Below are 112238 nucleotides of genomic sequence, written 5' to 3'. Positions count from 1 at the left end.
GCTCTCGACTACACCGCCGGAGTCGTGGATCCGAGTTGGTACCACGATCGCGGCTACCTGCTCGTCATGACCGACGCGCACAAGGTCGCTCCGCAGATCGACGGAACCCATGCCACCGAAACCGAGGCGAGCGAGCGTCTCGACCTGTTGGCCGGGCAGCACGCAAGTTACATCACCGCGGACTGGTCGAGGTTGCCGAACGTACTGTCCACCGTGGTGCCGCGTCGGTGATTTTCGAATGGCCGGATCGTGAAGAGCGAGATCTGACGGGCGGCAATTCTCAGGAACAGGGTGCAGGATGGGTTCATGCGCACTGTCACGTGGAATCCCGAAGTCTACGGCCGCTATTCGGGTGAGCGGTCACGCCCGTTCGTGGACCTGGTGTCACGGGTGGCCACCGAAGACCCGACGCGGGTAGCCGACCTCGGCTGCGGATCAGGCACCCTGACCGCGATGCTCGGGGAAAGATGGCCGGACGCCTCGGTATCCGGATTCGACTCGTCTCCCGAAATGGTCGCGCAGGCCCCTACAGACCTACCGGGAAACGTCACCGTCGAGTTGGGGGACATCATGTCCTTCGACGCCACCGGTTACGACGTGGTCGTCAGTAACGCTGCATTGCAGTGGGTTCCGAGCCATCGCGAGCTGATCGACCAGTGGGCGGACACCCTGGAATCCGGATCGTGGCTGGCGTGGCAGGTGCCGGGTAACTTCGATGCTCCGTCCCATGCGCTCATGCGAGATCTCGCGGAATCAGCGGAATGGAGTGAGCGACTGGGTGGCGTCCTACGCGGCCCGGAAGGCGTCGACAGTCCAGTTCAGTACGCGCAGCGTCTCCAAGAACACGGATTCGACGTCGACGCCTGGGAGACGACGTACGTACACGTGCTGGCAGGTGCCGACCCGGTGCTCGGGTGGGTACGGGGGACGGGGTTACGACCCGTGCTCGACGTTCTCGGCGAAGCTGACGCTCCTGAGTTCGAGCGTCAGTATTCCGATCTGCTGAGGGAGGCCTACCCCGCAACAGCCGCCGGAACGCTCTTTCCGTTCCGGCGGGTGTTCTGCGTCGGACGCAAACGGTAACTACTCGGCTGGGTTGCGGTCAGCCGATCACTGCGCCGTGACAAAGCCTTCCGAGACCAGCCAGTCGCGGGCCACGTCCGCCGGCTCCTTGCCGTCGACGTCGACCTGCCGGTTGAGCTCGGTCATCACCTCGTTGGTCAGTCGCTCCGAGATCGGTGCCATGACTTCTGCTACCTGCGGATGTGCTTCCGCGAAGTCCTTTTTCATCACCAGTGCCGGATTGTATTTCGGGAAGAACTGGAGATCGTCGTCGAGCAGAACGAGATCGAGTGCGATGATGCGACCGTCGGTGGTGAACACCTCGCCGAACTTGCACTGATCGCCATCGGCTGTCGCCTGGTAGATGATGCCGGTCTGCAGGATCTGGCGTTGGGCACGAGAGGCGTCGAAACCGTATTTCGCTGCCAGGCCGGGATATCCGTCCTGGCGGACGTTGAACTCGGTCTCGACGCACGTCACCGCAGCTCCGGGATCGGATTCGACCAACTTCGCGTAGTCGGAAACGGTCTTGACACCGGTCTTCTCAGCGGTCTCCTTGCTCATCGCCAATGCATACGTATTGTTCATCGGCGCCGGATCGGTCCACACCATGTCGTTCGCAGCAAGGTCCGCATCGCGGACGGCCTCGAACTGCGCCTGCGAATCGGGAAGCGGTGTCTCGTTGCCGAGGTAGTTGATCCAGCCGGTTCCGGTGTATTCGTACGCAAGATCGATCTGGCCGTTCAACTGTGCGTCACGGGTGCTGTTCGAGCCCTGGATGTTCGTGAGATCTCGAACATCCGCGCCCGCAGCGGCCATCGCGAATTCGATGACGTACCCGAGCACGATCTGCTCGGTGAAGTCCTTGGAGCCGACGGTCATCTTCACACCCTCGAGCTCCGGAACCGGCTCGATGCTGCCGGGGCCGACGGCCAGGGGCAGTGCGCCACCGGACTCGAGACCACACGAAGCGACAAGTGTGAGGCCGATCGTGGCAACCGCGAGTTTCCAGCCCCACGTTCTGGTGATCGAAGTCTTGGTCATCGCAATCCCTTGGGCCCGAGATAAGTTTCGGCGAGCGCGCCGAGCCAGTCGATCAGCAAGGCCAGCGACACCGCCAGTACGGCACCGACAACGAGGGTGACGTTGTCGCGGAGCTTGTATCCGGTGTCGATCAGAATGCCGAGTCCGCCGGCACTGACCAGGAAGCACAGCGTCGCGGTACCGACGGCCAGAACGAGCGAAGTACGCAGTCCTGCAAGGATGTACGGGACGGCCATCGGGAACTCGAGTTGACGTAGGACCGTGAGCGAAGACATTCCCTGCCCGCGCCCCGCATCGATCAAGGTCTTGTCCACTTGCTGGTAGCCGAGGATGGTGTTGCGCAGCACCGGAAGCAACGAATAGAACGCGATGGGAAACACGCCGATCCAGAAGCCGGTCGTTCTTGTCGCGAGATAGAACAGCACGAGCAGGCCGATGGCAGGCGCTGCGGCTCCGATGTTGGCTATTCCCACGAAGAACGGTGCCAGGCGGGTGAATTTCGGCCTGGTCAGCAGGGTTCCGAGTGGAACCGCGATGGCGACGACGATGATGACCACGGCGGCGGTGATCAGTACGTGCTGCCAGGTCAGAGTGACGATGTTGTCGAGGTTGATGCTCGCCTTCTGCGTCGCGTTGAGATCTCGGCTGAATGCCCAGATCAACACGCCCGCAACCAGGATCAGGACGATGACCGGCTGCACATACAGTCGCATCCGTTCCGCACGGCGCGTGGCGGCGTTCTCGGCCGCACCCAGATCGGGGGCGTCCGGTTCCATCTCAGGCGCGGAGACGCGCTCCTCTGTCGTGGCAGTCATGTTCAACCCTCGACGTTCTCGGTGTCTGGCTCTTCGTCGTGGTCGTGCGCATGCTCCTCGCGCATTTCGGAGAGATGGCTGACCAGTGTGTCGATGGTGATGAGACCGACGTACTCGCCACGCCGTCCGGTGACCACGGTGGACGCATTGCTCTCTGCGAGAAGAGCTTCCAAAGCATCCTGCAGGGTGGACTGGATGGACACGGCTTCGCCGATCTCGTTACCGACACCTCGAAGAGTCGACGCATGGGCGAGGTGGCCGGGCGAGACCCAGCGAAGCGGCCGTCCGCGCTGATCGAGAATCAGGGCCCACTTCCACTTACGCGCTGCGAGTGCGGTTCTCAAATCATCGACCGAATCGGTTTCGCGGGCGGTGAGGCACTGCTTGAGTTTGATCTGGCGCACGCGTGTCAGGGTCAGCTGCTTGAGCGAGGCGTCCGCCCCGACAAATCCGGCGACCATGTCGTTTGCGGGATTGGCGAGAATCGCTTCCGGAGTGTCGTACTGCATGATGCTGGATTGATTGCCCAGCACGGCAATACGGTCACCGAGTTTGACTGCCTCGTTGAAATCGTGCGTGACGAAGACGATGGTCTTACCCAACTCCGACTGCAGACGCATCAGTTCGTCCTGGAGCAGGCCGCGGGTGATCGGATCGACGGCACCGAAAGGTTCGTCCATCAACAGCACCGGAGGATCGGCAGCCAGCGCCCGCGCCACGCCCACACGCTGTTGCTGCCCGCCGGACAATTGGCGAGGGTAGCGGTCGCGATAGGTATCGGGATCGAGGCCTACGAGGTCGAGCATCTCGTCGGTGCGCGCTGCGATACGTTTCTTGTCCCAACCGATCAGACCCGGGACGGTCGCGACGTTCTTCGCAATCGTGAAGTGCGGGAACAAGCCTGCCTGCTGGATCGAGTACCCGATGCCACGGCGGAGCTTGTCCGGGTCGATCGACAGCGCGTCCTTGCCGTCGATGGTGATCTTGCCGGAGGTAGGTTCGATCAGGCGGTTGATCATGCGCATCGTCGTTGTTTTGCCGCAACCCGAAGGTCCGACGAAGACCACGATCTCACCAGCCGGAACAGTCAGCGAAACATTGTCCACCGCTGCAGCTTTCTGGCCCGGGTACCGCTTGGTGACGGACTCCAGGACGATCTCGACCCCGGATACCTTCTGATCTGTGGATACGTCAGACGGAATGGTTTCAGTCATTGCAGCCCCTTCGAAGTAGTGAGACGACCGATGACGACGTAGATTCCGTCGAGAATCAGAGCGAGAATGACGATCAGTACGGTGCCGACCAGCGCTTGCGGAACAGCATTCGGGCTACCGACACGCGAGAGTCCGGAGAAGATCAGGTTTCCCAGACCAGGACCTTTGGCGTACGCCGCGATGGCGAGGATGCCCATGAGCATCTGTGTACTGACCCGCATGCCGGTGAGGATCGACGGCCACGCGATCGGTAGCTCGATTCGACTCAGTACGTGCATGCGATTCATTCCGACACCGCGGGCTGCGTCCGTGATCGCCGGGTTGACTGCATCCAGACCGATGATCGTGTTCCGAATGATCGGGAGCAGGGCATACAAGATCAACGCGGTGATCGTGGGAGCGACGCCGAGACCGAGAATCGGAATGAGCAGTCCGAGGAGGGCGAATGAAGGAACCGTCAGGATCGTGCTGGCCAACGCCGTAGCGATGGAGGATCCCGCCGGGCTCCGGTAGACGAGAATGCCGATGATCACGGCGGCAATCGTCGCGATGATCACGGACTGGATAACTGCTGAAACATGTAGGTACGAGTCGGTCATCAATTGTTGTCGTCGTGCAACGACAAAATCCCATAGGGCGCCCATATTTCCGAACCCACTTTCTTCGGACTTCTGCTCGCTCGAACGTCTTCCCTCGACACCGACCGGCGCACAAGGGCTTTCCCCGCAGCCTCCGTAGGCCGAGGGGTTTCCCTCGACTGTCGTCCAAAAACTGAGATACTGCAACTAATTCCGATTGCAGCGTGTCGGATGTTGTTCTGGACGTGAGATTTTGCGAGACGCGGGTATGTACCCACTGCGAGCAGAGTTGAAACGCGCTGGAGATGGCAATGCGGGAGAGTTCCGCAGAACTCTCCCGCATTGCTTGATTTGTCCGAATTGGCCTCAGGCCCAGCTGAGCGCATCCTCATCGGAGAGGCGCGGCAGACGATCGAACCAGGGGTTCTCACCGGGATGGCCGATGTTCACCACGAGGATCGTCTTGAAACGTCCGTCTGCGAAAAATTCGCCGTCGATGCCGTCGGCGTCGAACCCGGCCATCGGGCCGGCGACCAGACCCTGTGCGCGAATCGCGAGGATCACATAGCCGGCCTGAAGTGCGGCATTGAACCGACTCGTCGAACTGGCGGCAGCCTCGTCGGATTCGAAGTAGTCCTTCATCTCCGGGCGAATGGGGAACAGGTTGGGGATGTGCTTGTAGAACTCGGTGTCCACCGCCAGAACGGCAACTGCAGGAGCGGCCTCGGTCTTGGCTTTGTTGCCGTCTGCCATGTGCTCGACGAGGCGTGCTTTGCCTTCCTCGGTACGGACGAACAGCACACGTAGCGGATTGGTGTTGGCCGCGGTCGGTGCCCACTTCGCGAGCTCCCAGATCGCAGTCAGTTCGTCGTCGGTCACAGGTTCGTTCGAGAAGGAGTTGGCGGTGCGAGCCGCAGTGAAGAGGAGCTCGCGGCCGGCTTCGTCGAGTTGCTGGGCGGTGAATGGCGTGGCTGCGTCGAGAGACATCGGGGGTTTCCGTTCCGTGGTAGCTCGACCGAGCATCACCCGGTAAAGCTAGTTGCTAGTAAAAAAATAGTGCCTACGGATACGTTAGCACTGTGGCTAGGATGGTGGGGTGGCAAGCAAGAGCGAAGCGGGACACGAGCCCCGCGCATGTGACGGGGCTCTGGCCCGCGCGTTCGGCTTCCTGGGCAAACGGTGGAACGGCGTCATTCTCGGCACGCTGCTGAACGGGCCGGCGGGATTCTCCGAGCTCAAGCGCGCGGTGGGCGGGATCAGTGATTCGGTGCTCTCGGAACGCCTGACGGAGTTGGCAGGGGCAGGCCTGGTGACGAGGAGCGTCGATGCAGGTCCGCCCATCGCCGTGGAGTACGAACTCACAGCGTCGGGGCAGGCGCTGCTCCCCGCTCTCAGTGAACTGACAACGTGGGCCGCCGAAAATCTGCCACCCGAGAGTTGCTCGAACTGAGCGCTAGCTCGAACGGCAGTTCAGCGACTGCGCGGGTCCTGTTTCTGCCAGTTGTTATTTCCTTACCGTTTTCCCGGGCGATACTGGCCGAACATTTGTAGGTTCGGGGCTGCCTGGGGACGCCGGGTATGGCTCTTTTTTTGTTCTGCTGTTCGCATGGCTGAAGGAGAACGGCCTCCCGGTGTTCTCGACGACTCGACCTATCAATCGCCTGACGGACTTCGAAAATTCGGCCGGACGAAGTCGGAAGTGTGGTTCCGGAACAAGAAGGCATACAACGCCTCTCGGATTGACGACGCCGCGGTCGAGGCCGCAAACGGGTAGTTGGTGCGGGTGGCTGGGCAGATGTCGCCGCCACGGGTGGTGACGTGTCTGCGTTCGGAAGCGCAGACAGATTGGCCGGCATCTCAGGGTCTAGCGCCTGTGCCGCGAGATTCGGGCCGAGTCAGTGGAAATCTGCGCCGGCCGCGCAGGTACGACCGCAGGCTGTTGCGGGCCTTCTATCTGTCCGCGCAGCACAGTATCCGGCACAACGCTCAGTCGTAGGCTTTTTGTACCCGCAAACGGGCCGAGGGGCAGTGTCATACGCAGGCGGTTCTTGCGTTGGGAGGCGGAGACTGAACGTGTGGTGGGCGCTCCTCCGCGATAACGCGATCTATCAACTTGGACCGACTACCGCCGCGGCTGCGTGAGCGCCCTAGCGACTAACGCAGTGCGGTAGATGTATGTGCGCCGGGGGGAGTGTGGCTCGTAGCGCTGAGAATCCACGGTGTTGAGACATGTCCGAGCCCGCTATGGTTTCCGGTGATGGACCGGCCGTCGATGCTGCCTGCACCCGAGGCCACCGCCGGCTGAAGGAGACAATACTGTGCTGCATCTGCGTGTCATCTCGCCGAGTGAGCGGACCGGAGATGTGCTGAACATGTTGGCCGCCGAACCTGGGGCTACTCATGTGACACTCGCACTCAGAGCCGCTGTCGATCCGCCGGGAGATGTGATCGAGGCCGATGTAGCCCGCGCATGCGCGAACGACGTGCTTGCCGCGTTGACTGCTCTGGACCTGGTGAGGGCTGGCGGTATTTCGTTCGAGCCGGCGGGAACCATGCTGTCCTTCTCCGCAGAACGGGCGGACACTGCGGCCCCGAGAAGACCCGACGAGACAGTGGTGTGGGAGCAGTTGCTCGGTCAGGTGCGCGAAGGTGCCCGACTGACTCCGGCGTTCCTGGCCTTCCTGGTGATCGCGTTTTTGCTCTCGGCAGTCGGTGTTGCCACGGCGTCGCCGCTGACCCTGGTCGGTGCAATGGTGGTGGGGCCGGAGTTCCGGCCGCTGGCAGCGCTTTCAGTGGGTCTGGTACGTCGAGACAAAGATCTCGTGCGAAATTCGATTCGTACCCTCGCGATCTCGTTTCCGGCCGCGATGGCCCTCACCGGCCTGGCTACCATGCTGTGGATTCGTCTGGGCTGGGTCGGAATCGGCGATGTCGAGAACGCCCGCGCATTCGACTTCATCTACGAGGTGGGGCCGTTCTCACTGGTGGTAGCACTGCTGGCGGGAGCGGCTGGCATGCTGGCAACGGTCACCTCTACCTCTACGGTCCTGGTGGGGGTGTTCATCTCGGTGACGACGGTGCCAGCTGCGGGATTGGCGGTCGTTGCGGTCTTCGCAGGTAAGTGGAATGTCGTGCTGAGTTCGCTGGCTCAGCTCGGTGTCAATCTGATCGGTATCGTGCTCGCTGGAGTAGTTGTGCTGCTGCTGTTCTCATTGCCCCGATCCGGTCGCCAATGGAAATCAGTCACGCGCCGGGACGCCAGGCCTGGCACATCGCCGTAGGCGCCTGACCCACTGCCGGAACTGGACTTTCGAGGCTTCAGGCTGACAGCTGTCTTGCGGATCGGTGGGAATGTCTGCGCCGACAAACGTCGCGACAAACAGATCCGGCATGCGAACTGTCGGATCTGGGTACCGCTGTCTGTACCGATCATGGCTTCCAGGCTGGTTGCAGCGACTGGAAAAGGGGGATCAATCGAGCCGCAACCGATTGGCAGCGTGACTTCACTCAGACCCTTCGGACCTGCAGCGCCGACGGCTCTGCCGGAGGAAACGGCCTGCCGCAGTGCTTGACAAGACCTGTCGAGATTCTCCTTGGTAGCGACGAAACATCTACGCAACGTAGATGCAACGTAACCAAAACTAGTGTTCTGGATCACACAGTGTTCGTGTGGTCGAGAGGCCTTTGGTCACGAATCTGTGGGCAGAACGGGTCCTGGTTCGCTACCGGTGGTGGATGAGGACAAGGTTCCGCGGGTTGAGCACACAGCTCGCGGAACCGCCCCACCACACGCCCCGACGAGGGCACCGGCCGACAGGAGTTCAGGTGTCCGTAGTTGCGGAAGTCTCGGCGATCGATTTCGCGGAGACCGAATTCGATTGGGCGCAGCGATCGACGCTGATTCGTGAAGTCGACCCACTCGTTCCGGGGCCACCATCCTTGGCGATGTGTCTGAGCGAGCCGACGCGCGGACTGGTCGACATCGCTTCACTGCTTCTCGCGGCTCCGTGGTTGCTTCGATCGCCGCGTGGGGACGGGCATCCGGTCCTCGTTCTCCCCGGATTGCTGACTTCGGACGTTTCGACTCTCGCCTTGAGGACATACTTGAGCTTTCTCGGCTACCGGGTTCACGGTTGGAATCTGGGTCTGAACACCGGTCCGACGGCGACGGTGGTCGACGGACTGCCTGCCGCATTGGCCGAGGTAGCAGATCGATACGAGCAGAAGGTGTCGGTGATCGGCTGGAGTCTGGGCGGTATCTACGCTCGAAAGCTGGCGAGGGACCTGCCGGATTCGGTGCGTCAAGTAGTGACACTCGGAAGTCCTTTCGGTCTCACCAGTCTGGAGCAGACGAGAGTCGGATCTCTCTACGCTCGTTTGTCCGGCAATCACGCGATACTGCCTCCGGTAGACGGCATCGAATCCGAACAGGGATCGCCTATTTCTGTTCCCGCCACGTCGGTCTACTCCAGGCACGACGGTATCGTTCCATGGCAAGCGTGCTGTGAAACCTCGGCAGGCCTGTCGGAAAGCATTGCGGTGCAAGGCAGTCACATGGGGTTGACCCACAACCCGTCGGCGTTGTGGACCGTTGCCGATCGTCTGGCGCAGGACGTCGACAACTGGCAACCTTTTGCGGCTCCGAAACGGCTTCGACGCATGTTTCCCTGCTGAGGTGCGAGGCTGAGGTCCGAGGCCGGGGTGTGGGGGAGAACCCTGAGTCCGACGCGGGGACGGACTCGTACCTGAGGACACACCGCGTCGGAAAAGATGGGTCCATGGCCTGATGCGCACAGGTGGATCGGCAGCGGATAGTGGAGGTCGACGCGGATGAACCGCGAGTTCCGTTGAAAGGAAACAACACATGACCTCCCCGATGAATACCCGCAAGCTCACCCGCGCCCGCTCGGGAGCAATGTTCGGTGGGGTGTGCGCCGGAATCGCTCGGTACTTCGGTTGGAAGTCGTCGACTGTCCGCTTGCTGTTCGTACTCTCGTGTCTGCTGCCCGGCCCGCAGTTTCTGATCTACATCGTGATGTGGATTTTCATTCCTCGTGAGCAGATCTGACCGAACCGCTCAACGGCGGCGGTCTTTCAGACATTGCTTGGCCTCGTGCAATTCCTCCGAACTCAGTGGAGGAAGGGGCAGTGCGTCACGGTGCAAGCCCTCCGTGCGTAGGCCGTCGAGCATTACCGAGAGGTATCGACGCCACACGGTCGGGTTGACGGGCTGAGCAAATTCGGTGACTGCGCCCACCATGAAGATGAGGCCGAACAGGTCCGTCGGTACGGCGTCGGGGCGCAGCATCCCGGCCTCCTGGGCCCGGTAGAAGATCCTCTCGACCGACGGCTCGATGATGGATCGTTGGCATGCGACTTGCTCGCATCCCTCGTCGGTTCCGTTCAGGACGTCTTTGAGTCCGCGGTTGACCGACATACGGCTGCAGGCGAATTCGGCAAAGGTGACAAGTCCGTCCCACGGATCCGGATTGGCAAGTGACGCGTCAGCGGCCGCTGCCATGTCGGCGAAGTTCTGCTGGAAGACTCCGTCGATCAGTTCTTCCTTGCTGGCGAACCGCCGATAGACCGTTCCGACGCCGACCCCCGCGCGCCGGGCGACGTCGTCGAGTGTGACGTCGATCCCTTCTTCGGCGAACAATTCACGTGCGGCGTCGATGATCAACTGCCGATTACGTGCAGCATCGGCGCGAAGGGGGCGCTCCATTGCGGTACTCATGTCCCCACTCTACCCGCCAAGTGGAGACAGCCTCTCCGTTTTCGTGTAGCGTTTTTGCTAACCGGAGAAGCCATCTCCGCATAGGTTGGGCGAGGGACTATGTCAGACATTGCTGAACGGACTGAATTCGAGCAGTCCTCAGCGCCTTCAGGGGACAACCACGCAAAGCGGTGGCTGGTTCTCGCGGTTCTGGGAATTGCGCAGCTGATGGTGGTCTTGGATGCCACCATCGTCAACATCGCGCTGCCTGCTGCGCAGCGCTCACTGGAGTTCGGTGATTCGGACCGCCAGTGGATCATCACGGCATACGCATTGGCGTTCGGCAGTTTGCTGCTACTCGGCGGTCGATTGAGCGACTTGTTCGGGCGCAGACGAACTTTCATCGTCGGCCTGATCGGCTTCGCAGTCGCTTCCGCCATCGGTGGCGCAGCCGTCAACTTCGAAATGCTTGTTGCCGCTCGTGCCGGCCAAGGCGTATTCGGTGCGCTCCTTGCCCCGGCAGCCCTGTCGCTGCTGTCCGTGACATTCACGGATCCAGGTGAGCGTGCCAAGGCGTTCGGTATCTTCGGTGCCGTTGCCGGCGGTGGTGGCGCCATCGGACTGCTGCTCGGCGGCGCACTCACCGAGTGGGTCGACTGGCGCTGGTGCCTCTTCGTGAATCTCTTCTTCGCGGCGATCGCCCTGGTCGGTGCAGTCCTGTTGCTCGCGCCGCACACCAGTGACTCGCGACCCAAGCTCGACATCCCCGGAACGATCCTGGTGTCGATCAGCTTGTTCAGCATCGTCTTCGGATTCTCGAAGGCCGAGTCGGACGGGTGGAGTGCAACTCCCACTATCTCGTGGCTCGTTGCCGGCGTCGTGTTCATGGCGGCGTTCATCTACTGGCAGACCAAGTCCGAGCACCCACTTCTTCCGCTGCGGGTGGTCCTCGACCGAATCCGGGCTGGCTCGTACCTGGCGATCTTCCTTTCCGGCGCAGGCATGTTCGCAGTCTTCCTGTTCCTGACGTACTACATGCAGCTGATCCTCGGGTACAGCCCGATCATGACCGGCCTCGCATTCATGCCGATGGTGTTCGGAATCGTGACAGCGGCAACGCTTTCGACAGCGGTTTTGCTGCCGCGCGTCGGTCCGCGAGTGCTGATCGTGAGCGGAATGGTCATCGCGGCGATCGGAATGACTCTGCTGGCCCAGATCTCGGTGGACAGCACCTATGCAGTCCACATTCTGCCGGGGCTCGTCGTCACCGGACTCGGCATGGGCAGCATTTTCGCCCCGTCGATGCAGGGAGCAACTTCAGGCGTGCATCACGAAGATGCCGGCGTCGCATCTGCCACGGTCAACACGATGCAGCAGGTGGGCGGCTCGATCGGAACTGCACTGCTCAGCACGATTGCCGCCTCGGCTTCCACCAACTACCTGGTGGGCCGCGAGATGAATCCGCTGACTCAGGCGCAGGCCGCCGTCGAGAGTTACACCACGACGTTCTATTGGGCCGCAGGCATATTCGCGGTCGGTGCGGTCTTGACCGGACTGGTTCTTCGGAGTGGACTGCTTCCGGATTCGCCGGAAGGTGAACCGGTAATCGCCCACTGACAGCAAATTTCGGGGTCGACGCCGCAATGGCGTCGACCCCGAAATCGACTCAGCAGTTCTTCCCGGGCGTTGCCTGAAACCGATGAAGGACGTGATCGAGTTGCTCGGAGGACAGCGCCGGCACGGGCAGTTCCCGATGGTCGGTGCGCGACGCGCAGAGTCCGTCGATCATGAACCCGAGTGCGCGGCGGTAAGCCTGAGGGGCCTCGTCGCCACCGAACTTCTGGGCCATCTTGACGACCTGCATGAGAAGTGGAATGTCGTTGACTTCGAAGTCGCTGCGCAGGGTGCCCTGTTCCTTGGCGCGATTGACAAGTACCGCAGTGTGTCGAGCGATCCCGGCGCGCGCGCGAGCGAAGGTGTCGGACGTGAAGCGTCCGTCCATCAGGAGATCGCCGAATCCGCGGTTGTCTGCCATGCGCAGAGAGATCACGTCGAGAAAGTAGACAAGACCTTCCCAGGCGTCGGGCATCTCTCGGGCGGTGGCGGCGATCGTTTCGATCTCGGAACACCGCGTGTCGAACAGTGCCTGGATCAGTTCGTCCTTGCTGGCGAAGCGGCGATAGACGGTGCCGACGCCGACGCCGGCGTGCTTCGCGACGTCTGCCAGCGTGGCGTCGAGTCCTTGGGCAGCGAACACCTCGCGAGCGGAGTTGAGGATGCGCTCGAGGTTGGCCTTGGCGTCGGACCGAAGGCGCGGCTGTGAGCAGTCGGCCGAGGTCCCCGCATGAGAAGCGTCGGGGTGTGTTGTCGGCATCCTCACAGTCTACGGCACTAAGCGGAATGATCGATTCCGTTAGTGCTATATTACTAAGCGGAACGTGTGGTTCCGATTGTCCGTATGAGAGAAGCCGATATGAGCACGTCTGACATCTGGGTCGGGAGCAATCCGATCTCGATGGTGGGTACGCGGAGTGCAGGTTTCGCGGCAACGAGGCTTCGCGCCCTTGCCGGCGACGGCGCCTTTGCTCAGCTCGTTCGTTTTGCCCTCGTCGGCGGAGCCAGCAACATCTTGTACTTTGCCGCTTTTCTGGCGCTGCGCGGTGACGGAGCGCTGGTCGCCAACGCAGTTGGTGCGGTCTTGAGCACCATTCTGGCCAATGAGCTGCATCGCCGGCTCACCTTCCATGCCGCGGATCGCGTCAACTGGTTCACCGCGCAGTGGGAAGGTGGTGGACTCGCACTGGTCGGGTTGATCGCCAGTTCTGCCGCCATCAGTGCGCTCGGCTTCCTTCTCCCGGGCGCCGACGGGCTTCTTCAAGCCGGGCTTGTGATCGCCGTGAGCGGAATTGTCGGTGGCCTGCGATTCGTCGCCCTTCGCGGTTGGGTGTTCTGAGCGGTTCTCGAATTCGGATCGGACTCGGCTCGTAGGGAACACTGAGACCCATGAGCCTTTCGATAGCCGACTCCGGCATCCGTCTGGCTGTGCTCTGCATCGTCATGGCACTTGTCGCCACGCTCGTCTACCGATTCACCTATCTCGGTAGCGTTCGGGTGGTCCCCGGTGCCCTCGCTCGTGGCACTCTTCAGTTGGCTGCGATTTCGTTGATCCTTGCCGCCGCCTTGGCCCACATCTGGTCGGCGCTCCTCGTGCTCGTCGGCATGTTCGTTGCAGCGTCTTTCACCGCGGCACGACGCTCGAACGCGGGGACGTCCGGAGTTTGGCTGACCATCGCGTTGGCGTCGGGAATCGGTGTGGTTCTGCCACTGATGCTGCTGTCCGGAGTGGTTCCGCTGCAAGGCGTCGCTCTGGTGCCGATCGGCGGCATTGTTCTGGGTGGCGCGATGACTGCAACATCGATGGCAGCCAAACGCGGACTCGACGCCGTCGACGACCGGTACGGGGAAGTGGAAGCAGCACTGAGCCTTGGATTTTCCCAACGCGATGCGCGGTGGGAGGTAGCCCGCACCGCTGCCTCCGATGCTCTGCTGCCTGGAGTCGACCAGACGCGCACCGTCGGCCTCGTGACATTGCCCGGAGCCTTTGTCGGTGTGTTGCTCGCGACGGGATCGGCCGTTCAGGCCGGTGCTGTGCAAATTCTTGTATTGGCAGGGTTGTTGTTGGCACAAACCTGCTCGGTGGCCGTGGCGTTGGAACTCGTCGCCCGCGGTTTCGTCTTTCGAGGTCAAGCTGTCAGGCCTGGCGCGAGTTCGTTGATCTTGTCGCTGCGAAGGACGCGCTCGGGAAGATTGTTTGCCGCGAGGGTGATCATTGCCCTACCGATGCTTCACTGGTCACGTCGCTGGGCCATACCCTGCGCAAGAGTGGGTAAAGAGGCACGGAGATTTGATACGACCGTGTCGATTCGTGAATCGTCCATGTATTCGACCAGCACTCTGTTGCCGACCATCACAATGGAACGGACTGGAGATCATCCGGCCGGAATGGCCAACTGAACGCTTGACCTGCAATTATGAGTCCATTTTGATCCGACTCGCGACTAAAGTCCCTACAAACCGGCTGGACGGTTGGCTGAAAATAGTTTTATGGACGAAGGAGTTGATGAAATACACGTTCTCGGATCGGAGTCCGCCGGTCGAATGGTAGAGGCGTCGGCGATCATCGTTCTCGGTGCGCTCTGTGCAGTAGTCGCAGGTTCGGGTGTGTTCTTTGTCGTCGGATCGATTGGTGGCTTCGCCCGATTGCTCTACCTGGTTGTTCGTGGTCCGCTCAACTCTTGCTCGGTACCGGTGTCGAATGTCGAGCTGGCGCCTTCGAGAACGTCATGTGGTCGTTGATGCTCCCGAACGTCGAGTGAAGACGATCAAGGATGTAGTTCTGACGCATGTTCCACGGTGACTTCGATCCCTGCTTCGGGAACTGTTCCACAGCACGCATGACGTACCCCGACGCCAGGTCCAGGATCGGCCGCTGGTCCATCTCTTCGCTCGCGTGCGGCACGCACTTCGAATAGCCGCGCTTGTCCATCTCCGTCAGCAGTCGGCAGACGTACATCGACGTGAGATCTGCTCGCAGAGTCCACGAGGCGTTGGTGTAGCCGACGCACATCGCGAAGTTCGGTACGTCGCTGATCATCATGCCCTTGTAGACGTAACGATCACCGAGGGTGACGGGTTCGCCGTCCACTTCGATCGACATCCCGCCGCACGCTTCCATCTTCAATCCTGTTGCAGTGACGATGATGTCAGCTTCGAGTTCGCGACCTGACGCGAGACGAATTCCGGTCTCGGTGAAAGTGTCGATGCGATCGGTCTCGATCGAGGCCTTGCCGGATCGGAGGGCTTTGAACAAATCGCCGTCCGGTACGACGCACAAGCGTTGATCCCAGGGATCGTAGGTGGGTGTGAAGTGACGATCGAGTGGGATCTCTTCCGGGAGTTGGCGACTGATCGCGAGGTTCAGCAACCGCTTTGCACGCGCTGGACTGCGCCGGCACAGTTGATAGAAACTCAGGTTCACTACGATGCTCTTCCATCGAGCGATGCTGTGCGCGAGTTGATTCGGCAATACTGCGCGGATGGTGTCCGATACCTTGTCGCTGGACGGCAGAGCCAGAATGTATGTCGGTGATCGCTGGAGCATCGTGACTTGGCTTGCGTCCCGTGACATCGTGGGGACCAATGTGACTGCGGTGGCGCCGCTTCCGATCACAACGACCTTCTTGTCGGAGTAATCGAGTTCTTCGGGCCAGAACTGCGGGTGCACAACCTCGCCGGCAAACGATTCACGTCCGGGGAAGTCGGGGGTGTATCCGCCCTCGTAGCTGTAGTAACCGCTGCAGAGATAGAGGAAATTGCAGGTCAATGTTTCGTCTTCGTCGCCGGTCGTGACCGTGACTGACCACGTCGAGTCCGCCGACGACCATGATGCGGCCGTCACCTTCCGGTTGTACCGAATCTTCTTGTCGATCCCGTTCTCTCGCGCGGTGTCGCGCACGTACCGGAGGATCGAATCACCGTCGGCGATTGCTTTGGCATCTGTCCACGGCCGAAACGGGTAGCCGAGCGTGAACATGTCGGAATCCGACCGGATGCCAGGGTATTTGAAGAGGTCCCAGGTTCCGCCACTGTTCGCGCGGGCCTCGAGGATTGCGTACGACTTGCCGGGAAGCTCGGTCTGGAGTCGATACGCAGCACCGATGCCGGACAAGCCGGCGCCGACGATCAGGACATCGAGGTGTTCGGTGCTCATCAGTTCGGACTCCGTATCGATCGTGTGGGGCCACCGGGCAGGCTAAGTGTTCGATCTCCACACTACTGAACGATGCTCAGTAAGGCGAGGATGACCATGTGATCGTCGGCGGTCGGATAGCCGCACACAGTGGTTTACTGGCGGCGTCGGTGAGGCCGAGGTCTCCGTGGAGCATGCCGGAAGCGTCGGCCTCCTCGGCGATGTGCTCGGGGATCGCGTCGAGCATCAGCTTTGCGCGCCGAAACATCTCGAACGTCTGGTCATCGGATACCGTCACCCAGGACAGGTAGATGAAGCGTCCGCGAGGTGGACCCTGGATGTATGGACCGAGTAAGTCCCAGGCACCGGACTTTCGCTCCAGACTCGCTGTCAGTTCCCATCGCACTGTCTCGGTATCTCCCGGTACGAGGTCGAGGATTTCGTGTGGCTTGCCTCGGCGCTGAACGCCGACGTGGATGTTGCTGCGCTCTTCGAAGGTTGCGGTTTCGGAACACTCACGTCCGGGCAGGCTGTGACCGGTGATGATGATCTGCATATCGACATCATGCTCTGCATAGGTCGGGAGGGGTTGGCGTGGTGAGTCGTTCGGGTAGAACCTTTGTTGCGGCCGTGGTGGCGAGCATTCTGTTGTCAGGTCTCGGGTGGGGATCAGGTGTTGCAGTGGCGACGGCGGACGAACCGGAAGTAGCGGGTGCGCTGGAGTCCTATGGCGAACTCTCGGCCGCAGTGTTTCCAGTCGGCGCCGGTGAGACGCAGCGGGTCGTGTATCGAACTCTGCGTACCGCTGACAGATGGGGAGAATCGTCAGGGTCCGTGTTTCTGCCGGAAGGCGCCCCACCGGCGGGCGGTTGGCCCGTCATCTCCTATGCCCACGGAACTTTGGGCAGTGCGGATCAGTGTGCACCCTCGTCGACCGGATTCGGTCCGGGCGAGATCGAACCGATCGAACGCTGGTTGGAGCAGGGGTACGCGGTGGTCGCTACCGACTACTCGGGAGTTGGTACCGACGGGGTGCTGGCCTATCTCGACGGACATGCCGCCGGCGCGAATGCCGTCGACATCGTGCGGGCCGCGCACGAGTTGTACGGCAATGTGCTGAGTCCGCGGTGGATGGTCGCGGGTTTGTCCGAAGGTGGTCATGCGGCGTACTTCGCGGGACACGATGCCACCACTCGTGCGGCGGAATTGGATTTCCGTGGCTCGGTTGTCGTCGCAGGCCCCACACACATGGAAGGGCTGTTTCCGTTGGGCGGCCCGCTGTTTCCCGACATCGGTATCACCGGGCTGGTGGGATATGCGCTCTACGTCCTGGCTGGGATCGACGATCAACGACCCGAAGAGAACATTCGCGAGGTTCTTTCGCCGCAGGGGATCGAGTGGATGGAAAAGGCTCGGACACTGTGCGCCGGAGATCTCGGCCGACACATTCGAGCCGAACGAATCCAGTTGAGCTCGTTGTTTTCTCGGTCGGTATGGACGCCGCGCATGTACGACCTGTTCCGCGAGATGATGCAGGTGCCGGTCGACGGCTACGACCGTCCACTGCGCGTGGTGCAGAGCGTGTCGGACACAACGGTTCCTGTCGCCCTTACCTGGGCGCAACTGGTCGACATGCGTTCGCGGGGAACGCAGTTCGAGTATCAAGAACTCGCCGGAATCAGCCACGGTCAAACGACGGTCGCTTCGATGGACCAGACCATGGAGTTCGTCGATCGATTGATGAGGTGATGTCCTGGTGGTGTGGTTGTCCAGGGTGGCTGTTCAGCGCATACGCCGCGGACCGTAATCGTGGCCACCGTTGGCGAACCACACGATTGCCGCAATCGCGTACAGGATGCAGACCAGGAGTAGTAGGCCGCCTGCGATCCACAGCGAGATCTGACCGAGCCGTTTCACTCGATCGGACGCATACCGCGACCCGGCCACATCGCCGTCAGCCCACAGCGGATACACGTTGAAGGCGTGCGTGAAAGCGGAGAAGGAAAGCGGCCAGAAGAACAGCAGCGAGACCACTGCCCAGCCCGCATTGACGGGTGGTCGAATCGGGTGCTGAGGAACGGATTGCTGGACAGTGGGTTGATCCGGGGTGGTCATGGGGGGCTCCTGACATGAGGTGGCCCTTTCGACGCTACTGCGATGGAGCTGAAGAATCACTGAAAAACGGTGTTCGGTGATGCGATGTGGATCAGCGGCGTAAGTGTGCTGGATCAGCCGCATTGCCAGTCGTGACCGCTGGTGGTGGTTCCGGGTCATTGTTGTGCAGACGAGGGGCGTTCACGTCAGCGCAACTCGATGCCGCTCCGCGAGCATCCTGGCTACCGGCAGGACGTCCTTTGCTGCCATCTCGATACGTTCGAATACCTCAGGGTTGAGGATAGTCGTTCCGTCGAAATCACCTGAGCTGAGATAGATCCCGACCGGAGCGGTCAGCGCTTGGAAGAAAGCGAACAGTGGCCGCAGGGCATGGTCCAACACGAGAGCATGGCGGTCGCTGCCACCTGTGGCGGCAAGAATCACCGGAGTGTTGGCAAGCGCGTACTGGTCGACGAGATCGAAAAAATGCTTGAACATTCCCGTGTACGAGCCGCGGAACACCGGTGACGCCGCGATGACGATATCGGCGGACTCGACTGCTGCCAGCGCTTCGGCGGTCACTGAGTCGACGTGATCGCGATCCAGAGCAGATGCAAGACCTGGAATCAGATCCACGATCTCGAAAACTCGTGTGTCGATCTGCTCGAAGTCTCCCAAGGTTTCGACGATCAGGTCGACGAGGGCACGAGTCTTGGAGGGTTTTTGAAGGTTGCCGACAACGGCAACAATTTTGAGCGGTGTGCTCATCGAAACTCCTATTTTTGGGACGACTTCAGTGATTCGATTTCCTTACGCACAACGGGGGCTACTTCGGTGCCGAGGATCTCGATCGCACGCAGCATGTCCTTCTGTGGCACGTTGCCGAACCCCATCTGGATCATGATGCGGTCATGATGGAACAGTTCGTACTGCGCCATCGTCTTGTCGATGATTTCCTGCGGGCCGCCGAGGAAGAACGCACCCGCGGTGGTTGCCTGCGCCTCGTATGCCCTGCGCGGCATGGGAACTCCGTTTCCCCGCTGATGATGATTCTGCATCCACCCGGCCTGGAAGTACGGGTACGACGTGTCGAGTGCTGTTTGCTTCGAGGTATCGACAAATCCTGGCGAAGCAATCGAGACAGCGAGCTTCTTCGGATCGTGTCCGAACTCCGCTGCAGCCCTGCGGTACAGATCGACGAACGGTTCGAACTGTTGGTAGCTTCCACCGATGATGGCCAGTGAGAGGGGCAGGCCCAGTTTCGCGGCACGGACGACAGAGGCCGGAGTACCTCCGACTGCGATCCACACCGGAATCTGACGGTCCGGGCGGGGCGTCACGTCACCGTCGATCAGTGGTGCGCGAAGTTGTCCTTCCCAGTTGATCGGGTTCTCGTCGCGCAGTTTCAGTAGTAGATCGAGCTTTTCGGCGAAGAGTTCGTTGTACTGGGACAGGTCGTACCCGAAAAGCGGAAATGACTCCGTGTACGAACCTCGGCCGGCAATGATCTCGGCACGGCCTTCGGAAAGCAGGTCGACTGTCGCGAACTGTTGGAACACACGGACGGGATCGTCGGAACTGAGTACGGTTACGGCGCTGGACAGCTTGATGTTGTCGGTAGCCTGAGCCATTGCCGCGAGCACAACTGCCGGGGCTGAGACTGCGAAGTCGGTGCGATGGTGCTCGCCGACGCCGAAGACATCGAGTCCAACCTGATCGGCAACGGTTGCCTGCTCCACCAAATGGCGAAGGTGGACACCGGGATTCATCATCGCGCCGGTAGTGGGATCTGGGGTGAGTTCACCGAAATGGTAGACGCCCAATTCGAAAGCCATGTTGTTTCTCGCTATCTGTTTGTGGGGGTGATGGAGAGTTGTTCTACGTGCGCATCGCATGCGCCGCCTTGATTCGTGTGATGTGTGGCAAGTCGGGAGAAGAAGCGTTCGAGTACCGGAAGCTCCTCGGTTTCAATGAGATCGGAGAAGTATTCGGCGATCCCTCGCGTGTGTATGGCGGACGCTTTTCGAAGCGTCTTCTTGCCCGCAGGCGTCATCGATACCGTCACGACGCGTCGATCGTTGTCCGGTCTAACACGCTCCACTAATCCGGCCTCGACCAATCGATCGACGACGCGCGTCACGCCACTGGTGGTGACCAGGACCAGTTCGGCCAGATCGCCCATTCGGATCGTGTTTCCCGGAACTTCGTGCAGTCGGAGCAGAACGTCGTACTGGCCAAGGGTGAGTCCGGTGGTGGTTCGAAGGTCCGCCTCCATCTTGCCGAGGATGACGCTGTGGGAGACGACGAGGTCGCGCCACACACGACCACGTACGTGTTCATCAGTTGTCATCGGTGACGCCCTCCATTTATTTGCGACCGCAAGTATTGCTTACTCAAATAATACGCGTGCGACGGTCGAACTATTCCCTGCTCTCATTTGCGCTGGTAGCAAGGGGTTGACTCGAACGCGTGTTCGAGTATTGTTTGGGGAGGGGATCGGGGGATTCAATGAGTGTCTTGTTGTCGGATGTGGTGTCTGGTTCTGCGGTGGGGTTGCGCGGACGCCTGTGGCGGTTGACTGCTGCTGAGTTGCGTGAGGCTGCTGTCGAGGCGAGTGTGGAGATTCTGCGCCTGGAAGCCGTTCGAGTGGCGGTGGTCGACGAACTCTCGTTGCGCCCGGATGATCAGGTGATTGCCAGTCGCGGGGTGGGGTCCTGGTTGGCGGGCAACACGATGTTGCAGGTTCGGGACGGGAAGAAGATCGCCGCGTTGGGTGCGGCTTTGCGGCCGTTTCCGGCGGTGGCGGCAGGCTTCGATGGCGGGGATTGCTCGTTCGAGCATGCCGTGTTGATCGTGGCGTTCTGTGAGTCACCGCCGAAGGGGATGCCGGAGGAGGCGCTACCGAAGTGCATCGATTTGTTGTTGGCGGCTGCGTCGGGTGTGGAGGCGACGACGACGAAGGTGCGGAACGTGATCGCGACGTTGGAGCGGTTGTTCGAGTCGGATGAGATCCCGCCCGCCGAGGATGTCGATCTCAATGAGTTGCGGATCGCGTCGACGTTGAACGGTCGGGTGGTGGTGCGTGGGGATTTCGATGCCCTCACCGGTGAAATGTTGTTGTCGGCGTTGTCGAATTTGACGATGCCGACCCCGGCACCGGATGGAACCCCGGATTCTCGGTCGGCAGCGAAACGAACTGCCGACGGGTTCACCGAACTGATCCGCCGCTATCTCGATTGCGCCAAGACCGGCAAAGACGGTGGGCAGCGGCCGCACGTGAACGTGCACATCAATGCTCGGGATCTGGTCGAGCATCGGGATTGTTCCGCACAGTCTTCGGATTCGGGTGATGACGGCTCACTGGACCTGGCCGATCTTGATGTCGGGCACATGCCGTGGCTGGGGCCACTGTCCGTCTCGCAGACCAGACTCCTCGGCTGCGACTGCTTCCTCTCCACCGTCCTGCTCGACAGTCACGGCGCACCCTTGGATGCGAAACCCGGAAAACGATTGGTCACCCCCGAACAACGGGTCGCGCTGATCGCCCGCGACAAAGGCTGCGCGTTCCCCGGCTGCACATGTGTGCCTGCCTGGACGGATGCGCACCATATCCGGCACTGGGCCAACGGTGGCCCGACGGTGATGAACAACCTGGTCCTGCTGTGCCGTTCACATCACCGACTGATGCACCGCAAATCCGGATTCGTCGGCAAATGGGAAATCCGAATAGGCGCCGACAACAAACCCTGGTTCATCCCGCCACCCTCGATCGACCCGCAGCAGCACCCGAGGCCGGCGAACACCACCTTCAAAACCTGAGAGGTCAAACCTCTTTGGCGACAACAGAACACGGCCCGGGCACCGTATCGAAGGAGACCTCGATGCGGTGCCAACAGGCCGTGGGGGAGGCTAATCAGCGCTTCGAGCGCTTGTGGCGGTACATCTCGGCGTCGGCCGTATCCCAAGTCTCGGAAAGGCTTTGGGTCATGGAAAAGTCGGCTCGACCGATCGAACAACAGACGTCGGCATTCCGGAACGCCTTCTCCAAACACTCGAGCAGGTAGTCGACGGCGCGCGGCTGTGTATCGGGCAGAGCGATTCCGAACTCGTCTCCGCCCAACCGTGAAACCACCGCACCAGGGTGCGCGCACGCTGCCAAGATCTTGCCAGCCTTTTGAACGTATTCGTCGCCCGCGGCGTGGCCGAGTTCGTCGTTGATGGTCTTCATGCCGTCCAGATCGACGATGATGATAGCTCCCGGATCGGCGAATTGGCGGTACCGAGTTTGCTCGGCCTCGAGGATGCGATTCCACCCGCGCCGATTGAGAAGACCTGTCAACGGGTCGGTCTCGGCATCGAGTTGCGCAGTTTCGGCCAGTCGGACTGACTGCGCGCGCTGATAGTCGACATCGAGAATGGTTCCGAGAAGTCGGCACAGGAGATTGAGGAGGGCCAGGTTGTCCTCGAGTGCGGAGTCGCCCGCACTCGGGTCGGCGCCACACAGAGTGCCGAAGAGACTGCCGTCGTTGTGGAGGATTGGGATGCTGACGTATGCGCCAATGCCTTCCCACCTGCCATCACGGGACAGTGCGCGCACGAGCGCGCGATTCGATGAGACTGGCGGCGCATTTCCGAGTACCACCTCGCTGCACATGGTGTTTGGCCAAGCCCGGGTCTCGCCGACTTCGATGTGAAGTGGGTTGGGTGAGACGGTGAGAAAGATTTGATTGGACCCGTCGAACCGCGTGATCGACCACAGTGCCAGCGGAAGATATTCGTCGAGGTAGGACACGACCGAGCGACTTGCGTCGTCGAAATTCGTCAGAGGTGGCAAGAGTGGCAACATCGGGATGGTGCGCGTCTGGCCGTGCGGCATTTTGACCTCCTGATCGACCCTAGGATTCTGTCGATGTTCAGGCTCTTGGTCCCGCGTGCGACAAATCTTCCACGAACAGTCTGCCTCGAGAATCCTCGCGATTGCTGAAAGTGTGCTGTGATTCTTCCGACCGCGGGGCCGTTGATTCTTTGGTGGCCAGCTAATCTTCCGGTATGGAGCTGGCGCGTGGAGCGAACACAGTCGTTGAGGGAACTTCGCTGAAGGTGGCGGTGAACGGTAGCGCCCCGGGCACGGTAGACCTGATGGTGTTCCAGCTCGACGAACGGAACAAAGTACGGGACGACGCAGATTTTGTCTTCTTCAATCAGCCGGTCTCACCCGAAGGCGCGGTGCGCTTGGAGTCCGGCGGCGTCATCGAAATCGACATTGCGAGGTTGCCCGCTGACATCCATCAGCTGAGTGTTGCCGTGGCACTTGATGCGGCGGCAAACGGAACCCTGTCTGCTGTCGGGGGCCTTGGTGTCGTGGTGGAGCAGGTTGGTTCCACCGCCATCGTGGCTCAGGCTTTGGGGTTGACGAGTGAGAGGGCAGCGGTTCTCGTCGAGATCTATCGCCGCGGCGCGGGCTGGAAGCTGCGAAACGTGTCAGCTGGCTGGGACAGCGGATTGGCGGACCTGGTAACAGCATTCGGAGTGTCGGTCGACGAGGAACCGCCGGCTCGACCCGCCGGCTCTGCTGAAACGACAGACGGCATTCGGACCGTGCCCGACGAAGCCAAACTCTCCATGGTGAAGCGGGAGAAGCTGGACCTCCGAAAGCGCGAAGTGGCCAAGGTCCTGCTGACGAAGGGTGGCAACGGAATTCGGGCACGGGTGGTCCTGGTGATCGACAAAACCGGAAGTATGGCCAAGCAGTACCGCACCAGAGTGGTGCATCGTGTTGTCGAACGCATGATTCCCGTTGCGATCCAACTCGATGACGACGGCAAGCTGGAGCCGTACTTGTATGCAGTCAGCTTCGTCAAACTCCCCGAGATCTCTGTCCATGACGCGGAAGAGTGGTCGGATACCTACCTGCACTTGCGCGGCTCGCACGGCGGATTCAACTACGACAAGATCGGCGCCGCAAATCGTGAAGTGCCGATCATGACTGAGATTCTTTCCGGCCTGACACGTGGTTCGGCGCCGACGCTCGTCCTGTTCTTCACCGACGGTGGCTTCAGCGAGCGCAAGGAAATCACGAAATTGATGCGCGAAGCGTCTGGGCTCCCGGCCTTTTGGCAGTTCGTCGGAATCGGCAAGGCCAACTACGGAGTGCTGGAGAAGCTCGACGACCTCGACGGCAGGGTGGTCGACAATGCCGGATTCTTCGCGCTGGACGACATCGACACCGTCGACGACGCCCAGTTGTACACCCGTTTGCTGAGTGAATTCCCGGATTGGCACAAGGCAGCTGTAGCCGCGGGCATCACAACGCCGTGATTTAGCTGGTCGAAACCAACTGCGGTGCATTCTCTTTCAAGAATTCGTCGATGTGCGCCCAGGTGGAGTCTCTCGCGGTGGGGCCGGCAACGAGCCCGAGGTGACTTCCCGGCGCCTTCTCGAACCGGACCGACGGCGCTCCGGTGAGGACCGACGTGATCGCTTCCACCGAAGCGATGGGTGCAATCACGTCAGTGGTGCCGCCGACCGCGAGAACGGGAACGCTCAGAGCTGACAGTTTGATCTCGCGTCCGGCAAGCGTGACGGCGTCGTTGTAGAGATTGTTGCCGAGCATGAGTTGTTCGCAGATCTGCTGAAAAGCCTTGCCCGGGTATCCAGGCATGGCTGCCATGAACTTGTCTATCGATTCCATGCGAGCCAGTGTCTCGGTGTTGTGGAGGTTGCGCATGATGAACCATGGCTTGAGAACTTCGCGCTGCAACGCCGTCACCTTGTAACTCGCCTGAACGAGTGGAGCAGGTAGTCCGCCGACAAGATTGGTCGCTGACGTGAGTGGGGTGTCGCCCGTGTATTTGCCGATCAGCCTCAAGGGGCTGATAGCGGGAATCTTCGTGTAATCGATTGGCGTTCCGATTGCCGTGATCGATGCGATCGGCAGGTCGGAGTGAGCGGAGCCCGTGAGCAGAGACATGGTCCCGCCGAGGCTCCACCCGATCAGCGAAACCGGTGCGCCGTCATGTAGGTCCGAGATCGTACGGATCGCTTCCGGGATGATGTCGTCGACCCAGGCCTCGAAACCCATCCCGCGGTCGGAGTACCGCATGGTCCCGTAGTCGAGGAGGTAGGGCGTGTTCGCCCCATCCAGTAGGTGCGCGGCGAGGCTTTGGCCCGCACGAAGGTCGTAACAGTCGGCTGAAACCGCGAGGGGCGGTACGAGGAGAACCGGATTACCTCTTGGCCTCCACAATGCGCCGAAGCGATACAGATCGCGGTGTGGACCTTCGCTGATCAGTACGGACGGGGTGCGTTCGGTCTTCTCGACACCGTCGCCGAACGAGAGTCCCCATGCATTGCGTGCTGCGGTGTCCAGCGTCGGACGCCACGTCGCGATCAAACCACTGATATCGAGCACTGGTTCCCCTCGGAGTCGAATCGGCGGACGGCCGAGTCAGCCGCGCTCGGTGTATGTTACCTGCCTTCACATACATCGATCTCGGGGGTGTAAAAACCCAGCTCGGCAACGGAGCCACCGTGCCGAGCTGGGCTGATCGGGGTGATATGGCAGTGATCGGGTGGGGACGATCAGGCGGGGACGATCAAGCCGGTCGAGGCTGTGGCCGTCGCGTATCGCTGTGCAACGTCTTCCCAGTTGATGACGTTCCAGTAGGCCTTCACGTAGTCGGCCTTGACGTTCTTGTACTGCAGGTAGAAAGCGTGCTCCCACATGTCGAGCATGAGCAACGGAACGATACCGATGCTGATGTTGCCTTGCTGGTCGGTGAGCTGCTCGATGACCAGGCGCTGCCCGACCGTGTCGTAGGCCAGTACCGCCCAGCCGGACCCCTGCAAAGTGGTTGCTACAGCGGAGAAGTGGTTGACGAATGCGTCGAAGGTGCCGAAGTGCTCGTCGATTGCGGCTGCCAACTCGCCCTCTGGCCGCTCACCGCCGTTGGGGGAGAGGTTCTTCCAGAAGATGGAGTGATTGGTGTGGCCGCCGAGGTGGAAGGCGAGGTTCTTGCTGAGCAGCGGCGCCTTCGCGGTGATCGTGCCGTCTTCGCGCGCAGCAGCCAACTGCTCGATTGCGCTGTTGGCGCCCGCCACGTACGTGGCGTGGTGCTTGCTGTGGTGCAGTTCCATGATCTCGCCGGAGATGTGCGGTTCGAGAGCGGCGTAGTCGTAATCCAGTTCGGGGAGAACGTATTCAGTCATGTGACATGCCTTCCTTTGAGGAAATGTTGTGAGTCGAGAGATTTCGATAGGTTCGATTGTGATAGACGAGCGGCGCTGACATGTGCTGCGGATCGATGACGTCGACGACGCGTGCAGTGACGATCACTGCGGCGCCACATGTAGTGGCATTCAAGGGAACCGCACGCAGGGCGTGGCCTGTCCCATGTAGGAACGGTTCACCCGTCGAGAGAAACGACCAGGGCATATCGTCTCCGAAGCGCACAGCGCCGCGGGTTGCGAACGTGGAAGCCAGTCGTTCGTTCGCCGAATTTGCCAGGTGAACAACAAAACTGCGGGCGGAAGCGATGACGCTCGCAGAGCCTCGCAACGACTGCAGTGAAAACGCCAGAACTGCAGGATCGGCGCTGATCGAGATCACCGACGATGACGTGATGCCGGCCGGGCCGTCATCGCCCGTTGCGGTGATGATCGAGACGCCGGCGGGATGGTTCCGGAACGCCTCGACGAAGGAGTTTCGGATGGACGGCTCCGCATCAACAGAGTCGTCCGAAACAGATTGGGTGCCAACCAGTTTTGTGGTCACTCCTCGCCCCTCTTCTGTCTCGGGTTTTGCTGCCGTTGCACTGTCTTGTGCAATACCGACGTTAAAACCTCGAGTGCAGTTGAGGTCAAGATGCTGTGGCGGACCTCACCGTCCGAGCTTGGCTGCCAGGCGTTCCATGTATCCGACAACCTCGTCGGGGCTCTTGTCCGGAGTGCCGAACATTGCTTCGGTGACACCGATGTCTTCCCAGTGGGCGAGCTTCTCCGAATCGGGTTTGCCTGCCAGGACGGTTATTTCAGGCTCGCCGACTCTACCTGCCTCGGCCCAGATCTTTCGGAGCAGTTCCACGTTTCCGTCGATCTCCTGCTCGATGGGTGTGGTGATCCACCCGTCGGCAGACTTTGCGATCCACTTGAAAGTCTTCTCGTTGCCGCCGCCGCCCAAGAGGATGGGAGGACGGGGCTTCTGAACTGGTTTGGGCCACGCCCAGCTGGGTCCGTACTTCACGAATTGGCCGTCGTACGAAGCTTCTTCCTTCGACCACAGTTCACCCATGGCTTCGAGATACTCCCGGAGTGCGGTCCGGCGTTTGTTGGGCGGTACGCCGTGGTCGGCGAGTTCCTCTGCATTCCAGCCGAATCCGACGCCGAAGACCACGCGTCCGCCGGAAAGATGGTCCAGCGATGCGATGGTTTTCGCGAGAGTGATCGGATCGTGTTCGAGGGGGAGAGCCACGGAGGTGCCCAATCGGATGGTATTCGTGACCGACGCGGCGGTGCCGAGGGCAACCCAGGGGTCGAGTGTGCGCATGTAACGGTCGTCGGGCAATTCGGCCGACTGGGTTCCGGGGTGATCGGAATCCCTCGAGACAGGGATGTGAGTGTGCTCCGGAACGTAAAAGGCGTCGAATCCATTCGCCTCCGCAGCCTTTGCTGCATCGGCAGGGCGGATGCCGCGATCACTGGTGAACAGGCTGAGTCCGTAGCGCACTGGTTCTCCTTCGATGGTCCGTCGAAAAACTGTAACCTGTTGCATCTTCGTTCGGATAGGTTTCCAGCCCAGTAAATCGATTGCCGACGTGACCTGGGACGTGGTGAACTCGGGCGGACTTGTTGTGGGTCGAGAAGTGGATGCAGTAGAGGTGGATGCAGTAGTGATGGATGCAGCGGAGATGAATCGGTTGTCGTGGAATGCGGCGACCGTCGCTCACAACAGTCACAAAGGAGACCAGGCACAGTTCTTTCGCAACGGCGGGTCGACCTTGTATCCGGAAGAACTGGCGCTGCTCGGCGAGATCGACGGCTCCTCGATTCTTCATCTGCAGTGCAATTCCGGTCAGGATTCGTTGAGTTTGGCCGCTCTCGGTGCCGCGGTGACCGGCGTCGACATCGCGGATTCCGCGATCGACTTCGCCCGAACCTTGTCCGCGGAATCCGGAATTGCCGCCGATTTCGAGCGTGCCGATGTATCTGCGTGGCTCCGCGCTGCTGCCGCTGGCCAGAGAAAGTTCGACCGAGTCTTTTCTTCGTACGGAACGGTGATCTGGTTACCCGATCTCGACGAGTGGGCCGAGGGGATTGCCGGTGTTCTCGCGCCGAACGGTCGATTCGTTCTGGTGGAGTTTCATCCGTTTGCCATGTGTTTCGACGAGAGGTGGTCGCTGACATACCCGTACGGAGGCGGGACTCCCGTGACCGAACCCCGTGGCGTGGGCGACTACGTGGCAGATTCGGCCGATCTCGTCTTGCCAGGCGCTGAGGGAAAAGGAGTCGAGAACTTTGAAAATCCTTTCCCCTCATGTGAATTCAACTGGTCCATTTCCGAGGTGCTAGGAACTTTGCGGCGCGCCGGATTGACGCTCGAGTCTTTCGACGAGTACCCGTACGCCAACGGTTGGCAAGGATTCGAGGAGATGGCTGAACTCGGCGGCAAGCGTTGGGGAGTCCCGGCCGGACGACCCGAGATCCCGCTCATGTATTCGCTGTCGGTTCGCTTGGCCGACTGACGCCTATTTCCCCCGCATTTGCGGGTAATTGCAGACACAGGTAGTAATTACCCCCATGCCCTCGACGCCACTGACACGACGCATCGCCGTCGACCTGTGCCGTCTTGGTGCCAACTGCTGTTGCTGTTGATTCCTTCCGACTCTCCTGAGTGAGAATGGCGCCGCTCTGTGCGCCTTCGCCCCTGCATATGCGCCCGTTGCTGCATGTGTGCCGGAATTTTCCGTACGTCGAGGAAGAACAGCGATGTCGACTCCTGTCGAAGCAATAGAACCAACATCAGTCACGGAACCGAACCGTGAGCCGCGTCGGCCGTGGACTTCGAGTGCGACCACTGTCGGACTGCCGGTGCTTTCCGTGATCGCATTCTTGGCCCTGTGGCAGGTCGCTGCCGCGAGCGGCACCTGGAGTGAGACCTTCGTGCCGTTCCCGAGCACGGTCTGGCATGCCTTCGTCAACACGATGACCACGCACGACGGAGTGCGCGGCTACCAGGGCTACCTGCTCTGGGAGCACCTCTACATGACGCTGCGACGGGTGCTGGTCGGTGTGATCATCGGCGTCGGATTGGGCGTGATCCTCGGTTTGGCCATGGGATCGGTGACATGGCTGCGGAGCCTGCTCGAACCGTGGTTGACGTTCCTGCGCGCACTGCCGCCCCTGGCGTATTTCTTCCTGCTGGTGATCTGGCTGGGAATCGACGAGGCGCCGAAGATTACATTGCTGGCGCTCGCTGCTCTTCCGCCGGCAGCGGTGGCCACCACAGCTGCTGTGGTCGCGGCGCCGGTCGGACTTGTCGAAGCGGCCAGGGCCCTGGGAGCCTCACGGGCGCAAGTGATCCGGGACGTCGTCGTCCCGTCGGCCTTACCGGAAACTTTCACGGGCATTCGGCTGTCGGTAGGTATGGCGTACTCGTCGGTGGTCGCGGCCGAACTGTTCAACGGCATCCCCGGAATTGGCGGAATGGTCAAGGATGCAAGCAATTACAACAACACACCGGTCGTGCTGGTGGGGATCTTTGCCATCGGATTCTCCGGCCTGATCATCGACGGACTGCTGCGGGCTGCAGAGCGCCGCGCCGTTCCCTGGAGGGGAAAAGTATGACTGACAATCAGAAACACGCCAGCAGCAATCTGAAGCGCAGCAGTAATTCGACGCCCAATGAAGGAAGGGCTGCCCGGACGGCGTTCACGGTGCTGATCGGCGTCCTTGCCCTTGTTCTCGGTGCGTGCTCGGTGGATCATTCGGGCCAGGATTCGTCCAAGGAAACGATCCGTATCGCTTACCAGTCGTTCCCGAGCGGCGACTTGATAGTCAAGAACAATCGCTGGCTCGAAGACGCACTGCCCGAGTACAACGTGAAGTGGACGAAGTTCGATTCGGGAGCCGACATCAACACCGCCTTCATCGCCGGTGAAATCGATTTCGGCGCAATCGGTTCGAGTCCGGTTGCTCGTGGACTCTCGGCACCGCTGAACATTCCGTATCAGGTCGCGTTTGTTCTGGACGTGGCCGGCGACAACGAAGCCCTGGTGGCGCGCAACGCAACCGGAATCAAGACCGTCGCAGATCTGCGCGGCAAGAAAGTGGCCACGGCATTCGCCTCGACCGCGCACTACAGTCTGCTGGCAGCGCTGAACCAGGCCGGACTCAGTGCCGACGACGTCCAATTGGTGGATCTCCAGCCGCAAGCATCCCTCGCAGCCTGGCAGCGCGGTGACATCGATGCCGTCTACACCTGGCTGCCCACGCTAGACGAACTCCGTAAGGACGGAACACAGTTGATCGCCAGCCGTGAGCTCGCGACAGCAGGAAAGCCGACACTCGATCTTGGTGTGGTGTCGACTGCGTTTGCCAAGAATCACCCCGAGATCGTCGACACCTGGCGCCAGGTTCAGGCCCGCGCGCTCACGACGATCGCCACTGATCCGAACGCGGCAGCGGAAGCTGTTGCCGCACAATTAGGCGCCTCGAAGGAAGACGCGGCAGCGCAGTTGAAACAGGGTGTGTTCCTCACTCCGGAGCAGATCTCTTCGCCGGAATGGTTGGGCACCGAGGGCGCTCCCGGGAATCTGGCAGTGAACCTGCAGAGTGCAGCGCAATTCCTGGCCGAGCAGAAGCAGATCGACAGTGTGCCTGATCTGGCGGTCTTTCAGAATGCTCTCTATGTGAAGGGGCTTCCCGATGTCCTTGACCAGTAGCGTGACCGCACAGCAGGCCTCGGGTGGATTCGCCCCCGACCGCCCGGGCGCGATCCGAATCGACACCGTCTCACACAGGTACGGCCACGGTCGAGAGTCCGTCACGGCACTCGGGCCCGTATCGATCGACGTCACACCTGGTGAGTTTCTGGTTCTCGTCGGAGCGTCGGGTTGCGGCAAGAGCACATTGCTGCGGCTGATCGCGGGTTTCGAAAGTCCTTCCAGTGGAACGGTTCAGGTCTCCGGATCCGACCCGATTCCCGGGTCGAGTGCGGGAGTGGTGTTTCAGCAGCCACGGCTCTTTCCGTGGAAATCGGTGGGCGGCAACATCGATCTGGCACTCAAATACGCCGGCGTTGCAAAGAGCGAGCGCGGGCGAAGGCGCGACGAGCTTCTCGACCGCGTCGGTCTGGTCGGCACTGCGGACCGGCGTATCTGGGAAATCTCCGGCGGGCAGCAGCAGCGGGTGGCAATTGCTCGTGCCTTGGCGGCCGAAACTTCGTTGCTCCTGTTGGACGAACCCTTTGCCGCGCTGGACGCCCTCACTCGCGAGCGTCTGCAGGAGGACCTGCGCAGTGTCAGTGCCGAATCGGGGCGAACAAGTGTCTTCGTCACTCACAGTGCCGACGAGGCGGCCTTTCTCGGCTCCCGCGTCGTAGTTCTGACAAGCCGACCGGGCAAGGTCGCGCTCGACCTGAAAATCGATCTGCCACGAACCGGCGTCGATCCCGACGATCTCCGAGGCTCACCCGAATACGCGGCATTCCGAGCCGAAGTCGGCCATGCGGTCAAGGTTGCAGCTGCAGCGTAGGTACCCTGCGCGTCGACTACCAGGTGGCCGCGTCGATAATGGGAAGGAGAACGTGCAGGACACGACGAACAAGGAGTGGTCATGGCAACTGAGGTGGAGTCCGGTGACCTCGTGCAGGCAGCCGGCCATGCGGGTCCGTGGACGGTAGTCGAAGTTCGCCAGGGGATGGCGCTGCTCGAACACAGTGACGGGCACAGGTTGTCGCGTCGAACGACGACGTTGACCGTCGTCCGCAAGGGTTCGGGCAAGAAGGCAACGGCCGTCGAAGACGGGAAGGACGAAAACGGATCGCCAACTCTGTTCGACTGAAACCGCAGCTCGACTGAAACCGCAGCTCGACTGATCTTCCGTCAGTTCGAGACGGCGTCAGCTGGAGAAAATGTCGTCTACGCGTTTGTCGAAGTATTCGGCGATTCGGAACGCCAGTGAGAGACGCGGGTCGAAGTGTCCCTTCTCGATCGAGATGACGGTCTGGCGTGTGATGCCGAGCGCGTCGGCGCACGCTTGCTGTGACAATCCGGCTGCCGTACGAAGTTCTTGAAGGTTGTTGCGCATCAGATCTCGTCAGATCTCGAATGTGGGGTGCGGTCCCTCGACACTGCCCAGTACCGGATTCCGAAGTCGGCCAGACCGAGGGCTGTAAACATTACGAGCGGCAGTTCGGGAGCGCCGAAGACATTGTGCGCGATCAGCGCGATCCCCATGGCAGTGATCAAGTCGGTGAACGCGCCGAAGCCGGCCTTGCGACTCCATTCTGTTTCGACGGTGTCCTCGGGGTAGGCGGGGGCCTTGTCGTTATCCGATGGAAAAAGGGCCCACGCCGACCCGATACAAGCCGGTGCCATGACGATTGCGAAGACGATGAAGGCCAACGTCTTCCGATCATTGGCGGTCAATGCTGCGAAAAAGCTGAAGGCTAGCGTTGCTGCGACGCCGATACCGATGATCAGGCTCCACCGTGCCGTGGTGCTCATGAAGCCTCCCAGGTGTAAGAGTTCTTTGACATGCCTGAGCGTAGGTCTACGTGCGCTGGATGTCAAAGAACTCTTACATCGCGCTGAGGGTCAAGCGACCCCGAAAGGCGCTGCGTATGAAAACTTCCCCGTCTGATCGGGGCGGTGCGTGGTGAGGGTCCTGATCTGAAAGTGCTCGCCCCACTCGGCTTCCGGAGAATCGATCCCGGCGTCCGTGCTGGTGACGAACCCGAACTGCGGGTAGTACTCGGTGCTGCCCAGGAGGGCGAGCAGTGGCACGTCCAGAGCGTCGGACGCACCGATCACCGCGTGCATCAGCGCCGAACCGACGCCGCTGCGTTGGTTGTCCGGTGTGACTGCCAACGGGCCGAGGCCAACCGCCTCAACGGGACCGACCCATCCGCGTGTTCCGATCACGAAACCAACGATCTCATCACCGGCGACGGCGACAAGGGACAACTTCGGTAAGTAGTCGTTCGAGGCGAAGAGCTGACGTGTCAGTTCGATCTCGTAGGGAGACTCGCCGGGCGGCGCTTGGTCGGCAAACGCCGCCCCGAGCAGTGAATAGATTGCGTCACGGTCGGAAGAAGTTTCGCGGCGGATGTACATGGCCACGAAACTACCCGCTTCATCTCCGATCGTGCTCCTCGTTTTCGGCCTGACGTGCCACTCGCTTTTCGTAATCCGCACGCCCGTTCGGATCTACCGATGTCAGCGCGCGGCGATCGTCGATCACCCGGCGTCCGATGTTGATCATCCATTCGGGTACTACAGCGTCGATGAGGTCCCAGCCCGCAAGGTAACGCGGAACAGTAGTTTCGGCTCGCCGGTGCGCGACCGTGTCGACGACAGCTTTGGCCACGACCTCGGGTTCAACCGTCGGCATGCCCTTTCCGAGTGGCACACCGGAGGAGAGCCCGGTGCGCACCGCGCTGGGCAGGATGGCGCTGACGCTGACGCCGGAATCTGCGAATTCGACACGAGCAGAGGCGGAAAGGCCCACCGCACCGAACTTGCTTGCGTTGTACACGGCCATTCCTGGCACCGGTAGCTTGCCTGCCATGGATGCGATGTTGACGACGTGGCCGCGTCGCCGATCCACCATGCCGGGCAGCACGGTGCGCATCCCGTGAATCGGGCCCCAGACATTGACGTCGAGGGTTACTCGACTGGTGGCGTCGGACTCGTCGAGGAAGCTGCCGAGCGGCATCACGCCCGCATTGTTGACCAGAATGTCGATGTGACCGAATTCGCCGATCACTGTGGAGACGAACACATCCCAGGATTCGCGTGAGGTGACGTCCAGAGCGTACCCGCGGGCCCGTGCGCCGATGGATGCGGCGGTGTCGACGGCCGTCTCCTCGTCGAGGTCGCCGACGCAGACGAGTGCGCCGCGAGCTGCGAACAACTCCGCTGTGGCCCGGCCGATTCCGCGGCCACCTCCGGAGATGACGACGACTGCTCCGTCGAGATCGATCGGCGGGTAGGTGGTGCCGAAAAGGCTCATGTGGTGTACTCCGGTTCGGGGGTGGTGGTGGGCTCAGCGGGGGTGTCGTCTGACGCAGGGTTGTCGGACAGCGTGTGGTTGTAGGCGTATGGATCGAAGGCCCGTAGCCGTCGACGCATGGCTCCTGACGACCACGGCCAGTTGAAGCTGTTGCGGCCGTTGACGTCGAAGAAATAGCTTTCGCAACCACCGGCGTTGTAGACCGTGGTACCCAATGCCTCCTGAACTTGAGAGTTGAAGGCTGCCTGTACTTCCGGGCGCACGTCGATGGTTTTCCAGCCGTGCCGACGAGCGTGGCCGATCGCCTGTGCCACATAGTTCAGTTGGGCTTCCAGAATCATGAAGGCCGACGTGTGTCCGGTGCCGAGGCTCGGGCCCAGCAGAATGAACGCGTTGGGGAATCCGCTGACGGCGGAACCGAAGTACGCCCGCGGGCTTCCCTGCCAATGATCGTCGAGTGATCGACCTTCTCCGTCGAATACCTTTGATGCAATGGGCATGTCGAGGATGTGGAAGCCCGTTCCGAAGATGATCGCGTCCACTTCCGATTCCACTCCGTCGGCTCCGATCACGGTGTTGCCGTGGATCTCTTCGACTGCGTTGGCATGGACGGTCACGTTGGGTCTGCCGAGGGCCGGGTAGTACGAGTTCGACATGAGTAGTCGCTTGCAACCGAGGGTGTAGTCGGGAGTCAGCGCCTTGCGTAGCTTCGGATCGCGCACCTGCAAGCGCAATTGGGCCGACCCGAGTTTCTGCACGATACGCAGGATCCACGGATTGCGGAACCCCAATCCAAGCGCTTCCATGATTCCGTATTCGATGCTGCGTAGAGCCTTGTGCGCTCCCGGTACGAATCGCATGACGGACCTTTCGATCCGCGGTACGTAGTGATCGGGTTTGGGAAGGACCCATTGAGCGGTGCGTTGGTAAAGGTGAAGGGCGGACACGTCGGAGACGATGCGCGGCACGAATTGGACTGCGGAAGCGCCGGTACCTACGACGGCGACGCGCTTTCCGGTCAAGTCGTAGTCGTGATTCCACTGCGAGGAATGAAACACCTCGCCCTCGAACGTTTCCAGCCCGGGGATCGCCGGCGTCAAGGGTTCGTTCCACGGGCCGGCGGCGGCTATCACGAAACGAGCAGTGAGTTCACCGCTGGAAGTTGTTATCTTCCAAACTGATTGCGATGCGTCCCACTGTGCGGAGAGCATTTCGACCCCGAAGCGAACGTGCTTGTCGACCCCGTGGCGGACGGCCGTGTCCTCGATGTACTCGCGGATCTCCGGCTGCTCCGCGAACAGTCGGGTCCAATCCGGATTGGCGGCAAAGGAATACGAGTACAGGCCGGACGGGACGTCGCAGGCACAACCGGGATAGGTGTTGGCGCGCCAGGTGCCGCCGAGGGAGTCCGCTTTCTCGAGCAGGACAAAATTGTCGATCCCGAGGCGCTGCAGGTGAATTGCTGCACCGATCCCGGAGATCCCCCCACCGATGATCACGACCTCGAAGTGGTCAGTTCTGTTGTTCACTGAGTCTGCGCTTTCACTGGTGGGGCGGGGTGGAGTGGAACGGGCGCGCATCGAGTTCGCGTTTCACGCTCGCACGTGTTGTACGTAGGGATGATTCGAAGGTGGCGAGCCGCCGTCGGCCGTCCATGAAGTTGGCGCCCATGACGGCGAGATCGTCGTCGGTGGCGTCTATGCGCAAGACCCTGGTTCCCGCAGCGCGCACCAGTTCGATTTCCCGGTCGAGGCCCTTGGACATGGAGTTCCGCAGGGCGCCGCGTTCGATACGGGCGGCGCCGCGCGCCGGCTTCAATGTTCGAGATGCCATGGGCGCCAGTACAACCAGCTCGTCGAGTTCGAGGGGGAGCAGGAGGTCTACCGATGCCGTGGACGCCGCGCCGCCGTCGATGTACCTGACGCCGTCGATGGTGACAGGTGGGAACCAGCCGGGAATCGCCCAAGACGCTCGAAGCGCTTCACCGACTGTCGCTTTCGGAGCCCCCTGTGCCCCGAACGCGACCCGTCGCCCGGTTCTGTAGTCCATGGATACCATGTACGCGCGCGGATGTGGGAGCCACGAATCGCCAGGGGCAAGAGATTCGGCGAGCGTGGTGAGCCAGGACGGGTCGCCGCCACCACGCGGTGCGATACCGCTCATCCGGCTCAGAACGGGAAGATCTCGACGCGTCACCAGTCGTGGATTGCCGATCCCCAAACTCGGAAGTGGCGGGATTCTTCCGGGCGCCGATGCTGTGTGGGCGAGGAGTTCGGGACGTGCGGCGGGCTCTCCGAGTTGCATGGCTACCAACTCGTCGACGCCGACTCCGCTGCCGAGCATTGTCACGAACTCGGCTCCGGCGGACGTGCCGATGATGGCGGTGGCTTCGCGGGGATCCCAGTCGAGGGCGTCCCGAACCGAGGCGAGGGCAGCAACGGTCCAGGCGAAGCCGAGGGTGCCGCCGCATCCGATTGCCAATCCCCGTCTAGGCGCGCTGTGTCGTCCGGACCCGGGCGCGGTGGTGCCGGTCACTTCTGAAGTCATATTTCGGAGACTATCAGTATCTGAATAACGTGGGTACCCCAAATTTGGGTTTCGGGAGTGCGCCTGCGGTGCGCTTCCGGTATTCGGCTACCGTTGGAATCTCGATACTCAGAACCGCGAGGAGGTTCCGATGGCGCGATTGACCAGGCAGGAAGCGCAGGCGATGACCCGCGAGACCTTGTTGGCGACGGCCGTCGAACATTTCCTCGATCGCGGGTACGCCGCCGCGTCGCTCGATCAGATCGCTGAGGATGCCGGTTATTCCAAAGGTGCGGTGTACTCGAACTTCAAGAACAAGGACGAGTTGTGCGCCGAGGTGCTCGGCCGAATCAGGTTGACCAAGGTCGGCGAGATCACCTCACAGCTCGGAGCCAATTCGACGCTCGACGACGCGGTGGCCGAGTTCGCGCGATGGGCCGAGCGAACCATCGGGGACAAGAGATGGACGTTGCTCGAAGTCGAGTTCTCGGTGCGATCGCGGCACAGCGAAGAGATCCGCGAAAAGATCGCGACGGGTGCCGATCAGGTGCGCGGATTGATTGCCGGAGTGGTGCAACATCTTGCCGAGTCCAACGGCGTGACGCCGGCACTGGACCCGAACGCCGCGGCACTGCGCATACTCAGCGTCGGAATCGGTTTGGGGCTACAGCGTGCGATCAGCCCTGAGCTGCCGGTTGATCCGCTGGTGGATACGTTGCGGGAGATTTTGCTGGGTGGGTGAGTAGAACGCGGAGCATTCCGCCGATCTCGGCGACGGCGGTGCGCGAACCGACGCTCGGTCCAAGAACGTTGACGAAGCCGTGGATGAACCCGCGATAGCGTCGATCGGTCACGTGAACACCGTTGTCGCGCAATCGAGCTGCGTAGGCTTCGCCTTCGTCCCGGAGTGGATCGAATCCCGCCGTGATCACGATGGCCGGCGGCAGTCCGGTCGCGTCGGGGGCGCGTAGCGGCGACACCATCGGATCGAGTCGATCGGCATTGCTGCCGAGGAAGCTGGACTCGTAGAAGTTCATGTTGGCCTCGGTCAGGAAGAAACCTTCACCGAACGTCGTTCGCGAGGGGGCCTTCTCGTGAAAGTCGGTCGCGGGGTAGATCAACAGCTGCGCCGCCGGTGGGGTCTTGCCGTCGTCGCGGGCACGCAGCGCGACCGTTGCGGAAAGATGCCCGCCCGCGCTGTCGCCCCCGACAGCGATGCGCGTCGGGTCTGCGCAGAACTCGTCGGCGCGGTCGACGATATCGAGGTAGGCGGCGTAGGCATCGTGTACCGGTGTGGGGAAAGCGAATTCGGGTGAGAGCCGGTAGTCGACCGAGATGACCCGTGCGCCGGAGGTTTCGGCCAACAGGCGGCACGGGGCATCGTGGGATTCGATGCTGCCCTGTACCCACCCGCCGCCGTGGAAGTAGACGAGCAGAGCGCCGGTGTCGGCTGTCGGGACGTAGAGCCGGGCGCGAAGCGGGCCGTCGGCACCCGAAACGGAGATCTCCTCGGTGTGGACGGGCGTGGGCCTGCCGCCCATCATGATCGCGGTTCGGGTGAGATTGGCGCGAGCAGCGGCGAGTGACTGGGGATCGGTTGAATGCGAGGGGAGTGGCCGCGTCTTCGCGAGCGTGAGCAGAAGGTGTGCGTCGGCGTCGAGCGTGTTGCCCTCGATGACGACGGGTGGTCCGGTGATTCGACGTTTCACCGCGCTGGGCAGTGCGAATGCGGCTGCCACCAAGGATGCTTCGGCGCGATCTCGAATGCTGCGGCTGCTGGCCTGCTTCACGGATTCCGACACGTGGCGCAGACTACCAAGCATGACTACTGCGGCACTGTCGATCACGCAGATCGAGAACACACATCTGGTTCGGTGCGGTCACGCCAATTGGGTCCTGGTCGAAGAGGGGTCCGATCTGACCTTGATCGACGGCGGATATCCGGCCAACGGCACCGACGTCGAACGCTCGATCGAACAGATCGGTCACCAGCTCGGGGATGTTCGGGCAATTCTCGTCACTCACGCGCACATCGATCACATCGGTGGGATCGCGGACATCGTGACTCGGCTCGAGGTTCCGGTCCTGATGGATCCGTTGGAAGTGCCGCATGCGAAGAGGGCGTATCTGCAACAGTTGTCGCCGGCCGGAGTTCCGTTGCTGTTGTGGCGGCGAGGTGCTCCGAAATGGCTTCGCGACGTGATCGGAGTCGGCGCGTTGAAAGGTGCGGAACTGCCTCGGGCACAGTCCTTTGCGTCCGGTGGTGCGCTGGACGTTCCCGGTCGGATCGTGCCGATTCCCACTCATGGGCATACCGACGGCCACAGCGCTTACCTTGTTCCCGACGCAGGAGTGATCGCGTCGGGTGACGCTCTGGTGACCGGACACGCGACGTCGAGCGTCGCCGGACCACAGTTTCTGGTGTGCCCCTTCAATCATGATCGTGAAGCGACCGACCAGGCGTTGGACAATATCGCCGCTGCACCTGCCGGCGTGCTGTTTCCCGGACACGGTCCGGTTTACGAGGGCAGCATGACTGCCGCGGTCGAACAGGCCCGAGCAGGTCGGACAAGGATGCGTCCATGACTACTGTCGAAACGGTCGACGAAGGTGCGGTGCACGGTTTCCTTCATCGACCTGCTTCTGTGTCCTTCGCGTCGCCCGTCGCCACGCTTGCACTGACTCACGGCGCAGGAAGTAACTGCGACACCGTGCTGTTGCGTGCTGTTGCCGACGGCTTTGCTGCTGCAGGAGTGCAAGTTCTGCGCTTCGATCTCGCGTTTCGGGTGCGTCGAGCTTCGGGGCCTCCGCATCCGTCGCGTGCTGCAGAGGATCGCGCGGGCATTGCCGAGGTGATTGCTGCTCTTCGCAAGGACTACTCGGTGCCCGGACCCGTTCTGCTCGGCGGACATTCGTACGGCGGTCGGCAGGCGTCGATGCTTGCGGCGGAGAACCCGGGACTTGTCGACGGCCTGGTCCTTCTCTCCTATCCACTGCATCCACCGAAGAAGCCCGAGAAGCTCAGAACCGAACACCTGCCCGACCTGAACACACCGACCGTTGTCGTCCACGGTTCGAAGGACGAGTTCGCGACAACGGAGGAGATGCGGGCAGCACTCGCCTTGATTCCCGCCGCGGCGCGTCTGGTGGAGTTCGAAGGAGCTCGACACGACTTGTCCGTGGTGAAATTTCCGGTGGTGGAGGAGACAGTCGCGGCCGCATCGGCGGTGTTTGCGTTCTGAACGCCCAGCGGGCGGTTGCCCGTGTCGGTGGTTCCTGGTGAGATCGAACCATGAGTGCTCAGCCGTATCAGCCCAGTGCCCTGTCCGACGTCACGGTGAGCGTCGACGGTGACGACACAGTCGTCAGCTTTCCTCGGGTTCTGCCGTATTCCGTCGAGAAGGTGTGGGAGGCGATCACCGACCCTGAGATGTTGGCGCAATGGACGCCGTACACCGCCGATCGGAACCTGAGCCGTACCGGTGACGCGGTGATCACCATGCTCACCGAGGACGGCGCCCCCGAAATGTCGCTGCCGGTCACCGTTCACGTCGTGGAGACCACTCGGCGGCTCGAACACGAGTGGGGCCCGGACGAATTGGTGTGGGACCTGACCCCGATCGAAGGCGGTACCCGCGTCGTGCTGACGCAGAGGTCGCGCGCCGAGGGGATGGCGTCGGCGCTCGCTGCGGGGTGGCATCTGTGCTTCGACGTACTCGATGCCCTTCTGGCAGGCGAGCCCTTCGGGCCGATCGTGGGTGAACGGGCGCGCGAGTACGGCTGGGACGCACTCAACTCCGGTTACGCGCGACAGTTGGGCATCGACGAATCTCAGGTCTGGTAGCTGCTCAGAGTTTGCGACTGGCAGGCTTTCTGGTGGAGGCTCGCGCGATCAGTTCGACGGGAAGCTTCACGGATTCGACGCTCTTGCCGGAGATCAGTGCCAGTAGGTGCTCGAGCCCGGTCGCACCGATCTTTCGAGCGGGGGACCTGACCGTCGTCAGGGGCACCGGGAGTTGGGAGACAACCGGAATGTCGTTGTAGCCGACCAACGCAAGATCGTCGGGAATGCTCAACCCGAGATCACGGGCCACACCGAGTACGCCGATCGCGATGGTGTCGCTCACCGTGAAAACGGCGTCAGGGCGCGTGTTCCCGCTGAGCAGTGTGGCCGCCGCATCGACACCCCCTTGAACTTCGAACTCGGACGCCACTATTCGGTTCGGCGGCAGTTCCAGACCGGCTTCGGCCAGGGCATCGCGGAAACCCGCGACGCGTTCCCGCGACGTGCTGGCGTGATCCGGCCCCGCGATCACTCCGAGATCGCGATAGCCGCAGTCCAGTAGATGCTTCCCCGCGAGGTAGCCGCCGAGGCGGTCGTCGCCGCTGACAAAGGGAAGGCTTCGGTTGACGGATGACGTCGCCGAGTCGATGTGCCGGTTCAGCAGCAGGATCGGCAGTGAGCGCAGGGGGAGCGAGTCGACGAAATCGGTACCCGGCAGGTGAATGCTGCTCAGCATGAGACCGTCGACCTGTCGGCTCACCAGGAACTCGACCGCTTTGCGTTGCGCTTCCAGATCGTCGGGCGGGCTGGAGAGCAAGACGGAGTACCCGGCTGCGGTGGCGGCTTCCTCGATGCCTTGGAACATGGTGGCCACTACAACGTCTGTCAGTCTCGGCATCACGACGCCGATGGTGGTGGTCTTGCGGGTACGAAGGCTGGCTGCCCACAGATTCGGTTGGTAACCGAGTTCCTCGGCAACCTGACGAACTCGGAGTGCGGAGTCGGACCAACCGTCGGCGGGCTCGGGCTGACGGAGGACCCGCGACGCCGTCGAGATGTGGACCCCGGCCTGGTCGGCGATTTCGCGCAACGTCGGCGGACGGCCGTTGCTGCGGTTCGACGGATCGGGCGTCATCTGCGTCGTGGCTCCTGGTGTGCGTCGGTCCTGAGTTGATTCGGTGTCGGTCGGCAGTTCGGGGATTGACGGGTGCGCAACCGGGCTCTACTCTAGGCGATGCAAACGATTGCGCAATCGTTCTCGCAAAGGATTGCGCCCGAGAACACTGGAGGCCCCGTGACCACGCCGCAGTCCCTGTCCGAGCTTTTTGCCATCGACACCCTGCTGGACGCCGAGGAGATCGCGATCCGCGACACGGTCCGCAAGATGGTCGACGATCGCATTCGCCCGCACGTAGGTGAATGGTTCGAAGCGGCAGCACTGCCGGCTCGTGAGCTGGCCAAGGAACTGGGCGCGCTCGGCGTACTGGGCATGCACCTCGAGGGCTACGGCTGTGCCGGGATGAGCGCCACGGCGTACGGGTTGGCCTGCCAGGAACTCGAAGCTGTCGATTCGGGCATTCGCAGCCTCGTCTCGGTCCAGGGCTCGCTCGCCATGTTCGCGATCCACCACAACGGAAGTGAAGAGCAGAAGGAAGAATGGCTCCCGCGAATGGCGGCGGGTGAAGCCATCGGCTGCTTCGGTCTCACGGAACCCGATTTCGGATCCAACCCCGGCGGTATGCGAACCAACGCCAAGCGCGACGGCGACGACTGGATCCTCAACGGCACCAAGATGTGGATCACCAACGGCTCCATCGCGGACGTCGCCGTGGTCTGGGCTCGAACCGACGACGGCGTGCGCGGATTTGTCGTTCCCACCGACACTCCGGGATTCTCCGCCCCCGAGATCAAGAACAAGATGTCGCTCCGGGCGTCGGTCACCTCGGAACTGGTGCTCGAGGACGTGCGTCTGCCTGCCTCGGCGATGCTGCCCAAGGCTCGCGGACTGTCCGGCCCGCTCGGCTGCCTCAACGAGGCACGCTTCGGCATCATCTTCGGGGCAATGGGTGCAGCACGTGACTGCCTCGAGACTGCGATCTCATATGCACGTGATCGCAAGGTCTTCGACAAGTCGCTCGCCGCGTATCAGATCACCCAGGCCAAGATCGCCGACATGGCAGTCGAATTGGGCAAGGGGCAGTTGCTCGCCATCCACCTCGGGCGCCTCAAGGACGCCGGGACGGTTCGCCCCGAGCAGGTCAGCACCGGCAAGCTCAACAATGTCCGCGAGGCCATCAAGATCGCCCGTGAATGCCGAACCATTCTGGGCGCCAACGGCATCACGCTCGAGTACCCCGTGATCCGGCACGCCAACAACCTCGAATCCGTTCTCACCTACGAGGGCACGTCCGAGGTTCACCAGCTCGTGATCGGCCGCGCTCTCACCGGTGAAGAAGCTTTCCGGTGACGGCAGACGCTGTCGGAGCGCTCGACGGGTTGGTGATCGCTGATTTCGGCCGCGTCCTCGCCGGTCCGTACGCCACGATGATTCTCGCCGACCTGGGTGCCGAGGTCGTCAAGATCGAGCGGCCGGGTGTCGGTGACGACACTCGCAGCTGGGGCCCACCGTGGGTGGGGGACGAGTCGAGCTACTTTCTGTCGGTGAACCGCAACAAGAAGTCGGTCACTCTGGACCTGCGCGAGCGCGAGGATCTGGAAAGTGCACGCGAGCTGGTTCGCAATGCGGACGTCGTGGTGCAGAACTTCCTGCCGGGAACGATGGACCGTCTGGGGCTGGGCTACGACGCTGTCCGAGAAATGAATCCGCGTGCGGTCTACTGCTCGATCAGCGGCTTCGGTGGCAACAACTCTCTGCCAGGATACGACCTGTTGATTCAGGCGGTCGGCGGATTGATGAGTATCACCGGACCCGATCCCAAGACTCCCACCAAGGTCGGTGTCGCGGTGGTCGACGTCATCACCGGCCTGCATGCCAGCGTGGGAATCCTTGCAGCGCTGCGCCATCGCGATCGCACAGGCGAAGGGCAGCACGTCGAGGTCAATCTGTTGTCCTCGTTGCTGTCCGCACTGGCCAACCAGTCGTCCGGCTACGTGGCCGCGGGCGTGGTGCCGCAGGCAATGGGCAACCGGCATCCGAGCATCGCACCATACGAGGTATTCGACACCGCGGACCGTCCGCTGGTCCTCGCGGTTGGCAATGATCGGCAATTCAGTTCGTTGACAGAGGTTCTCGGAGTTTCCGAACTTGCCGCTGATGCGCGTTTCGCGTCCAACAGCGACAGGGTTGCGCATCGAGAAGAACTGTTCGACGCCGTCACTGCTGCATTGGCCAAGGGCTCTGCGGACTCGTGGTTCGAGGCACTGACCGAGCGAGGTGTTCCGTGTGGGCCTCTCAACGACATCGCCGACGCGATAGCGCTGGCGGAACGGCTGAATCTCGATCCGGTGGTGTCCATCGACGACCCGCGTCGCGATGCACCGACTCGGCAGGTAGCCAATCCGATTCGGATGAGCGGCACGCCGGCAACCTATCGGTCGGCCCCGCCGCGGTTGGGGGAGGACAGCGTTCCCACTCCGTCCGGAGTCAGTTGACCCAAGCGAATCGGCCACCGGAATACCGGTGGCCGATCTGCGTGTGTGGCCGACTCAGCTGACCTTCAAGACCAGCTTTCCGGTGTTCGCTCCGGCGAAGAGAAGATTGAGGCTGTCGCCGAACGCGTCGATACCGCCGTCGACGACGTGCTCGCGAGCAGTCAATTCGCCACTCTTGATCCACTTTCCGATCTGCTCTTGTGCTTCTGCGTAGCGATCGAGGTAGTCGAAGACCACGAAGCCGGCCATCGTGGCGCGGTTGACGAGAAGTGACAGGTAGTGAGCAGGGCCTGGCTGAGGTTCGGTGGCGTTGTAGCCCGCGATGGCGCCGCAGATGACCACCCGAGCGCCGAGGCGCAGACGGGAGAGAGCGGCGTCGAGAATTTCTCCGCCGACGTTGTCGAAGTACACGTCGATACCGTCGGGAGCGTTGGACTTGAGCGCCTTGTATACGGATTCGTTCTTGTAGTCGATGGCGACATCGAAGCCGAGGTCCTCGGTGAGCCACGCGCACTTCTCCGGACCGCCGGCGATGCCGATGACCTTGCATCCGTGAAGCTTTGCGATCTGGCCGACCAGACTGCCGACCGCACCCGCGGCACCGGACACGACGACGGTGTCACCGTCTTTCAGCTTTCCGACGTCGAGTAATCCGAAATACGCAGTGACGCCGGGGAAACCGAGAGCGCCGAGCCAGGTCGGCAGGGGAGCGATCGATTCGTCGACCCGAGTGACGTCTGTACCGTCGGAAACGCCGTACTCGGAAGCGCCGAAGGATCCGGCCACGATGTCCCCGACCTGGTAATCGGGGTGCTGTGATTCGGTGATGCGTCCGACGCCGTGGGCGCGCATGACGGAACCGAGCTTGACCGGCGGAACGTACGACTTGACGTCGTTGAGCCAACCGCGCATCGCGGGGTCGAGGGAGAGGTATTCGACCTTGACGACAAACTCGCCCGGTCCGGCGGACGGGATCTCGGCATCGACGTATTCCCAGGTGGAAGCGTCGGGAAGTCCTGTCGGGCGGGCGGCGAGGCGTACTTGGCGGTTGGTCATCTCTCCCCTTCGGCGAAACGAATTGAACTTGAGGCCGGATTCAATATAGGTGATGGATCACGAACTGGGAAGAGTTGGATGAACCGATTGACGACTATGTATGTTCGATCGATGAGCAATGTGGTCGAAGACGCGCCTGGTTGGTTCACTCGGGCGTTGGCAGCGCCGGTCGAGACGGGGTCGGTGGAGGTCGAGGGTGCCTCGGTGCACTTTCGGGCTTGGGGGCCGGCGGGGCCGGGAATCGTGCTGATTCACGGCGGCGCCGCCCACAGTCGCTGGTGGGATCACATTGCGCCGCAGTTCGCCGAGGAGCGCCGCGTCGTCGCTCTCGACTTGACGGGCCACGGCGACAGTCACACTCGCGACGCCTACGCGATGTCCCAGTGGGCTCGCGAGGTGCTGGCGGCGGCCGAGGCAGGGGGAATCGACGGCAAGCCGATTCTGGTGGGGCACAGTATGGGTGGGATTGTTTCTTTCGTGGCCTCGCATCTGCATGGCGAACTGTTGGACGGGGTTGTCATCATCGATTCTCCGCTCAAGGCGCGTACGCCCGAAGAGGAGGCAGCTCGACGCCAGAATGCGTTCGGCCCCAAGAAGGTTTATCCCACCAGGGAAGACGCGATGGGCCGGTTCCGCTTCGTTCCGCCGCAGGATTCGGGTCTGCCGGCGGTGCGTGACCATGTGGCGGCCACGTCGATGGAGGAAGTCGAGGGCGGTTGGTCGTGGAAGTTCGATCCGAATTTCTTTCTCCGAGTAGGCGCCGAAGATGTTCTCGACAGCGAACCACGTTGCCGCGTAGCCTATTTCCGAGCTGAGAACGGCATCGTGTCCGATCGACTCATGGAGCACATGCGCGGATTGTTCGGACCGGAGGCCATCGTGGCGGAGATTCCCGAAGCCGGACATCACGTCATGATCGATCAGCCGTTGCAACTCGTGACCGGGGTGCGAACTGTGTTGAGTGCGTGGTCCGTCGCAAGTCAAGTGCCGGTAGAACAAGCGGCAGGTAACGTCGAGGGAAGGGTAGAAGCATGAGCACGGAATTGACGCTCGAACCGAAAGTCGAAGCTGCACTGAAGTTGTGGCACACCATGATCGAATCCGGCGATCTGTCGGCGCTACCGACGATCGTCGCGCCCGACGCGCAGTTCCGATCGCCCACGGGATTCAAGCCGTACCAGTCCGCGGATGCCGTTGTGCTCATTCTCAATACGGTGATCCAGGTGTTCGAGAACTTCGAGTACCACCGTCAGTTCGCCGGAGCCAACGGTCGACAGGTCGTGCTCGAATTCAGTGCGAACATCGGCGACAAGAGTCTCAAGGGAATCGACATGGTCGAATTCGACGAGGACGGCAAGATCGTCGATTTCGAGGTCATGGTGCGTCCGGCCAGCGGGCTCGCGGCTTTGGCTGCCGAAATGGGTAAGAGGCTCGGGCAGACGCTACCGACCTACAAAGCCTGAACTGAGTCCGGCCAAGGCTCAGTTCGTACTGAATCCGCCGTTGGAGTGAAGGAGTTGTCCCGTAATCCAGCCTCCGGCGTCGGACATCAGAAACCGAACGAGGTTTGCAGTGTCGCCGGGAGTACCCAGCCGGCCGGCAGGAGTCTGGAGGGTTGTGGCCTGTCTGATCTCGGGTGTCATCCATCCTGTGTCGATAGGTCCTGGGTTGACGACGTTGGCTCGTATGCCGCGTGATCCAAGTTCGACTGCGGCGGCGATGACGATGCGGTCGAGAGCGCCCTTGCTGGCCCCGTACGGAAGATTGTGGGCCGCATGGTCGCTGGTGAGTGCGATGATCCGCCCGGCCACCTGACTGACGTCGAGCTGTTCCGGAAGCCGTTCAGCGAACGCTTTGATCAGCAGCCAGGAGGCGCGAGCGTTGACGGCGAAATGTCGTTCCCAGCTCTCGACGGTGGTATCGAGGATCGAGCTGTCGACGCTTTCGCAATGTGAGAGCACCAGCCCACGGAGGTCGTTCCGCGCTGCGGCAGCGTCAACGAGCTGATCGGCCACGTCGGGCGAGGCCAGATCTCCGGGAACCAGGTCGACACGGCTTCCGAGTGCGCGACACTTCTCGGCAATGTCTTGCGGATCGTGCGCTCCGCGCCCGAACCCGACGCGTTCGTCATAAGGCGCCCAGTAGCCGATCGTCAGATCCCAACCATCCTCGGCGAGACCCAATGCGAGGCTTGCTCCGATCGACTTGCTCCGGCCGACGCCGGTGATCAACACGGTCCCGCGCTTGTCAGACACTGCTCGCCTCCAGAGATGTCCTGCAATTCAAATGGGGTGAGGTCACTTCAGATGGAAGCATCACTGTAGCGGGCGAGCTGTCGCCTGTATCGAGCGAGCTGTCGCCGTGCCTCGACCTGACCAGTGTCTTGACACGGCGCTGGTCACAGCGTTTGACTGAGATGCAAGCTCGAGTTGATTCGCCGGACTGTGTCCCGGGAGGTTGACCTATGCGCGGCAATGGAATTGCAGGCAAGGCTTTCTCAAACGAGGGCTGTAGACGTGGACAAGAATCTCACCGAGCAAGGTCTCATCGCGGGACCGTCTCGGTTCTGGCTTTGGTTGGGGTGTGCGTACTTTCGTTTGCCACCACTCAGATGGCCGGCGCGCAACCCGTTGCAGACACAGTCGATACCGGGTTCGTGATCCCATTTGCTGGGGCGCCTGGCTACGAGAGCGTCGCGCCCACGCAGATGACTACTCCGGATCAACTCAATCAGCCGCTCGGTCAGCAGACTGCGGAAGAGATTGCCGCGCAGATCGGACTCGAGCCCGCTGACGCTTTGACCGAGGAGCAGTATCGCGACCTCATGGCGGGCGGTGGGGTCGGTGGCAATCTCGAGGATGCCGAGGTGATCGACGAATGCGCCCGGATTCTCACCAATACGAACGGGCGGCCCCTCTATTCCGGCACTACGCCGTCGGTTCTGGCCAGTTACGGGTTGTACGTGAATCCAGACGGATTGCTGGAGAGTCCGGCCAACGCGGATGCGCCGACGCGACAGGTGAATACGCTGATCGCCCCTGGCGGGTTCGTGGGCACCTGGTTGCGCAACAACGGTGCAACGCACACTCTGATTGCGCTCTATCAGTCGGCATACACGGTGCAGGCAGTCTACGGATTTGCAGCGCAACAGATTTCGGGAGCAGCGCAGCTGGTGGCCAATACCAAAGGCGATGTGAATTCGGAAGTCGGCATGTCGATGGCGCCGCCGCTCTGGATAGTGAACTTCGCACTGCTCTACATCTTGAAGCCGTCACTGGCGGCGGCCATGCCTGCGCACTGGGCTCCCATTCCGCCTGCCGTTGCCGACGCCGTGAAAGCGAGTCCCACCGGTCAAGTCGCTTTCAGTGACTACGCGTCCTATTTCGAGTGATCGGTCTGCCGGACAGCGCTGACGAACTTCTCGATCAACGCGTGGTCCTTGACGCCGCGGGAGGATTCGACGCCGCTGGAGACGTCGACGCCCCAGGCGCCGGTGGCATCGAGTGCGTCGCGAACGTTGTCCGGGGACAGTCCGCCCGCCAGGATCCACTGGCCTTGCGGGCGCGATTGCTGTTGGGCCCAGTTCCACGGCACCCCTGATCCGGCGTCTGCGCCGTCGATCAGGAGTTCGTCCTCGCCGAGGTCGAGATTGTAACCGTCGCGGACGTTGCTGGAGACGACCGCGCGGATGACGGTGAGGCCGGCATCGTGCAGCCGCTGCACCTGCTCGGCGTCGACAAGATCGTGAACCTGTACGGTGCGAAGCCCGGTGATCTTCGCGATCTCGAGGATCTGATCGATCGGGTTGCCGAGAAAGACTCCGATTGCACGGATGTGATCGGGAACTCGCGCGAGCAGAGCGACTGCGAGTGTGGGGTCGACTTTGCGGACGCTCTCGGCGAAGACGAAACCGATGGCGTCGACGCCCAGGCCCACCGTGAGGTCGACCGTGTCAACGTCGCGTAGGCCACAGACCTTGATGAATGTCACCTGATACAGAGTACTAGCGTCGTCGTCTAGCCTCGTGCGTGCGACATTTCTACGCGCGAGAGGCTTGACGTGGACTGGCTCTACCGAATCAGTTTGATCTCGGGACCGCTGCCGGTGATCCTGACTGTCCTTGGGGTCCTGGGTGGTGTGTGGCTGCTCGGTTCGAACGTGCGCTGGTATTACCGCAGAGCGGTGCCGATCGCGGGGCTGATCGCGCTGGTGATCATGATCGCCGTCTGGATCACCGTCGAAAAGGTGATCGTGCCGTTCCCCGATCCCATCGAGATGTCGATCTACGTGTGGATCGGAATCGGTATCTACGCGTTGCTGCTTCTCGGGCCGCGAATCAAGGCAGGCGGAACGATCGCGAAGGCGGTGGTGTCCGTCGTTGCGACCGTTCTGGTCATCGTCACCGCCGCGACGCAGATCAACCTGGTGTTCGCTGCCTACCCGACTGTGGGAATTGCGTTCGGACACGACGATTTCGACCGCATCTCACTCAGTGAAGTTCCCGGTCCGACCGATCCTGTTGTCTCCGGCGATCCCACCGACACGGTGTGGAAAGCGCCGGAGGGCATGCCGATTCGCGGGCGGGTCACGACTTTGCCTGTCCCCGGGACGATTTCAGGATTCTCCGCGCGCGACGCGCAGGTGTATCTGCCGCCGTCGTACTTCACCAATCCGCGTCCGCTTCTTCCCGTGCTCGTGCTCATGGCAGGTCAGCCTGGCAAGCCCGAGGACTGGCTCCAGGGCGGAAAGCTGACCGCGACAATGGATGCCTTTGCACGAGATCACGAGGGGTTGGCTCCAGTCGTCGTGATAGCCGATGGAACAGGGTCGCAGATGGCCAATCCGCTGTGCACCGACTCGTCACAGGGCAAGGTCGGCACGTATCTGGCAAAGGACTTGCCCGCTGCGGTGGCGAATGCGTTCCAGATCGACACGAATCCGCGAGCGTGGGCAATCGGCGGGCTCTCCTACGGTGGCACCTGCTCACTGCAGATGGCGACCAATTACCCCGAGGTGTACCCGACATTCCTCGATCTCTCCGGTCAGTTGGAGCCCTCGCTCGGTGACCGACAGCGAACCGTCGACGAGATATTCGGCGGCGACGAGGCGGCATTCGTGAAGGTGAATCCGATGGACCTGCTGGCGACCCGGAAGTTCCCGAACTCGGGCGGAGTGTTCGTCGTCGGAACAGATGACAACGAGTTCAAGCCGGGTCAGCAAAAGGTGTACGAAGCGGCCAAAGCGGCCGGAATGGACGCCAGGTATCTCGAGCTTCCCGGTGGTCACAGCTTTTCGGTGTGGTCGGCCGGCGTCGAGCAGGAGCTGACGTGGATCTCGCAGCGAATGGGACTGATCAGCTGAATCCTGTTCCGGTTTTGGAACGTGTTCTATATTCGGTGTGTGGCTGCCGTTCGGCAGTCTCTCGATCGTTCACCGACTGGAGTTCAGGCACATGTACGAGTGGTCCGACACCGACCTGATGTTCCGCGACGCCTTGCGGGGCTTTATCGACAAAGAGGTGCGACCTCACGTCGACGAGCTCGAAAGCGGTGCGCTGCCGCCGTTCGACATCATTCGCAAGCTGTACTCGACCTTCGGTCTGGCCGACATGGCACGCGAGGGCCTCGAGAAGTCGCTGGCACGCGAGCGCGGCGATGCGCCCTCCGGTGACGGTGAGAAGTCGAGCGCCTTCAGCGGCGCCGGCAGCATGGGCGTCGTGCTCAACAGCGAATTGGCCGGAGTCAGCCTCGGCCTGGTCGCATCGTTGGGTGTCAGCCTCGGATTGGCCGCCGGAACTATCCGCAGCCGCGGCACACTCGCGCAGAAGGAACGCTGGCTCCCCGGCCTGGTGACATTCGAGACCGTCGGCGCCTGGGCGATCACCGAACCGGACTCCGGCTCGGATGCCTTCGGCGGCATGAAGTCCTACGTACGCCGCGACGGCGACGACTACATTCTCAACGGCAACAAGACCTTCATCACCAACGGTCCGTACGCCGACGTGATGATCGTGTACGCAAAGCTCGACGAGGGCGATGCGTCGGTTGATCGTCGCGATCGCAAGGTGCTCGCCTTCATCCTCGACAAGGGCATGGAGGGTCTCACCCAGAGCCCGCCGTTCAAGAAGATGGGCATGAACTCCTCACCCACAGGTGAGCTGTTCTTCGACAACGTCCGCATCACCAAGGACCGTCTGCTCGGCGAGACCGAGGACAGCGGAAAGTCGGACGGCAAATCCAGCGCCAAGGAGAGCTTTGCCGCCGAACGCATCGGCATCGCGTCCCTGTCTCTCGGCATCATCAACGAATGCCACCGTCTGAGTATCGAATACGCGAAGTCCCGCAAACTGTGGGGACGCGAGATCGGGCAGTTCCAGCTCATCCAGCTCAAGCTCGCCGAGATGGAGGTCGCTCGAATCAACGTGCAGAACATGGTCTTCAACGCGATCGAACGTACCGCGGCCGGAGACAAGGTGAGTCTCGCGGAGGCGTCGGCGATGAAGCTGTACTCCTCGCGCGCAGCGACCGAGGTCGCGATGGAAGCCGTGCAGCTGTTCGGTGGAAACGGCTACATGGCCGAGTACCGAGTCGAGCAGTTGGCGCGTGATGCCAAGTCGCTCATGATCTATGCGGGCAGCAACGAAATTCAGGTCACACATATCGCCAAGGGCCTCCTGGGCTGACACCGGTACGTTTTCGCTTGTCGGTCGATCGCAGCAGGAACCAGATAGTCTTGCTGCGGTCGGCGACACCGCGCCGACGGATCGGAGTAAGCAGTGAACGCGCCGGATCCCACAAATGTTCATCCGATGGCCGGGCAACCGCGAGTGGTGTTGCTGAGGCCGTTGATCGACAACCCGTTGATCGAGGTAGGGGAGTACACCTACTACGATGATCCGGAGTTCGCCGAAGAGTTCGAGACTCGAAACGTGTTGCATCACTACGGTCCCGACAAACTGGTGATCGGAAAGTTCTGCGCCCTGGCCACCGGTGTCACCTTCATCATGAACGGCGCGAACCATCGTATGAACGGTGTCTCCACCTACCCGTTTCCGATCATGGGCGGTGATTGGGCCAGGCACATGGATTTGGTGCAGGATCTGCCGTCACGCGGTGACACCGTCGTCGGGAACGACGTGTGGTTCGGCGGGAACGTGACAGTCATGCCCGGTGTCCGGATCGGTCACGGGGCGATCGTGTCCACTGGCGCCGTCGTAACGCGCGACGTCCCGGACTACGCAATTGTCGGCGGCAACCCGGCAACGGAGATCAAGCGCCGCTTCAGTGCCGAAGACATCGAGAAGTTGGTGCGAATTGCGTGGTGGGACTGGCCGATCGAGAAGATCACCCGCCACGTCCGGGTGATCTCGGACGGGAGTGTCGCGGAACTCGAAGCGGTCGAGTGATCTCCGCGCCCGCTAGTTCGTTCGTGTGAGCGAGTAGTTCCGGACATAAAGCAGGGCGGCCGCGAGAAGGCCGACGGCAAGACCTGTTGCGGTGAAGGTGATCAGGTTCGGCTCGAGGTCGAAGTGGATGATGGTCAGGCGAGCACTCCGAGGATGCTCAGGAGCAAGCCGGTAGCGATGAAAACTGCGAAGAGTGGTTCTGCAACACGGTCGCGCAGCGTTGTGAGTCGCATTCGACGATCGTCTCATCTCAGCCCGAGATCGAGAGTCTTTGTCGGTGGCTTCCATTAGCGTGTGCGCATGACTCTCACACTCGGCATGATCACCTTCGACAGTCTCGATCCCGGTCCGCTCGCAACGTGGTGGGCGGCGCAGTTGGGCGGAAACATCGTCGAGGAGAACGACGGTTGGTTCTACATCGTCGCGGTCCCTGACAGCGCCACCAACTTCGCATTCCAGAAGGTCCCGGACCCCACCGCCGGCAAGAATCGCATCCATCTCGATTTGGGGAGTCCGGATCTCGACGCCGAGGTGGCGCGGCTCGTCGAGGCCGGAGCAACTGAGCACCACCGCGAGAACATGGACGGTTTCCGCTGGGTGACGCTCCTCGATCCTGATGGGAATCAGTTCTGCGTGTCCGGTCCTCACGCCTGAGCTAACCGATTCTGTGCTCACCTGATTCGTGGCCACTGATATCCCGGACACCTGTTCGGGCATGATGAGAGGCATGACTTCTCAGACTTCTCGGGCGGCTCGGGCCGGGGCGGCTTCTCTGACCGGGGCCGACGCAGACGGCTTGTGCAGCTTCGTCGATTCGTCACCGTCGCCGTTCCATGTGTGCGCGACGGTGGCGACCGAGCTGACGGCCGGCGGGTTCGTCGAAGTCCACGAAACGCAGTCGTGGCCAGCCGAGCCCGGACGGTACTTCCTCGTGCGAGGCGGTTCGCTGATCGCCTGGAGCACCGAGGGCGTGGGAAACGCCGCTCCGTTCCGGATTGTCGGAGGTCATACCGACAGCCCCAACCTGCGGGTCAAACAGCATCCCGACCTCACTTCGGCCGGGTGGCAGATGGTGGGCCTCGAACCGTATGGCGGTGCGTGGCTGAACTCCTGGCTCGACCGCGATCTCGGTATCTCCGGACGATTGAGTGTCCGGGTGGGAAACACTGTGGAGCAGAAGCTGGTTCGCATCGACGACCCGATTCTTCGTGTTCCGCAGCTGGCTATCCACCTGTCCGAAGATCGCAAGGGTGTGACGCTGGATCCGCAGAGGCACGTCAACGGAATCTGGGGCGTGGGTTCGAAGCCCAAGTCTTTCATCGGCTTTGTCGCCGAGCGTGCGGGTGTAGCCGCGTCGTCGGTTCTCGGCTGGGAATTGATGACACACGACCTTGCGCCCAGCGCAGTCGTGGGGGTGGACAAGGAACTGGTCAGCGCCCCCAGGCTCGACAATCAGGGCACGTGTTATGCAGGGACACAAGCACTTCTGGCCGCAGTCGAGTCGCCCGGTCAGCAGGTCCCAGTGCTTGCACTCTTCGATCATGAAGAGGTCGGCAGCATGTCCGATCGCGGAGCTTTCTCGGACCTGCTGAACACCGTGCTCGAGCGGATCGTGTTGGGACGCGGTGGTGGCCGCGAAGAATTCCTGCAGGCGATGGCCGGCTCGGTATGCGCGTCGGGCGACATGGCACACGCGACGCACCCCAATTACCCGGACCGCCACGAGCCCGCTCATCGGATCGAGATCAACGGTGGGCCGGTACTCAAGGTGAACCAGAACCTGCGCTACGCCACCGATGCGGCCGGTGCCGGCGAATTCGCGCTCGCGTGCGATCAGGCGGGAGTGCCGATGCAGCGCTACGTCCACCGCGCCGATTTGCCGTGCGGCTCCACCATCGGACCGATCACGGCATCACGCACCGGACTGTCCACCGTCGACGTCGGCGCGCCTCAGCTCGCGATGCACTCTGCCCGCGAGCTGATGGGCGCGGCAGATGTCCGCATGTATGCCGACGCGCTCGGTGCGTTCCTCACGCCGCGTAGTTAGAGGGCGGGTAGCTGGGGGAGCGGGCAGTTAACGGGCAGAGAGCCCAGCGGGTGTAGCCGGTAGATCCTCGAAGAAGTCGGCGCTCGGAGTGAAGAACATCGAGCCCGTCACGGCCGTCGAGAAATCGAGCAGACGGTCGTAATTGCCGCGAGGGTTGCCGAGAAACATGTTCTCGAGCATCCGTTCGGTGATCGCCGGCGTGCGGCAGTAGCCGATGAAAAAGGTGCCGATCTCGTCGTCACCGAGGCGCCCGTACGGCATGTTGGCACGCAGGATCTCGAGAGCCTTGCCGTTCTCGTCCTTGATTGCGTTGAGGGCTACGTGCGAGTTGGCCGGCTTCACTTCGGACGTCATCTCGATGTCCTCGAGCTTGCTGCGTCCGATCACACGTTCCTGCTCGTCGACGGTGATTGCTTCCCAGTCCCGCATCTTGTGGACGTAGCGCTGGATATGGACGTAGCTTCCTCCGGTGAACGCAGGATCTTCGTCTCCGACAGTCACGGCGGCGACGGCGTCGCGGCCCACCGGATTCTCGGTGCCGTCGACGAAGCCGATGAGGTCTCGGTTCTCGAAGTACTGGAAGCCGTGAACCTCGTCGACCACCGTGGCTGCGCCGTGCAGTCGCTTCGTGATCTGCCGAGCCACCTCGAAACACGCATCCATGCTCATCGCGCGGATGTGGAAGAGCAGATCGCCGGGAGTCGACGGCGCCGAGTGAACGTCACCCTGTAGAGCGGCGAACGGGTGCAGTAGCGCGGGGCGCGGACCGGCGAACAGTCGATCCCAAACCGACGAACCGATGCTTGTCACCACATCCAAACCTGATCCGGGGACGCGCAGCCCCACGGCGCGCTGCAGGCCGGCGACGTCGGCGAGTAGTTCTCGTGTGGTGTTCTCGCCACCCGGATTCACGGTCGCGACCAGGAAAATCGCAGCCGGAGTGAGGGGAGTGGTCACCGACTGGGACTGTGCTGTGAGGTCGGACTGACGAACATCCTGGGGCATGCGAGACCTTTCGAGGGAGAGAGTGGACCGGCCCTGACTTTAGGAAAACCGACCGGATCACCCAACCGGGGCGGGTGTGACCGGCGATACTTCGCAGGCCCGGAGGTGTTGCGGGTGCTGCCGTCTGCGGAAGTCGTCGGCCCACACCGATAGACTGTCCCCCGGCACGTTCTTTCGTTGGGCACATTCGTGGTGTCCCGCTCCGCGCCGGCTTGCCTCTTGACTCCCGTAGGGAAGGGACCACTCTCCAGTGTCTGCTCACCAGGTCGATACCGTCACGCACGCATCGGCTGATCCCGATGCCGCTCAGCCGTTCAAGGAGCTCGGTCTCAAGGACGACGAATACGCACGCATCAAGGAGATCCTGGGCCGCCGTCCCACGGACGCCGAACTGGCGATGTACTCGGTGATGTGGAGCGAGCACTGCTCGTACAAGTCCTCGAAGGTCCACCTCGGATACTTCGGCAAGACCACCACCGACGAGATGCGCGCCAACATGCTGGCCGGCATCGGTGAGAACGCCGGCGTCGTCGACATCGGTGACGGCTGGGCAGTCACGTTCAAGGTCGAGAGCCACAACCACCCGTCGTACGTCGAGCCCTACCAGGGTGCGGCGACCGGTGTCGGCGGCATCGTCCGCGACATCATGGCCATGGGTGCTCGTCCGATCGCCGTCATGGATCAGCTTCGGTTCGGTGCTGCTGACGCCCCCGATACCCGTCGCGTCGTCGACGGTGTCGTGCGTGGTGTCGGTGGATACGGAAACTCCCTCGGCCTGCCGAACATCGGCGGCGAGACGGTCTTCGACGAGTCCTATGCAGGTAACCCGCTGGTCAACGCCCTCGCTGCCGGCGTCATGCGCGTCGAGGATCTGCATCTGGCCTTCGCTTCGGGTGCAGGCAACAAGATCATTCTGTTCGGTGCTCGCACCGGTCTCGACGGAATCGGCGGCGTCTCGGTCCTCGCGTCGGCGACGTTCGACGACGAGGGTGGAGACACCGGCGGACGTAAGAAGCTGCCCGCGGTTCAGGTCGGCGACCCGTTCACCGAGAAGGTGCTCATCGAGTGCTGTCTCGACCTCTACAAGGCCGGCCTCGTCGTCGGCATCCAGGACCTCGGCGGCGCCGGGCTGTCCTGCGCCACCTCCGAGCTGGCTGCGGCCGGCGACGGCGGCATGCACATCAACCTCGAGAAGGTTCCGATGCGCGCCACCGGAATGACCCCGGCCGAGGTGCTCTCGAGCGAATCGCAGGAGCGCATGTGCGCCGTGGTCACGCCCGAGAACGTCGATGCGTTCATGGAGGTCTGCAAGAAGTGGGACGTCCTGGCCACCGACATCGGCGAGGTCACCGACGGTGAGCACCTCACCATCTCCTGGCACGGCGAGACCGTCGTCGACGTTCCCCCGCGCACCGTCGCGCACGAGGGTCCGGTTTACCACCGCCCCGTCGAGCGTCCGGCAACGCAGGATGCCTTGATCGCGAATACGACTGCCGGACTGAAGCGTCCCGAAACCGACGCCGAGCTCGAAGCGACCCTGCTGAAGATGATCGCCTCGCCTGCCCTGTGCAGCCGCAAGTGGATCACCGAGCAGTACGACCGCTACGTCCGCGGAAACACCGTCCTGGCCGAGAACGCCGACGGCGGTGTCATCCGCATCGACGAGAAGACCGGACGCGGGATCGCACTGTCCACCGACGCTTCGGGCCGCTACACCGCGCTCGACCCGTACACCGGTGCGCAGCTCGCGTTGGCCGAGGCTTTCCGCAACGTGGCAGTCACGGGCGCAACGCCCAAGGCCGTCTCCAACTGCCTGAACTTCGGTTCTCCCGAGGACCCGGGTGTCATGTGGCAGTTCCAGCAGGCCGTTCGCGGCCTTGCCGACGGCTGCGCCACCCTCGGCATCCCCGTCACCGGCGGCAACGTCAGCTTCTACAACCAGACCGGATCCACGGCAATCCTGCCGACGCCGGTGGTTGCCGTCCTCGGTGTGATCGACGACGTTCACCGCCGCATCCCGACGGGCCTCGGACTCGAGCCCGGCGAGACGCTGATCCTGCTCGGCGAGACCCACGACGAGTTCGACGGTTCCATCTGGTCGCAGGTCGAGCACGGTCACCTCGGTGGCGTGCCGCCGAAGGTCGACCTCGCCCGTGAGCAACTGCTCGCCGACATTCTGCTCGCCTCTTCGCGTGACGGTCTCGTCACCGCGGCCCACGACCTCTCCGAGGGGGGACTGGCCCAGGCTGTCGTCGAAGCCGCGCTGGCCGGCGAAACCGGCTGCCGCATCCTGATTCCCGAGGGCGCCGATCCGTTCGTCACCCTGTTCTCGGAATCGTCGGGACGCGTCCTCGTTGCAGTTCCGCGCACCGAGGAGACTCGCTTCACCGGTATGTGCACCGCCCGCGGCTTGCCGTGGACGCGTATCGGGGTCGTCGACGAGGGCAGCGACTCCGTCGAGGTCCAGGGACACTTCTCCGTCACGATGGCCAAGCTCCGTGAGGCCTTCGAGGGAACGCTGCCCGCACTGTTCGGGTGATAGATGGTCGATTCCGGAGAACTGACTTCTTCTGACAGCCAGCCGCAGGAACACCACCTGCGGCTGGCTGTTCCCGCACCCCTCGAGAAGCTCGACAACCGCTTCACCGAGTGGGCGTGGGGGCTCCTCAAACTCGACTTCACCGGCATCGCGTTTGCCGCGTTCTTCTTCTGCTGGTCGTTGACCCCTTCGCTGTTGCCGCGCGATTGGCTTTTCCAAGGTCTGATCGGCGGAATCAACTCGGCCATCGGCTACGGCGTCGGTACTGCGATCGGTTGGGCTATCGAGCGATACCTGCTAAGCGGGCGACGGTGGTGGCCACTGCCCGAGCCGGTGCCTTCCGCGATCAAGGTCTTCGTTCCGGTCGCGTCCATCGTCGCGGCGATCATCATGCTGGTCTACGCGGCCGGGTGGCAACGTGAAATCGCGGCACTGACCGATGCTGAAGGCACGACCACTTCCGGCTACATCCGAACCCTCGGACTGAGCCTGCTCGTCGGTGGCCTGCTCATCTCGATCTGGCGGGTCCTCCACGATCTGGTGAAACTGATTGCCCGACAGCTGATGCGGCGGTTCCACTGGTCACGGTCGGTGGCCAATGGCGTCGGTGTCCTGGTTGTCACCGTCCTGTTCTTCATGCTGGTCGACGGCGTCCTGGTCCGCGGAATCTATGCAGCGACCAACTCGATCTTCAGTCTGCAGAACTCGACCACTCGCGACGGCGTCGTCGAACCGCAGGATCCGATGAAATCGGGTAGCCCCGAATCAGCCGCTCCCTGGGACACATTGGGGTTCGAGGGACGAAACTTCGTCTCGCGCGGACTCGACGCGCAGGAACTCGAAGCGGCAACCGGTAAGCCTGCGATGGATCCGATTCGCGTATATGCCGGACTTGAAAGCGCCGAAGATCCCGAAGAGCGTATGGATCTGGTCATCAAGGAGCTGGAGCGAACCGGCGCCTTCCAACGCAAGGTCCTCGTGGTCATTCCGACGACGGGTACGGGGTGGGTCAATCCCACTGCGGCACAGGCAATCGAACTTGTGCATGACGGCGACACTGCTCTTGTCGCCAGCCAGTACTCGTACCTGCCGAGTTGGATCTCGTTCCTCGCCGATCAGGAGAAGGCGCAAGCTGCCGGACGCCTGTTGATCGAGCGGGTACACGAAAGATGGCTCCAGGAACCGGAAGCCACCAGGCCGAAGTTCATGGTCTACGGCGAGAGCCTCGGCGTCATGGCCGGCGCCGGAGCCTTCGACACACTGCAAGCGGCGCGCGATACCGCCGACGGAATTCTGTGGGTTGGCCCACCGAACGCGACGCAGTTGTGGCGTTCGATCGAGAAGAGGCGCGATCCTGGTACCCCCGAAGTAGCGCCCGTATACGCGGACGGCTTGGCCGGCGTGCGGTTCGCGGATCGCTCCGAAGACATTCCGGCCGACGGGATGACGTGGCCGCAGCCGCGGGTTCTGTTTGTCCAGCACCCTTCCGATCCGGTGGTGTGGTGGTCGCCCGACCTCATGTTCAATCGGCCCGAGTGGCTCAAGGAAGTACCCGGTTTCGACCGCTCGCCGTCGATGAAATGGTTCCCGGTCGTGACGTTCTGGCAGGTGTCTGCAGACCTCGGTAACGCCGCGGGAGTTCCCGACGGTCACGGTCACAATTACGGAACCTCCGTTCTGGACGCCTGGATCAGCGTCGCCCAGCCCGAGGGATGGACGGCCGCAGAAACCGAGCGAGTGCGGTCGGCATTGGTTGTCGCCGTGAAATCAGAGGGCCCCGAGAAGTGAGGGGAGTCGCCTCGATCGCGCTCTCCGCTACCGCGATCACCTGGAGCAACGTCGTGCTTCCGGCATTCGGTCTTTCGCCCCGAGCCCGCGCCGTGGTCAACACTGCGGCCGGTCTGTCGGCCATCGGAGTCCTACTCGCACGTGGTTACACCCGCGAGGAACTCGGCTTGGCGCACACCGGCATTCGTGGTGGTGCTCAGTTCGGCGGAGCCGCGGCGGGGGCGGTCCTCACCGGCTACAGCGTCGCTTTGGCCGTTCCGTCCTTGCGCGCGACTCTCGCTGCCGACGAGCGAGCAGACGGCCGCGAAGACTTCCTCGAATGGATCATCCTGCACATCCCGTTCGGGACGGTGCTCTCCGAGGAACTGTTGTTCCGTAGCGCGATGTCGGCCGTCTGGAGCCGCGAACTGAACAGACCGACCGCGCAGGCTGTTCACGCACTGACCTTCGGGCTGTGGCACGTCGCTCCCGCTCGCGGTGCCGGCGACAACGTTCCCGCAGCAGTGGCGTTCACCGGCGCTTCGGCATTGCTGTTCGAGTGGCTGCACCGCCGTGGCGGCAGCGTACTTGCCCCCGCCCTGCTGCACCTGGCCACGAATGCCGGTGGCGCACTTGCCGTTCGTATCGCTACTCGCAGACAGGGAGTGAACTGATGCCGCCCCGCCGCGCCGTCGACCCCGCCGAATTCCGTGCCGCCGTCCTGGCCGTCGGCCCGTGGCTTCGAGATCCGGAACTGCCGAAGCCTTCGCGCAGTGAACTCGGTGCGGCAGTGAAGATGAGTGCGCGCACTCTCGAACAGATCGCCCCCGGATCGAGCGTCGAGGTGCGGGTCCCACCGTTTGTTGCGGTGCAATGCATCGAAGGTCCGCGTCACACCCGCGGAACCCCGCCCAACGTCGTCGAGACGGACGCTCGGACGTGGTTGCAGATGGTCACCGGATTGCTCGAGTTCTCCGAGGCCTCAGGTGACGGAAGAGTCGACGCCTCAGGTAGCCGCGCTCCCGAAATTGCGCACTGGCTCCCACTGCTGCGGTTGACCTAGCAACAGAGGGGTTGGCGCAGCAACAGAGTGGTTGACGCAGTAACAGTGAGAGACCATCCGGTTCGCTTCGGCGTGATCTGAGAGCCAAGGCAGCCCTCAGGGGAAGTGAGTCCCAAAATGGCCGTAGACTGTGGATGCCCCCCAACCCCTGCCCACAAAGGGAGCGCCCGGTGACTCGTGCCGATCTGTCGGTCAACAGTCCAAATCTCCTCGCTTCGAACCCGTCCGACGAGGACGAGAACGAGCCCCGCGAAGAATGCGGTGTATTCGGCGTCTGGGCGCCGGGAGAGGATGTGGCGAAGCTCACTTATTACGGCCTGTACGCACTTCAGCACCGTGGTCAAGAAGCTGCCGGCATTGCGGTAGCCGACGGCTCCCAGGTGCTGGTGTTCAAGGATCTCGGCCTGGTCAGCCAGGTATTCGACGAGCAGACCCTCGCAGCGATGCCAGGTCACGTCGCCGTCGGACATTGCCGTTACTCCACCACCGGTTCCACGACGTGGGAGAACGCGCAGCCCATCTTCCGTACGACCACTGCCGGCACCGGCATCGCGCTCGGCCACAACGGCAACCTGGTCAACACCGCTGAACTCGCGAGCCGCACCCGTGCAGCCGGCCTGGTCAACGACAAGCGCCCCAATGCCGCGACTTCCGACTCCGACCTCATCGGTGGTCTCCTGGCACACGCTGCCGGCGACAGCACCATCGAACAGGCCGCAATGGAATTGCTTCCCACGTTGGAGGGCGCGTTCTGCCTCACCTTCATGGACGAGCACACGCTGTATGCAGCGCGCGATCCGCACGGCATCCGCCCGCTCTGCCTCGGTCGACTCGACCGCGGTTGGGTAGTCGCCAGCGAGACGGCAGCCCTCGACATCGTCGGTGCGTCGTTCGTTCGCGACATCGAACCCGGTGAGCTGCTTGCGATCGACGCCGACGGCGTTCGCTCCTCACGTTTCGCGAATCCGACGCCCAAGGGATGTGTCTTCGAGTACGTCTACCTTGCCCGTCCCGACAGCGTCATCGGTGGCCGTTCGGTCCACTCGACCCGCGTCGAGATCGGCCGTCTGCTCGCCAGCGAGCATCCCGCCGAAGGTGACTTGGTCATCCCCGTTCCCGAGTCCGGCACCCCCGCAGCAGTCGGGTACGCACAGGGCTCAGGCATTCCTTACGGCCAGGGTTTGATGAAGAACGCCTACGTGGGCCGTACCTTCATCCAGCCGTCGCAGACGATCCGTCAGCTCGGTATCAGGCTCAAGCTCAACCCGCTCAAGGAAGTCATCCGCGGCAAGCGCCTTGTGGTGGTGGACGATTCGATCGTCCGCGGTAACACCCAGCGTGCGCTCATCCGGATGCTCCGCGAAGCCGGCGCCCTTGAAATTCACGTCCGTATCGCCTCGCCGCCGGTCAAGTGGCCCTGCTTCTACGGCATCGACTTCGCCTCACCGGCCGAATTGATTGCCAACGGCGCGGGCGGACAGGATGCGACGTTCGAGGAGATGCTCGACGGTGTGCGTCGTTCCATCGGAGCGGACACCCTCGGATACATCTCCACCGAGGGCATGATCGCCGCCACCGAGCAGCCGGCCAGCCGTCTGTGCGCCGCGTGCTTCGACGGGACCTACCCGATCGCGCTTCCCAAGGAAACGTCGATCGGCAAGAACGTCCTCGAGGGGATGCTCGAGAGCACCGCAGGTTCGACGGCCACTCGCGACAACGACAATGCGAGCGCGCTCAGCCGCCCCTGAACATCAGAATCGTTGAAATTCGACAGCCGAGAATCTGCCGTCCACAGCATGTGGGCGGCAGATTTTCTGTTCACGACTTTCTGTTCCACGACACGGCATACGTCGTGAGCATCTGGCATAGTGCCCTCCGTGGCGCAACTGAGAATGGATGGGCACCGGGTTCTGGTCGCAGACCTGGTGGGGGACACCATCAAAGCGATCAACGGCTCGATGGTGGCGTACGAGGGTGCGATCACCTTCAAGAACGCCGGAATGGGCGGTGGCGGTGGGTTACGTGCCGCGCTGAAACAGAAGGCGGCAGGTGAATCACTGTCCCTGATGGAAGTCAGCGGTCAAGGCACCGTCTACTTCGCGGTCGACGCCCAGGACATCACGATCATCGAGCTCAACAACGACGCTTTGCACGTCGAAGCCTCGCAATTGCTCGCATTGGTCGGCCAACTGCGAACCGACGTGAAATTTGCCGGTCTCCGCGGCGCAGGTTCCGGACAGGGCTTGTTCACGACGGTCGTCAGCGGCACCGGTCTGGTGGCGGTGCTGTCGAAGGGCGGACCGATCATCGCGCTCGAAGTCAGCCCGCAGTATCCGCTGGTTGCCGATCCCGACGCATTCGTCGCTCACCGTGGCCAGCTGAACCAGAGCTTCGTCACCGACGTCACCTGGCGCTCTGCGATCGGCGGTGGCAGCGGTGAAGCGTTCTCGCTGCGATTCGACGGATCCGGAGTCGTCTACATCCAGCCCGAGGAGCGCTGAACCATGCCGTTGGAATTGGTGAACAGCAAGGTCGTCAAGTCGACCCTCGCGCCGGGCCAGAACGTGCTCGCCCGCACCGGGTCGATGCTCTACTACACCGGTGACGTCCGCTTCATCCCGCACAGCATGGGCGGTGGGCCCGGCGCCATGCCGAACATGGGCGGTATCGCCGGGATGGCCGGCCGCATGATGTCCGGCGAGCATGCACGCATGATGGCGGCCGAGGGAAACGGTGAGGTCTTCTACGGGCATGCCGGCTTGTACGTCGAGGTCATCCACCTCGACGGTTCGTCGATGCTCACGGTCGAAGCCGACCGACTCCTCGCACACGACGGTTACCTCCAGAGTTCGATAGTCGCTCTCACGTCGCAGGGCGGTGTGCGCGGAGCAGTACGCGGCGCCATGACCGGTCAAGGGCTGTTCACGACGCAGTTGCACGGACAGGGAAGCGTCGCGGTCCTCTCGCACGGGGGCGCGATTCCGTTGCAGGTCGGTCCGAACAATCCTCAGGTCGTCGTCGACCCGCAGGCATACGTGTGCCACATCGGTCAGATCAACGTCGACATCTCCGCGAACGTCGGCTGGCGCGAGGCCGTCGGCAAGGGCTCGGGGGAGTCCATCCAGCTGAAGATGACCGGCGCCGGCACCGTTTGGGTCCAGGCGTCCGAGCAGAAGTTCTGAGAGGGCACAGAGCATGGGTATCGAAATTCACAATCCGGCAACTCTGCCCGCCAACGACAACGTCCCGGGCAACGACTACGCCTTCTGCGTCGAGATGGCCGGGCAGCCGTGGTTCACGTCCAAGGGCGCGATGATCGCGTACTACGGAAACATCAACTTCGAGCCGCTCGGGCGCACGAGTATGACGGCGATCGTCGCGGCCAGGTTCTCTTCGCCGCTCTACGCCGACGACTGGGTGCTCGCTCAGGGGCAAGGCAAGTTGATCCTCGGGGACCGCGGATTCAACATCAATTCCTACGACCTCGACGACGGCAACCTCACGATTCGCGCGGCCAATCTCCTCGCCTTCGAGACCAGCCTGGACCTCAAACAATCCATCGTCCCAGGCTTTTTGACGCTACTGGGGACAGGCAAGTTCCTGGCGTCGTCCAATGGCCCGGTCATGTTCGCGGAGCCGCCGCTGCGCATCGACCCGCAGGCGTTGGTGGGTTGGGCCGACTGCCCGTCGCCGTCCCACCACTTCGATGCCGACTGGATGCAGAGCTTCCTGGGCGCGGTTCGCGGAAGCATGTTCGGCGCGAACACCGGCGAAGAACGCCAGTTCGATTTCACCGGAGCCGGGACGGTACTGATCCAGTCGAGCGAGAAGGTCGTCCACGACGGACACCTCCTCAAACACATCGAATCCGAGACCGTCGCACTCGGGCAGAACAGTCTGCGCGCACTGCACGCCTCGATCGGTGCGCGGCTGCAGAACTGACGTCTCGGGGTACGCGAGGTCTCACCGAGGGGGCCGGTCCGGTAGCGTATGGGCGTAATCGTCGGTATTTGTGTGCGCGCTCTGGGTCTCGAGTCGAACGATCCATCTCGCGTCACGAGGATTGCAAACACTTCACATTGCAAGACCACTTACCTGTGCACGAGCAATACGTGCTCGCGAGAAATACAAGGCTGGAGTAGTAACCCGATGACCGAGGACAGTCACCGCACCGCAGGCGCCTCCTACGCGGCAGCAGGAGTCGATATCGCCGCAGGCGACCGGGCGGTGGAACTCTTCGCCCCTCTGGCCAAGAAGGCCAGCCGCCCCGAGGTCATGGGTGGCCTCGGTGGTTTCGCCGGCTTGTTCTCCCTCAAGGGTGACTACAAGGAGCCGTTGCTCGCCGCATCGACCGACGGCGTCGGAACCAAGCTCGCTGTCGCGCAGGCGATGGACAAGCACGACACGGTCGGACTCGACCTCGTCGCCATGGTTGTCGACGACCTCGTCGTCTGTGGCGCCGAGCCGCTGTTCCTTCAGGACTACATCGCTGTCGGCCGGGTCATCCCCGAGCGCGTCGCGGAATTGGTCAGCGGCATCGCCGAGGGCTGCATCCAGGCCGGTTGCGCTCTCCTCGGTGGCGAGACCGCCGAGCACCCCGGCATCATGGCTGACGGTGACTACGACCTCTCCGCCACCGGCGTCGGTGTCGTGGAGGCCGAGAAGCTGCTCGGACCGGATCGCGTTCGCCCCGGCGACGTCGTCATCGCGATGGGTTCTTCGGGACTGCACTCCAACGGTTACTCACTGGCCCGCAAGGTCCTGCTCGAGATCGACCGCATGAACCTGAGCGCACACGTCGACGAGTTCGGCCGCACGCTCGGTGAGGAACTGCTCGAGCCCACCAAGATCTACGCCAAGGACTGCCTGGCACTCGCTGCCGAGACCGACGTGCGCACGTTCTGCCACGTCACCGGTGGCGGCCTTGCCAACAACCTCGCGCGCGTCATGCCCAAGGGCTTGGTCGCCGAACTCGATCGCGGAACCTGGAGCCCCGCTCCGGTCTTCGCCATGATCGCGCAGCGCGGACGCGTCGAGCGCGCCGAGATGGAGCAGACGTTCAACATGGGCGTCGGCATGGTCGCCGTCGTCGCACCCGAGGACGTCGACCGCGCACTTGCCGTCCTCACCGCACGCCACATCGACTGCTGGACGCTCGGTAGCGTCAAGAAGGCGTCGGACGCCGCTGCAGAGCGTGCGTTCCTGGCCGGAGACCACCCGCGCTTCTAGACCGCAACGTCAACTGCCCCATCGGAGAAATCCGGTGGGGCAGTTTTGTGTGTCCGTACAAGCAGGCGCGAGGCGGAAAATGGAACGCAAAAATGAGGAAGAGCGATCAGCTCTTCCTCATTTCACAGTCTGCGCGGTGGCAGTGCGCGGTCAACGCCGCCAGTCGTCGTAGTCGTCCTCTCGCGCATGCCCTTCCCTATCGGAAGTCTGGTCCGATCGGACACTGCTCCGATGCGAGTTGGTCGATCCACCTGCGAGCTCTCTTTGCAGGCTGTCGAAATCCGTGGTCGGTACGCTGTATTTCAATTCGCGTGCAACCTTGGTCTGCTTTGCCTTAGCCCGGCCGCGGCCCATGGCTGACCCCCTCGCGCTTTCGCGGGGCGGCCTGGGGAATTTGGCGGCCCCGTTTGAGTGTGTAAGTTTCCTGACACACACTCTAGCGTGGAAAAGTCGCTTCCGCTTCCACGAAGGCCTCACCGCCGTGTCTGATTGCTCTCACTATGGCCGCGAGCTGCCAGGATGCTGAAAGAACTCGTCAGAACTTTGTGAGAACTGCTCAGAAGTTTCCGGGAATAGCGCGAATCGTCCCCACTCGGGCGTCGCCGCCGAAGACCGGAGCGGATGCGAGAGCCGCCAACTCCTCGGTCCACTCGGTGTTCATACGCTTGAGCAGAGCTGCCGCCAAGGGCAGGAGCGCCCGCTCGTGACCGTCGTCGATCTTGAGGGCGAAAGCGGAACCGTCGGGAAGCGCTCCGGCGTAGATGCCGTCGTATCCGGTCTTGGAGAACAGACCCGGCACGGCGGACATCAGGCGCTGATCGTTGCGGCCGGTGCCCGAGACGAGGAAGGGGTTCTCGCGGACCGCGTCGGCCACAGCTCGTTCGGGTGAGTCGGGCTCAGCCGAGGGCAGGCGTCCGAATGCCCGAGCCAGGTTCGTGAGCGAGAGCGGCACGATCGGGAGGCCGCAACCGTCGATGCCGAGTTCCTGCTCTTCCTCGCCGCTGAGATCGAAGATCGTCTCCTGGATCGCGAGCTGCAGGGGATGTGTCGGCTCCATGTACGTCTCGAGCGGCCAGTCGTTCACGACGCACGTCGCGAGCATCGCGGAGTGCTTGCCCGAGCAGGTCATGTAGATCGGGCTGGGAAGCTCGCCCGCTGCGATCAGTTCGGCTCGGGCCAGTTCGTTGCCCGGCAGATCGGAGGGGCACTGCAACTGGTCGACACCGAGTTGGTAGCGAGCGAGAAGCGCTGCGACCAGTTCGATGTGATCGGCCTCGCCCGCATGTGAGGACGACGCGACGGCCAGCTCCTCCGGACTGGTGGGTGCAAAGCCGTTACGAAGCGCAGCGACGGCTTGCAGCGGTTTGTTCGCCGAGCGCGGGTAGATGGGTGTGTGAATTTCCCCGAGTCCGACAACGACCTCGCCGTCGGCGCCGAGAATGACGGCCGATCCGCGATGCACGCATTCGCGGAATCCGGAGCGGACCACTTCCACCAATTCGATACTCACGAGTGCACCTGCGCTTCTGCTTGTTCGATGAACCTATGGACGCGCGCGGTGACGTTCGGTGCAAGATCGGTGTGTTCTGCGAGCAGCCGTCGAAGCCGCTCAGGGTCCGTTCCGGCGAAGACCTCACGAACAGTCACTCCGTGATCCGGTACGTGGACTCGGGTGACCGAATCGCCCGCGGCGATCGTGCCGGTCCGGTTGACGCGAAGGTAGGCGCCGACGTCGGTCCGCTCGGTGAATCTTTTGACCCAGCCCTTCTCCGCGGCCCAGATGCCGAAGGTGCCACACGGGACCCGGGGAGCGGTCACTTCGAGTTCGAGAACGTCCGACGCCTCGGCTCCGGTGATGTGCCAACGCTCGCCGATCACGGCGTCCGTGACGAGCATCCCGCTGATGTGAAGATTCTCGCCGAACCATCCGGGGCCGAGAGGTCGGCCCAATTCGTCCGACCAACGCTGGGCTTCGTCGCGCTGATACGCGTAGACAGCTTGGAAGGCGCCGCCGTGGAACTCGGTGTCGCAGACGTAGTCGCCACCCAGACCGAGTCGGCCGACCGCGACGCGGCCGTCGACGGGACGCTTGTCGATCGCGGTACGGGGGACTCGCCTGACGCCACTGTCACGTTCGGTGTGGACGACGCAGACCGCGTCGACCGTGCCCGTCACTTTCCGCGCAATCGGTTGACAGCCTCACGTCCGGCCTGGGGTGCGTCGTCCGCGACGATCGAATCCGGATCGATGGACGCAGCGCTGGGGCCGGCCATCAGTTCGGTGTCGACCGGGATGTTCCGCTTGATCAGAGCGAGTGCGATGGGGCCGAGCTCGTGATGATTGACGACGGTCCCGACGCGTCCGACGGCCCGTCCGCCCGCCGTGATCGGGTCACCCGGTTCCGGGACGGCTTCGGCGCTGCCGTCGAGGTGCAACATGACGAGATGGCGCGGGGGCTTGCCGAGATTGTGAACCCGGGCAACGGTTTCCTGACCGCGGTAGCACCCCTTGTCGAGGTGGACGGCGCCGTGCTCGGCCGGCCCACCGATCCAGTGGACCTCGTGCGGGATGGTCCGTTCGTCGGTGTCCAGTCCGAGGCGAGGCCTCGTCGCTTCGACGCGCAGTGCCTCGAAGGCCCAACTGCCGGCGGGCTTGGCGCCGGCATCGGTCAGCCTGGTCCACCACGCTGCCAGTTGCTCACGTGGGACGAGAAGATCGAAAGAGTTCTCGGTAGGCCACGGCATGCGGCGGACAAATCCGCCGTCGGCCAAGGCGTGAGCGTCGTAGGCCTCGGTGGGTGTCTGAACCTCGAGTGCGGCGAGGACAGTTGACGCTTCGGGTCCGATCAGGCTCAGGACCGCGAGTTCGTTGCCGTCACGAGGTTCGGCCTTGGACCAGAACACCATCTTCTTCAAGAAGGAGAGAAGGTCGGGTCCGCGGTTCGCCTCGGTGTCGATCCAGGTGACACCTGCCAGGTCCGTCTGCACGAAGTGGTGCTCGACGCGTCCGTTGACGTCCAGGCTCAAGTTCTCGGCACTCTTGCCGTCGGGGAGCGCGGCGATGTGCTGGCTCGAAATCGTGTGCAGCCACGTGAGGCGTTCGTCGCCGGGAATGGCGATCACGAATCTGTGACTGCGGTCGACCACCACTGCTGCGCGCTGCGCGGTTCGCTGTTCGCCGAGAGGATCGCCGTAGTGCCACGCGACACCGATGTCGGCCGAACCGTCCGGTGCGGTGACCGCGCCGGGGGAAGTCAGAAGTGGGCTGTTGGGCACAAGAGCGTTGTCGACCACGAGACCAGTCTAGGAGTGTGGGCGGGATCGCGGTTACAGGGCGGCCCCGGCGGCTTGGCGGATCGTTAGGGTTGATGGCATGCCTGATCGCGTATTGGTGACTCTCGACCATGAGGTGCTCGATGCTGACGCACCGTTTCTGCACGCCGACGACCTGGCGGTGGTGCGCGGCGACGGAGTCTTCGAGACGCTGTTGGTACGCGACGGCCGCGCCCGGGTGGTCGAGGGACACCTGAGTCGACTGGTTCTGAGCGCGCGGGCACTCGGTCTGCCCGCTCCCGTTCTCGATGATTGGCGTCTGGCGATCGAGATGGCTGCCGAGGAGTGGGGGACCGAGAAGGAAGGCGCTCTTCGTCTTGTTCTGACCCGCGGCCGTGAGAGCGGTGACAAGCCGACAGCCTTCGTGATGGTCGGTCCGGTGGCCGATCGGGTCAGACAGGTCCGCGAATCGGGGTTGTCGGTGATGACTCTCGAGCGAGGTTTCTCTGTCGATCTCTCTGCCCGGGCACCCTGGCAGCTACTGGGCGCGAAGACGTTGTCGTACGCAACCAACATGGCAGCGCTTCGATATGCGGCGAATTTGGGTGCTGACGATGTGATCTTCGTCAGTTCCGAGGGCAATGTGTTGGAGGGGCCACGCTCGACGGTGGTGATCGTTCGGGACAGGACTTTGATCACACCGCCTCCCGCACAGGGCATTTTGATGGGCACTACGCAGCGCGCCCTGTTCGACGTTGCCGGCAGTGCTCGCTTCGATTGCCGATACGAAACCCTCCGACCTGCGGATTTGATTGCGGCCGACGGAGTGTGGATGGTTTCGAGCGTCACGCTGGCCGCACGCGTCCATACACTCGACGGGCTCACATTGCCAGAGCCGAAGGTCTCCGGGGAATTCGCGGAATTGGTTGAACGTGCAATTGATTCGGATTCAGCAGGGCGATAGGCGAATAGGAATCGCGACAGGTCTCTACTACATTTGGTAGTAGCAAAGTCCTGCGGTCCAAACCGGACAGCAGTACCGTGTCCGCAGGGGCCGAGCGACTGCCCGCGTCTCGAACCCCGAAGCCTGTCCCAGGGCCCTACTCTCGGAGTAGCCAATGGATACTTTGGACGTCTCCAGGTGGCAGTTCGGTATCACTACCGTCTACCACTTCATCCTTGTTCCGCTGACCATCGGACTTGCGCCGATGATCGCGATCATGCAGACGATGTGGGTGGTCACCAAAAAGGACCACTGGTATCGGCTCACCAAGTTCTTCGGCAAGCTTTTCCTCATCAACTTCGCACTCGGTGTAGCCACCGGCATCGTGCAGGAGTTCCAGTTCGGCATGAACTGGAGCGAGTACTCGCGATTCGTCGGTGACGTCTTCGGAGCTCCGCTCGCATTGGAAGGCCTTGTCGCCTTCTTCATGGAGTCCGTCTTCATCGGACTCTGGATCTTCGGTTGGGGCAGGCTGCCCAAACTTGTACACCTGGCGTGCATTTGGCTCGTGGCGATCGGCGTCAACGCGTCGGCATTCTTCATCATCGCGGCCAACTCGTTCATGCAGCATCCGGTCGGTGCGACGTACAACCCTGAAACGGGTCGTGCCGAGCTCACCAGTATCTGGGAGCTGCTGACCAACAACACCGCTCTCGCTGCCTTCCCGCACGCGGTTGCCGGCGCCTTCCTGACAGCGGCGACGTTCGTCGCCGGCATCAGTGGTTGGTGGATGGTGCGGAACATGCGCCGCGCCAAGCAGGCTGAGGCCGCCGAAGCCGAGCGCCTCGAAGCCGACGCACGGACGATGTACCGCCCGGCAACACGATTCGCGTTGCTCGTCATGATCGTGGCCGGAATCGGCATCATCTATACCGGTGACGTCCAAGGCAAGCTCATGTTCCAGCAGCAACCCATGAAGATGGCGTCGGCGGAATCGCTGTGCGACACCGAGATGGATCCGGACTTCTCGATCCTCACTATCGGCACTCACAACAACTGTGACAGCGTGACGCACGTTCTGAAGGTGCCGTTCGTTCTTCCATGGTTGGCCGAGGGCAAGTTCACCGGCGTCGAACTGCAAGGCGTGAACCAACTGCAGGAGCAGGCGGAGCAGGACTTCGGACCGGGTAACTACCGACCGAATCTCTTTGTCACGTACTGGTCTTTCCGCGCCATGATCGGCCTCGCCGCCGGTTCGGCAGCACTGGCTCTCGCGGGACTGTGGGTCACTCGTAAGGGGCGGGTCCCGGACCAGAAGTGGTTCGGAATACTCAGCCTGGTCGCGATCCCCACTCCGTTCATGGCGAACAGCGCCGGTTGGATCTTCACCGAGATGGGCCGTCAGCCCTGGGTGGTGCATCCCAACCCGACCGGCGTCGACATGATCAGACTTACTGTCGACCAAGGTGTTTCGGACCACGCGTCGGCTACCGTCTGGGCTTCGCTGATCACCTTCACCCTGCTGTACGGAGCGCTGGGAGTCGTCTGGTTCAAGCTGATCGTGCGGTACGCGAAGGAAGGCCCGTTGGAGCACGACATGCATCCGCCGGGCGATACAGATCATGACGAGCCGGAAGATCCGGACAAGCCCAAACAACTGTCGTTCGCGTACTAGGAGGCGATCATGGGACTTCAAGAAGTATGGTTCGTGCTCGTCGCAGTACTGTTCATCGGTTACTTCGTCCTCGAAGGGTTCGACTTCGGTGTCGGAATGCTCATGCCGATCGTCGGCAGAGGCAGTGACCTCCCGGCCGATACGCGTCGACGGGTAGCGCTCAACACGATCGGCCCGGTGTGGGACGGCAACGAAGTGTGGCTGATCACCGCCGGTGGCGCGATGTTCGCGGCATTCCCGGAGTGGTACGCGACGTTGTTCTCCGGGTTCTATCTACCGCTGCTGATCATCCTGGTGGCCTTGATCGTTCGTATCTGTGCCATCGAATGGCGAAGCAAGATCGACGACGACAAATGGCGTCAGCGTTGCGACTGGGGCATCATCTTCGGCTCCTGGGTCCCGGCAGTTCTCTGGGGCGTGGCTTTCGCGAACATCGTTCGGGGCGTGGCGATCAACGCAGACAAGCAGGTCGAGTCGGGATTCTTCGATCTGCTCAATCCGTACGCGCTGCTCGGCGGTCTGACCACCGCGCTGGTGTTCGCTCTCCACGGTGCAGTGTTCCTGGCACTCAAGAGTGCCGACGAGGTTCGTGAAGATGCCGTGAAAATTGCTGCACGACTGGCAATTCCAGCTATTCCTGTTGCCGGCGGATTCGTTCTGTGGACGCAACTCGCCTACGGCAAGGGATGGACGTGGATTCTGGTAGCTGCCGCTGCTGCGGCACTGATCGGCGTCGTCTTCCTGACGCGGGCCGAGCGCGAAGGCTGGGCCTTCGTTCTCACCTGTGTGGCCGTCATCGCCACCGTCGTGCTGCTGTTCGCCTCGCTGTTCCCGAACGTCATGCCGTCGACGCTGGATCCGGCGTACAGCCTGACCATCGAGAACGCGTCGTCGAGTCCGTACACGCTCAAGGTGATGACGTGGGCCGCGGCATTCATGACGCCGGTGGTGATCATCTACCAGGGTTGGACGTACTGGGTGTTCCGACAGCGCATCTCCTCCAAGCAGATTCCGGCGTCGATCGGTCTGCGATTCAAGGAGAAGACGTGGTAGTCACCAACCTTGAATCACGAAACATTCGAATCACGAAAGAACTGACGGTCGAATTCACGTGACTATCGAAGTAGGCGACGCTCCCACCACTCGGGAGCGTCGCCGGGGGCCGATCGACCCGCGGCTGTGGCGACATTCCGCTTCTGCGCGCGGCTATCTGATCCTCACGGTCGCTCTGTCGATGGTGAACGTCGTGATGGTCATCGTCGCGGCGCTCATGATCGGCCGGGTGCTGGCCGGAGTGATCACCACTCGAACTGTGGATGTTTCCTCGTGGACAACCGAATTGGTTGTTCTCGCCGCAGCTGTGGCGGTCCGAGTTCTGGGGACCTGGTTGCAGACCAGGTATGCGCACCGGGCGTCGACTCGCGTCGTTGCCGAGATCAAGAACGGCGTGCTGACGTCGGCGACGGCGATGAGTCCTCGCGATCTGGATCCGCGGCGTGACGAGATCGCGACCGTGGTCACCCGAGGTGTCGACGGCCTTGGTCCGTACCTGACGGGATACCTTCCGGCCCTGGTCTTGTCGGTGACGCTGACACCCATCACCCTGATAGTCATTGCGGTGCAGGACATGACGTCTGCGGTCATCATCTTCGTGACGCTGCCGCTGATCCCCATCTTCATGATTCTGATCGGCTTGCTGACAAAGGGTAAGTCGGAGAAGACGCTGGCAGCGATGACCACGTTGTCTTCGCAACTGCTCGATCTTCTTGCCGGTTTGCCGACGCTGCGGGCGCTCGGTCGTCAGCAAGGTCCTGCCGAGCGCGTCCGTGAACTCGGTGACGCTCATCGGCGAACGACGATGTCAGCTCTCCGCGTCGCGTTCCTGTCCTCGATGGTGCTGGAACTGCTCGCAACGCTCTGCGTCGCGTTGGTGGCCGTGAGTATCGGCTTGCGACTGGTGTACGGCGACATGTCACTCGAGCCGGGGATAGTCGCGTTGATCCTCGCCCCCGAGGTGTACCTGCCACTTCGGATGGTGGGAACCCAGTTCCACGCCGCCGAGGACGGAATGGCGGCAGCCGACAAGGCATTCGAGGTTATCGAGGCGGATTCTGCCGCGCCGGAGGGTGGTAGCACGACGGTGGTCGCTCGAGGCGCCGACATCGTCTTCGACGGACTCGGTGTGGCCTCTCGTGGGGGAGTCGCACCGTCTCGACTTTCCGCCATGGCATCGCCAGGGGCGATCACCGTGCTCACCGGTCCCAACGGCTGCGGCAAGTCGACGGCAGTGCACGCGCTGCTCGGGTTGATCGAACCGAGCAGTGGGCGTGTGACGGTCGCCGGCGTCGATGTCCGAGACCTGGACGAGCACGCGTGGTGGAGTCAGTTGGCCTGGCTTCCCCAGCATCCGGTCCTCCTACCCGGCACCGTTCGTGAAAATCTCGATCTCACCGGGGTCGTCGATGCGCAAGCACTGACCCACGCCGCTGCTGCGACGGGATTCGACGCGGTACTGGCCGAGCTGCCTGCGGGCGTCGAGACCGTGATCGGCGTCGGCGGTACAGGTCTGTCTTTGGGGCAGCGGCAACGGCTGGCACTGACACGCGTGCTTGCCTCGGACCGCGCAGTTCTTGTCCTGGACGAACCCACCGCTCACCTCGACTCGGATTCGGAAGGGACAGTGTTGGCTTCTCTGAGAGCACGGGCGGAGCGTGGCGACACCGTTGTCGTGATCGGCCACCGTCCGAGTGTGCTTGCCGCAGCTGACCGGATCGTCGAGGTGCGCGCTCATGAGAAGTGACGCTCACGATCCGCTTCTGCGTGCTCTGCGGCTACTGGAACTTCGGCCACGACGCGTACTGACGGCGGTAGCGGCGGGTGTGGCAACACTCGGTAGCGCACTCGCCTTGGCGGCGCTGTCCGCATGGTTGATCACGCGGGCTTGGGAGATGCCTCCCGTTCTCGATCTCAGTGTTGCGGTAGTTGCCGTACGCGCATTGGGAATCTCACGTGGTGTCTTCCGCTATCTCGAACGATTGACGACGCACGACGTCGCGTTGCGCGGAACCACCGCGGCGCGATCGAGGATCTACCAGCAGTTGGCCGCAGGAGATCCCGCGGCAGCAGCCGGACTACGACGCGGTGACCTGCTCTCACGTACGGGCGCCGACGTGGATGCACTGGGCGACGTCGTCGTCAAAGCACTGATCCCGATTGCGGTTTCGATTGTCCTCGCGTTTGCTGCGGTGGGAATCCTGTTGTTCATCTCGGTTCCGGCCGCGCTCATCCTGGCTGTTGCGCTGGCGGTGTCCGGGATCGCGGCACCCTGGCTGTCGGCTCGTGCTGCTCGTCTCGCCGAGGCCGACAGTTCTGCTGCCGCAGCGCGATTCAGTGAGTCCGCGGTGACCGCCCTCGACCATTCCGCCGAGCTCCGGGTATCGGGTCGCTTGGATCAGGCGGTGAGCGAGGCGGTCTCTGCCGAGAACGATGTGGTCGACGCAACCGATCGCGCGGCGGTCCCGAGTGCCTTTGCCGCCGCTGCCACGCCCCTGGCAATCGGAGTGAGCGTCCTCGGTGCCCTGCTGATCGGAATCTCGCTGTACGGAACCACCGACATGTCACCGATGTCCATGGGAATCCTTGTACTGCTTCCGCTGTCGGCTTTCGAGGGAACCGCGATACTGCCCAGCGCGGCGGTGGCATTGACCAAGGCGCGGCTGGCGTCGGCACGCATCATGGCGGTACTCGATCGAGCCGACGCCGAACACGTTGAAGGAAATCGTGCGTGGCCGGAGGACGGGGTCCTGAGTGTGCACGCGTTGCGGGCGGGTTGGCCCGGGGGAAAGGTGACCGAACCGCTGTCGGTGGATCTTCCTCGCGGTGCTCGTGTTGCCGTCGTCGGCGAGAGTGGATCGGGAAAGACCACTGCGCTGATGACGATGGCGGGACTGCTGCCGCCCGTCGCGGGAACAGTTCGTGTTGACTCGGTGGACGTTTCGGATATCGATCCGGCCGAGCTGCGTCGGCACGTCGGGTACTTCGCCGAAGACGCACACCTCTTCGAGACGTCGGTACTCGAGAACCTGCGCGTCGCGCGGGGTGACCTCACCGCCGAGGACGCGGAGAAGGCACTTGCCGCAGTTGGTCTCGGCGAGTGGCTGGCGGAACTGCCGGACGGGCTCGACACCTACCTGGTCGGCGGTATGCGAGCGGTTTCGGGCGGTGAGCGTCGTCGGTTGCTGTTGGCACGCGCGATCGTCTCGCCCGCGGAGGTACTGCTGCTCGACGAGCCGACCGAGCACATGGACGCGGAGGCCGGCGCTCAGTTGCTGCGCGAGTTGCTCGATCGCGACGGAATGCTGGTCGATTCTTCACGAACGGTTGTTGTCGTTACCCATCAACTTCCGGCCGGTACTGGAGCTGACCAGGTGATATGCGTCGGAAAAGTTTCTGTGGAAAATACGTTGCCGTCATCGTGAAGTGGGCGTACTTTCTCCTGTACACAAGGAAGGAGGTGGTCTGAAATTGAAGTACAGACGGACGCGTGAGGTGGCTGCCAGCTAGCCGCAATCGCTGATGGAATTCACTTACCGCGTGAGCGGCCGGCGAATCCCAGGCAGCCACCCGACCCCCGAGCCCCCGATCAGTCCGACCGGGATCCGCGCGAAAGCGTGGGTGTGGCTCGGGGGTCGCTTCGTGCCGTGCGCCTTTATCAACCCCCGGCGGTTAATAAAGGCGCACAGCGTGGACAAGGATTAGGCCCCCACCATCCACCGCGCTCGAGGATCGCTCTGACCTCGGCTGCAGTTCGGCACGAGGCCCCCTCCACCTCCTCCCAACCGAAGACCAGTGTGGCGTTGCCTGACAGTTCGGATGCGTTTCCTCGCCGACGATCCCGCAGCGCAGTCGCCCGAGAAGAGTGGAAGGCAAATCCGTCGAGTCGAACGATCAGTGCGACACCGCAATTGCGGTAGTCAACGTCCTCGTAGAGAGTTCTCCCATCGACGAGGACCGGCGATTGCCGTCGTGCTTCCGGCAAACCGTGTGCGCGCTCGACCTCGATTGCGTAGCGATGTTCGAGTACCGACTGGACACCGCGATCCAACAGGTCCAATGTCGAGGACAGCGCTTTGACATATCGCCTCGGCCGGCGGCATTCCATTCGGGTGCGCAATTCCATCCGTGACACTTTGCACGCCGTGGCGGAGCGAATCAGAGAACGAGCGGCGTCGCGAGCCGACGGCTCTGCAACCGCCAGGTCAATTGCGGTGTCGGCCAGCGAAGTACGAGCAGGCTGAGTGGCAACGCCGATGTGGGCCTGAGCGCGTGAACGATGAACGATCACTCCGGGATGGGCAGTGGACCACCCCAACGGAACGGGGCGCGCCGGGGAGCGTTCGGGTCTGACCGTCGGACTCTGACAGCGGGAGGATCTGCCGTATCGGACCGTGATGTGGATCGGCAGTTCGGACTCGATGTGCGTGAGTCCCCACTCTTCAGCTGCAGTCCGGTGGCTCAGGTAAGTCTCTCCGCCGCCGAACAGCAGTGCGGCCTCGAGAATCATTGCTCGGTTGAGCGGCCCGTTGGTGCTGGATTGAACGCCGTGGAGGACGGAAGTCCATTGACCCGATTCGACCAGATGTTGGATGCGGCGCGGTGAATAGCCGAAAGGGCGTAGTTGTTTGTTGGTCGCGAGTCCGTGCTGGAAGTCGAAGAGTCTTCGGAGATCAGGATCGATGTAGTCGCAGCTCATGCGAATACCGTCAGATCGCGGACCGACAAGAATCGGTCGAAGATGCCGCTCCGAAGCCCGCCTGTGGAATTTGTCGGTGCCTGTGGATGAATCTGCTGTGCGCCTTTATTAACCGCCGGGGGTTAATAAAGGCGCACAGCAGAGCTAGCCGATGTAGCGCGTCAGGCGGGCCGAGAGACGCGGTTCCAGGCCACCGTCAGACATGATCCGCTCTTCGACGTACGCGAGGTCGCCGCCTTCGACGATGCCGTACAGACGCTTCGCGCCGCCGTACAGTGCACCGGACTGGCTGCGGATCACCACGTCGGTGGCAAGTTCCCACGACGCCTGGGTGAGTGCGCGCCCGTAGTACATTTCGACGACACCGGAGCTGTGGCTGAGCAGGAGTTCGACCACTTCCTGGTTGACGCTGCCCGGGATGCCGTCGCCGCCCATGCGCCAGTAACCGCTCTCGCGCAGATCGGGGCTCACGTACTTGCCCTCGGCGTCGAGGCGCCAGGACCGGGACTCCCAATTGAGGTACGGGCCGCCGTCGTGCGAGATGACGATCTGCTGACCGAAGGCGTAGTCGCCGTTCTCGTCGTGTCCTTCACCTTCGCCGCGCCAGACACCGACGAGGGGGAGAAGCGCGAGGAGTTCGGGATTGATATCCGGGCCGAGGCGCAGGTTTGCGGTGTCCTCCGGCAACGGAAGGTCCGGCAGGGTCGGAATGTTGAGCGACGCCGTCGACTTGGAGCGCTCGACGGCGATGGCGACAGCTTCGTCCCCGCTGCCGCGCCTCACGGCACCTGCAGCGGCGGAATCGTCAGCGGTCGCGTCGGACCCTGAATCCGGAGCCTGACTCACGACTCGTCGGTGACCAAGCGGTACACGACGTACACGGAGAACCAAGCGATCATGACGGATGCGAGTGCGAGGAGTACCTCGAAGAAAATGACCACGGGTACATCTTAGACCGCGGCGACCGACCGGAAAAATCGGGAGCCGGAATGCAGAAGGCCCCGCACCGGAGGGGTGCGGGGCCGCCTGACAAAGCAGGAATTACTTGCTGACGGTCACGTCCACGTTGTGCACGCCCGAGCCCTCGGGAGCGACGGTGGAGGTGCCGTTGCCCGAGCTGGACAGTGCACGCACGGTCCACTCGCCCGGAGCGGCGAAGAAGCGGAAATCGCCGGTTCCTGATGCCACGACCTCGGCCGTGAACTCTCCGGAGCCGTCGAGCAGACGCACGAATGCGCCGCCGATGGGCTGGCCGTCAGCTGCGAGAACGCGGCCGGTGATGACCGTTTCCTTCTCGACGTCGACGCCGGCAGGCAGGGTCTGGCCCTGGGTAGGTGCTCCACACATGATCAGGCTCCCAATTCGATCGGTGCGCCGACGAGTGAGCCGTATTCGACCCAGCTGCCGTCGTAGTTCTTGACGTTGTTCTTGCCGAGGATCTCCTGCAGGACGAACCAGGTGTGGCTCGAACGCTCGCCGATGCGGCAGTAGGCGATCGTTTCCTTGGTGTCGTCGAAGCCCTTTTCCGCGTACAGCTTGGCGAGGTCGTCGTCCGACTTGAAGGTGCCGTCCTCGTTGGCGGTGGTGCTCCACGGGATGTTGATGGCTCCGGGGACGTGGCCACGCTGCTGCGCCTGCTCCTGCGGAAGGTGGGCGGGAGCGAGGATCTTGCCGGAGAACTCGTCAGGGCTACGAACGTCGACGAGGTTCTTGCTGCCGATGGCGTCGATGACCTCGTCGCGGAATGCGCGGATCGAGAAGTCGGGGGTCTCGGCCTTGTACTGCGTGGCTTCGCGGTTGACTGCGTCCTTGGAGAGCGGGCGTCCGTCGAGTTCCCACTTCTTGCGGCCGCCGTCGATCAGCTTGATGTCCTGGTGGCCGTACAGCTTGAAGTACCAGTAAGCGTAAGCGGCGAACCAGTTGTTGTTGCCACCGTAGAGAACGACGGTGTCGTCGTTCGCAATGCCTTTGGCGGAGAGCAGATCCGAGAACTGCTCCTGGTTCAGGAAGTCGCGTCGGACGCCGTCCTGGAGGTCCTTGCGCCAGTCGAGCTTGACTGCACCCTCGATGTGGCCGCCGTCGTATGCGCTGGTGTCCTCGTCCACCTCGACAAAAACGGTCTTGGGGGTGTTGAGGTTCTGCTCAGCCCAGTCAGCGGAGACTAGGACGTCGGAGCGAGCCATGGTGTTCCTTTCGATATGGTCTTGCATCGGTCGTTATCTAGCAGGGGTTCAGCAGGGTTGTGGGGCAAGCGTTTTCACGCGGTGGTAGCGCGGCCGGTATTTCGCAGCCTTGCGACGAGTGGATAGATCTGGCAGCCGAGGCAGATGCCGAACGCGGCGTTGAGCAGGGCCGCGAACAAGGCGAAGCCGGTGGCAACGGTGCCGACGATCGTCGACCCGGCCAGGAAACCGACCGTGCCGGCGAGTGCGAAGACGAAGCCGACGAACTGCGCGAAGCGCAGCGGCGCCACGGGTTCGCGTTCGCTGACCGGCGAGAGTCGCGGGGCGACGAGCTTGCCGAAGATCTGGCCGTACGGGCTGCGCTTGGGGCCGAGTACCGCTCCGACCGCGAAGACTATGGCCTGCAGTGCGAGAACGACGGTGGCGGCGGGCAGTGAGAAGGTCGAGAGGATGAGCGTGAGTACGAGAACGCCGGTGGTGACCCACGCGGCGAATCGAGGTCCGCGGACGTCGACCTGCTCGAGCTGGGGTGTGGTTGTGGACATCGGGAGTGCTCCTGCGCTGGATTGCATGATGCTGTGCCTGGGCCGAGAAAACGGGACGTCAAAGTCCCACTCGGTGGATTGATCACGTGAGCGAAAGCTCGAAGGTCAGAGAGATCTGACGGATGTGGTGATCAGCAACAGGTACAGCAACAGCCCCCGAGGCGGCACAGGTCTACTGCGCGGCGTCGGGTGAGCATCAGCTCGTGGCGGGTTTGCACGTCGGCGAGTTTACCCCGAATTCTCGGATTTTGGCTCGTGGGGTCCGGATAGTGGTACGAGTGCAGCTTTCAGATCGGCTGCGGATGGCACTCCGGACACCCGGAACTGTTCCTCCAGGCCACCGTCGAGGATGAAGGTGGTGGGCAGCGAGAGGACACTCATCTCGCGTGCCAGAGCCGGTTCCTTGTCGATGTCGAGCTCGATCTCCACCGGCGGACGGGGAGCGTCGGCCATCGAGATCACGACCTGACCGACGACGCGGCGTACTGCCGCGCACGGTCCGCACCAGTCGGCAGAGAAATGCAGTACGACGGGTCCGCCGTTCGGCGAAGAGACTCCAGCAGTGCGGAGCAGTTCGAGGCGACTGTCCGCCGCGCCGGTCGCGGCCGGCGTGGTGACTCGGACCTTTCCGTTGCGCGACTTGAGAAAGAGCCCGACCGCGACGACGGCGACCAGCGCGACCAGCAGAATTGTGATCCCGGTCATCGGTTCTGCAGCTCTGCGAGATCGATCGTCGTGTTTTCGGCGCTGCCTTCGATCACGATTCTTCCGCCTTCCGCGTAGACCAGGCTCGGCTGAATTCCGTAGGGAAGTGCCTGCGGATCGATCGTGTAGCTGAACAAGCCGAGGACGACGGGTTCGAGTGCTGCGGGGATCGAGAAATCGGCTTTGCCCTCCGGACCGAAGTACAGATTGCTGGCGACGATCTTGACCTGCCCACCTTCCAGAACCAGGTTGGCCTGCACACTCACTGCAGTCTCGACCGGGCCGACGGCAACCGTTCCCGTCAGCACGACGGCGCCCGCGGTGCTCGCTCCGGTTCCGCCGCTGCCCCCGGTGCCATCCGACTTGTTGGCCGGCGGCGAAGATACCTGCAGGTCAGGGATATTGAGCAGCTTTCCGAGGTCGGTGGCGTTGATTCCCATCCGGCCGTCGAGTTTGTCGACGGGGAGTTGGGTGACATTGCCGTTCACGATGTCGGAGAAGGGAACGGTGACCCCGCGCAGATCGGCCTCGACGGTCACTTCGCCCACCACGTCGCTCTGGACGCCGGTAGCTCTGACGTAGACGTCCTTGTATTTCCCGCCGAGTGCCTGGGTGAGGAAGGGGAACCCGTTGAAGGTGACCTCCGGATCGGACTCGAGTGATGCGCCGGTTCGGAGCTCGCGGGAAACCCGGTACTCGGCGTACGCGGCCGCGCCGAAATCGGCCACCAGTCCGAGGCCGAGGAGAAAGACGATGCCGATGATCAGTTTGCGCACCGCACCATTGTGACGGACTCCGGTCGGGGTTCGATGCGACGGCCCCGGTACCAGGCACGCTAATGTAGGGACCGACCAAAAGCGTCGAACTACTCGAGCGTTGCCCTCACGGGTTGCGCGGGCTACTAGATAGGAGGCCGTGTGGAACTGCTCCTCCTCACCTCCGACCCCAACCCGGAAGCTGTACTACCGGCGTTGGCGTTGCTGGCGCACTCGGTTCGGCCTGCCCCCACAGAGGTTTCCTCGCTACTCGAGGCAAGTTCCGCGGACGTGGCATTGGTGGATGCGCGCACCGATCTGGCTGCCGCACGCGGGTTGTGTCGATTGCTCGGAAGCACAGGATCCGCAGTACCTGTGGTCGCCGTCCTCACCGAAGGCGGACTCGTTGCCGTCAACGCCGACTGGGGGTTGGACGACATCCTGCTTCCCGGTACCGGTCCGGCTGAGGTGGACGCCCGATTGCGGTTGTTGGTCGCCCGCAGCGGCGGTGTGGCCAGTCCGGAAGCGTCGGGAAAGATCACGCTGGGCGAACTGGTTATCGACGAGGGGACGTACACGGCACGACTGCGTGGACGGCCCCTTGATTTGACTTACAAGGAATTCGAGCTGCTCAAGTACCTCGCGCAGCACGCCGGACGGGTATTCACCCGGGCGCAGCTGCTGCAGGAAGTGTGGGGCTACGACTTCTTCGGCGGCACCAGGACGGTCGACGTCCACGTGCGTCGTCTGCGGGCGAAACTCGGCACCGAATACGAGTCCTTGATCGGTACAGTCCGAAATGTCGGATATAAGGCAGTGCGTCCGACCAGGGCCAAGGGTGGCGCAGCTGCTCCCGTTCAGTTCGAGGACGACGAGGACGTCGACTACGACGCGGCCGACGGATCGGTGGTCTGACGTGGGTTGGACAGATTCACTGCCGGCTGGATTCGCCGAGCAGGTTTCCGCGCTTCTCGATCGCGCAACCGAGTTCGACGGCAAGGCGCCCGTGTCGGAACAGGGGCGCCATGCCGTTGCCGGGCGCGGCGGCGCGCGACACTTCCTCGAACTCGACGGCGATGCAGTCGTCGGTTATGCGCAGCTGCAAGCCGGTTCGGACGAGCATCCCGACATGGCCGAGTTGGTGGTCGACCCGCAGGCGCGGCGTCGCGGCATCGGAACCAGTCTTGCTGCAGCGGTATTCGACGAGGGCCGGCCGGGCACGCGTGTCTGGGCGCACGGAAACGTCGACGCCGCAGTCGAATTCGCCAAGAGCCTCGATCTGGTCAGCGTTCGTGAACTCCTGCAGCTGCGTCGACCACTCGATGCTCCGCAGCTTCCGGAAATCGTTGTGCCCGAAGGTGTGACGATTCGGACGTATCGTGGACCCGAAGACGATTCCGAGATCCTTCGCGTCAACAATGCGGCCTTCTCCTGGCATCCCGAGCAGGGTGGCTGGACCCAGGCGGAGATCGACGAGAGAACGGCCGAAGGTTGGTTCGACCCTGCTGGTCTGTTCATGGCGTTCGCGGACACCGATCCCGATACTCTTCTCGGCTTTCACTGGACCAAGGTGCACGCACCCGAAGGTGACGATCCGGAGCTGGGGGAGGTGTACGTCGTGGGGATCGATCCCGCGGCGCAGGGACGAGGTCTCGGCCGAGTGCTGACTCTCGCGGGCATGCATTACCTGCGTGATCGCGGCCTCGGAACCGTCCTTCTGTACGTCGAAGGCGACAACACGGCCGCCCTCCACACGTACGAACGACTCGGCTTCGATCGCTTCCACGTGGACATGGCTTACGCCCGCGCGCTCTGACGTCACAGTCGGACACGCAGAAATGTCCAGTCTGTTCATTCTCCGTTAACCATGTGTGGTCCAGCCGGACACCGCGCCCGCCTACTTTTCTCTGTGGGCAGCGCCGTGTTGCCTGATGCAGATTTCAATCATTCTGCGTCTCATGTCGCCGCCCGATCGTGGGCGTGGCGGTAGCGATTTCCGGAGGATCTTGGTGAATCTCAAGCGCAGTGGTGCCCTGCTCGGTGTAGTGGCCGTGGGCGCCATGACCTTGGCCGCATGTGGCAGCGACAACAACTCGTCGTCGACGGGTGTGGACGCGTCCGCATCGAACGCAACGTGCGAAGGCAAGAGCAACCTCTCTGCCGCTGGTTCCTCGGCACAGAAGAACGCCATGGACCAGTTCGTCGCCACTTACATCTCCGTGTGCCAGGAAAAGGGCAAGACGGTCAACGTCGCGTACAACCCCAGCGGTTCGGGCGACGGTCGTACACAGTTCATCGCCGGCCAGATCGACTTCGCCGGCTCCGACTCGGCCATCAAGGACGAGCAGGCAGACAAGGCCAAGGAGCGTTGCGTCGGCGGCGAAGCCTGGAACCTTCCCCTCGTCTTCGGCCCGATCGCAGTTGCATACAACCTCGACGGCGTCGACAAGCTCGTTCTCAACGCAGAGGTTCTCGCGAAGATCTTCAACGGCGGCATCACCAAGTGGAACGATCCGGCAATCGCCGCGCTCAACTCCGGTGCATCGCTTCCCGACGAGAAGATCACCACCGTGATCCGCTCCGATTCCTCGGGTACCACTGACAACTTCCAGAAGTACCTCGACGCGGCATCGAACGGTGCTTGGACGTCGGGCGCAGGGTCCGACTTCACCGGTGGCGTCGGTGAGGGCGCCAAGGGTTCGGCGGGCGTTGCACAGGCAGTTGCCACGGCACCGGGTTCGATCACCTACGTCGAGAAGTCGTTCGCCGATCAGAACAAGCTCTCGGTTGCCGAAATCAACACCGGCTCCGAGGCAGTCGCACTGACCAACGACACGGCCGCGAAGTCGATCGCAGGCGCGAAGTTCAAGTCCGACGCAACCGGCGACCTGACGCTCGACCTCGCGTCGATCTTCAAGACCAACGAAGCCGGCGCCTACCCGCTGGTTCTCGCCACGTACTCGATCGTCTGCTCCAAGGGCTACGACGCGGACACCTCCGCAGCAGTGAAGTCGTTCCTGACGAGCGCGGCCAACGAGGGTCAGGCCAACCTGGCCGAGCAGGGTTACGTCCCGCTGCCGTCCAACGTCCAGGATCGCCTCAACGCGTCCATCACGGCAATCAGCTGACCTAGAGACTCGTGCGGACAAGCTCATGGATCTACATTCAGACGTGAAGGAAGTGAGCGCGCATGAGTGACGCGCCCATCACCTCGACATCTCGTTCTCCCGGCCCCGCAACCAGCGGGGCCGGGGTGGGCGGTCCGAACGGCACCACGGAGGACACGATTACTTCCACCAAGGCTCCAGAAACCGAGCATCCTCCGAAGGGTGACGGTCCGGGTAGCGGCAACAGCAAGACGGTGACCCGTCCGGGAGACCGCATCTTCAGCTCGCTCGCATCCGGTTCGGCAATCTTCATCACGGTTGTCATCGCGGCGATCGGCGCGTTCCTGATCTGGCGTGCTGTTCCTGCTTTGAGCCGGAACCAGGTCAACTTCCTGACCAGCCGTGAATGGGTCACGCAGAACATCAACGCGATGGCGTTCGGTGTCCTCGACCTTTTCCAGGTCACGGTGTTGGTCTCGCTGTTCGCACTGGTGCTCGCGATGCCGATCGCACTGGGCATCGCGATCTTCCTGACTTCGTACTCACCCAAGTGGCTCACGCGGCCACTGTCGTACACGATCGACCTTCTGGCAGCTGTGCCGTCCATCGTCTACGGCCTGTGGGGACTTCTCGTCTTCGCTCCGGCGATCACCCCGGTCGCGGTGTGGCTCAACGACACTCTCGGCTGGTTCCCGCTCTTCGCCGACGGCAGCGGATCGATCACCGGTGGCGGCACCATCTTCACCGCAGGCATCGTCCTCGCCGTGATGATCCTTCCGGTCATCACCGCAGTGACCCGCGAGGTGTTCATCCAGACCCCGCGATCACAGATCGAAGCCGCACTCGCCCTCGGCGCCACGCGCTGGGAAGTTGTGCGCACCACGGTCATCCCGTTCGGTAAGTCCGGCTACATCAGCGGCTCGATGCTCGGTCTCGGACGCGCACTCGGTGAGACGATGGCGCTCTACCTGATCCTGCGCACCACCTCTCAGGCCTTCGGCTGGTCGCTGTTCGACGGCGGCTCGACCATCGCCTCCAAGATCGCCCTCGGCTACGCGGAGTTCAACAACGACATCCAGGCAGGCGCGTACATCGCGGCCGGACTGGTGCTGTTCGTACTGACCTTCGTCGTCAACGCGGCTGCCCGCGCAGTGATCGCCGGAAAGAAGGACTGACCCATGACCTCCACTCTGGACCGGCCGGTCAAGGCCCCCACTTTCCAAGGCGTCGGCGCTCGTCGTCGTGCCAAGGACGTCATCGCGACCATCCTGGTGAGCCTGGCAGTCGTCATCGCGCTCATCCCGTTGGTCTGGGTGCTCTTCACGGTCATCGCCAAGGGCCTGCCCGCTCTGACGTCGCCTACCTGGTTCACCAACTCGCTGAGCGGATTGACGGCGTCGGCCGACGGCGGCGGTATCTATCACGCATTGATCGGTACCCTGCTGCAAGGCATCGTGTGCGCGGTCTTCTCCATCCCGCTCGGTATCTTCGTCGCGATCTACCTGGTGGAGTACGCCGACCGGAAGTCGAAGCTGGGCAAGCTGACCACGTTCATGGTCGACATCCTCAGCGGTGTTCCGTCGATCGTGGCCGCGCTGTTCATCTACGCCCTGTGGATCGCGACCTTCGGCTTCCCCAAGTCCGCGTTTGCGGTGTCACTGGCTCTGGTCCTTCTGATGGTCCCGGTCGTCATCCGCTCCACCGAGGAAATGCTGCGCATCGTCCCGATGGATCTGCGAGAGGCGTCGTACGCGCTCGGTGTGCCGAAGTGGAAGACCATCTCGAAAATCGTTCTGCCGACGGCACTTCCCGGCATCATCACCGGCGTCATGCTGGCCCTGGCACGCGTGCTCGGTGAGACCGCACCGCTGCTGATCCTCGTCGGCTACGCACCGTTCATCAACTTCGACCTGTTCAACGGCGAAATGGGCACACTGCCTTCCGTCATGGTCGCCGAGATGAACAACCCCACCGACGCCGGCACCAACCGCATCTGGGGCGCAGCACTGACCCTGATCCTGCTGATCGCGATCCTCAACATCGTCGCGAAGCTGATCGGTCACTTCTCACAGGTCAGAAGTAAGTGATGCGGCCTCGGAACATGTTCGTACTCAACAGCGTCAACAACTCAGTAGGGAGCCGGTAATGGCCAAGCGTCTGGATCTCAAGGACGTCAACATCTACTACGGCAAGTTCCACGCCGTCGCCGATGTGGGCCTGTCCGTCCCGCCCCGGAGCGTCACCGCCTTCATCGGCCCGTCCGGTTGCGGCAAGTCCACCGTTCTCCGTTCACTCAACCGCATGCACGAAGTGATTCCCGGTGCGCGCGTCGAGGGTTCGGTGCTGCTCGACGGCGAGGACATCTACGGCTCGAACGTCGATCCGGTCGGTGTTCGCAAGACCATCGGCATGGTGTTCCAGCGACCCAACCCCTTCCCGACCATGTCCATCAAGGACAACGTCGTCGCGGGCTTGAAGTTGCAGGGCGAGCGCAGCAAGAAGAAGCTCGACGAGGTGGCCGAGCGTTCGCTGCGCGGTGCCAACCTGTGGAACGAGGTCAAGGATCGCCTCGACAAGCCCGGTGGCGGCCTCTCAGGCGGTCAGCAGCAGCGTCTGTGCATCGCGCGTGCCATCGCGGTCTCGCCCGACGTCCTGCTCATGGACGAGCCGTGCTCCGCGCTCGACCCGATCTCGACTCTCGCGATCGAAGACCTGATCACCGAGCTGAAGAAGGACTTCACGATCGTCATCGTCACGCACAACATGCAGCAGGCTGCGCGTGTGAGTGACCAGACGGCATTCTTCAACCTCGAGGCAACCGGCAAGCCCGGTCAGCTCGTCGAGATCGACGACACCGAGAAGATCTTCTCGAACCCGACGCAGAAGGCCACCGAGGACTACATCTCCGGCCGCTTCGGATAGGTCCCGGGATCAACCCTGCACGATCATGTTTCACCCCCGTTTCCAACAGGAGACGGGGGTGAAACTTTTTGGTTGTGGTGATAGTTCCCACTCCGGTGCGCAGAGCTGAGCGTCGTTGGGCGCCCGAATAATTCGATGAGCAGCGCAAGTGCGCCGAGTGGGCGCTGAAGTAGCCGACGACGTGAATCTCGTGGATACTGACGACGCTTCGGACAATGCTAATCTCGGCCCGACAGCACGCTGTCGATCGATGTCGTTTCACAACCGGAAGGGCTTGTCAGTGCACCTCACCCCTTCAGATACCGAAAAGCTGCTCCTGAGCGTCGCGGGCATGGTCGCCCGTGACCGCCGCGAGCGCGGGGTACTGCTGAACTACCCCGAAGCGATGGCACTGATCTCGTGCTGGATTCTCGAGCGCGCGCGTGACGGAATGACGGTTGCGGAACTGATGAACGCCGGTCGGCAAGTGCTCACCCGCGACGACGTGATGGAAGGGGTACCCGAGATGATTGCAAACGTCCAGGTGGAGGCCACTTTCCCGGACGGTCGCAAACTGGTCACCGTGACGGAGCCCATTCGATGATTCCCGGCGAAGTACGTGTGTCCACCGAACCGCTCGAGTTCGGCACGGACGCGGAGAAGATCACGATGGTCGTCGTCAACGACGGCGATCGCCCCATTCAGATCGGTTCACATCTCCACCTTCCCGCGGCCAACCCGGCGTTGACCTTCGATCGCGAAGCGGCAGACGGCTTCCGGCTCGACATCCCCTCGGGAACGTCGGTTCGGTTCGAACCCGGGGTCAGCAGAACGGTGACACTGATCGCGCTCGGCGGACTCAAAAGGGTTCCGGGCCTGCAGATCGTGCCGGACGAAGACCTACCGACACATGCGCGCGAGCCCAAGACCGTCATGCCGTTCGGCACGCCCGGCGTCGAGGTCGAAGAACCTTTGCGAGCGTCCTCGGTGAACGTGCGTGTGAGTGATGTTCCAGTCGAGGCGGATTCACCGGACGACGCCGCGACGACAGTTGAGAGGACAGCCGAATGAGCAGGATCGATCGACGCGGCTACGCCTCCCTGTACGGCCCGACCGCAGGTGACCAGATCCGTTTGGCCGACACCGATCTGTGGATCGAGATCGAGCACGACTACACCGCGACCGGCGACGAGATGGTCTTCGGCGGCGGTAAGAGCATCCGAGAGTCGATGGGCCAGGGCCTGACCACTCGCGACCAGGGTGCTCTCGACGTCGTCATCACCAACACGGTGATTCTCGATCACTGGGGAATCGTCCGGGCAGACGTCGGAATTCGCGACGGACGCATCGTTGCGATCGGCAAGTCCGGTAACCCCGACATCATGGATGGCGTGCACCCCAAGTTGCTCATCGGGCCGAGCACCGACGTGATCGCCGGTGAGGGAAAGATCCTCACCGCGGGTGCGATCGACACTCACGTGCACTTCCTCAGTGAAATCGAGATGATGGAGGCGCTCGCGACCGGTACGACGACGGTGGCGGGCGGCGGAACGGGCCCCACCGAGGGAAGCAAGGCAACCACCGTCACACCCGGCGCCTGGTCCTTGACGATGATGCACCGCGCCCTCGACCACATCCCGCTCAACGTTCTTCTCCTCGGCAAGGGCAGCACCGTCAGTCATGAGGCCATGCGTCAGGAAGCTCTCGCCGGCGCAGGCGGATTCAAGGTCCACGAGGACTGGGGTTCCACTCCGGCTGCGATCGACGCAGCTCTGCGCGCAGCCGACGAGTTCGGCCTCCAGGTAGCGCTGCACGCCGACAGCCTCAACGAAACCGGTTACGTACAGCACACTTTGGATGCGATCGCCGGACGCGGGATCCACGTGTTCCATGCGGAAGGCGCCGGCGGCGGGCACGCACCGGACATCATCGTGACGGCAGGTGAGCCGAACGTTCTTCCGGCATCGACCAATCCGACGTTGCCGCATACCGTCAACACGGTTGCCGAGCACCTCGACATGCTCATCGTGTGTCATGCGCTCAATCCCCGGGTTCCGGAGGATCTTGCCTTTGCCGAGTCCCGGATCCGGCCGACAACGATTGCAGCAGAAGACTTTCTGCACGACATCGGAGCCATCTCGATCACCTCGTCCGACGCCCAGGCGATGGGCCGTATCGGTGAGGTGACCCTGCGGACATGGCAGGTGGCTCACGTCATGAAGGCCCAGTACGGCAAGCTGGGCACCAGCATGCCGGCCGACAACGAGCGTGCGCGGCGTTACGTCGCCAAGTACACGATCTGCCCCGCGGTGGCGCACGGTATCGATCACGAGATCGGCTCGGTCGAGGCAGGGAAGATGGCGGACCTGGTGCTGTGGGATCCCGCGTTCTTCGGAGTCCGTCCTTCTGCCGTGATCAAGGGCGGGGCGATAGTTGCTGCGCCGCTTGGTGATCCGAATGCTGCTATCCCGACCCCGCAGCCGGTGTTCGTTCGCCCGGCCATCGCGGCGACTCCGGGATCGGCCCCGCACCTGTCCACGACGTTCGTCTCTCCGATGGCCATCGAGGACGGTCTGGCCGATCGTCTCGGTCTCACCCGCACCCTTACCGGTGTTCGTCCGACGAGACACCTCACCAAGGCGGACATGCCGAACAACACGGCGCTGCCGTCCATCGACGTCGATCCGGAGACGTTTGCCATCAAGGTCAACGGCGACCTGATCGCGCCCAACCCCGTTGACGTAGTGCCGATGGCTCAGCGCTACATGCTGTTCTGAAACCATGTCGATCGAGACGGCGTCTGCCGAGATAGCATCGATGCTCTTGGCAGACGGGCGTCTGCCTACCGGCGGTCACGCGCACTCGTCGGGGTTGGAACCGGCACTGGCGGGCGGACTCCTGCAGAGTCAGGTCCCTGACTTCATTCGCGGTCGACTCGAAACAGTCGGACTTGTCGAGGCCGCTTCAACGGTGGTCACGCGCCGCTGGGCCGTAAGTGAGGGTAGTGCAGGCGAACTCGAGGACATCTCGAGGGAACTGCTCGCTCGGACTCCCAGCGCACCGCTGCGTGAGGCGTCGATTCAGCTCGGCCGTGGGCTGGCGAGACTGGCGTCGCGATTGTGGCCGCAGCACCCCGCGGTGCAGATGCTCATGGCGCTGCCTGGGCATCCGATGCGTCCGCTCGCGTTGGGCGTCTTCACGGCGGTCTCCGGGATGGACGACCTACAGGCAGCCAGATCTTGTTTGTACGACGACGCCCAAACGGTGGCGTCGGCGGCATTGAAGCTACTGCCGGTGGATCCGGCAGAACCGGTCGAATGGTTGCTCCGAGCAGCCCCGACCATCGAAACCGTCGCCGCGGCTGCCGTAGCCGTCGAGGGCGTCGCAGATATACCCGCAACAACAGGGCCGTTGGTCGAACAATGGTCACTCGAACACCACGCTCGATCCAGGAGGATTTTCCGTGCTTGACAACCTGAACAACACCACCACTGCTGCAAGAGGTTTGAGGCTCGGCGTTGCCGGCCCCGTCGGCACCGGCAAAAGCACCCTCATCGCCACCATCTGCCGCGAACTCGCGGCGGAGTACGAGATCGCGGTGGTCACCAACGACATCTACACCGACGAGGACGCGCGACTGTTGCGCGCGGCCAACGTTCTGCCGATCGAGCGCATCGTCGCAGTCGAGACCGGTGCGTGCCCGCACACGGCTATTCGTGACGACGTCACGCCGAACCTCATTGCGGTCGAAGACCTCGAGCGTCAGTTCCATCCCCTCGACATGGTGATCGTGGAAAGCGGCGGTGACAACCTGACCGCCACGTTCAGTCCGGCACTGGTCGACGCCCAGATCTTCTGCATCGACGTCGCGGGCGGCGGAGACGTCGCCCGCAAGGGCGGTCCCGGAATCGAGCGGGCAGATCTGTTGGTGGTCAACAAGATCGACCTGGCCCCGTACGTCGACGTCGACGCGGTCCAGATGGTTGCCGATGCCACGGCCGCGCGTGACGGACTTCCAGTTCTCGCGCTCAGCCAGAAGGATCACTCAACGATCGACCAGCTCAGTGCGTGGCTCCGCCAGGTCATCGCATCTCATCGCGCGGGTAGTCACACCCCGCAGGATCCGGGGCCGATGGCGCCGCACTTCCATGCCGATGAAGAAGACCACGGTCACGGTCACGGGCACAGCCACTCTCACGCTCACTGATGCGCACTGGAGCTACGCGGGTCGTCGTCGAGAGAGTGGGTGACACCGCTGTTGCGCGAGAGCTGATCTCGGGCGACTTCCTGGCCCCGCGGTTCGTCGACGCTCGCGGGCTCACCGTGCGAATTGCCTTGGTAGGCCACAGTGCAACGCTGCTGGCCGGCGACGACCTGCGTATCGAATTCGTAGTCGCTCCGGGTACGTGCCTCGAGGTGATCGAGCCGTCGGGGACCGTCGCGTACAACGCGCGTGGCGGCCGGGCGTCGTGGTCGGCTTCGGCGAGCGTCGGCGCCGGTGCGGCGCTGATCTGGCGCGCGGCACCGTTTGTCGTCGCGGGCGGCGCGGATGTGACCAGGCGCGTGGATATTTCACTGGAATCCGATGCGGTTGCGCTGCTCGACGAGATGATCGTGTTCGGCCGGACCGGCGAAACCGGCGGTGCCCTTCGCTCGGATCAGCGCATTACCGTCGACGGTGACGCGCTGCTCGTGGAAACTCTCGACCTGCGTAGCGTGCCGGGCCGTTCGCTGCCGGGAATTCTCGGTGGCCATCGCGTGCTCGGTACGACCATGCTGTTGGGGATCAAGACTTCCGACGACGTCGAAGGGCACGTGACGCCGCTGGCGGGAGCAGGGATGCTGGCACGGGCCGTGGCCGATCACGCACACGAGGCGAGCGCAGCGTTGGATCCGATCTGGTCGCGGTGGCGTGGGCGGGTTTCGCAGAAGTACAGCGACTGATTCGCCCGACCGTCACACTTCGGGAGGCTGCGTCGTCCAGTATGTGACCAGGCCGAAGAGAGCCGGGCGCACGGGTTTGACGGAGGCATCATGCGAATTGTTGTTCTGGGCGGAACCGGCCAGATGGGAAAGCTGGTCGTCGAGCAGGCGAAAATCGGGGGCCATGACGTCGTCGCCGCCGCTCGATCGACGGGAGTAGACATCTCCACGGGTGCGGGGTTGGACGAAGCATTTGTCGGTGCCGACGTGGTCGTCGACGTGAGTGATCACGTCACCAACAGTGCCAAGAAGGCAATCGAGTTCTTCGAGACGGCAGCGAAGAACATCGCCGCGGCCGAAGCCAGAGCAGGCGTTAAGCATCACGTGCTGCTCTCGATCGTGAACTGCGACGATCCGCGATTGAAGTCCTTCGGTTACTACCAGGGGAAGGCTGCGCAGGAACGCGCGGTGGAAGCGTCGAGTATTCCTTTCACGATCCTGCGATCCACTCAGTGGTTCGAGTTCGGCGAGAAGACGATCGCGCTGTTCGGACTGGGGCCGATCGCGATGGTTCCTCGGATGCGGTCACAACCGGTGGCAGCGAAGACCGTTGCCGAGGCGCTCGTGACCTGCGCTCAGAACGGTCCGACCGGGAGGGCTCCGGACCTGGCCGGGCCCGAGGTCCTCGAGATCCCGGCCATGACGCGCGAGATCTTGAAATACCGTGGCCGACGTAAGTGGCTGATCCCGATCTCGATGCCGGGAGCGGGTAAGGCGATGAAGGGTGGGGCGTTGCTGCCCGCGCCGGGATCCACAACTGCAGGACCCACGTTGGAAACCTGGTTGCACGAGAACTGAATAGGAAAGGCGGCCGCGCAAGTGCGCGGCCGCCTTTTACTCACGTGGACGGTTGGGTTCAGAGATCCGGGTACGAGGTGAGGTTGTCGACCTTCTCGGTGGTTTCGGGCTCTTCGGGCAGCTTGCCGGTCACCAGGAAGATGACACGTCGGCCGACCTCGACGGCGTGGTCGGCGAATCGCTCGTAGAAGCGGCCGAGCAGCGTGACGTCGACTGCGGCGGCAACGCCGTGCTTCCACTCACGGTCCATGAGGACGGTGAAGAGGTGGCGGTGGAGGTCGTCCATCGCTTCGTCTTCTTCGCGCAGACGGGCAGCGCGCTCGGGGTCGCGGGTCTCGAGGACGACCTTGGCGGCCGCACCGATGGAGACAGCGATGCGTCCCATCTCGGCGAAGTAGCCGTTGACCTCTTCAGGAAGCACGTGGTTGGGATGTCGGCGGCGCGCGATCTTGGCGACGTGCAGGGCGAGTGCGCCCATGCGGTCGATGTCGGCGACGATCTGGATTCCGCTGACCACCGAGCGCAGATCTCCGGCAACGGGAGCCTGCAAGGCGAGCAACGCAAACGCGCGCTCCTCGCAGATGGTGCTGAGTTCGGTGATCTTGTCGTGTTCGCCGATTACTTGTTCTGCCAGGGACAGGTCTGCCTGGAGCAGGGACTGGGTGGCGCGCTCCATAGCGGCACCTGCCAGTCCTGCCATCTCGCCGAGCGTGTCTGCAAGCTCGGTCATCTGTTCGTTGTAAGCCACGCGCATGAGGTCAGAGCCTACGTGCCGTGAAAGACCAAGTCACAAGCACCAGGTGAACGCAAGGTGAATGAACGCGTGTCAGTCGCAGGTGGTGTCGCCGGCGTTGACGCTGGCGATGTCGGCGGGCAGAGCCGTCGAGGTGCTGGTGTCGACCGACGTCGGATTTGCCGCCAGGATGGTTCCCGGGTCCGCGGGGGCGACGACGGTGCCGGCGAAATTGCTTCCGACGACGACCTCGATCATGTCTCCCATGCTCGGAGCGAGAACCAGAACCGCGCCGGGAATCGAGGACGCGACGGTCACCGCTTCAGCCTCGTAACCTGCGGCGTAGCGCACGACGGTGGTCGACGCTTGGGCATTCGCCAGGCCGGTGGCTGCGCTGAAGTTACCGACTGTGGAGATCTGGAAACCGTAGGCCGCGAGGCTGTCGGCGATTGTCGCGGCCTGCCCGGCGATTCCCGAGGCGTTGGAGACGTCGACCGAGATGTTGTAGGCGCTCATTGCCTCGACGGAAGTGGCGGCCGGCGGCGTGCTGGACGTAGGAGCGGTTGTCGTGGAACTGGTCGACGACGGTGTGGTGTCCTCGCGCTCTTCACCCGGAAGCGGATCGTCGTCGATGATCGCCTGGAAGAGGGACTTGATCTCGTCCGTGCGAGGAATCTCGTTGCCCCAGTCGTTGGTGCCGTCCGTGGGGACCGTCAAGAACGTGACCGCGCCTGCGTCGACGTTCTGGAGCGAGCGACCGAGGGTGACCAGTGACTTGGTGTCGATGTTTTCGACGAACGTGTCGCTGGTGAAGGCGTTGATGAATCCGTTGAGCTTGCTCGGATTCAGGAGGACCTGGTTGGACAGGGCCGAGCGGAGCAGCGCCGACAGGAACTTCTGCTGACGGGTGATGCGCCCGTAGTCGCCGTTGCCCTCGGCTTCGACGTGGCGAGCACGCACGTAGTTGAGGGCGGTACGGCCGTCGAGCATCTGCGTGCCGCCGGAGGCGAGGACGGTTCCGAGGATGCCGTCTTCGATCGGTCCGGGGGAGCAGACGTTCACACCGCCGACGGTGTCGACCATGCGCTCGAAACCGGCGAAGTCCATTCCGACGAAGTGCCCGATTTTCAGGCCGGACATCTTCTGGATGACCTTGACCAGGCATTTGGGGCCACCGAGTGCGTACGTCGCATTGAGTTTGTCGCCGCTCGCTGCCGGGAAGGTTTCGCTGGTGTACTTGCCGGCGTCGTTGTCCCATCCCTGACAGATCGGACGTTCGACGTCGAGGTCACGCGGGAAGGAGACGGCGACGACGCGGCTTCGGTCGGCGGGAATGTTCACCAGCATGACCGTGTCGGCTCGGGCGCCTTCGGCGTCTTCGACGGTTCCGGCGCCGATCTCACCGCTCGCACCGGCGCGGGTATCGGTGCCGATGATCAGGTACGTCTCGTCGCCGAGTTGACCACCGGCGTCGATGATGTCGTCGGACTCGGTGTCGAGTGCCGCAATCTGATCGAATCCGCCTTCGACCGAGCGCAGATAGCCCCACACGACGCCGGTCAACGCGAGAGACATGACGGCCAGGAACGCTACTGCCGATCGGCCGATCACTTTTGCGCGATGGCGGCGGCGAATCTTGCTTTGCGCCAGACGAGTGGCGCCGGTGTCACCGACTACCCGCGGCACTGCGGAGGTGACGGGATGTTCTTCGGTGATCCAGTCCGCAGCGGCGGGCGGAACGGTCGGACGGGCGGGAATCGGCCGGGCGGGGGGCGGCGACGACGCTGCTGAAGATTGAGTCTTGGGTGGTACGGATTTGTTCGGCGCCGGCTTGGGCGGCGTAGCCGGGGCTGGTGGCGGCTTCTTGTCGCCTACCCGACGGACCAACTCGGCGACCGAAACAGAGTCGTCGGTCGGAGGCGAGTCCCGTCGCCCGGTACGTCCACTGCTGCGACGCTCCGGGGGACTGGGTGGTTGCGGTGTTGGTCGCGGGGGTGTGGCAGGGCGCTGGGGCGTTGCCGGTTGGTCCGGTCGGGCGTTGCGGAAGCGCTTGTCTGCGAGCGGACGTTCCCAGGGGGCGCGGCTCTCGGGCGGAGGTGGGCCCGAATCGTGATCATCACCCACCGATGCAACCTGTCCCGTCGTCGACTGTCAGTAACTCGTCATTCAGATGCCGGCGTCAACCGGTTGTCGACGAAGCTGGAGCCATATTACTGGTGAATCCTGAGTGCTTCACTCAGAAAGTGATGTGAGTAATCCGACGGCGTGTTTTCGCTAGCCACCAGAGTGCATCATGTCAGCTCCCACCGGCACAAGGTCGTCTTCGGGATCGTCGAGCCAACCTTCCGGGAGTGCTACCTGACCGGGTGAGCCTTGGCGTCCGCGCGGGCCTTCGGCGTCCTTGGGGAACGGGACGTCGTGGTCGAGCTGTCCGAGCAGATCGTCCAGTTCGGACAACGTACTGACCAGAGCCATCGAGACCCGCAGATCCGATCCGACCGGGAACCCACGCATGTACCAGGAGACGTGCTTGCGAAGTTCGCGCAGACCCTTCATTTCACCGTGATGTGCGGCGAGCAGTTGGGCGTGACGGGCGATGATCTTGGTGACTTCGCCGAGCGTCGGCGGCGTGGCGATCTGTTGTCCGTTGAGAGCTGCGCTGAGTTCCGCGAACAGCCATGGCCGTCCGAGGCAGCCGCGTCCGACGACGACGCCGTCGCAGCCGGTCTCGTTCATCATGCGGGCAGCATCCGAGGCGTCGAAGATGTCGCCGTTGCCGAGGATCGGCACGTCGGTGACGTGTTCCTTGAGGCGCGTGATCTCGTTCCAGTCAGCAGTGCCGGAGTAGCGCTGCGACGCGGTACGTGCGTGAAGTGCGACGGCAGCGGCGCCTTCAGCTGCGGCGATCCGGCCGGCGTCGAGGTGCGTGTGATGTTCGGGGTCGATGCCGACGCGCATCTTGACGGTGACCGGAATGTCGGTGCCTTCGGTGGCGCGCACGGCTGCCGCGACGATCTGACCGAACAGTCGACGCTTGTACGGTAGCGCCGATCCACCGCCCTTGCGGGTCACCTTGGGTACCGGGCAGCCGAAGTTCATGTCGATGTGATCGGCCATGTTCTCGTCGACGATCATCTTGGCCGCGGCGTAAGTCGTATCCGGGTCGACGGTGTACAGCTGCAGCGACCTGGGCGTCTCGGTCGGACCGAACGTGGTCATGTGCATCGTGGCGGGTTGGCGTTCGACGAGCGCGCGGGCGGTGACCATCTCGCAGACGTAGAGCCCGGACGTGCTGCCTGCACGTTCGAGTTCGAGTTCACGGCACAGCGTGCGGAAGGCGACGTTGGTGACGCCCGCCATGGGTGCGAGGACCACGGGGCTGTGCAGCTCGAGTGAACCGATACGAAGGGATGACATGTCTACCTCTGAACAAATACTTGTGACAATTGGAAGTGCCCGGTACCGAATCCGGTACCGGGCACAGAATAGCTGGTGAAACTAAGAAGCCTGCTGTTCGCGCTTGGCGGCTTCGCGTGCGAGCATGCGATCGCGCTGTTCCTCGAACTTCGTCGCGTTGGCGGCGAGTGTCTCGAGGAAGGCCGCCAACTCTTCGCGCGTGTTCTCGCCTTCGGCGCTGAAATCGTTGCGCTCGAAGATGTTCCACTTGCGCAGGACAGGCCAGACGACCTCGTCGAGGTGCTGGCGAAGGTCGTAGATGCCGTGCTTGGCCATGAGGGCGCCGTTACGGCGGAAGTTCGGCATGCCGGCACCGGGCATCTGGAAGTTCTGGACGATGTTCGCCACAGCCTTGAGCGCCTGATCGGGAGCAAGATCGAGCGCGGCGGCGCAGATGTTGCGGTAGAAGATCATGTGCAGGTTCTCGTCGGCCGCGATGCGCTGAAGCATCTTGTCGGCAATCGGCTCGTCGCAGGCCTTGCCGGTGTTGCGGTGGCTGACGCGCGTCGCGAGTTCCTGGAAGGTCACGTAGGCGACCGAGTGCAGCAGGCCGGCGTCGCCCTCGTCGATGGGTGCGCTGTAACCGTTTGTCATGTGTTCCATGCGGAAGCGCTCGAGCTCGACGGGGTCGACTGCGCGCGTGACGACGAGGTAGTCACGCATCACGATGCCGTGGCGGTTCTCCTCGGCGGTCCACCGGCCGACCCACGTTCCCCAGGCACCGTCCTGCGAAAAGTTCTCGGCGATCTCACGGTGGTACGACGGCAGGTTGTCCTCGGTGAGCAGGTTGGTGATCATCGCGGCGCGAGCTACCTCGCCGAGTTGTGACTGTTCGAGACTCCAGTCTTCGCCGCCCATGGCTGCGAAATTACGGCCCTCGTCCCACGGAACGTAGTCGTGTGGATGCCATTCCTTGGCCATGGAGATGTGGCGGTTGACGTTCTCCTCGGCAACCGGCTGCAGCTCTTGTAGCAGCTCCAGCTGCGTCAGAATCCTCGTCATTTCTTGCCTCCATGTTGAGTGAATGCGCGACTTCGCCCCAGCCTACGGCACCGTAGGTTTGAAAAGAATGGCATGAAAATTGCTCCCCTCGAGGGATGTTACCGATCCGTAGTTATCCGGGGGCACTTTCACTACCAAGTCGTTCTTTCGACGTAGTCGCGGAACGTCCGGGCGGGATCGGACAGCTCGCGGCTCTTCGACCAGATCAGCCCTATTTTTCGCTGTGCTCCTTCGATCGGTACGTAGACGACTCCTTCGGCCCAGATCGGTGGATCCTGAACCGGCATGACCGAGACACCGAAGGACGCGGAGACCAGTCCGCCGACCGTTGCCAGCTCGCTGCTCTCGAAGACGAAATTCGGAGTGAGTCCTGCGGCCGCGCACAGTTCATCGAGAATTCTTCGCATCCCGAAGTTCGGATGCATACCGATGAACGGTTCGTCGGCCGCGTCCGCAAGCTCGACCGAATGCAACTTCGCAAAGCGATGATCAGCCGGAACAGCCAATGCCAGTGACTGCTGGGCGATCTGCATCCACGCCACCTGCGGATCGCGCGGCTGAGGCGAGACGACGGCCAGGTCGGACGTGCCGGCGGCGATTCTGTCGACCAGGAACTGCGCGCTGTCCTGATGCAGTTCGAATCGCACTCCGGGATGCTCGACGCGGTATCCGCGCAGCATGTGCGGCACCAACCAGGTGCCGAACGAGTGGAGGAAGTCGAGCCGGACCGTGCCGCTCTCGGGGCTCGCCAGCGACTGGATTTCGGTCTGCGCGGCGTCGAGGGCACGCAGTGCGATGCGAGCATGTCGATAGAGGATCTCGCCGTACCGGTTCAGTTCGAGTCGGCGTCCCTGACGGTCGAAGAGTGTCACGCCGATCTGTCGTTCGAGACGTGCGAGTTTGCGCGAAAGGGTCGGCTGCGACAGGTGAGTCAGATCCGCGGTAGCGGTCACCTGTTGGGTTTCGGCGAGCACGACAAACCATTCGAGGTCTTCGGTCAGCATCACGAACCCAATCTATATACCCCCAGAGCATATAGAACACCAAGTTTATGCATTTTCTTTTGCCAAGTCGGGGCGGGAGGATTCTTGCCGGAGGTAAGTGATGCCTGGAGGTACGTGGTGACTGTCGAGAATGTGATCGAATCCGAAGTGATGCCGCTTCGCCGCGGAACATCGGGATATCGAACCGTGACCGTTGCGTTGTTCGCGGCCGGGCTGTCGACGTTCATCTCGATGTACGCGGCACAGGCGTTGCTGCCTGCGTTCGCCGAAGACTTCCACGTCTCGCCTGCGGTGTCTGCGCTGTCCGTCTCGGCGACGACGGGCATGTTGGCGTTGGCAATCATTCCGGCCAGTGCGCTCTCCGAGCGGTTCGGTCGCACGCGGGTGATGATCGCGTCGGCGTCGGCGTCCTGTGTGATCGGTTTACTTCTGCCGCTGAGTCCGACGATCGAGGTTCTGCTGGTCGGACGCGCAGCACAAGGATTGGCTCTGGCCGGTGTCCCGGCGGTGGCGATGGCCTATCTGGCCGAGGAGGTCGATCGGAAGGACCTCGGTGCAGCGATGGGAAGGTACGTCGCCGGCACGACGATCGGTGGGCTGATCGGACGGCTCGTGCCGTCGGCCGTTGTCGATTTCAGTACGTGGCGTTGGGCGCTGTTGACTGCGTCCGCGCTGTCGGCATTGTTCGCGCTCAACATGATCCGGCGGCTTCCCGCGTCGAAGTTCTTTCGCCCGCAACCGATATCGGCGCGCACGATCGCGTCGAATCTACGACGCCACCTTGCGAACCCGTCGCTGCGAACACTCTTCGCTTTGGGATTCATCCTGATGGGCGGCTTCGTGTCGATTTACAACTTCCTCGGGTTTCGGCTCACGGCAGCACCTTTCGGCCTTCCTGAAGCGCTTGTGGGCCTGGTGTTCCTTTTCTACCTTGCCGGAACTTTCACCTCGGCGGTAGCCGGCGGGGCCTCTGACCGACTGGGTAGGCGCAGCGTGCTGCTCGGGTCGGTTGTCGTCATCGGTATCGGCCTGGCACTGACCGTTCCGGACAATCTGGCGTTGACGCTCGTGGGGATGCTGCTCTTCACTGGAGGATTCTTCGCCGCACATTCGGTGGCCAGCGGTTGGGTGGGGCTGATCGCTACCGATCACCGGGCCGAGGCGTCGGCGTTGTATCTGTTTGCCTACTACGCGGGTTCGTCCGTGGCGGGCGCCCTCGCGGGTCTTGCATACGCGGGTGGCGGTTGGGTCGGGGTCAGTACTTTTGTGGGCGCGCTGCTGTTGGTTGCGTTTGCCTTGTCACTGAGGATGTTTCGATCTTCGACGATTGACTGAACAGAGCACTGCGGCGACCCCGAACGGGATCGCCGCAGTGCGAATCTGTCGAGCGTCTTACTTCTTGCCGCCGCCGAGGAGGCCGCCGAGCAGGTCTCCGAGGCCGCCGCCACCGGATCCACCCAGGATGCCGCCGAGTGCGCCGCCGATGCCGCCGCCGGAATTGCCGCCGCCGCCGAGAATTCCGCCGAGGAGATCCCCGAGCCCGCCGCCACCGGAGGCCTGAGTCTGCGCGCCGGCACCGCCACCGGTGAACTGCTTGGCGAGGTAGGCCAGGACGATGGGAGCGAGGATCGGCAGCAACTGCTTCACCAGATCGTTTCCACCGCCGCCACCGACACCGCCCAGTGCGCTGGCGACCTGATCGGTGTTGCCGCCGAAGATGTTCGAGACGATCTTCTGACCGTCAGCGGTGTCGACTTTGCTGATGTCGACGCCGTCGTCGAGAAGGCTGGTGTCGGCGTGAGACTGCAACGCGCTTTCCAGCGAGGCTGCACCGGCGGGATCCTGCGCGTTGGCGCCGAGGCCACCGACGAGGGTCGGAAGTGCAGTCTTGACCGCCGATTCGGCAGTTGCCTGGTCGACGCCGAGTTGCTGCGCGATCTGGTCGATGGGGATCTGGGATAGAAGGTCGTCAAGCGATGCCATTGATGCCCTACCTCTTCTGGGGTACTACTCGTCAGTACCCGGCTGTTGCAGACACTAGTGAATGTCGGCGTCGACGGTAACCCTCCGGTTGCCGAGCGGTCAGGCTCGGGTCTTCTCGCGGGGGACCAGGCACGCTAGGAGAGCGAGAATCAGTCCGCCGGCCGTCAGAATGAATCCTGTCTGATTTGTCAGGATCGTGGAGTAGTTTTCCCTGATGACATTGTCGAACTGATCGTTCACGCGGTAGTAGAACGTGCCAAGAGTCCCCAATCCCACGATAATTCCGATCCATGCTGCGATGCGAGAACCGAACAATGCGGCGATCAGAATCAATACGGCGGCGGCGAGCAGAAGTATCGCCATCGACCGGTAGAAGGTCACGGACTGATCGCCGAGTTGCTCGATTGCCCACCCGGCCGGAAAGCCGTCCCGCAGGTCCTCGAGGCGAACGTTGTCGGGTTTGACCCCGGCCAGTACGTACATGAACGAGCCGACGGCAACGGCGATTCCACAAATGAGCAGAACGAGATGAACTAACGTGCGCATGCCAGTCTCCCTGTGTTCGGAGTTCGGTGACGCGGTCGTCGCCGAGCCTAGCTGTGTCGCGGGTGTCAAGCTCGGTACCGGGCGTGCAGAATCGTCTCCATGCCCGACAACATGCGTCGACTCGAAGAGATCTCGCTGTCGCTGCCGGAAGCGGAGCGCGTCGACATCGAAGCGTGGGACGGCCACCCGACGTTCCGGGTCCGCGGCAAGAACTTCGTGTTCTGCAACGTCGAAGCCACCTCCTTGACCGTCAAGCTGAGCAAGGAGGAAGCCGAAGCGGTGGTGGCCACCGAACCAGGCGCAAGTGCTGCGGGCTATGGACTCGGTCGACACGGGTGGGTTGCACTCGACATCGGCACCGACGTTTCCGAGGAGAAATGGTCGCAACTGGAGGAGTGGATCTACACCTCGTTCACCCTCGTTGCGCCGAAGCGGCTTGCCCGGATCGTTCTCGATGCGGATGAGGAACGCCCGTAACGGATAGATTCGTCAGTACAGACGCCGACTAGACGAGGAATTGTCATGACGACACCGGAAACTTCACCGGCCACCGCAAAACCGGGCATGCCGCCGTGGGCGAAGAAGGCCATCGGGATCGCAGTGATGGCGGTGGTCCTGGTCATCGCTTACTTCATCCTTGCCGCCTTCCTTCCGCGTTGGTGGGCGCAGCGCATTGCGTCGTTGGCGAACGGCAGTTTCAGCGCCGGAATCGCGTGGGGGCTGCTGTTCGGTCTCGTGTGCACCCTGGTCCCGCTCATCTTCTTCCGGGCGGTCTGGCAGGTGCGCAAGCGCAAGCATGCTCGAATCATGCAGATCACGGCTCTCGCGTTGGGTGTGATCTTCGCGCTGCCGAATCTGCTCTCTCTGACAGTTGTTCTCGGCAACAACAACGCTGCGCATGCGGGCGAGCGGATCCTCGACGTCGACGGCCCCGGATTCCGCGGAGCATCCGTTGTCGGTGCCGTCCTGGGCGTTGCGTTGTTCCTTGGACTTGTCGCGCTCGGCTACATGTACAAAAAGCGTGGCAAGGATCTCGACAAGATGCGCGGTGAGCTCAAGCAGCACGAGCCGCAGAGCAAGGGCGAGGCTCCGGCTCCGGAAATCTGAGTCAGCTCTTCGACCGAGTACTCAGGCCGACACCGACTCCGACGGTTCCCGCCGCCACCAGTCCGGCGAGCGGGACAGCCCAGTGTCCGGCAAATGTGCAGGCGAGAACCAGGATTGCGCTCACTGGTAGAACAGCCTGCTCGATCCTGTCGCGCTTGAAATGTCGTGAGTGCATGAGCCACACGAAGATCAGGAACATCGCGGCGGGGATCGTGACCGCGGCAGATGCTGCGAACGTCGAAATGTGCGCCTCGCCAACTGCTTCTTCGACGGCTACTTCGATGCCGGCGCCGATGGCCGCAGCGGATCCGAATACGAAGTAGTGCCCGTATCCCCACAACAGGACGGCGCGATTGCCCTGGTCTGCGAGGTACTCGTGGATCGGGACGGCGAAGTAGATCCACAACGCGGAGAACACGATCAGAACTCCGCCGACAGCAATCGGAATCAGTAGGTCGGCGGCGTCGAAATCCCGGATGCCGGATTGGACCGCGATGGTGGCGGCAGCAATGGTTTCGCCGAGCATGATGATGGTGAAGAGGCCGTAGCGTTCGGCGATGTGATGCGGGTGCCACGGCGTCTGGTGGTTGCGTTCGGCGATCGCCGGCACCGCGAGTTCGGCGATCATGAGAACGAAGAAGCCGGGTATCCACGCCGACGCCGGCATCAGGAGCAGCACGATCCAGCCGGCCTGGACGATCACGAGCCCGGCGGCATATTGCAGAGCAGTCGTTCGCGCTGCACCGGATTCACCGCTGGCGGCTCGAAGCCATTGGCAGGTGAGCGCAATTCGCATGATGAGGTAGCCGACGATGGCCGTCGTACGGTCGGTTCCGTCGAATGCGTCGGGGATTCCGGCGGCGAAGACGAGCACGCCACAAATCTGTACGAAGGTCGCGACCCGGTAGGGGACGTCGTCCGTGTCGTAGGCAGACGCGAACCAGGTGAAGTTCACCCACGCCCACCACAGCGCGAAGAAGACGAACATATAGCCGGCGATGCCGTCGGCGTAGTGGCCCTCGGCGACAGCATGCACCAGTTGAACTCCGGCCTGTGCGGCTGCAACCACGAAACACAGGTCGAAGAACAGTTCGAGTGGCGTCGATGCTCGATGGTCCTCGTCGCGGCTGCGTGCGCGCATCCGGATGATCGGCATTACGGCCCGGCCGTGGCCCGCGCCTGTACTGGTGTGTTCTGTCATCGTCCCCACCTTGCTCCGACGTCTAGTGCAGGAGCGCAGTCTAGGGCGAATTCCGTCGGGTCGACGAATGAGACATTTCGCCCCTCACCACACGAGAACGGGTTTGATGACGCGCCCCGACGCTTGATCTTCGACGGCTTTGTTGATGTCGGCGAATGCGTAGCGCGTCACCAAGCGGTCGATCGGAAACCGGCCACCAGTGAAGAGTTCGACGAGTTCGGGGATGAACGTCGAGACTTCCGACTCTCCTTCGATGCATCCTCGAATTGTCTTTCCGCTCAGCATGATGTCGGCCATGTTCACCTCGACCGTGGATGCTCCGAGTCCGACTACCGCCAGTGTTCCCCGTGCTCGAAGTGATGTGACGGCTTGATTGATCACGGAGCCGATTCCGGTGGTGTCGAGGGAATGCGTCGAACCTCCGTCGGTGGCGGCGTGGACCGCGTCGATCACATCTTCATTCGAGGGATCGACAGTGACGGCGCCGAATTCCTCGGCGAGTGCGCGCCGCTGCGCAACGGGGTCCACGGCGACCAGGGTGGAAACGCCGGCAGCCCTCGCCGCCAGCAGCGCTGCGAGTCCGACGCTGCCTGCCCCGAAAACGACAAACGTCGAGTCGGGCTCGGGGCGAAGCAGATTCAGTACCGCGCCGGCGCCGGTTTGAAACCCGCAGCCGAGCGGAGCTGCGACGGTCAGGTCCACCGCAGGATCGACGACGACGGTGTTGTCGGCAGAGGCGATGACGTATTCCGCGAAGCTGGACTGGCCGAAGAAGGCGGACCGTAGCGGGGTTCCGTCTCGCCGGATCGGCGTCGAGCCGTCGGTGCGTGCGCCAGAGCTGTTGAGCCCGTGTGAGCTTTCGCAGTACGCCCGATGGCCGCTGAGACACTGCCTGCACACACCGCAACTGCGGTAGCTCAGCAACACGTGATCACCGGGCGCAATGCTGTCGATCGACGAGCCGACGGCCTCGACCACCCCCGCCCCTTCGTGCCCGAACACGCAGGGGCCGAGTCTTTCCGGTAGCGCCGACTTCGTGAACAGATCTGTGTGGCACAGGCCGGTCGCGACGATGCGAACCAGGATCTCGTCTGCGCGGGGGTCGTCGATCTCGACGGTGTCGAGCGTGAAGGGGGAGTGCGGGCCGTGTGAGAGCGCCGCTGTCATCTGCATGGAGGATCTCGAATTCTGTTCGGCGCGAATCACGCTCGCTCGAGCAGGAAGTAGTAGTGCTGCCCGCCGTCGAGGACCAACGCCGACTTTCCGTTCATGATGCCCATGAGCGTCGAATCGTCGACTTTCTTGAAGTGGTCGAAAATCGGCGCGCCGTCGTAGACCATGGTCGCGGTCACTTCACCACGAAACTCGATGTTCCACAGACTTGCCTCGCCATTGCCGCTCTTGACGTCGGAATAGAGATTTCCGTCTTCGTCTCGGCAGATCAACGGCTTGGCATCCTCGACGGAATTGAAAGTCTTGCCGTACCAGCGGCTCGCGGACAGCTTTTCGTGCAGACGATGACCGGTGGCGAAGTCGTCACCTTTCCACTCACCGAGGATTTCTTCAGCGGCGACGGTTTCCAGCGCGGCCCACACTTCGTCGAGTTCTGCTGGTGATACACCATTTTCCGCTGCACGGAGCCGGGCGAAAGCAGTTCGGGCTTCGTTGAGATTCATGTCTCTCCTCGAGTCGACGGTAAGTGGCACGACTTGTTCGCGAACCAAATTGTTCGTCAACTCTGCACGCTACGCCGAACCGGATGGTTCGGCAACGGTCGATTCGTTCTAGGCTGTGAACATGCGCTCAGCAGGGGAAGCTACGAGGGACCGCATTCTGGCGGCCGCAAAGGACGAATTTGCCACGTACGGGCTGGCCGGCGCGCGGATCAATCGGATCGCCGCGCAAGCGCGTGCCAGCAAAGACCGTCTCTATGCGTACTTCGCAAGCAAGGAAGAGTTGTTCGCTGCCGTGACCGAACAGTGGACGTCCGAAACAACAGCGGAGACAGCACTTCGAGGTGACGACTTGCCGGGCTATGCAGGTCGCCTCTTCGACAACTACGTTGCCCATCCCGAGAACGCCCGATTGCAGCAATGGGCGGATCTCGAAGCGCCGGACGTCATGAGCGAGGACGACATACGAAGCAAGACCTTCCGGCCTAAAGTTGCGGAAATCCGCAAGGGGCAGCTCGAGGGACACATCGACCCCGCGTGGAATCCCACGGAGTTGATCCTGCTGATCACGGATATCGCCCGGATGCTCGCGCTCAAGTCGACTCGTTCCATCCCTCGACGTCGGGAGGCGGCAGTCGAGGCGGTTCGGCGTTTGATTGTGGCGTAGCGAGTCCAAACGCGAACGTCCACGCCCGTCGCTGTGTGGTTGCCCGGATTTACGGATTTCTCAGTAACGGTGCGTACGTTGGGCGTCGGCTCGTTGACGCCCTCGGGATGTTGACGTGCCGCCAAAACTTTTGTCGTCGACTGTTCAGATGCTGGTGAGCAAAAGGATCGCGGCCGGCCACCCTGACTGAATATCGTCGACGCCGAGCGTGTTCCTTCGGTGCGCGCACCTGTTCAGCATCTGGAGTGGACCCGTGTCGAAGTGGCCGTGCATATGAAGATCTCGAAGAAGGTAGCGCTGGTCGTTGTGGCTGCTTGCGCCCTGACGTTGGGATCGGCGCAAGTCGGAACCGCCCGCGCGGATGCGCCGGTCAAGGTCAGCGTGGCCGGTCATGTGGTGAGCGCCGGGCACTTCGAGCAGGTGCGGCGCCCCAACCGGTGTGTGAAGGCCGGGACGGGGAAGTCGAAACCGAGCGAGCAGAAGTCCACGAATCGCAGTGGGCGTCGAGGCAGCGGGGGATGCTTCTGACAGTGATTGCGAAGTTCCGCAATCAGCCGTCGCAAATCTGTAACACGTTCTAATCTTGCAGTATGGACGTGACTTACGAAGGGACCAAACGCGAAGTCGCTACCGACAGGGGGACTTTGCGCTATCACGAGGCGGGCGATGGTCCGCCGTTGATCCTGTTGCACGGCTCCGGGATCGGCGTGAGTGGATGGCGGAATTACCGGGGGAACCTCGAGGTGTTCGCAAAGCACTTCCACTGCTACCTCCTCGAGTTCCCGGGGTTCGGCGTGAGCGATCCCGTCGACGGTCATCCAGTTCTCACGGCAACCTCGGCGGTGGTTCGATTCATGGATGCGCTGGGAATCGAATCCGCTGCGATGATCGGCAATTCGATGGGCGGAGTTGTCGGGGTCAACGTCGCGATGAGGTTCCCTGACCGCGTCCGCAGATTGGTCACCATCGGAGGCGTGGGCCCGAACATCTTCAGTCAGAACCCGAGCGAAGGTACGCGTCTCCTCCAGGAATTCGCCGACGCTCCCAGCCGTGAGAAGTTGGTTCGCTGGCTCGAGTGCATGGTTTACGACAGATCCGTGATCACCGAGGAGCGGATCGAGGAACGATGGCAAACGGCCAACGATCCGGCCTCGCACCAGGCATTGACCGCGATGTACGGATCCAAAGCCTTTGCCGCTCAGCAGCAGATGATGTCCAACTCGGATGTGCCGCCGTACTGGTCGATGATGCACAAGGTGCAATGCCCGACCTTGCTGACATGGGGGCTCGATGATCGGCAGTGTCCACCGGACATGCCGATGATTCCGATGCGACTGATTCCGAACGCCGAACTGCACGTATTCCCGAACTGCGGGCACTGGGTGATGATCGAAGCCAAGGAGGCATTCGAGCGCGTGACCCTCGAGTTCCTGCTTCGATGACCTGCTGATGCATTGATGTGGCACGAATTGATGTGGCATGAACGCACAAGACCCGGCGCCTCTGAATGAGGCGCCGGGTCTGTGTTTGTGCCCCCAGTAGGACTCGAACCTACGACCTGCGGATTAAAAGTCCGTAGCTCTACCAACTGAGCTATAGGGGCGCGGCGCAGAGTCTAACGGGACCGCAGAGTCCGTGAAAACACCACCCCCACCAGAAGGGCGATTCCGATGACGGCGATGGTCCCGCCCGTGCGATGCAGACCCGCGTCGTCGATGGTTCCGCGCATGGTCAACTCGATGACGACGGCAGCAAGGTTGGCGCCGATGTACTGGATTGTTCGGTACAGACCGATCGCAGTTCCGACGTCGGCGGAGGTGGTCACCGAGTTGATCAGGTTCTGGTTTCCCATGTTGTTGAAGCCGTTGGGAATGCCCAGGATCGCCGCAATCAGCAGGAGTGCCACAAGGGGAGTCGAACTCGATTCGACAAAGGCGATCAGAATCCCGCCGACAGCCAACGCGGCGGTGCCGATCAGGAGGGTGATCCGTGCGCCGAATTTCCCGTACACCCTGGACGCGGACATGGTCGCGAAGATCCCGACCGCAGCGACGGGCAGCATGAAGAGCCCGGCGCTGATCGGTGACATTCCGCGGGCTACCTGTAGCCACTGGGGGAGTCCGAAGAAGATGCAGTAGAACGCTGTGTAAGTCAGCAGGGTCCGGCCGAGAGTCATGCTCAGTGCGCGGTTTCGGACGACGGCGCGGACGTCGATGAACGCCGAGGCCGTTCGACGTTCCCACCAGACGAACAGGAACGCGAAGAGGGCCGTCGACGGGACGAGGTACCACTTCGCGTGCTCGGCGAGAGAGAGGAGAAAGAGCATCGTCGATGTCGTCAGAGCCAGAAACAGGGTGATACCGAGTGGGTCGAGAGACTTGAACAACGCAGCGGCGCCGGCCCGGTCGGGCAGGGCGGAGTCGCTCGGGGCGGCGAAGAAGACCCATACGGCAGTGACGACGACAAGTGGGAGGTTCACCCACATGATCGATTGCCAACCGAGTGTGCCGACCAACAACCCGCCGAGAGTGGGCCCCAGCGCGACGACCGATTGAGCGCAAATGGTGAGTGTTGCTATAGCTGAACGGGTTTGAGTCCGGTGGCGGTCAGCGTATTCGCGGATGACGGTCATCGCGTTCGGATACTGTGTCGCCGTGCCGATTCCGAGCAGGATTCGTGCGGCGATCAGCCAGCCCAGCGACGGGGCGAGCGAGCCGAGGATCGATCCGGCAGCGATCAGGCCCAATCCGGCGAGGTAGACGCGTTTGGCGCCGAGGATCGATCCGAGTCGACCAGCCGCCGGTGCCGTGACCGCAGTCGCGATGTAGAGGGCCGAGATGACCCACGCTGTGCCTGAACTGGAACCGAAGTATGTGGCGATCGGGACGATTGCCACCGCAATCATCGACGAGTTCAGCGCTTGAAGAACGGTTCCGGAGCCGAGAGCAAGACTCAGTTTCAGTGGAACGGGAGTTTGGGGGGTCGGCGTTTCGATGACGGTGGTCACGAGTTCATCAGTGACTCCTCTGATATCGATGTCGATGCTGGGGACTCGCCCTGGCCGAGTCTTCGCAGGATTCGGCCGGCGATCAGAAGCAAGTCACGCTCGGCTTCGGTGCACTCGGCGTCGATGACCTCGGCCAGCCACTCTGTTCGTTTCGTTCGGTCTTCGTGAAGGGTCGATGTGCCGAGTTCGGTCATCGTGACCAAGACCGCGCGGCCGTCCGATGGATCCGCCCTTCGCGTCACCATGCCCTGCTCTTCGAGCGCGGCCACGGTCTTTGCGATTGATTGCGGCGTGACGCGCTCGAATTTTGCCAATTCTTTGGCGGTCGACGGACCTTGTCGGTCGAGGTGGCCGAGGGCCTGGATCTGGCTCGGCGTGAGCTTGTGGTCGTTGCGTTTGGTGCGTAGACGTCGGACGAAGGCACCCAGATCGTCCCAAAGTACGTCGATCTCGTCTCGAGCCTTGCTGCGACCCTCTCCATCGTTCATTTAGACAGTCTAACTGTGTTGTTTCGATGCTGCCAGTACGGTTTCGACGGAAAAGGGGGAATAAACAATTGCACTAGTTGTTTAAAACCTTGGAACTGCTGTCCATCGGTCGGCGAAGCAGTTCCGTCTGCGAGGTCGAATTATCAGAATCTCGGGCACGAAAAAGCTCGGATGCGCACCCCCTGCGGCGCACCCGAGCGGCCAAAACCATACCACTTGGTGTCTTTTGGGCATAAAGTCGGTTCTTGTCCCCTGAACAGCCGATTGCGTCTAGTACTTTTGGCGGGTATGGCTCTAGTCCTTACGTAGGATGTGTTGGAGGGGATATTGTGAAGTTTCGGGGGATGACAGGCGCCGATCACGGCGGCTCTGCGTACCAACTCTGCGAGAGGCACAACACCGTAAATGGCACGTCAACAAGAGCGTGCGCGGCGTACCCGCGCCGCCCTGGTCGAAGCGGCTGCAGTCGAATTCGCCAAGCGCGGCTATGCAGCTGCGTCGGTGAACACGATCCTCGAGGGCTCCCGCGCCACCAAAGGCGCCATGTATTTCCATTTCCAGTCCAAGGAAGAGTTGGCGCGAGCGGTTCTGACCTCGGCTATCGAAACCTTCACTGGAATTACTGATCGTTGGGCCAAGAGAACAGACCTCGATCCATTCGTCGCTTTGCACGGTCTCGTGCTCGACATTGCCGAGGTCTTCCGTGCCGAGGTGATCGTGCAGGCGGAATTCCGGCTGATCATCGAGCCCGAGTTCTACAAGGATGTGCAGTCCGGTGGTGGGCAGGTCTGGGGAAAGACCGCCTATGAGTTGGCATTGCGTGCCAAGGACGACGGTTTGCTCCGAGAAGACGCCGACCCGGACAAATTCACGCGTGTACTGGCAGCGAGCCTTGCCGGCCAGCGGTACATGGCAGACCTGATTGCCTCCAGTGGAGATCTGGGCGAGTGGTTCGAGGAGTCTCTCGAAGTAGTCCTCGAAGCCATGGCTACGCCGCAGTGGTTGGAGACGTTCCATCGTGACGGGTGGCCCCAAGTCGAGTTCCCTGACACTGAATAGTGCACTTTTCTGCCCGTGAACAGGCGATTTGTGATTTCCGAATGCCGTGCCATAAGCTATCCAAGCTCCCAACGGAACGCCGTTGGGGTACTAGTTCGGAGAGATCCGGCGGGCCCCCTTCGTCTAGCGGCCTAGGACGCCGCCCTTTCAAGGCGGTA

The 112238-nt window shown here is 62.5% G+C and carries 119 protein-coding genes, 1 tRNA gene and 2 pseudogenes (1 of these 122 running past the window's edge); 67 read left to right on the top strand and 55 right to left on the bottom strand.

From position 1 onward, the window contains the following. On the top strand, positions 1-231 hold the final stretch of the coding sequence (locus QM609_RS19430; RefSeq protein WP_007731453.1) for a phosphatidylinositol-specific phospholipase C domain-containing protein. 807 nt of this gene lie to the left of the window's left edge; only the last 231 of its 1038 coding nucleotides appear in the window; its start codon lies off the left edge, out of view; its stop codon occupies positions 229-231. A 75-nt stretch (positions 232-306) separates the two neighbouring features. After that, the gene (locus QM609_RS19425) at positions 307-1083 is read left to right on the top strand and encodes a trans-aconitate 2-methyltransferase (RefSeq protein ID WP_030535206.1); all 777 of its coding nucleotides are present in this window, start codon (positions 307-309) and stop codon (positions 1081-1083) included. Between the two features lie 27 nt (positions 1084-1110). Here the strand turns inward: QM609_RS19425 and QM609_RS19420 are convergent, their stop codons facing one another. The 5 genes from QM609_RS19420 to QM609_RS19400 all read right to left on the bottom strand — a co-directional run bounded on the left by QM609_RS19420 (position 1111) and on the right by QM609_RS19400 (position 5700). Then, positions 1111-2106: a glycine betaine ABC transporter substrate-binding protein gene (locus QM609_RS19420; protein WP_003939988.1), complete on the bottom strand. Its 996-nt coding sequence runs from the start codon at positions 2104-2106 to the stop codon at positions 1111-1113. Next, the gene (locus QM609_RS19415) at positions 2103-2921 is read right to left on the bottom strand and encodes an ABC transporter permease (RefSeq protein WP_003939758.1); all 819 of its coding nucleotides are present in this window, start codon (positions 2919-2921) and stop codon (positions 2103-2105) included. Before QM609_RS19415 ends, QM609_RS19420 begins: the two co-directional genes overlap by 4 nt. Positions 2922-2923: 2 nt before the next feature. Then, complete coding sequence (locus tag QM609_RS19410) at positions 2924-4135, bottom strand: ATP-binding cassette domain-containing protein (RefSeq protein WP_007731456.1); 1212 nt, start codon at positions 4133-4135, stop codon at positions 2924-2926. Beyond that, complete coding sequence (locus QM609_RS19405) at positions 4132-4779, bottom strand: ABC transporter permease (RefSeq protein WP_019745160.1); 648 nt, start codon at positions 4777-4779, stop codon at positions 4132-4134. Before QM609_RS19405 ends, QM609_RS19410 begins: the two co-directional genes overlap by 4 nt. Positions 4780-5079: 300 nt before the next feature. Further along, positions 5080-5700, bottom strand: a complete 621-nt coding sequence (locus QM609_RS19400) for a malonic semialdehyde reductase (RefSeq protein ID WP_007731458.1) — start codon at positions 5698-5700, stop codon at positions 5080-5082. Between the two features lie 109 nt (positions 5701-5809). Here QM609_RS19400 and QM609_RS19395 point away from each other — a divergent pair, with 109 nt between their 5' ends. The 6 genes and pseudogenes from QM609_RS19395 (at position 5810) to QM609_RS19370 (ending at position 9781) form a co-directional block, all read left to right on the top strand. Next, on the top strand, positions 5810-6163 hold the full coding sequence (locus QM609_RS19395; protein ID WP_007731459.1) for a winged helix-turn-helix transcriptional regulator: 354 nt from the start codon (positions 5810-5812) through the stop codon (positions 6161-6163). A gap of 156 nt (positions 6164-6319) precedes the next feature. After that, on the top strand, positions 6320-6487 hold the full coding sequence (locus tag QM609_RS19390; RefSeq protein WP_155277909.1) for a hypothetical protein: 168 nt from the start codon (positions 6320-6322) through the stop codon (positions 6485-6487). 23 nt (positions 6488-6510) lie between these two features. Beyond that, a pseudogene (locus QM609_RS19385) lies at positions 6511-6855 on the top strand (transposase); the annotation flags it as partial. A gap of 176 nt (positions 6856-7031) precedes the next feature. Further along, complete coding sequence (locus QM609_RS19380) at positions 7032-7994, top strand: DUF389 domain-containing protein (protein ID WP_007731461.1); 963 nt, start codon at positions 7032-7034, stop codon at positions 7992-7994. 544 nt (positions 7995-8538) lie between these two features. Next, positions 8539-9387 carry an alpha/beta fold hydrolase gene (locus QM609_RS19375; RefSeq protein WP_020970664.1) on the top strand — a complete coding sequence of 283 codons (849 nt, stop codon included), beginning with the start codon at positions 8539-8541 and terminating at the stop codon, positions 9385-9387. Positions 9388-9577: 190 nt separating this feature from the next. Next, on the top strand, positions 9578-9781 hold the full coding sequence (locus QM609_RS19370; RefSeq protein ID WP_003939828.1) for a PspC domain-containing protein: 204 nt from the start codon (positions 9578-9580) through the stop codon (positions 9779-9781). Between the two features lie 9 nt (positions 9782-9790). On the opposite strand, the gene QM609_RS19365 is transcribed toward QM609_RS19370, so the two are convergent. Continuing rightward, positions 9791-10450: a TetR/AcrR family transcriptional regulator gene (locus QM609_RS19365; protein ID WP_019745154.1), complete on the bottom strand. Its 660-nt coding sequence runs from the start codon at positions 10448-10450 to the stop codon at positions 9791-9793. A 99-nt stretch (positions 10451-10549) separates the two neighbouring features. On the opposite strand from QM609_RS19365, the gene QM609_RS19360 reads away from it, so the two are divergent. After that, positions 10550-12046, top strand: a complete 1497-nt coding sequence (locus QM609_RS19360; protein WP_003940566.1) for an MFS transporter — start codon at positions 10550-10552, stop codon at positions 12044-12046. 49 nt (positions 12047-12095) lie between these two features. Here QM609_RS19360 and QM609_RS19355 read toward each other — a convergent pair whose 3' ends face one another. Then, positions 12096-12803 (bottom strand): TetR/AcrR family transcriptional regulator, encoded by a 708-nt coding sequence (locus QM609_RS19355; RefSeq protein WP_007731468.1) that lies wholly within the window; start codon positions 12801-12803, stop codon positions 12096-12098. Positions 12804-12944: 141 nt separating this feature from the next. Between QM609_RS19355 and QM609_RS19350 the strand changes: the two genes are divergently transcribed. Further along, entirely contained in the window at positions 12945-13382 is a 438-nt protein-coding gene (locus QM609_RS19350) for a GtrA family protein (protein ID WP_020908979.1), read from the top strand. A 50-nt stretch (positions 13383-13432) separates the two neighbouring features. Then, positions 13433-14188: pseudogene (locus QM609_RS19345) on the top strand (ABC transporter permease); the annotation flags it as partial. 529 nt (positions 14189-14717) lie between these two features. Here QM609_RS19345 and QM609_RS19340 read toward each other — a convergent pair. Beyond that, complete coding sequence (locus QM609_RS19340; protein ID WP_050654805.1) at positions 14718-16199, bottom strand: flavin-containing monooxygenase; 1482 nt, start codon at positions 16197-16199, stop codon at positions 14718-14720. 76 nt (positions 16200-16275) lie between these two features. After that, positions 16276-16734, bottom strand: coding sequence for a DUF5990 family protein (locus QM609_RS19335; protein ID WP_050654804.1), 459 nt, complete (start codon positions 16732-16734; stop codon positions 16276-16278). Positions 16735-16772: 38 nt separating this feature from the next. Here QM609_RS19335 and QM609_RS19330 point away from each other — a divergent pair, with 38 nt between their 5' ends. Then, complete coding sequence (locus tag QM609_RS19330; RefSeq protein ID WP_050654803.1) at positions 16773-17927, top strand: alpha/beta hydrolase; 1155 nt, start codon at positions 16773-16775, stop codon at positions 17925-17927. Positions 17928-17960: 33 nt separating this feature from the next. On the opposite strand, the gene QM609_RS19325 is transcribed toward QM609_RS19330, so the two are convergent. The 4 genes from QM609_RS19325 to QM609_RS19310 all read right to left on the bottom strand — a co-directional run bounded on the left by QM609_RS19325 (position 17961) and on the right by QM609_RS19310 (position 20622). Next, the gene (locus tag QM609_RS19325) at positions 17961-18293 is read right to left on the bottom strand and encodes a CD225/dispanin family protein (RefSeq protein ID WP_007731480.1); all 333 of its coding nucleotides are present in this window, start codon (positions 18291-18293) and stop codon (positions 17961-17963) included. A gap of 180 nt (positions 18294-18473) precedes the next feature. Continuing rightward, on the bottom strand, positions 18474-19040 hold the full coding sequence (gene msuE, locus QM609_RS19320) for an FMN reductase (RefSeq protein WP_007731485.1): 567 nt from the start codon (positions 19038-19040) through the stop codon (positions 18474-18476). Positions 19041-19048: 8 nt separating this feature from the next. Further along, entirely contained in the window at positions 19049-20107 is a 1059-nt protein-coding gene (locus tag QM609_RS19315; protein ID WP_021332078.1) for an LLM class flavin-dependent oxidoreductase, read from the bottom strand. Positions 20108-20118: 11 nt separating this feature from the next. Next, complete coding sequence (locus tag QM609_RS19310) at positions 20119-20622, bottom strand: MarR family winged helix-turn-helix transcriptional regulator (protein ID WP_042452691.1); 504 nt, start codon at positions 20620-20622, stop codon at positions 20119-20121. Between the two features lie 158 nt (positions 20623-20780). On the opposite strand from QM609_RS19310, the gene QM609_RS19305 reads away from it, so the two are divergent. Further along, positions 20781-22091, top strand: coding sequence for an HNH endonuclease signature motif containing protein (locus tag QM609_RS19305; protein WP_050654802.1), 1311 nt, complete (start codon positions 20781-20783; stop codon positions 22089-22091). A 94-nt stretch (positions 22092-22185) separates the two neighbouring features. Here the strand turns inward: QM609_RS19305 and QM609_RS19300 are convergent, their stop codons facing one another. Beyond that, positions 22186-23148 carry a sensor domain-containing diguanylate cyclase gene (locus tag QM609_RS19300; RefSeq protein WP_050654801.1) on the bottom strand — a complete coding sequence of 321 codons (963 nt, stop codon included), beginning with the start codon at positions 23146-23148 and terminating at the stop codon, positions 22186-22188. A 173-nt stretch (positions 23149-23321) separates the two neighbouring features. Here QM609_RS19300 and QM609_RS19295 point away from each other — a divergent pair, with 173 nt between their 5' ends. Next, positions 23322-24590 carry a vWA domain-containing protein gene (locus QM609_RS19295; protein ID WP_050654800.1) on the top strand — a complete coding sequence of 423 codons (1269 nt, stop codon included), beginning with the start codon at positions 23322-23324 and terminating at the stop codon, positions 24588-24590. Position 24591: 1 nt separating this feature from the next. Here QM609_RS19295 and QM609_RS19290 read toward each other — a convergent pair whose 3' ends face one another. From QM609_RS19290 to QM609_RS19275, 4 genes are all read right to left on the bottom strand, one after another. Further along, on the bottom strand, positions 24592-25683 hold the full coding sequence (locus QM609_RS19290) for an alpha/beta fold hydrolase (protein WP_042922316.1): 1092 nt from the start codon (positions 25681-25683) through the stop codon (positions 24592-24594). Between the two features lie 170 nt (positions 25684-25853). Continuing rightward, on the bottom strand, positions 25854-26480 hold the full coding sequence (locus QM609_RS19285) for a superoxide dismutase (protein ID WP_003940303.1): 627 nt from the start codon (positions 26478-26480) through the stop codon (positions 25854-25856). Beyond that, the gene (locus QM609_RS19280; RefSeq protein ID WP_042451450.1) at positions 26473-27045 is read right to left on the bottom strand and encodes a flavin reductase family protein; all 573 of its coding nucleotides are present in this window, start codon (positions 27043-27045) and stop codon (positions 26473-26475) included. The genes QM609_RS19285 and QM609_RS19280 overlap by 8 nt, the downstream gene beginning before the upstream one ends. A 105-nt stretch (positions 27046-27150) precedes the next feature. Beyond that, entirely contained in the window at positions 27151-27996 is an 846-nt protein-coding gene (locus QM609_RS19275) for an LLM class F420-dependent oxidoreductase (protein WP_050654799.1), read from the bottom strand. 88 nt (positions 27997-28084) lie between these two features. Here QM609_RS19275 and QM609_RS19270 point away from each other — a divergent pair, with 88 nt between their 5' ends. The 5 genes from QM609_RS19270 to QM609_RS19250 all read left to right on the top strand — a co-directional run bounded on the left by QM609_RS19270 (position 28085) and on the right by QM609_RS19250 (position 32330). Then, positions 28085-29011 carry a class I SAM-dependent methyltransferase gene (locus QM609_RS19270; RefSeq protein WP_042451446.1) on the top strand — a complete coding sequence of 309 codons (927 nt, stop codon included), beginning with the start codon at positions 28085-28087 and terminating at the stop codon, positions 29009-29011. Positions 29012-29255: 244 nt separating this feature from the next. Beyond that, positions 29256-30113: an ABC transporter permease gene (locus tag QM609_RS19265; RefSeq protein ID WP_003939782.1), complete on the top strand. Its 858-nt coding sequence runs from the start codon at positions 29256-29258 to the stop codon at positions 30111-30113. Beyond that, positions 30110-31210, top strand: coding sequence for a taurine ABC transporter substrate-binding protein (locus QM609_RS19260; RefSeq protein ID WP_007733783.1), 1101 nt, complete (start codon positions 30110-30112; stop codon positions 31208-31210). Before QM609_RS19265 ends, QM609_RS19260 begins: the two co-directional genes overlap by 4 nt. After that, positions 31194-32021 carry an ABC transporter ATP-binding protein gene (locus QM609_RS19255; RefSeq protein WP_082238958.1) on the top strand — a complete coding sequence of 276 codons (828 nt, stop codon included), beginning with the start codon at positions 31194-31196 and terminating at the stop codon, positions 32019-32021. The genes QM609_RS19260 and QM609_RS19255 overlap by 17 nt, the downstream gene beginning before the upstream one ends. Positions 32022-32102: 81 nt before the next feature. Next, a complete protein-coding gene (locus QM609_RS19250; protein WP_030535223.1) occupies positions 32103-32330 on the top strand; it encodes a hypothetical protein in 228 nt (75 codons plus the stop codon). A gap of 57 nt (positions 32331-32387) precedes the next feature. Here the strand turns inward: QM609_RS19250 and QM609_RS19245 are convergent, their stop codons facing one another. From QM609_RS19245 to QM609_RS19220, 6 genes are all read right to left on the bottom strand, one after another. Further along, positions 32388-32576 carry a helix-turn-helix transcriptional regulator gene (locus QM609_RS19245; protein WP_003940277.1) on the bottom strand — a complete coding sequence of 63 codons (189 nt, stop codon included), beginning with the start codon at positions 32574-32576 and terminating at the stop codon, positions 32388-32390. Continuing rightward, positions 32576-32995, bottom strand: a complete 420-nt coding sequence (locus tag QM609_RS19240; RefSeq protein WP_050654797.1) for a hypothetical protein — start codon at positions 32993-32995, stop codon at positions 32576-32578. Before QM609_RS19240 ends, QM609_RS19245 begins: the two co-directional genes overlap by 1 nt. Positions 32996-33085: 90 nt before the next feature. Further along, the gene (locus QM609_RS19235) at positions 33086-33604 is read right to left on the bottom strand and encodes a GNAT family N-acetyltransferase (RefSeq protein ID WP_050654796.1); all 519 of its coding nucleotides are present in this window, start codon (positions 33602-33604) and stop codon (positions 33086-33088) included. A 19-nt stretch (positions 33605-33623) separates the two neighbouring features. After that, positions 33624-34502, bottom strand: a complete 879-nt coding sequence (locus QM609_RS19230; RefSeq protein WP_007733788.1) for an SDR family oxidoreductase — start codon at positions 34500-34502, stop codon at positions 33624-33626. Beyond that, positions 34499-36031 (bottom strand): flavin-containing monooxygenase, encoded by a 1533-nt coding sequence (locus QM609_RS19225; RefSeq protein WP_050654795.1) that lies wholly within the window; start codon positions 36029-36031, stop codon positions 34499-34501. Before QM609_RS19225 ends, QM609_RS19230 begins: the two co-directional genes overlap by 4 nt. A 13-nt stretch (positions 36032-36044) precedes the next feature. After that, positions 36045-37049: a patatin-like phospholipase family protein gene (locus tag QM609_RS19220; RefSeq protein WP_050654794.1), complete on the bottom strand. Its 1005-nt coding sequence runs from the start codon at positions 37047-37049 to the stop codon at positions 36045-36047. 130 nt (positions 37050-37179) lie between these two features. Between QM609_RS19220 and QM609_RS19215 the strand changes: the two genes are divergently transcribed. After that, positions 37180-37770 (top strand): TetR/AcrR family transcriptional regulator, encoded by a 591-nt coding sequence (locus tag QM609_RS19215; RefSeq protein WP_030535226.1) that lies wholly within the window; start codon positions 37180-37182, stop codon positions 37768-37770. On the opposite strand, the gene QM609_RS19210 is transcribed toward QM609_RS19215, so the two are convergent. Next, positions 37706-38830 (bottom strand): alpha/beta hydrolase, encoded by a 1125-nt coding sequence (locus QM609_RS19210; RefSeq protein ID WP_228232235.1) that lies wholly within the window; start codon positions 38828-38830, stop codon positions 37706-37708. The two genes, QM609_RS19215 and QM609_RS19210, sit on opposite strands and share 65 nt — an antisense overlap. A 19-nt stretch (positions 38831-38849) precedes the next feature. Here QM609_RS19210 and QM609_RS19205 point away from each other — a divergent pair, with 19 nt between their 5' ends. The 3 genes from QM609_RS19205 to QM609_RS19195 are packed head-to-tail and all read left to right on the top strand — an operon-like array spanning position 38850 to position 40872. Further along, positions 38850-39614 (top strand): MBL fold metallo-hydrolase, encoded by a 765-nt coding sequence (locus tag QM609_RS19205; protein ID WP_050654792.1) that lies wholly within the window; start codon positions 38850-38852, stop codon positions 39612-39614. Further along, a complete protein-coding gene (locus QM609_RS19200) occupies positions 39611-40270 on the top strand; it encodes an alpha/beta hydrolase family protein (RefSeq protein ID WP_050654791.1) in 660 nt (219 codons plus the stop codon). The genes QM609_RS19205 and QM609_RS19200 overlap by 4 nt, the downstream gene beginning before the upstream one ends. A gap of 50 nt (positions 40271-40320) precedes the next feature. Further along, positions 40321-40872 carry an SRPBCC family protein gene (locus tag QM609_RS19195; protein ID WP_003940599.1) on the top strand — a complete coding sequence of 184 codons (552 nt, stop codon included), beginning with the start codon at positions 40321-40323 and terminating at the stop codon, positions 40870-40872. Between the two features lie 4 nt (positions 40873-40876). Here QM609_RS19195 and QM609_RS19190 read toward each other — a convergent pair whose 3' ends face one another. Continuing rightward, positions 40877-41947, bottom strand: coding sequence for a LacI family DNA-binding transcriptional regulator (locus QM609_RS19190; RefSeq protein ID WP_007733803.1), 1071 nt, complete (start codon positions 41945-41947; stop codon positions 40877-40879). A gap of 159 nt (positions 41948-42106) precedes the next feature. Here QM609_RS19190 and QM609_RS19185 point away from each other — a divergent pair, with 159 nt between their 5' ends. Continuing rightward, positions 42107-43279: an acyl-CoA dehydrogenase family protein gene (locus QM609_RS19185; RefSeq protein WP_003939770.1), complete on the top strand. Its 1173-nt coding sequence runs from the start codon at positions 42107-42109 to the stop codon at positions 43277-43279. Next, a complete protein-coding gene (locus tag QM609_RS19180) occupies positions 43276-44424 on the top strand; it encodes a CaiB/BaiF CoA transferase family protein (RefSeq protein WP_003939934.1) in 1149 nt (382 codons plus the stop codon). The genes QM609_RS19185 and QM609_RS19180 overlap by 4 nt, the downstream gene beginning before the upstream one ends. 54 nt (positions 44425-44478) lie before the next feature. Here QM609_RS19180 and QM609_RS19175 read toward each other — a convergent pair whose 3' ends face one another. Continuing rightward, the gene (locus QM609_RS19175; RefSeq protein WP_003939765.1) at positions 44479-45480 is read right to left on the bottom strand and encodes an NADP-dependent oxidoreductase; all 1002 of its coding nucleotides are present in this window, start codon (positions 45478-45480) and stop codon (positions 44479-44481) included. 111 nt (positions 45481-45591) lie between these two features. Between QM609_RS19175 and QM609_RS19170 the strand changes: the two genes are divergently transcribed. Next, positions 45592-46515 carry an alpha/beta fold hydrolase gene (locus tag QM609_RS19170; RefSeq protein WP_050654790.1) on the top strand — a complete coding sequence of 308 codons (924 nt, stop codon included), beginning with the start codon at positions 45592-45594 and terminating at the stop codon, positions 46513-46515. After that, the gene (locus QM609_RS19165) at positions 46512-46943 is read left to right on the top strand and encodes a nuclear transport factor 2 family protein (RefSeq protein WP_050654789.1); all 432 of its coding nucleotides are present in this window, start codon (positions 46512-46514) and stop codon (positions 46941-46943) included. Before QM609_RS19170 ends, QM609_RS19165 begins: the two co-directional genes overlap by 4 nt. A gap of 18 nt (positions 46944-46961) precedes the next feature. Here the strand turns inward: QM609_RS19165 and QM609_RS19160 are convergent, their stop codons facing one another. Further along, positions 46962-47735: an SDR family oxidoreductase gene (locus tag QM609_RS19160; protein ID WP_050654788.1), complete on the bottom strand. Its 774-nt coding sequence runs from the start codon at positions 47733-47735 to the stop codon at positions 46962-46964. Positions 47736-47944: 209 nt separating this feature from the next. Here QM609_RS19160 and QM609_RS19155 point away from each other — a divergent pair, with 209 nt between their 5' ends. Beyond that, complete coding sequence (locus tag QM609_RS19155; protein ID WP_039973370.1) at positions 47945-48871, top strand: hypothetical protein; 927 nt, start codon at positions 47945-47947, stop codon at positions 48869-48871. Here QM609_RS19155 and QM609_RS19150 read toward each other — a convergent pair. Beyond that, positions 48859-49470, bottom strand: a complete 612-nt coding sequence (locus QM609_RS19150; protein ID WP_003940291.1) for a phosphoribosylanthranilate isomerase — start codon at positions 49468-49470, stop codon at positions 48859-48861. The genes QM609_RS19155 and QM609_RS19150 overlap by 13 nt on opposite strands. 69 nt (positions 49471-49539) lie before the next feature. Between QM609_RS19150 and QM609_RS19145 the strand changes: the two genes are divergently transcribed. The 5 genes from QM609_RS19145 (at position 49540) to QM609_RS19125 (ending at position 54932) form a co-directional block, all read left to right on the top strand. Then, the gene (locus QM609_RS19145) at positions 49540-50841 is read left to right on the top strand and encodes an alpha/beta hydrolase (RefSeq protein WP_007733809.1); all 1302 of its coding nucleotides are present in this window, start codon (positions 49540-49542) and stop codon (positions 50839-50841) included. Between the two features lie 91 nt (positions 50842-50932). Continuing rightward, positions 50933-52162, top strand: a complete 1230-nt coding sequence (locus QM609_RS19140) for an acyl-CoA dehydrogenase family protein (RefSeq protein WP_007733810.1) — start codon at positions 50933-50935, stop codon at positions 52160-52162. Between the two features lie 126 nt (positions 52163-52288). Next, entirely contained in the window at positions 52289-52885 is a 597-nt protein-coding gene (locus tag QM609_RS19135; protein WP_042451521.1) for a CatB-related O-acetyltransferase, read from the top strand. A 300-nt stretch (positions 52886-53185) separates the two neighbouring features. Then, on the top strand, positions 53186-53539 hold the full coding sequence (locus QM609_RS19130) for a VOC family protein (protein WP_020970627.1): 354 nt from the start codon (positions 53186-53188) through the stop codon (positions 53537-53539). 73 nt (positions 53540-53612) lie between these two features. Beyond that, entirely contained in the window at positions 53613-54932 is a 1320-nt protein-coding gene (locus QM609_RS19125; protein ID WP_050654786.1) for a M18 family aminopeptidase, read from the top strand. Between the two features lie 27 nt (positions 54933-54959). Here the strand turns inward: QM609_RS19125 and QM609_RS19120 are convergent, their stop codons facing one another. Beyond that, positions 54960-55937 carry a Dyp-type peroxidase gene (locus QM609_RS19120; protein ID WP_050654785.1) on the bottom strand — a complete coding sequence of 326 codons (978 nt, stop codon included), beginning with the start codon at positions 55935-55937 and terminating at the stop codon, positions 54960-54962. 250 nt (positions 55938-56187) lie between these two features. On the opposite strand from QM609_RS19120, the gene purL reads away from it, so the two are divergent. The 9 genes from purL (at position 56188) to purM (ending at position 66535) form a co-directional block, all read left to right on the top strand. Continuing rightward, positions 56188-58476 (top strand): phosphoribosylformylglycinamidine synthase subunit PurL, encoded by a 2289-nt coding sequence (gene purL, locus QM609_RS19115; RefSeq protein ID WP_007733819.1) that lies wholly within the window; start codon positions 56188-56190, stop codon positions 58474-58476. Between the two features lie 3 nt (positions 58477-58479). After that, positions 58480-60264, top strand: coding sequence for an alpha/beta hydrolase (locus QM609_RS19110; protein WP_050654784.1), 1785 nt, complete (start codon positions 58480-58482; stop codon positions 60262-60264). After that, positions 60261-60917 carry a CPBP family intramembrane glutamic endopeptidase gene (locus QM609_RS19105; RefSeq protein WP_007733821.1) on the top strand — a complete coding sequence of 219 codons (657 nt, stop codon included), beginning with the start codon at positions 60261-60263 and terminating at the stop codon, positions 60915-60917. Before QM609_RS19110 ends, QM609_RS19105 begins: the two co-directional genes overlap by 4 nt. Beyond that, positions 60917-61306 (top strand): sterol carrier family protein, encoded by a 390-nt coding sequence (locus tag QM609_RS19100; protein ID WP_007733822.1) that lies wholly within the window; start codon positions 60917-60919, stop codon positions 61304-61306. Before QM609_RS19105 ends, QM609_RS19100 begins: the two co-directional genes overlap by 1 nt. A gap of 170 nt (positions 61307-61476) precedes the next feature. Continuing rightward, positions 61477-63054 (top strand): amidophosphoribosyltransferase, encoded by a 1578-nt coding sequence (gene purF, locus QM609_RS19095; protein WP_003940541.1) that lies wholly within the window; start codon positions 61477-61479, stop codon positions 63052-63054. Positions 63055-63198: 144 nt separating this feature from the next. Further along, positions 63199-63807 carry an AIM24 family protein gene (locus QM609_RS19090; protein WP_003940441.1) on the top strand — a complete coding sequence of 203 codons (609 nt, stop codon included), beginning with the start codon at positions 63199-63201 and terminating at the stop codon, positions 63805-63807. 3 nt (positions 63808-63810) lie between these two features. Then, positions 63811-64488 carry an AIM24 family protein gene (locus QM609_RS19085; RefSeq protein ID WP_003939918.1) on the top strand — a complete coding sequence of 226 codons (678 nt, stop codon included), beginning with the start codon at positions 63811-63813 and terminating at the stop codon, positions 64486-64488. Between the two features lie 13 nt (positions 64489-64501). After that, positions 64502-65248, top strand: a complete 747-nt coding sequence (locus tag QM609_RS19080; RefSeq protein WP_003939813.1) for an AIM24 family protein — start codon at positions 64502-64504, stop codon at positions 65246-65248. A 207-nt stretch (positions 65249-65455) separates the two neighbouring features. Beyond that, complete coding sequence (purM, locus tag QM609_RS19075) at positions 65456-66535, top strand: phosphoribosylformylglycinamidine cyclo-ligase (RefSeq protein WP_003940225.1); 1080 nt, start codon at positions 65456-65458, stop codon at positions 66533-66535. A 150-nt stretch (positions 66536-66685) separates the two neighbouring features. On the opposite strand, the gene QM609_RS19070 is transcribed toward purM, so the two are convergent. The 4 genes from QM609_RS19070 to ygfZ form a co-directional block, all read right to left on the bottom strand. Continuing rightward, on the bottom strand, positions 66686-66889 hold the full coding sequence (locus QM609_RS19070) for a DUF3073 domain-containing protein (protein WP_003940337.1): 204 nt from the start codon (positions 66887-66889) through the stop codon (positions 66686-66688). A 202-nt stretch (positions 66890-67091) separates the two neighbouring features. After that, positions 67092-68045: an asparaginase gene (locus tag QM609_RS19065; RefSeq protein ID WP_003940365.1), complete on the bottom strand. Its 954-nt coding sequence runs from the start codon at positions 68043-68045 to the stop codon at positions 67092-67094. Continuing rightward, entirely contained in the window at positions 68042-68710 is a 669-nt protein-coding gene (locus QM609_RS19060; RefSeq protein ID WP_050654783.1) for an MOSC domain-containing protein, read from the bottom strand. The genes QM609_RS19065 and QM609_RS19060 overlap by 4 nt, the downstream gene beginning before the upstream one ends. Next, positions 68707-69828, bottom strand: a complete 1122-nt coding sequence (gene ygfZ, locus QM609_RS19055; protein ID WP_007733828.1) for a CAF17-like 4Fe-4S cluster assembly/insertion protein YgfZ — start codon at positions 69826-69828, stop codon at positions 68707-68709. Before ygfZ ends, QM609_RS19060 begins: the two co-directional genes overlap by 4 nt. A 79-nt stretch (positions 69829-69907) precedes the next feature. On the opposite strand from ygfZ, the gene QM609_RS19050 reads away from it, so the two are divergent. The 5 genes from QM609_RS19050 (at position 69908) to cydC (ending at position 76903) form a co-directional block, all read left to right on the top strand. Next, positions 69908-70771, top strand: a complete 864-nt coding sequence (locus QM609_RS19050) for an aminodeoxychorismate lyase (protein ID WP_007733829.1) — start codon at positions 69908-69910, stop codon at positions 70769-70771. 154 nt (positions 70772-70925) lie between these two features. Continuing rightward, complete coding sequence (locus tag QM609_RS19045; RefSeq protein WP_007733830.1) at positions 70926-72425, top strand: cytochrome ubiquinol oxidase subunit I; 1500 nt, start codon at positions 70926-70928, stop codon at positions 72423-72425. A 9-nt stretch (positions 72426-72434) separates the two neighbouring features. Beyond that, positions 72435-73478, top strand: a complete 1044-nt coding sequence (gene cydB / locus QM609_RS19040) for a cytochrome d ubiquinol oxidase subunit II (RefSeq protein ID WP_003939727.1) — start codon at positions 72435-72437, stop codon at positions 73476-73478. A 58-nt stretch (positions 73479-73536) separates the two neighbouring features. Then, positions 73537-75225, top strand: coding sequence for a thiol reductant ABC exporter subunit CydD (gene cydD, locus QM609_RS19035; protein ID WP_007733831.1), 1689 nt, complete (start codon positions 73537-73539; stop codon positions 75223-75225). Then, a complete protein-coding gene (gene cydC / locus QM609_RS19030; RefSeq protein ID WP_007733832.1) occupies positions 75215-76903 on the top strand; it encodes a thiol reductant ABC exporter subunit CydC in 1689 nt (562 codons plus the stop codon). Before cydD ends, cydC begins: the two co-directional genes overlap by 11 nt. Before the next feature lie 233 nt (positions 76904-77136). On the opposite strand, the gene QM609_RS19025 is transcribed toward cydC, so the two are convergent. The 8 genes from QM609_RS19025 to QM609_RS18995 all read right to left on the bottom strand — a co-directional run bounded on the left by QM609_RS19025 (position 77137) and on the right by QM609_RS18995 (position 82386). Beyond that, positions 77137-78177: a type IV toxin-antitoxin system AbiEi family antitoxin domain-containing protein gene (locus QM609_RS19025; RefSeq protein ID WP_007733834.1), complete on the bottom strand. Its 1041-nt coding sequence runs from the start codon at positions 78175-78177 to the stop codon at positions 77137-77139. Positions 78178-78321: 144 nt separating this feature from the next. Continuing rightward, on the bottom strand, positions 78322-78960 hold the full coding sequence (locus QM609_RS19020) for a heme-binding beta-barrel domain-containing protein (protein ID WP_039973378.1): 639 nt from the start codon (positions 78958-78960) through the stop codon (positions 78322-78324). Between the two features lie 258 nt (positions 78961-79218). Next, positions 79219-79524: a DUF1416 domain-containing protein gene (locus tag QM609_RS19015; protein WP_003939797.1), complete on the bottom strand. Its 306-nt coding sequence runs from the start codon at positions 79522-79524 to the stop codon at positions 79219-79221. A 2-nt stretch (positions 79525-79526) separates the two neighbouring features. Further along, complete coding sequence (locus QM609_RS19010) at positions 79527-80360, bottom strand: sulfurtransferase (RefSeq protein WP_003939859.1); 834 nt, start codon at positions 80358-80360, stop codon at positions 79527-79529. A 74-nt stretch (positions 80361-80434) separates the two neighbouring features. Next, on the bottom strand, positions 80435-80905 hold the full coding sequence (locus QM609_RS19005) for a DUF4395 domain-containing protein (RefSeq protein ID WP_003940408.1): 471 nt from the start codon (positions 80903-80905) through the stop codon (positions 80435-80437). A gap of 131 nt (positions 80906-81036) precedes the next feature. Further along, positions 81037-81123, bottom strand: a complete 87-nt coding sequence (locus QM609_RS29290) for a putative leader peptide (RefSeq protein WP_350318872.1) — start codon at positions 81121-81123, stop codon at positions 81037-81039. 10 nt (positions 81124-81133) lie between these two features. Further along, the gene (locus tag QM609_RS19000; protein WP_050654782.1) at positions 81134-81610 is read right to left on the bottom strand and encodes a thioredoxin family protein; all 477 of its coding nucleotides are present in this window, start codon (positions 81608-81610) and stop codon (positions 81134-81136) included. Beyond that, positions 81607-82386: an LmeA family phospholipid-binding protein gene (locus QM609_RS18995; RefSeq protein ID WP_003939847.1), complete on the bottom strand. Its 780-nt coding sequence runs from the start codon at positions 82384-82386 to the stop codon at positions 81607-81609. Before QM609_RS18995 ends, QM609_RS19000 begins: the two co-directional genes overlap by 4 nt. A gap of 141 nt (positions 82387-82527) precedes the next feature. Here QM609_RS18995 and QM609_RS18990 point away from each other — a divergent pair, with 141 nt between their 5' ends. The 13 genes from QM609_RS18990 to QM609_RS18930 all read left to right on the top strand — a co-directional run bounded on the left by QM609_RS18990 (position 82528) and on the right by QM609_RS18930 (position 94154). Next, a complete protein-coding gene (locus tag QM609_RS18990; protein ID WP_003939728.1) occupies positions 82528-83280 on the top strand; it encodes a winged helix-turn-helix transcriptional regulator in 753 nt (250 codons plus the stop codon). Between the two features lies 1 nt (position 83281). Further along, on the top strand, positions 83282-84181 hold the full coding sequence (mshD, locus tag QM609_RS18985; protein ID WP_054187699.1) for a mycothiol synthase: 900 nt from the start codon (positions 83282-83284) through the stop codon (positions 84179-84181). A gap of 193 nt (positions 84182-84374) precedes the next feature. Further along, on the top strand, positions 84375-85493 hold the full coding sequence (gene pstS / locus QM609_RS18980) for a phosphate ABC transporter substrate-binding protein PstS (RefSeq protein WP_003940482.1): 1119 nt from the start codon (positions 84375-84377) through the stop codon (positions 85491-85493). 62 nt (positions 85494-85555) lie between these two features. Next, positions 85556-86647 carry a phosphate ABC transporter permease subunit PstC gene (gene pstC / locus QM609_RS18975; RefSeq protein ID WP_007733846.1) on the top strand — a complete coding sequence of 364 codons (1092 nt, stop codon included), beginning with the start codon at positions 85556-85558 and terminating at the stop codon, positions 86645-86647. Between the two features lie 3 nt (positions 86648-86650). Continuing rightward, complete coding sequence (gene pstA / locus QM609_RS18970) at positions 86651-87559, top strand: phosphate ABC transporter permease PstA (RefSeq protein ID WP_003940100.1); 909 nt, start codon at positions 86651-86653, stop codon at positions 87557-87559. A gap of 58 nt (positions 87560-87617) precedes the next feature. Further along, positions 87618-88394 (top strand): phosphate ABC transporter ATP-binding protein PstB, encoded by a 777-nt coding sequence (gene pstB / locus QM609_RS18965; protein ID WP_003939968.1) that lies wholly within the window; start codon positions 87618-87620, stop codon positions 88392-88394. A gap of 280 nt (positions 88395-88674) precedes the next feature. After that, positions 88675-88977: an urease subunit gamma gene (ureA, locus tag QM609_RS18960; protein WP_003939800.1), complete on the top strand. Its 303-nt coding sequence runs from the start codon at positions 88675-88677 to the stop codon at positions 88975-88977. Then, a complete protein-coding gene (ureB, locus tag QM609_RS29215; RefSeq protein ID WP_007733849.1) occupies positions 88974-89444 on the top strand; it encodes an urease subunit beta in 471 nt (156 codons plus the stop codon). The genes ureA and ureB overlap by 4 nt, the downstream gene beginning before the upstream one ends. Then, positions 89441-91150, top strand: coding sequence for an urease subunit alpha (locus tag QM609_RS18950; protein ID WP_030535249.1), 1710 nt, complete (start codon positions 89441-89443; stop codon positions 91148-91150). The genes ureB and QM609_RS18950 overlap by 4 nt, the downstream gene beginning before the upstream one ends. A 4-nt stretch (positions 91151-91154) precedes the next feature. Then, complete coding sequence (locus tag QM609_RS18945; protein ID WP_007733855.1) at positions 91155-91844, top strand: urease accessory protein UreF; 690 nt, start codon at positions 91155-91157, stop codon at positions 91842-91844. Continuing rightward, positions 91837-92580 (top strand): urease accessory protein UreG, encoded by a 744-nt coding sequence (gene ureG, locus QM609_RS18940; RefSeq protein ID WP_003939705.1) that lies wholly within the window; start codon positions 91837-91839, stop codon positions 92578-92580. Before QM609_RS18945 ends, ureG begins: the two co-directional genes overlap by 8 nt. Continuing rightward, a complete protein-coding gene (locus tag QM609_RS18935) occupies positions 92580-93317 on the top strand; it encodes an urease accessory protein UreD (protein WP_047271073.1) in 738 nt (245 codons plus the stop codon). The genes ureG and QM609_RS18935 overlap by 1 nt, the downstream gene beginning before the upstream one ends. 90 nt (positions 93318-93407) lie before the next feature. Next, complete coding sequence (locus QM609_RS18930; protein ID WP_003940029.1) at positions 93408-94154, top strand: SDR family oxidoreductase; 747 nt, start codon at positions 93408-93410, stop codon at positions 94152-94154. A gap of 58 nt (positions 94155-94212) precedes the next feature. Here the strand turns inward: QM609_RS18930 and phoU are convergent, their stop codons facing one another. The 5 genes from phoU to QM609_RS18905 all read right to left on the bottom strand — a co-directional run bounded on the left by phoU (position 94213) and on the right by QM609_RS18905 (position 100352). Further along, the gene (phoU, locus tag QM609_RS18925) at positions 94213-94908 is read right to left on the bottom strand and encodes a phosphate signaling complex protein PhoU (RefSeq protein ID WP_003940130.1); all 696 of its coding nucleotides are present in this window, start codon (positions 94906-94908) and stop codon (positions 94213-94215) included. A 72-nt stretch (positions 94909-94980) separates the two neighbouring features. Beyond that, positions 94981-97011, bottom strand: a complete 2031-nt coding sequence (locus QM609_RS18920) for an LCP family protein (protein ID WP_050654779.1) — start codon at positions 97009-97011, stop codon at positions 94981-94983. A gap of 150 nt (positions 97012-97161) precedes the next feature. Continuing rightward, positions 97162-98304 (bottom strand): tRNA dihydrouridine synthase DusB, encoded by a 1143-nt coding sequence (gene dusB / locus QM609_RS18915; protein WP_003939756.1) that lies wholly within the window; start codon positions 98302-98304, stop codon positions 97162-97164. Positions 98305-98385: 81 nt separating this feature from the next. Further along, positions 98386-99345: an acyl-ACP desaturase gene (locus QM609_RS18910; RefSeq protein WP_003940492.1), complete on the bottom strand. Its 960-nt coding sequence runs from the start codon at positions 99343-99345 to the stop codon at positions 98386-98388. A 131-nt stretch (positions 99346-99476) separates the two neighbouring features. Further along, positions 99477-100352 (bottom strand): LysR family transcriptional regulator, encoded by an 876-nt coding sequence (locus QM609_RS18905; protein ID WP_082238957.1) that lies wholly within the window; start codon positions 100350-100352, stop codon positions 99477-99479. Positions 100353-100499: 147 nt separating this feature from the next. On the opposite strand from QM609_RS18905, the gene QM609_RS18900 reads away from it, so the two are divergent. Further along, positions 100500-101684: an MFS transporter gene (locus QM609_RS18900; protein WP_167349871.1), complete on the top strand. Its 1185-nt coding sequence runs from the start codon at positions 100500-100502 to the stop codon at positions 101682-101684. Positions 101685-101741: 57 nt separating this feature from the next. Here QM609_RS18900 and QM609_RS18895 read toward each other — a convergent pair whose 3' ends face one another. Both QM609_RS18895 and QM609_RS18890 read right to left on the bottom strand, forming a co-directional pair. Further along, complete coding sequence (locus QM609_RS18895) at positions 101742-102332, bottom strand: DUF937 domain-containing protein (RefSeq protein ID WP_003940105.1); 591 nt, start codon at positions 102330-102332, stop codon at positions 101742-101744. A gap of 99 nt (positions 102333-102431) precedes the next feature. After that, positions 102432-102878 (bottom strand): hypothetical protein, encoded by a 447-nt coding sequence (locus QM609_RS18890; protein ID WP_003939955.1) that lies wholly within the window; start codon positions 102876-102878, stop codon positions 102432-102434. A gap of 99 nt (positions 102879-102977) precedes the next feature. Between QM609_RS18890 and QM609_RS18885 the strand changes: the two genes are divergently transcribed. Next, positions 102978-103355 carry an MmcQ/YjbR family DNA-binding protein gene (locus QM609_RS18885; protein ID WP_007733864.1) on the top strand — a complete coding sequence of 126 codons (378 nt, stop codon included), beginning with the start codon at positions 102978-102980 and terminating at the stop codon, positions 103353-103355. Positions 103356-103400: 45 nt separating this feature from the next. After that, positions 103401-103985, top strand: coding sequence for a hypothetical protein (locus QM609_RS18880; RefSeq protein ID WP_003940111.1), 585 nt, complete (start codon positions 103401-103403; stop codon positions 103983-103985). A gap of 1 nt (position 103986) precedes the next feature. Here the strand turns inward: QM609_RS18880 and QM609_RS18875 are convergent, their stop codons facing one another. The 3 genes from QM609_RS18875 to QM609_RS18865 all read right to left on the bottom strand — a co-directional run bounded on the left by QM609_RS18875 (position 103987) and on the right by QM609_RS18865 (position 106862). Continuing rightward, on the bottom strand, positions 103987-105186 hold the full coding sequence (locus QM609_RS18875) for a low temperature requirement protein A (protein WP_075834255.1): 1200 nt from the start codon (positions 105184-105186) through the stop codon (positions 103987-103989). A gap of 84 nt (positions 105187-105270) precedes the next feature. Beyond that, on the bottom strand, positions 105271-106359 hold the full coding sequence (locus tag QM609_RS18870) for an NAD(P)-dependent alcohol dehydrogenase (protein ID WP_003940364.1): 1089 nt from the start codon (positions 106357-106359) through the stop codon (positions 105271-105273). A 29-nt stretch (positions 106360-106388) separates the two neighbouring features. Beyond that, positions 106389-106862, bottom strand: coding sequence for a DUF4334 domain-containing protein (locus QM609_RS18865; RefSeq protein ID WP_003940331.1), 474 nt, complete (start codon positions 106860-106862; stop codon positions 106389-106391). Positions 106863-106983: 121 nt separating this feature from the next. Here QM609_RS18865 and QM609_RS18860 point away from each other — a divergent pair, with 121 nt between their 5' ends. The 3 genes from QM609_RS18860 (at position 106984) to QM609_RS18850 (ending at position 108968) form a co-directional block, all read left to right on the top strand. Then, on the top strand, positions 106984-107526 hold the full coding sequence (locus QM609_RS18860; RefSeq protein WP_042451377.1) for a TetR/AcrR family transcriptional regulator: 543 nt from the start codon (positions 106984-106986) through the stop codon (positions 107524-107526). A gap of 219 nt (positions 107527-107745) precedes the next feature. Then, positions 107746-108054, top strand: a complete 309-nt coding sequence (locus tag QM609_RS18855) for a hypothetical protein (protein WP_136470805.1) — start codon at positions 107746-107748, stop codon at positions 108052-108054. 62 nt (positions 108055-108116) lie between these two features. Continuing rightward, complete coding sequence (locus tag QM609_RS18850) at positions 108117-108968, top strand: alpha/beta fold hydrolase (protein ID WP_042451375.1); 852 nt, start codon at positions 108117-108119, stop codon at positions 108966-108968. An 88-nt stretch (positions 108969-109056) separates the two neighbouring features. On the opposite strand, the gene QM609_RS18845 is transcribed toward QM609_RS18850, so the two are convergent. The 3 genes from QM609_RS18845 to QM609_RS18835 all read right to left on the bottom strand — a co-directional run bounded on the left by QM609_RS18845 (position 109057) and on the right by QM609_RS18835 (position 111021). Continuing rightward, positions 109057-109129 (bottom strand) — tRNA-Lys (locus tag QM609_RS18845). Positions 109130-109141: 12 nt separating this feature from the next. Then, positions 109142-110533 carry an MFS transporter gene (locus QM609_RS18840; RefSeq protein ID WP_042451373.1) on the bottom strand — a complete coding sequence of 464 codons (1392 nt, stop codon included), beginning with the start codon at positions 110531-110533 and terminating at the stop codon, positions 109142-109144. Beyond that, complete coding sequence (locus QM609_RS18835) at positions 110530-111021, bottom strand: MarR family winged helix-turn-helix transcriptional regulator (RefSeq protein ID WP_042451369.1); 492 nt, start codon at positions 111019-111021, stop codon at positions 110530-110532. The genes QM609_RS18840 and QM609_RS18835 overlap by 4 nt, the downstream gene beginning before the upstream one ends. 405 nt (positions 111022-111426) lie before the next feature. Here QM609_RS18835 and QM609_RS18830 point away from each other — a divergent pair, with 405 nt between their 5' ends. After that, positions 111427-112080, top strand: coding sequence for a TetR family transcriptional regulator (locus tag QM609_RS18830; RefSeq protein ID WP_003940323.1), 654 nt, complete (start codon positions 111427-111429; stop codon positions 112078-112080). The last annotated feature ends 158 nt before the right edge of the window (positions 112081-112238 follow it).

It is taken from the genome of Rhodococcus sp. IEGM 1302, from assembly GCF_030056935.1.
GTDB lineage: Bacteria > Actinomycetota > Actinomycetes > Mycobacteriales > Mycobacteriaceae > Rhodococcus_F > Rhodococcus_F qingshengii.
Note: the sequence above shows the minus strand (reverse complement) of the source record. Positions and strands in the feature narration are given on the sequence as shown.

Excerpts from the sequence above, each read along its gene's own strand:
- pstC (WP_007733846.1), top strand. The coding sequence starts at position 85,556 with ATGAGTGACGCGCCCATCACCTCGACATCTCGTTCTCCCGGCCCCGCA.
- QM609_RS19200 (WP_050654791.1), top strand. The coding sequence starts at position 39,611 with ATGACTACTGTCGAAACGGTCGACGAAGGTGCGGTGCACGGTTTCCTT.
- QM609_RS18880 (WP_003940111.1), top strand. The coding sequence starts at position 103,401 with ATGACGACACCGGAAACTTCACCGGCCACCGCAAAACCGGGCATGCCG.
- QM609_RS19025 (WP_007733834.1), bottom strand. The coding sequence starts at position 78,177 with ATGAGCTGCGACTACATCGATCCTGATCTCCGAAGACTCTTCGACTTC.
- QM609_RS19205 (WP_050654792.1), top strand. The coding sequence starts at position 38,850 with ATGACTACTGCGGCACTGTCGATCACGCAGATCGAGAACACACATCTG.
- QM609_RS19390 (WP_155277909.1), top strand. The coding sequence starts at position 6,320 with ATGGCTGAAGGAGAACGGCCTCCCGGTGTTCTCGACGACTCGACCTAT.
- QM609_RS19130 (WP_020970627.1), top strand. The coding sequence starts at position 53,186 with ATGACTCTCACACTCGGCATGATCACCTTCGACAGTCTCGATCCCGGT.
- QM609_RS19425 (WP_030535206.1), top strand. The coding sequence starts at position 307 with ATGCGCACTGTCACGTGGAATCCCGAAGTCTACGGCCGCTATTCGGGT.
- QM609_RS19420 (WP_003939988.1), bottom strand. The coding sequence starts at position 2,106 with ATGACCAAGACTTCGATCACCAGAACGTGGGGCTGGAAACTCGCGGTT.
- QM609_RS19080 (WP_003939813.1), top strand. The coding sequence starts at position 64,502 with ATGGGTATCGAAATTCACAATCCGGCAACTCTGCCCGCCAACGACAAC.
- QM609_RS19045 (WP_007733830.1), top strand. The coding sequence starts at position 70,926 with ATGGATACTTTGGACGTCTCCAGGTGGCAGTTCGGTATCACTACCGTC.
- QM609_RS18890 (WP_003939955.1), bottom strand. The coding sequence starts at position 102,878 with ATGCGCACGTTAGTTCATCTCGTTCTGCTCATTTGTGGAATCGCCGTT.
- QM609_RS19405 (WP_019745160.1), bottom strand. The coding sequence starts at position 4,779 with ATGGGCGCCCTATGGGATTTTGTCGTTGCACGACGACAACAATTGATG.
- purM (WP_003940225.1), top strand. The coding sequence starts at position 65,456 with ATGACCGAGGACAGTCACCGCACCGCAGGCGCCTCCTACGCGGCAGCA.
- QM609_RS19110 (WP_050654784.1), top strand. The coding sequence starts at position 58,480 with ATGGTCGATTCCGGAGAACTGACTTCTTCTGACAGCCAGCCGCAGGAA.
- QM609_RS19360 (WP_003940566.1), top strand. The coding sequence starts at position 10,550 with ATGTCAGACATTGCTGAACGGACTGAATTCGAGCAGTCCTCAGCGCCT.
- QM609_RS19300 (WP_050654801.1), bottom strand. The coding sequence starts at position 23,148 with ATGCCGCACGGCCAGACGCGCACCATCCCGATGTTGCCACTCTTGCCA.
- QM609_RS19005 (WP_003940408.1), bottom strand. The coding sequence starts at position 80,905 with ATGTCCACAACCACACCCCAGCTCGAGCAGGTCGACGTCCGCGGACCT.
- QM609_RS19170 (WP_050654790.1), top strand. The coding sequence starts at position 45,592 with ATGAGCAATGTGGTCGAAGACGCGCCTGGTTGGTTCACTCGGGCGTTG.
- QM609_RS19120 (WP_050654785.1), bottom strand. The coding sequence starts at position 55,937 with ATGCCCCAGGATGTTCGTCAGTCCGACCTCACAGCACAGTCCCAGTCG.
- QM609_RS19215 (WP_030535226.1), top strand. The coding sequence starts at position 37,180 with ATGGCGCGATTGACCAGGCAGGAAGCGCAGGCGATGACCCGCGAGACC.
- QM609_RS19140 (WP_007733810.1), top strand. The coding sequence starts at position 50,933 with ATGTACGAGTGGTCCGACACCGACCTGATGTTCCGCGACGCCTTGCGG.
- ureB (WP_007733849.1), top strand. The coding sequence starts at position 88,974 with ATGATTCCCGGCGAAGTACGTGTGTCCACCGAACCGCTCGAGTTCGGC.
- QM609_RS19335 (WP_050654804.1), bottom strand. The coding sequence starts at position 16,734 with ATGCAGATCATCATCACCGGTCACAGCCTGCCCGGACGTGAGTGTTCC.
- QM609_RS19195 (WP_003940599.1), top strand. The coding sequence starts at position 40,321 with ATGAGTGCTCAGCCGTATCAGCCCAGTGCCCTGTCCGACGTCACGGTG.
- QM609_RS19325 (WP_007731480.1), bottom strand. The coding sequence starts at position 18,293 with ATGACCACCCCGGATCAACCCACTGTCCAGCAATCCGTTCCTCAGCAC.
- QM609_RS18860 (WP_042451377.1), top strand. The coding sequence starts at position 106,984 with ATGCGCTCAGCAGGGGAAGCTACGAGGGACCGCATTCTGGCGGCCGCA.
- QM609_RS18950 (WP_030535249.1), top strand. The coding sequence starts at position 89,441 with ATGAGCAGGATCGATCGACGCGGCTACGCCTCCCTGTACGGCCCGACC.
- QM609_RS19255 (WP_082238958.1), top strand. The coding sequence starts at position 31,194 with ATGTCCTTGACCAGTAGCGTGACCGCACAGCAGGCCTCGGGTGGATTC.
- QM609_RS19295 (WP_050654800.1), top strand. The coding sequence starts at position 23,322 with ATGGAGCTGGCGCGTGGAGCGAACACAGTCGTTGAGGGAACTTCGCTG.
- QM609_RS19410 (WP_007731456.1), bottom strand. The coding sequence starts at position 4,135 with ATGACTGAAACCATTCCGTCTGACGTATCCACAGATCAGAAGGTATCC.
- QM609_RS18875 (WP_075834255.1), bottom strand. The coding sequence starts at position 105,186 with ATGACAGAACACACCAGTACAGGCGCGGGCCACGGCCGGGCCGTAATG.
- QM609_RS18910 (WP_003940492.1), bottom strand. The coding sequence starts at position 99,345 with ATGACGAGGATTCTGACGCAGCTGGAGCTGCTACAAGAGCTGCAGCCG.
- QM609_RS19400 (WP_007731458.1), bottom strand. The coding sequence starts at position 5,700 with ATGTCTCTCGACGCAGCCACGCCATTCACCGCCCAGCAACTCGACGAA.
- QM609_RS19285 (WP_003940303.1), bottom strand. The coding sequence starts at position 26,480 with ATGACTGAATACGTTCTCCCCGAACTGGATTACGACTACGCCGCTCTC.
- QM609_RS19190 (WP_007733803.1), bottom strand. The coding sequence starts at position 41,947 with ATGACGCCCGATCCGTCGAACCGCAGCAACGGCCGTCCGCCGACGTTG.
- QM609_RS19070 (WP_003940337.1), bottom strand. The coding sequence starts at position 66,889 with ATGGGCCGCGGCCGGGCTAAGGCAAAGCAGACCAAGGTTGCACGCGAA.
- cydC (WP_007733832.1), top strand. The coding sequence starts at position 75,215 with ATGAGAAGTGACGCTCACGATCCGCTTCTGCGTGCTCTGCGGCTACTG.
- msuE (WP_007731485.1), bottom strand. The coding sequence starts at position 19,040 with ATGAGCACACCGCTCAAAATTGTTGCCGTTGTCGGCAACCTTCAAAAA.
- QM609_RS19250 (WP_030535223.1), top strand. The coding sequence starts at position 32,103 with ATGGCAACTGAGGTGGAGTCCGGTGACCTCGTGCAGGCAGCCGGCCAT.
- QM609_RS19085 (WP_003939918.1), top strand. The coding sequence starts at position 63,811 with ATGCCGTTGGAATTGGTGAACAGCAAGGTCGTCAAGTCGACCCTCGCG.
- QM609_RS19015 (WP_003939797.1), bottom strand. The coding sequence starts at position 79,524 with ATGTGTGGAGCACCTACCCAGGGCCAGACCCTGCCTGCCGGCGTCGAC.
- QM609_RS19135 (WP_042451521.1), top strand. The coding sequence starts at position 52,289 with ATGGCCGGGCAACCGCGAGTGGTGTTGCTGAGGCCGTTGATCGACAAC.
- QM609_RS19265 (WP_003939782.1), top strand. The coding sequence starts at position 29,256 with ATGTCGACTCCTGTCGAAGCAATAGAACCAACATCAGTCACGGAACCG.
- QM609_RS19305 (WP_050654802.1), top strand. The coding sequence starts at position 20,781 with ATGAGTGTCTTGTTGTCGGATGTGGTGTCTGGTTCTGCGGTGGGGTTG.
- cydB (WP_003939727.1), top strand. The coding sequence starts at position 72,435 with ATGGGACTTCAAGAAGTATGGTTCGTGCTCGTCGCAGTACTGTTCATC.
- QM609_RS19050 (WP_007733829.1), top strand. The coding sequence starts at position 69,908 with ATGCCTGATCGCGTATTGGTGACTCTCGACCATGAGGTGCTCGATGCT.
- QM609_RS19220 (WP_050654794.1), bottom strand. The coding sequence starts at position 37,049 with ATGACTTCAGAAGTGACCGGCACCACCGCGCCCGGGTCCGGACGACAC.
- QM609_RS18835 (WP_042451369.1), bottom strand. The coding sequence starts at position 111,021 with ATGAACGATGGAGAGGGTCGCAGCAAGGCTCGAGACGAGATCGACGTA.
- QM609_RS19235 (WP_050654796.1), bottom strand. The coding sequence starts at position 33,604 with ATGTACATCCGCCGCGAAACTTCTTCCGACCGTGACGCAATCTATTCA.
- QM609_RS19415 (WP_003939758.1), bottom strand. The coding sequence starts at position 2,921 with ATGACTGCCACGACAGAGGAGCGCGTCTCCGCGCCTGAGATGGAACCG.
- QM609_RS18930 (WP_003940029.1), top strand. The coding sequence starts at position 93,408 with ATGCGAATTGTTGTTCTGGGCGGAACCGGCCAGATGGGAAAGCTGGTC.
- QM609_RS18870 (WP_003940364.1), bottom strand. The coding sequence starts at position 106,359 with ATGCAGATGACAGCGGCGCTCTCACACGGCCCGCACTCCCCCTTCACG.
- QM609_RS19090 (WP_003940441.1), top strand. The coding sequence starts at position 63,199 with ATGGATGGGCACCGGGTTCTGGTCGCAGACCTGGTGGGGGACACCATC.
- phoU (WP_003940130.1), bottom strand. The coding sequence starts at position 94,908 with ATGCGCGTGGCTTACAACGAACAGATGACCGAGCTTGCAGACACGCTC.
- QM609_RS18895 (WP_003940105.1), bottom strand. The coding sequence starts at position 102,332 with ATGGCATCGCTTGACGACCTTCTATCCCAGATCCCCATCGACCAGATC.
- dusB (WP_003939756.1), bottom strand. The coding sequence starts at position 98,304 with ATGTCATCCCTTCGTATCGGTTCACTCGAGCTGCACAGCCCCGTGGTC.
- QM609_RS18900 (WP_167349871.1), top strand. The coding sequence starts at position 100,500 with ATGCCGCTTCGCCGCGGAACATCGGGATATCGAACCGTGACCGTTGCG.
- QM609_RS18865 (WP_003940331.1), bottom strand. The coding sequence starts at position 106,862 with ATGAATCTCAACGAAGCCCGAACTGCTTTCGCCCGGCTCCGTGCAGCG.
- QM609_RS18830 (WP_003940323.1), top strand. The coding sequence starts at position 111,427 with ATGGCACGTCAACAAGAGCGTGCGCGGCGTACCCGCGCCGCCCTGGTC.
- QM609_RS19000 (WP_050654782.1), bottom strand. The coding sequence starts at position 81,610 with ATGACCGGGATCACAATTCTGCTGGTCGCGCTGGTCGCCGTCGTCGCG.
- QM609_RS19240 (WP_050654797.1), bottom strand. The coding sequence starts at position 32,995 with ATGAGCACCACGGCACGGTGGAGCCTGATCATCGGTATCGGCGTCGCA.
- QM609_RS19315 (WP_021332078.1), bottom strand. The coding sequence starts at position 20,107 with ATGGCTTTCGAATTGGGCGTCTACCATTTCGGTGAACTCACCCCAGAT.
- QM609_RS19010 (WP_003939859.1), bottom strand. The coding sequence starts at position 80,360 with ATGGCTCGCTCCGACGTCCTAGTCTCCGCTGACTGGGCTGAGCAGAAC.
- QM609_RS18885 (WP_007733864.1), top strand. The coding sequence starts at position 102,978 with ATGCCCGACAACATGCGTCGACTCGAAGAGATCTCGCTGTCGCTGCCG.
- QM609_RS19310 (WP_042452691.1), bottom strand. The coding sequence starts at position 20,622 with ATGACAACTGATGAACACGTACGTGGTCGTGTGTGGCGCGACCTCGTC.
- QM609_RS19245 (WP_003940277.1), bottom strand. The coding sequence starts at position 32,576 with ATGCGCAACAACCTTCAAGAACTTCGTACGGCAGCCGGATTGTCACAG.
- QM609_RS19155 (WP_039973370.1), top strand. The coding sequence starts at position 47,945 with ATGCGCGGCAATGGAATTGCAGGCAAGGCTTTCTCAAACGAGGGCTGT.
- QM609_RS19165 (WP_050654789.1), top strand. The coding sequence starts at position 46,512 with ATGAGCACGGAATTGACGCTCGAACCGAAAGTCGAAGCTGCACTGAAG.
- QM609_RS19370 (WP_003939828.1), top strand. The coding sequence starts at position 9,578 with ATGACCTCCCCGATGAATACCCGCAAGCTCACCCGCGCCCGCTCGGGA.
- QM609_RS19125 (WP_050654786.1), top strand. The coding sequence starts at position 53,613 with ATGACTTCTCAGACTTCTCGGGCGGCTCGGGCCGGGGCGGCTTCTCTG.
- QM609_RS19365 (WP_019745154.1), bottom strand. The coding sequence starts at position 10,450 with ATGAGTACCGCAATGGAGCGCCCCCTTCGCGCCGATGCTGCACGTAAT.
- QM609_RS19355 (WP_007731468.1), bottom strand. The coding sequence starts at position 12,803 with ATGCCGACAACACACCCCGACGCTTCTCATGCGGGGACCTCGGCCGAC.
- QM609_RS19260 (WP_007733783.1), top strand. The coding sequence starts at position 30,110 with ATGACTGACAATCAGAAACACGCCAGCAGCAATCTGAAGCGCAGCAGT.
- QM609_RS19340 (WP_050654805.1), bottom strand. The coding sequence starts at position 16,199 with ATGAGCACCGAACACCTCGATGTCCTGATCGTCGGCGCCGGCTTGTCC.
- QM609_RS18935 (WP_047271073.1), top strand. The coding sequence starts at position 92,580 with ATGCGCACTGGAGCTACGCGGGTCGTCGTCGAGAGAGTGGGTGACACC.
- QM609_RS18850 (WP_042451375.1), top strand. The coding sequence starts at position 108,117 with ATGGACGTGACTTACGAAGGGACCAAACGCGAAGTCGCTACCGACAGG.
- pstA (WP_003940100.1), top strand. The coding sequence starts at position 86,651 with ATGACCTCCACTCTGGACCGGCCGGTCAAGGCCCCCACTTTCCAAGGC.
- QM609_RS19100 (WP_007733822.1), top strand. The coding sequence starts at position 60,917 with ATGCCGCCCCGCCGCGCCGTCGACCCCGCCGAATTCCGTGCCGCCGTC.
- QM609_RS18945 (WP_007733855.1), top strand. The coding sequence starts at position 91,155 with ATGTCGATCGAGACGGCGTCTGCCGAGATAGCATCGATGCTCTTGGCA.
- pstB (WP_003939968.1), top strand. The coding sequence starts at position 87,618 with ATGGCCAAGCGTCTGGATCTCAAGGACGTCAACATCTACTACGGCAAG.
- QM609_RS19175 (WP_003939765.1), bottom strand. The coding sequence starts at position 45,480 with ATGACCAACCGCCAAGTACGCCTCGCCGCCCGCCCGACAGGACTTCCC.
- QM609_RS19230 (WP_007733788.1), bottom strand. The coding sequence starts at position 34,502 with ATGAGCCTTTTCGGCACCACCTACCCGCCGATCGATCTCGACGGAGCA.
- QM609_RS19350 (WP_020908979.1), top strand. The coding sequence starts at position 12,945 with ATGGTGGGTACGCGGAGTGCAGGTTTCGCGGCAACGAGGCTTCGCGCC.